At 39.4% G+C, this 115,343-nt stretch carries 100 protein-coding genes, 1 tRNA gene, 1 pseudogene, 1 riboswitch and 1 other annotated feature (2 of these 104 cut by a window edge); of the genes and pseudogenes, 18 read left to right on the top strand and 84 right to left on the bottom strand.

The genetic code is table 11. The annotated features are described in order from the left end of the window. The 14 genes and pseudogenes from NE257_RS02045 to NE257_RS01980 form a co-directional block, all read right to left on the bottom strand. Positions 1-111: the start of a DUF6506 family protein gene (locus NE257_RS02045; protein WP_251885705.1), read on the bottom strand. Its footprint begins 198 nt before the window's first position; only the first 111 of its 309 coding nucleotides appear in the window; its start codon is at positions 109-111; its stop codon lies off the left edge, out of view. Positions 112-224: 113 nt separating this feature from the next. Further along, positions 225-419 carry a hypothetical protein gene (locus NE257_RS02040; RefSeq protein ID WP_251885704.1) on the bottom strand — a complete coding sequence of 65 codons (195 nt, stop codon included), beginning with the start codon at positions 417-419 and terminating at the stop codon, positions 225-227. Then, complete coding sequence (locus NE257_RS02035; RefSeq protein WP_251885703.1) at positions 416-1,105, bottom strand: NAD(P)H-dependent oxidoreductase; 690 nt, start codon at positions 1,103-1,105, stop codon at positions 416-418. Before NE257_RS02035 ends, NE257_RS02040 begins: the two co-directional genes overlap by 4 nt. Before the next feature lie 146 nt (positions 1,106-1,251). Further along, on the bottom strand, positions 1,252-2,520 hold the full coding sequence (gene eno, locus NE257_RS02030) for a phosphopyruvate hydratase (protein WP_251885702.1): 1,269 nt from the start codon (positions 2,518-2,520) through the stop codon (positions 1,252-1,254). 66 nt (positions 2,521-2,586) lie between these two features. Further along, positions 2,587-2,645: riboswitch (Fluoride riboswitch) on the bottom strand. 54 nt (positions 2,646-2,699) lie between these two features. Then, complete coding sequence (locus NE257_RS02025; protein WP_251885701.1) at positions 2,700-3,503, bottom strand: metallophosphoesterase family protein; 804 nt, start codon at positions 3,501-3,503, stop codon at positions 2,700-2,702. Beyond that, a complete protein-coding gene (locus NE257_RS02020) occupies positions 3,481-4,605 on the bottom strand; it encodes an ABC transporter ATP-binding protein (RefSeq protein ID WP_251885700.1) in 1,125 nt (374 codons plus the stop codon). The genes NE257_RS02025 and NE257_RS02020 overlap by 23 nt, the downstream gene beginning before the upstream one ends. A gap of 9 nt (positions 4,606-4,614) precedes the next feature. Continuing rightward, on the bottom strand, positions 4,615-5,433 hold the full coding sequence (locus tag NE257_RS02015; protein ID WP_251885699.1) for a carbohydrate ABC transporter permease: 819 nt from the start codon (positions 5,431-5,433) through the stop codon (positions 4,615-4,617). Further along, complete coding sequence (locus NE257_RS02010) at positions 5,423-6,304, bottom strand: carbohydrate ABC transporter permease (protein WP_251885698.1); 882 nt, start codon at positions 6,302-6,304, stop codon at positions 5,423-5,425. Before NE257_RS02010 ends, NE257_RS02015 begins: the two co-directional genes overlap by 11 nt. Positions 6,305-6,372: 68 nt before the next feature. Further along, positions 6,373-7,671, bottom strand: a complete 1,299-nt coding sequence (locus NE257_RS02005) for an ABC transporter substrate-binding protein (protein WP_251885697.1) — start codon at positions 7,669-7,671, stop codon at positions 6,373-6,375. Between the two features lie 213 nt (positions 7,672-7,884). Next, the gene (locus NE257_RS02000; RefSeq protein WP_251885696.1) at positions 7,885-8,955 is read right to left on the bottom strand and encodes a YncE family protein; all 1,071 of its coding nucleotides are present in this window, start codon (positions 8,953-8,955) and stop codon (positions 7,885-7,887) included. Between the two features lie 32 nt (positions 8,956-8,987). Then, positions 8,988-10,277, bottom strand: coding sequence for a DUF2130 domain-containing protein (locus NE257_RS01995; protein ID WP_251885695.1), 1,290 nt, complete (start codon positions 10,275-10,277; stop codon positions 8,988-8,990). A gap of 104 nt (positions 10,278-10,381) precedes the next feature. Continuing rightward, a pseudogene (locus NE257_RS11725) lies at positions 10,382-10,620 on the bottom strand (hypothetical protein). A 158-nt stretch (positions 10,621-10,778) separates the two neighbouring features. Beyond that, entirely contained in the window at positions 10,779-11,156 is a 378-nt protein-coding gene (locus NE257_RS01985) for a phospholipase D-like domain-containing protein (protein ID WP_251885693.1), read from the bottom strand. Between the two features lie 71 nt (positions 11,157-11,227). Beyond that, positions 11,228-14,287, bottom strand: a complete 3,060-nt coding sequence (locus NE257_RS01980; RefSeq protein WP_251885692.1) for a type I restriction endonuclease subunit R — start codon at positions 14,285-14,287, stop codon at positions 11,228-11,230. Between the two features lie 157 nt (positions 14,288-14,444). Between NE257_RS01980 and NE257_RS01975 the strand changes: the two genes are divergently transcribed. Next, a complete protein-coding gene (locus tag NE257_RS01975; protein WP_338127560.1) occupies positions 14,445-14,981 on the top strand; it encodes a restriction endonuclease subunit S in 537 nt (178 codons plus the stop codon). A 27-nt stretch (positions 14,982-15,008) separates the two neighbouring features. Here NE257_RS01975 and NE257_RS01970 read toward each other — a convergent pair whose 3' ends face one another. From NE257_RS01970 to NE257_RS01960, 3 genes are all read right to left on the bottom strand, one after another. Next, the gene (locus NE257_RS01970; protein WP_251885690.1) at positions 15,009-15,923 is read right to left on the bottom strand and encodes a site-specific integrase; all 915 of its coding nucleotides are present in this window, start codon (positions 15,921-15,923) and stop codon (positions 15,009-15,011) included. Between the two features lie 81 nt (positions 15,924-16,004). Then, on the bottom strand, positions 16,005-17,180 hold the full coding sequence (locus NE257_RS01965) for a restriction endonuclease subunit S (protein ID WP_251885689.1): 1,176 nt from the start codon (positions 17,178-17,180) through the stop codon (positions 16,005-16,007). Next, positions 17,177-18,784 (bottom strand): type I restriction-modification system subunit M, encoded by a 1,608-nt coding sequence (locus NE257_RS01960; RefSeq protein ID WP_251885688.1) that lies wholly within the window; start codon positions 18,782-18,784, stop codon positions 17,177-17,179. The genes NE257_RS01965 and NE257_RS01960 overlap by 4 nt, the downstream gene beginning before the upstream one ends. A gap of 239 nt (positions 18,785-19,023) precedes the next feature. Between NE257_RS01960 and NE257_RS01955 the strand changes: the two genes are divergently transcribed. Continuing rightward, positions 19,024-19,899, top strand: coding sequence for a hypothetical protein (locus NE257_RS01955; protein ID WP_007208794.1), 876 nt, complete (start codon positions 19,024-19,026; stop codon positions 19,897-19,899). Between the two features lie 276 nt (positions 19,900-20,175). After that, a complete protein-coding gene (locus NE257_RS01950; RefSeq protein ID WP_251855031.1) occupies positions 20,176-22,707 on the top strand; it encodes a M1 family metallopeptidase in 2,532 nt (843 codons plus the stop codon). A 203-nt stretch (positions 22,708-22,910) separates the two neighbouring features. On the opposite strand, the gene NE257_RS01945 is transcribed toward NE257_RS01950, so the two are convergent. Further along, on the bottom strand, positions 22,911-23,735 hold the full coding sequence (locus tag NE257_RS01945) for a pyruvate, water dikinase regulatory protein (protein WP_251855523.1): 825 nt from the start codon (positions 23,733-23,735) through the stop codon (positions 22,911-22,913). An 11-nt stretch (positions 23,736-23,746) separates the two neighbouring features. Beyond that, positions 23,747-24,376, bottom strand: a complete 630-nt coding sequence (locus tag NE257_RS01940) for a helix-turn-helix transcriptional regulator (protein WP_040366881.1) — start codon at positions 24,374-24,376, stop codon at positions 23,747-23,749. A gap of 162 nt (positions 24,377-24,538) precedes the next feature. Between NE257_RS01940 and ppdK the strand changes: the two genes are divergently transcribed. Next, complete coding sequence (gene ppdK / locus NE257_RS01935; RefSeq protein ID WP_251885687.1) at positions 24,539-27,142, top strand: pyruvate, phosphate dikinase; 2,604 nt, start codon at positions 24,539-24,541, stop codon at positions 27,140-27,142. A 111-nt stretch (positions 27,143-27,253) separates the two neighbouring features. On the opposite strand, the gene NE257_RS01930 is transcribed toward ppdK, so the two are convergent. Both NE257_RS01930 and NE257_RS01925 read right to left on the bottom strand, forming a co-directional pair. After that, the gene (locus tag NE257_RS01930; RefSeq protein WP_251885686.1) at positions 27,254-28,318 is read right to left on the bottom strand and encodes a DNA/RNA non-specific endonuclease; all 1,065 of its coding nucleotides are present in this window, start codon (positions 28,316-28,318) and stop codon (positions 27,254-27,256) included. A gap of 142 nt (positions 28,319-28,460) precedes the next feature. Beyond that, positions 28,461-28,751 (bottom strand): MFS transporter, encoded by a 291-nt coding sequence (locus NE257_RS01925; RefSeq protein WP_251885685.1) that lies wholly within the window; start codon positions 28,749-28,751, stop codon positions 28,461-28,463. Positions 28,752-28,798: 47 nt separating this feature from the next. Here NE257_RS01925 and NE257_RS01920 point away from each other — a divergent pair, with 47 nt between their 5' ends. Next, positions 28,799-29,128, top strand: a complete 330-nt coding sequence (locus tag NE257_RS01920) for a hypothetical protein (protein WP_251885684.1) — start codon at positions 28,799-28,801, stop codon at positions 29,126-29,128. A gap of 546 nt (positions 29,129-29,674) precedes the next feature. Here the strand turns inward: NE257_RS01920 and NE257_RS01915 are convergent. From NE257_RS01915 to NE257_RS11635, 4 genes are all read right to left on the bottom strand, one after another. Beyond that, positions 29,675-30,274 (bottom strand): super-infection exclusion protein B, encoded by a 600-nt coding sequence (locus NE257_RS01915; RefSeq protein ID WP_016173379.1) that lies wholly within the window; start codon positions 30,272-30,274, stop codon positions 29,675-29,677. A 68-nt stretch (positions 30,275-30,342) separates the two neighbouring features. Next, the gene (locus tag NE257_RS01910) at positions 30,343-31,539 is read right to left on the bottom strand and encodes a hypothetical protein (protein WP_251885683.1); all 1,197 of its coding nucleotides are present in this window, start codon (positions 31,537-31,539) and stop codon (positions 30,343-30,345) included. 300 nt (positions 31,540-31,839) lie between these two features. Next, entirely contained in the window at positions 31,840-33,177 is a 1,338-nt protein-coding gene (locus tag NE257_RS01905) for a reverse transcriptase domain-containing protein (RefSeq protein ID WP_338127559.1), read from the bottom strand. Between the two features lie 43 nt (positions 33,178-33,220). Beyond that, positions 33,221-33,625, bottom strand: a complete 405-nt coding sequence (locus NE257_RS11635) for a hypothetical protein (RefSeq protein ID WP_338127541.1) — start codon at positions 33,623-33,625, stop codon at positions 33,221-33,223. Between the two features lie 331 nt (positions 33,626-33,956). Here NE257_RS11635 and NE257_RS01900 point away from each other — a divergent pair, with 331 nt between their 5' ends. The 3 genes from NE257_RS01900 to NE257_RS01890 all read left to right on the top strand — a co-directional run bounded on the left by NE257_RS01900 (position 33,957) and on the right by NE257_RS01890 (position 36,145). Next, complete coding sequence (locus NE257_RS01900; RefSeq protein WP_251885682.1) at positions 33,957-34,460, top strand: rolling circle replication-associated protein; 504 nt, start codon at positions 33,957-33,959, stop codon at positions 34,458-34,460. Positions 34,461-34,551: 91 nt separating this feature from the next. After that, positions 34,552-34,827: a DNA-binding protein gene (locus NE257_RS01895; protein WP_251885681.1), complete on the top strand. Its 276-nt coding sequence runs from the start codon at positions 34,552-34,554 to the stop codon at positions 34,825-34,827. A 94-nt stretch (positions 34,828-34,921) separates the two neighbouring features. Next, positions 34,922-36,145, top strand: coding sequence for a tyrosine-type recombinase/integrase (locus NE257_RS01890; RefSeq protein WP_251885680.1), 1,224 nt, complete (start codon positions 34,922-34,924; stop codon positions 36,143-36,145). A 31-nt stretch (positions 36,146-36,176) separates the two neighbouring features. Here NE257_RS01890 and NE257_RS01885 read toward each other — a convergent pair whose 3' ends face one another. The 13 genes from NE257_RS01885 to NE257_RS01825 form a co-directional block, all read right to left on the bottom strand. Continuing rightward, on the bottom strand, positions 36,177-36,440 hold the full coding sequence (locus tag NE257_RS01885) for a type B 50S ribosomal protein L31 (protein ID WP_251885679.1): 264 nt from the start codon (positions 36,438-36,440) through the stop codon (positions 36,177-36,179). Positions 36,441-36,538: 98 nt separating this feature from the next. Continuing rightward, entirely contained in the window at positions 36,539-37,831 is a 1,293-nt protein-coding gene (gene rho, locus NE257_RS01880) for a transcription termination factor Rho (protein ID WP_251885678.1), read from the bottom strand. A 2-nt stretch (positions 37,832-37,833) separates the two neighbouring features. Then, the gene (locus NE257_RS01875) at positions 37,834-39,093 is read right to left on the bottom strand and encodes a UDP-N-acetylglucosamine 1-carboxyvinyltransferase (RefSeq protein WP_251885677.1); all 1,260 of its coding nucleotides are present in this window, start codon (positions 39,091-39,093) and stop codon (positions 37,834-37,836) included. A gap of 124 nt (positions 39,094-39,217) precedes the next feature. After that, positions 39,218-40,090, bottom strand: coding sequence for a class II fructose-bisphosphate aldolase (locus tag NE257_RS01870; RefSeq protein WP_251869941.1), 873 nt, complete (start codon positions 40,088-40,090; stop codon positions 39,218-39,220). 140 nt (positions 40,091-40,230) lie between these two features. Beyond that, on the bottom strand, positions 40,231-41,844 hold the full coding sequence (locus tag NE257_RS01865) for a CTP synthase (RefSeq protein WP_007208813.1): 1,614 nt from the start codon (positions 41,842-41,844) through the stop codon (positions 40,231-40,233). A 183-nt stretch (positions 41,845-42,027) separates the two neighbouring features. Then, entirely contained in the window at positions 42,028-42,576 is a 549-nt protein-coding gene (locus tag NE257_RS01860) for a TIGR01440 family protein (RefSeq protein WP_251885676.1), read from the bottom strand. Positions 42,577-42,598: 22 nt separating this feature from the next. Continuing rightward, positions 42,599-43,090: an ECF transporter S component gene (locus NE257_RS01855; RefSeq protein WP_251851247.1), complete on the bottom strand. Its 492-nt coding sequence runs from the start codon at positions 43,088-43,090 to the stop codon at positions 42,599-42,601. A 15-nt stretch (positions 43,091-43,105) separates the two neighbouring features. Next, the gene (locus NE257_RS01850; RefSeq protein ID WP_251885675.1) at positions 43,106-43,915 is read right to left on the bottom strand and encodes a hydroxymethylpyrimidine/phosphomethylpyrimidine kinase; all 810 of its coding nucleotides are present in this window, start codon (positions 43,913-43,915) and stop codon (positions 43,106-43,108) included. 224 nt (positions 43,916-44,139) lie between these two features. Beyond that, positions 44,140-45,480, bottom strand: coding sequence for a type I glutamate--ammonia ligase (glnA, locus tag NE257_RS01845; RefSeq protein ID WP_007208818.1), 1,341 nt, complete (start codon positions 45,478-45,480; stop codon positions 44,140-44,142). 31 nt (positions 45,481-45,511) lie between these two features. Continuing rightward, positions 45,512-45,895: a MerR family transcriptional regulator gene (locus tag NE257_RS01840; RefSeq protein ID WP_007208819.1), complete on the bottom strand. Its 384-nt coding sequence runs from the start codon at positions 45,893-45,895 to the stop codon at positions 45,512-45,514. A gap of 221 nt (positions 45,896-46,116) precedes the next feature. Next, on the bottom strand, positions 46,117-47,340 hold the full coding sequence (gene hflX / locus NE257_RS01835; RefSeq protein ID WP_251885674.1) for a GTPase HflX: 1,224 nt from the start codon (positions 47,338-47,340) through the stop codon (positions 46,117-46,119). Further along, positions 47,337-48,284, bottom strand: coding sequence for a tRNA (adenosine(37)-N6)-dimethylallyltransferase MiaA (gene miaA / locus NE257_RS01830; RefSeq protein ID WP_251885673.1), 948 nt, complete (start codon positions 48,282-48,284; stop codon positions 47,337-47,339). Before miaA ends, hflX begins: the two co-directional genes overlap by 4 nt. 86 nt (positions 48,285-48,370) lie before the next feature. Next, a complete protein-coding gene (locus NE257_RS01825; protein ID WP_251851242.1) occupies positions 48,371-48,889 on the bottom strand; it encodes a hypothetical protein in 519 nt (172 codons plus the stop codon). A gap of 174 nt (positions 48,890-49,063) precedes the next feature. Here NE257_RS01825 and clpP point away from each other — a divergent pair, with 174 nt between their 5' ends. Then, on the top strand, positions 49,064-49,648 hold the full coding sequence (gene clpP, locus NE257_RS01820; RefSeq protein WP_007208823.1) for an ATP-dependent Clp endopeptidase proteolytic subunit ClpP: 585 nt from the start codon (positions 49,064-49,066) through the stop codon (positions 49,646-49,648). 102 nt (positions 49,649-49,750) lie between these two features. Here the strand turns inward: clpP and NE257_RS01815 are convergent, their stop codons facing one another. The 3 genes from NE257_RS01815 to NE257_RS01805 are packed head-to-tail and all read right to left on the bottom strand — an operon-like array spanning position 49,751 to position 53,739. Beyond that, on the bottom strand, positions 49,751-50,236 hold the full coding sequence (locus NE257_RS01815; RefSeq protein WP_251885672.1) for a gamma carbonic anhydrase family protein: 486 nt from the start codon (positions 50,234-50,236) through the stop codon (positions 49,751-49,753). Positions 50,237-50,254: 18 nt separating this feature from the next. After that, positions 50,255-52,009, bottom strand: a complete 1,755-nt coding sequence (locus NE257_RS01810) for an ABC transporter ATP-binding protein (protein ID WP_251885671.1) — start codon at positions 52,007-52,009, stop codon at positions 50,255-50,257. Continuing rightward, entirely contained in the window at positions 52,006-53,739 is a 1,734-nt protein-coding gene (locus NE257_RS01805) for an ABC transporter ATP-binding protein (RefSeq protein ID WP_251885670.1), read from the bottom strand. Before NE257_RS01805 ends, NE257_RS01810 begins: the two co-directional genes overlap by 4 nt. A 342-nt stretch (positions 53,740-54,081) precedes the next feature. Here NE257_RS01805 and NE257_RS01800 point away from each other — a divergent pair, with 342 nt between their 5' ends. Then, complete coding sequence (locus NE257_RS01800) at positions 54,082-54,294, top strand: DNA-directed RNA polymerase subunit epsilon (RefSeq protein WP_040366891.1); 213 nt, start codon at positions 54,082-54,084, stop codon at positions 54,292-54,294. A 1-nt stretch (position 54,295) separates the two neighbouring features. Beyond that, complete coding sequence (gene rnjA, locus NE257_RS01795) at positions 54,296-55,999, top strand: ribonuclease J1 (protein WP_251851230.1); 1,704 nt, start codon at positions 54,296-54,298, stop codon at positions 55,997-55,999. Positions 56,000-56,071: 72 nt separating this feature from the next. On the opposite strand, the gene NE257_RS01790 is transcribed toward rnjA, so the two are convergent. The 20 genes from NE257_RS01790 to NE257_RS01695 all read right to left on the bottom strand — a co-directional run bounded on the left by NE257_RS01790 (position 56,072) and on the right by NE257_RS01695 (position 79,183). Beyond that, positions 56,072-56,281, bottom strand: coding sequence for a hypothetical protein (locus NE257_RS01790; protein WP_251885669.1), 210 nt, complete (start codon positions 56,279-56,281; stop codon positions 56,072-56,074). 581 nt (positions 56,282-56,862) lie between these two features. Next, entirely contained in the window at positions 56,863-57,858 is a 996-nt protein-coding gene (locus tag NE257_RS01785) for a DUF4340 domain-containing protein (RefSeq protein WP_251885668.1), read from the bottom strand. Positions 57,859-57,871: 13 nt separating this feature from the next. After that, positions 57,872-59,383 (bottom strand): Gldg family protein, encoded by a 1,512-nt coding sequence (locus tag NE257_RS01780; protein ID WP_251885667.1) that lies wholly within the window; start codon positions 59,381-59,383, stop codon positions 57,872-57,874. An 11-nt stretch (positions 59,384-59,394) separates the two neighbouring features. Continuing rightward, positions 59,395-60,261: an ABC transporter permease gene (locus NE257_RS01775; RefSeq protein ID WP_251885666.1), complete on the bottom strand. Its 867-nt coding sequence runs from the start codon at positions 60,259-60,261 to the stop codon at positions 59,395-59,397. Beyond that, entirely contained in the window at positions 60,258-61,235 is a 978-nt protein-coding gene (locus NE257_RS01770; RefSeq protein ID WP_251885665.1) for an ABC transporter ATP-binding protein, read from the bottom strand. Before NE257_RS01770 ends, NE257_RS01775 begins: the two co-directional genes overlap by 4 nt. A gap of 507 nt (positions 61,236-61,742) precedes the next feature. Further along, entirely contained in the window at positions 61,743-62,348 is a 606-nt protein-coding gene (locus NE257_RS01765; RefSeq protein WP_251885664.1) for a helix-turn-helix domain-containing protein, read from the bottom strand. A 59-nt stretch (positions 62,349-62,407) separates the two neighbouring features. After that, positions 62,408-63,700 (bottom strand): 5-methylcytosine restriction system specificity protein McrC, encoded by a 1,293-nt coding sequence (locus tag NE257_RS01760; protein WP_251885663.1) that lies wholly within the window; start codon positions 63,698-63,700, stop codon positions 62,408-62,410. After that, the gene (locus NE257_RS01755; RefSeq protein ID WP_251854854.1) at positions 63,681-65,324 is read right to left on the bottom strand and encodes an McrB family protein; all 1,644 of its coding nucleotides are present in this window, start codon (positions 65,322-65,324) and stop codon (positions 63,681-63,683) included. Before NE257_RS01755 ends, NE257_RS01760 begins: the two co-directional genes overlap by 20 nt. 116 nt (positions 65,325-65,440) lie before the next feature. After that, complete coding sequence (locus NE257_RS01750) at positions 65,441-65,647, bottom strand: hypothetical protein (protein WP_251854853.1); 207 nt, start codon at positions 65,645-65,647, stop codon at positions 65,441-65,443. A gap of 199 nt (positions 65,648-65,846) precedes the next feature. Continuing rightward, on the bottom strand, positions 65,847-66,959 hold the full coding sequence (gene ltrA / locus NE257_RS01745; RefSeq protein WP_251885662.1) for a group II intron reverse transcriptase/maturase: 1,113 nt from the start codon (positions 66,957-66,959) through the stop codon (positions 65,847-65,849). A gap of 542 nt (positions 66,960-67,501) precedes the next feature. Continuing rightward, positions 67,502-67,702: a cold-shock protein gene (locus tag NE257_RS01740; protein WP_016174378.1), complete on the bottom strand. Its 201-nt coding sequence runs from the start codon at positions 67,700-67,702 to the stop codon at positions 67,502-67,504. 152 nt (positions 67,703-67,854) lie between these two features. Next, complete coding sequence (gene radC, locus NE257_RS01735) at positions 67,855-68,535, bottom strand: RadC family protein (protein ID WP_251851224.1); 681 nt, start codon at positions 68,533-68,535, stop codon at positions 67,855-67,857. Between the two features lie 86 nt (positions 68,536-68,621). Continuing rightward, on the bottom strand, positions 68,622-69,290 hold the full coding sequence (locus tag NE257_RS01730; RefSeq protein ID WP_251885661.1) for an HAD family hydrolase: 669 nt from the start codon (positions 69,288-69,290) through the stop codon (positions 68,622-68,624). Beyond that, on the bottom strand, positions 69,290-70,603 hold the full coding sequence (locus NE257_RS01725) for a bifunctional folylpolyglutamate synthase/dihydrofolate synthase (RefSeq protein WP_251851222.1): 1,314 nt from the start codon (positions 70,601-70,603) through the stop codon (positions 69,290-69,292). The genes NE257_RS01730 and NE257_RS01725 overlap by 1 nt, the downstream gene beginning before the upstream one ends. Positions 70,604-70,697: 94 nt before the next feature. Then, on the bottom strand, positions 70,698-73,337 hold the full coding sequence (locus NE257_RS01720; protein ID WP_251885660.1) for a valine--tRNA ligase: 2,640 nt from the start codon (positions 73,335-73,337) through the stop codon (positions 70,698-70,700). A gap of 56 nt (positions 73,338-73,393) precedes the next feature. After that, positions 73,394-73,603, bottom strand: a binding site (T-box leader). A gap of 35 nt (positions 73,604-73,638) precedes the next feature. Continuing rightward, a complete protein-coding gene (gene tpx / locus NE257_RS01715) occupies positions 73,639-74,130 on the bottom strand; it encodes a thiol peroxidase (RefSeq protein WP_251851221.1) in 492 nt (163 codons plus the stop codon). Positions 74,131-74,192: 62 nt separating this feature from the next. Further along, the gene (locus NE257_RS01710; RefSeq protein WP_251851220.1) at positions 74,193-74,852 is read right to left on the bottom strand and encodes a redox-sensing transcriptional repressor Rex; all 660 of its coding nucleotides are present in this window, start codon (positions 74,850-74,852) and stop codon (positions 74,193-74,195) included. Between the two features lie 128 nt (positions 74,853-74,980). Continuing rightward, the gene (thiI, locus tag NE257_RS01705; protein WP_251885659.1) at positions 74,981-76,189 is read right to left on the bottom strand and encodes a tRNA uracil 4-sulfurtransferase ThiI; all 1,209 of its coding nucleotides are present in this window, start codon (positions 76,187-76,189) and stop codon (positions 74,981-74,983) included. Then, complete coding sequence (locus NE257_RS01700) at positions 76,186-77,343, bottom strand: cysteine desulfurase family protein (RefSeq protein WP_007208838.1); 1,158 nt, start codon at positions 77,341-77,343, stop codon at positions 76,186-76,188. The genes thiI and NE257_RS01700 overlap by 4 nt, the downstream gene beginning before the upstream one ends. Before the next feature lie 118 nt (positions 77,344-77,461). Continuing rightward, entirely contained in the window at positions 77,462-79,183 is a 1,722-nt protein-coding gene (locus tag NE257_RS01695; protein ID WP_251885658.1) for a septation ring formation regulator EzrA, read from the bottom strand. Positions 79,184-79,458: 275 nt separating this feature from the next. Here NE257_RS01695 and NE257_RS01690 point away from each other — a divergent pair, with 275 nt between their 5' ends. Continuing rightward, the gene (locus NE257_RS01690; protein WP_251851217.1) at positions 79,459-80,808 is read left to right on the top strand and encodes an aspartate kinase; all 1,350 of its coding nucleotides are present in this window, start codon (positions 79,459-79,461) and stop codon (positions 80,806-80,808) included. A 49-nt stretch (positions 80,809-80,857) separates the two neighbouring features. Here the strand turns inward: NE257_RS01690 and NE257_RS01685 are convergent, their stop codons facing one another. Then, positions 80,858-81,721, bottom strand: a complete 864-nt coding sequence (locus NE257_RS01685) for a Cof-type HAD-IIB family hydrolase (RefSeq protein WP_251885657.1) — start codon at positions 81,719-81,721, stop codon at positions 80,858-80,860. Between the two features lie 20 nt (positions 81,722-81,741). After that, positions 81,742-82,572, bottom strand: a complete 831-nt coding sequence (locus tag NE257_RS01680) for a DUF72 domain-containing protein (protein WP_251885656.1) — start codon at positions 82,570-82,572, stop codon at positions 81,742-81,744. Positions 82,573-82,676: 104 nt separating this feature from the next. On the opposite strand from NE257_RS01680, the gene NE257_RS01675 reads away from it, so the two are divergent. Beyond that, positions 82,677-83,642 (top strand): asparaginase, encoded by a 966-nt coding sequence (locus tag NE257_RS01675; RefSeq protein WP_251885655.1) that lies wholly within the window; start codon positions 82,677-82,679, stop codon positions 83,640-83,642. 7 nt (positions 83,643-83,649) lie between these two features. Here the strand turns inward: NE257_RS01675 and NE257_RS01670 are convergent, their stop codons facing one another. From NE257_RS01670 to NE257_RS01660, 3 genes are all read right to left on the bottom strand, one after another. Further along, a complete protein-coding gene (locus NE257_RS01670) occupies positions 83,650-84,393 on the bottom strand; it encodes an acyl-ACP thioesterase domain-containing protein (protein ID WP_251885654.1) in 744 nt (247 codons plus the stop codon). A gap of 168 nt (positions 84,394-84,561) precedes the next feature. Next, positions 84,562-85,890, bottom strand: coding sequence for a C1 family peptidase (locus NE257_RS01665; RefSeq protein WP_276532294.1), 1,329 nt, complete (start codon positions 85,888-85,890; stop codon positions 84,562-84,564). A gap of 102 nt (positions 85,891-85,992) precedes the next feature. Then, positions 85,993-86,066: transfer RNA gene (locus NE257_RS01660), tRNA-Asn, on the bottom strand. A 143-nt stretch (positions 86,067-86,209) separates the two neighbouring features. Here NE257_RS01660 and NE257_RS01655 point away from each other — a divergent pair. Together NE257_RS01655 and NE257_RS01650 are read left to right on the top strand one after the other, a co-directional pair. Further along, positions 86,210-87,379, top strand: a complete 1,170-nt coding sequence (locus NE257_RS01655; RefSeq protein ID WP_251885653.1) for a serine hydrolase domain-containing protein — start codon at positions 86,210-86,212, stop codon at positions 87,377-87,379. 252 nt (positions 87,380-87,631) lie between these two features. Next, entirely contained in the window at positions 87,632-89,953 is a 2,322-nt protein-coding gene (locus NE257_RS01650) for an ABC transporter ATP-binding protein/permease (RefSeq protein WP_251885652.1), read from the top strand. 297 nt (positions 89,954-90,250) lie between these two features. Here NE257_RS01650 and NE257_RS01645 read toward each other — a convergent pair whose 3' ends face one another. The 5 genes from NE257_RS01645 to NE257_RS01625 form a co-directional block, all read right to left on the bottom strand. Beyond that, positions 90,251-91,480 carry a DUF1015 domain-containing protein gene (locus NE257_RS01645; RefSeq protein WP_251885651.1) on the bottom strand — a complete coding sequence of 410 codons (1,230 nt, stop codon included), beginning with the start codon at positions 91,478-91,480 and terminating at the stop codon, positions 90,251-90,253. Continuing rightward, positions 91,480-92,664 carry a phosphoglycerate dehydrogenase gene (locus NE257_RS01640; protein ID WP_251885650.1) on the bottom strand — a complete coding sequence of 395 codons (1,185 nt, stop codon included), beginning with the start codon at positions 92,662-92,664 and terminating at the stop codon, positions 91,480-91,482. Before NE257_RS01640 ends, NE257_RS01645 begins: the two co-directional genes overlap by 1 nt. After that, on the bottom strand, positions 92,665-93,744 hold the full coding sequence (gene serC / locus NE257_RS01635; RefSeq protein ID WP_251885649.1) for a 3-phosphoserine/phosphohydroxythreonine transaminase: 1,080 nt from the start codon (positions 93,742-93,744) through the stop codon (positions 92,665-92,667). 119 nt (positions 93,745-93,863) lie between these two features. After that, a complete protein-coding gene (scrK, locus tag NE257_RS01630) occupies positions 93,864-94,736 on the bottom strand; it encodes a fructokinase ScrK (RefSeq protein ID WP_251851181.1) in 873 nt (290 codons plus the stop codon). 25 nt (positions 94,737-94,761) lie between these two features. After that, positions 94,762-96,714, bottom strand: a complete 1,953-nt coding sequence (locus NE257_RS01625) for a sucrose-specific PTS transporter subunit IIBC (protein WP_251885648.1) — start codon at positions 96,712-96,714, stop codon at positions 94,762-94,764. Between the two features lie 222 nt (positions 96,715-96,936). Here NE257_RS01625 and NE257_RS01620 point away from each other — a divergent pair, with 222 nt between their 5' ends. After that, complete coding sequence (locus NE257_RS01620) at positions 96,937-98,421, top strand: sucrose-6-phosphate hydrolase (RefSeq protein ID WP_251885647.1); 1,485 nt, start codon at positions 96,937-96,939, stop codon at positions 98,419-98,421. Between the two features lie 12 nt (positions 98,422-98,433). Next, the gene (locus NE257_RS01615) at positions 98,434-99,411 is read left to right on the top strand and encodes a LacI family DNA-binding transcriptional regulator (protein WP_251885646.1); all 978 of its coding nucleotides are present in this window, start codon (positions 98,434-98,436) and stop codon (positions 99,409-99,411) included. Positions 99,412-99,456: 45 nt separating this feature from the next. Here NE257_RS01615 and NE257_RS01610 read toward each other — a convergent pair whose 3' ends face one another. The 12 genes from NE257_RS01610 to NE257_RS01555 form a co-directional block, all read right to left on the bottom strand. After that, positions 99,457-99,945, bottom strand: a complete 489-nt coding sequence (locus tag NE257_RS01610) for an LURP-one-related/scramblase family protein (RefSeq protein WP_251885645.1) — start codon at positions 99,943-99,945, stop codon at positions 99,457-99,459. Beyond that, positions 99,942-100,826: an SPFH domain-containing protein gene (locus tag NE257_RS01605; RefSeq protein ID WP_251869482.1), complete on the bottom strand. Its 885-nt coding sequence runs from the start codon at positions 100,824-100,826 to the stop codon at positions 99,942-99,944. The genes NE257_RS01610 and NE257_RS01605 overlap by 4 nt, the downstream gene beginning before the upstream one ends. A 110-nt stretch (positions 100,827-100,936) precedes the next feature. Beyond that, on the bottom strand, positions 100,937-101,890 hold the full coding sequence (gene trhO / locus NE257_RS01600; RefSeq protein ID WP_251885644.1) for an oxygen-dependent tRNA uridine(34) hydroxylase TrhO: 954 nt from the start codon (positions 101,888-101,890) through the stop codon (positions 100,937-100,939). 105 nt (positions 101,891-101,995) lie between these two features. Then, positions 101,996-102,742, bottom strand: a complete 747-nt coding sequence (locus tag NE257_RS01595) for an alpha/beta fold hydrolase (protein WP_251851178.1) — start codon at positions 102,740-102,742, stop codon at positions 101,996-101,998. Continuing rightward, a complete protein-coding gene (locus NE257_RS01590; protein ID WP_251885643.1) occupies positions 102,732-103,364 on the bottom strand; it encodes an SDR family oxidoreductase in 633 nt (210 codons plus the stop codon). Before NE257_RS01590 ends, NE257_RS01595 begins: the two co-directional genes overlap by 11 nt. Next, positions 103,357-104,745, bottom strand: a complete 1,389-nt coding sequence (gene nhaC / locus NE257_RS01585; RefSeq protein WP_251885642.1) for a Na+/H+ antiporter NhaC — start codon at positions 104,743-104,745, stop codon at positions 103,357-103,359. The genes NE257_RS01590 and nhaC overlap by 8 nt, the downstream gene beginning before the upstream one ends. Positions 104,746-105,051: 306 nt before the next feature. Next, positions 105,052-106,101, bottom strand: a complete 1,050-nt coding sequence (locus NE257_RS01580; protein WP_251855108.1) for a 2,3-butanediol dehydrogenase — start codon at positions 106,099-106,101, stop codon at positions 105,052-105,054. Positions 106,102-106,402: 301 nt separating this feature from the next. Beyond that, positions 106,403-107,608, bottom strand: coding sequence for a dihydrolipoamide acetyltransferase family protein (locus NE257_RS01575; RefSeq protein WP_251885641.1), 1,206 nt, complete (start codon positions 107,606-107,608; stop codon positions 106,403-106,405). A 17-nt stretch (positions 107,609-107,625) separates the two neighbouring features. Continuing rightward, positions 107,626-108,657 (bottom strand): alpha-ketoacid dehydrogenase subunit beta, encoded by a 1,032-nt coding sequence (locus NE257_RS01570; RefSeq protein ID WP_251885640.1) that lies wholly within the window; start codon positions 108,655-108,657, stop codon positions 107,626-107,628. A gap of 24 nt (positions 108,658-108,681) precedes the next feature. Then, the gene (locus NE257_RS01565; protein WP_251851174.1) at positions 108,682-109,650 is read right to left on the bottom strand and encodes a thiamine pyrophosphate-dependent dehydrogenase E1 component subunit alpha; all 969 of its coding nucleotides are present in this window, start codon (positions 109,648-109,650) and stop codon (positions 108,682-108,684) included. A 16-nt stretch (positions 109,651-109,666) separates the two neighbouring features. Continuing rightward, entirely contained in the window at positions 109,667-111,019 is a 1,353-nt protein-coding gene (gene lpdA / locus NE257_RS01560; RefSeq protein ID WP_251885639.1) for a dihydrolipoyl dehydrogenase, read from the bottom strand. Between the two features lie 349 nt (positions 111,020-111,368). Then, positions 111,369-113,159, bottom strand: coding sequence for a sigma-54-dependent Fis family transcriptional regulator (locus NE257_RS01555; protein WP_251885638.1), 1,791 nt, complete (start codon positions 113,157-113,159; stop codon positions 111,369-111,371). A gap of 220 nt (positions 113,160-113,379) precedes the next feature. Here NE257_RS01555 and NE257_RS01550 point away from each other — a divergent pair, with 220 nt between their 5' ends. Beyond that, the gene (locus NE257_RS01550; RefSeq protein WP_251885637.1) at positions 113,380-114,555 is read left to right on the top strand and encodes an AI-2E family transporter; all 1,176 of its coding nucleotides are present in this window, start codon (positions 113,380-113,382) and stop codon (positions 114,553-114,555) included. Positions 114,556-114,715: 160 nt separating this feature from the next. On the opposite strand, the gene NE257_RS01545 is transcribed toward NE257_RS01550, so the two are convergent. Then, a protein-coding gene (locus NE257_RS01545) for a heavy metal translocating P-type ATPase (RefSeq protein ID WP_251885636.1) crosses the window boundary here: on the bottom strand, positions 114,716-115,343 show its end. It continues 1,172 nt past the right edge of the window; only the last 628 of its 1,800 coding nucleotides appear in the window; its start codon lies beyond the right edge, outside the window; the stop codon is at positions 114,716-114,718.

The following is a 115,343-nucleotide window of genomic DNA, read 5'->3' as shown; positions in this document are numbered from 1 at the left end:
ATCCTTGACACCAACTGTCGTCAAATTGACTTGAGGTGTATGAATCGTTGACCGATCCTTTTGATAGTCTGCTTCAGGTGCTAGAAAAATAAATGCTGCTTCTAATGCCATAATCATTCCTCCTTCATTTAAGAAAGCGTATTCATATTCCGCTTTTAGTTTAGCACAAATCGAAAAAAAAAGAAGGATTTCCCCCTCTTTTGTGAGAAAAAAAGTATGAAACGCTACTCTCCCCATTGATTTGGTGACCATAATTCACCATCTAATTGTCCTCTAGCCTGTTCGATTCTTTTTCCTTGTTCCATTAGTAAGTCTCTTGCAGCAAGTAACAGCGCTTTTTGCTTATAATCTTTGCTTTCTTGCGCCAATTGCACCAATTGTTGTGCTAGCCACTCAGCTTTTGTTTCCAATTGACTCACATCCCTTCTAAATAGAGCTTCAACTCATCTAATTCTGAACGCGTATGAACAAGTTGCGTGATGGTTTCTTCTAAAATGGGCGCTGCTTCTTTAGGAAGGGTCGCCAAATTAGTCGCCGTCAAGGCACGAATCAGCCATTCTTCGCGTTCTTTTAAAGAGTCACTATCTTCTAAACAAAGATATTGTTGGTACTGAATCAGTAATTTCCATTTGGTTGGTTCGTCCATATATTGAAACTGATAGATACCAAATGGCTTTAAGAAATGCATACCAACTTTTTTAGCCATTGCTTGAAATGGTATGGTAATCGCACTCAACGAAAACCCTTCTCTGCCACCAGCTTGGTACGCTTTCTCACTATTGCCAATCACTAGAACCAATCCGAAAGATTTTCCTCGTAACGCCGTCCCATGTACGCCAAAAGCAAAAGATTCGGTGAGCACTTCGTCTTGCCATTGCTTTAACATCGCTGGGGAAGAATACCAATATAACGGAAACTGAAAAATGATTCGATCATGCTCTTGAATCAGTTTTTGCTCAGCTATGCAATCAATTCGACCATCTGGATACCATTCTTCGAGATGATGAAACGTGATTTTCTCGTGGGTTGGCAGAGATTCCTTTAAAAACTGTTGGCTACTCGAGCCTTGAATATCTGGGTGAGATACAATAACTAGGGTCCGCACCTCCTCAGCTCCTTTCTTTTCATTTACAATCACCCATTATACCCGAACAAGCAAAAGAATGCACTTTTGAGCCAGTCTTAGACGCTTCAACTTCCCAAAAAAGAAAGAGCTTTCCCTTCGAAAAGTTCTCTCTCGACTACATCGCTTTATTTTTTAGAGAAACGTGCCAAAGCAACTCCTTCGCCTAGCTCTTCTTCAATTCGCAAAAATTGATTGTATTTTTCGACCCGTTCACTACGCGCCATCGACCCCGTTTTAATTTGACCGGCATTCATTGCAACGGCAAAATCAGCGATGAAGGTATCCCCGGTCTCCCCTGAACGATGAGAAATCATCGTATTGTATCCATTTGCACGAGCTATCTTAATGGTTTCAATTGATTCCGTCACTGTACCAATTTGGTTCAATTTAATTAAGATAGCATTGCCAATTTTCTTTTCAATTCCTTCCCTAAAGATACTAGGATTTGTTACAAAAATATCGTCTCCGACTAATTGTATACTCGAACCCATCACTTCGGTTTGTTTTTTGAATCCATCCCAGTCATGTTCTGAAAAACCATCTTCGATCGAAACAATTGCTGGATATTTTTTTACCAATTCTTGATAGTAAGCTAACATTTCATCAGAAGATAGTTCTTTGCCTTCAAAGTGATACCGTTTTGTTTCATCAGAATAAAATTCGCTTGAGGCCGGATCCAAGGCAATGGCAATTTCTGTAGCTGGTTCATATCCTGCTGCTTGAATGGCTTGATAAAGCATGTCAATTGCCGCTTCGGTACTCGGTAATTTAGGAGCAAATCCACCTTCATCGCCAACTGCTGTTTCATACCCTTGTTCAGCTAATAATTTTTTCAATGTGTGGTACGTATTCGCTATTTTTTCAACACCATCTCTAAATGAAATCCGTTTTACTGGAGTAATCAAAAATTCTTGCACATCAATGCCTGAATCAGCATGAACCCCACCGTTGATAACATTAAAAAATGGTTGTGGTAACTGTAAATCCACCCCACCAAGATAACGATAAAGTGGAATGCCTTCACTCGCAGCCGCCGCACGTGCAACCGCCATTGAAACACCTAGAATAGCATTGGCACCTAACCTACCTTTATTTGGTGTACCATCAAGTGCAATCATAATGCGGTCAATTTCTGCTTGATTCAAGGGATTTTTTCCTTTTAATGCTTCATGAATCTCCGTATTGACGTTATTGACCGCTTTCGTGACTCCTTTTCCTTGCAAACGTGAGCCACCATCACGTAATTCAACTGCTTCTCGATCACCTGTTGATGCGCCAGAAGGAACTTCTGCTCTTCCAACCGTACCATCTGATAAGCGAACATCTGCCTCGACTGTAGGATTCCCTCTCGAATCAAAAATCTCTCTTGCTTTGACTTCTTCAATTGTGACCATACTTTCTTCCTCCTTTTGGAAACACGAAAAAACGCCTACCAAGCACTTATTTGCATCACAAATAAATACTCGGTAGGCGTCATCAGCATTTCGCGGTTATAGGGAACACCATCCCTTATTTACGCTTTCAGTCTAGCACAAAAGAATTGAAAAAGAAAAGAAGAACACTTTTCTACGAATTAAAAATTTCCTTCAAAGGGCTTAGCTAATTTCCCAATCACCGTTTGTTCTGGACAAATATAGTGATGATAAACAAAGAGCCCTTGATCTGTCAACGAACAAGAATTATACCCATTGCGATTTGTGAAAATGGATCTATCTGGGTATTCATCTACTCCAAATGACATTGCTTCAGCCATATATTGCATTTTGCCAGCATATGGCATAGTCGTGCCTTGATGAATATGCCCAACAAAAATTCCTATCACATCACTTTGACGTATCACATCTTCAAAACCAATTGGGACTTCTGTTGCTATGCCTGGTTCTTCCCAAGCAAGTGGATGATGTTGTAATAAAATGGTTCCTTTTGGAGCAGATTTCTTTAACCATTCAGTCAGTATATTCATTTGAGCAATAGAAATTTTTCCTTCGTGATGTTCTTCTTGAGCAGAATCCAAACTAATAATTCGTAAACCATCTTTCATTTGGTAAGACAGATAATCACCTTCTTCAGACCTATATACATCCATTCCCTCAAAGAATGAGTGTTGTCGGTCATGGTTTCCTCGACAAAAATAATATGGAATCTCCGGAACAATTTCTTGCCAAAATTGTTTAAACAACTCATAATCCTCTATTGATCCCTCGTGGACTAAGTCTCCAGTTATGATAGCAAATTCATACTCCTCCTCTTTTATTTGTTTCAAAAGATTGGCCAAATGAATCGTAGGATTATTATATTCATTAAACAACTCGTTCGTTAAGGAATTGGTAGTGTAATTCATTCGGATATGTGTATCAGATAGATGCAAAAATTTCATTCATACTCTCTCCTTCTTCTAATGTGAATGGATAACCAATATTCATCTGGTTGCTCTTTGAAAAGAAATGACAATTCTTCTGGTCTACCAAAAGATGGGCAGTATCGCCAATTTCCCAATGACTCTCTTCACTTAATGCAATGATTGTTGACTCTCCTAGATCAATAGTCAGAGCATAATTCTGACCGAGTAACTCTCGATAAATAACTTTACCTTGCAGGTCTCCTCCATGATTTACAAGTGTAAAGTGTTCCGGTCGAATGCCGAAAAGTAGATGGAATTCTCCTTTTTCAAGCAAGAACTTCCGCCATTCTTCTTTTAGAGTAAAAAATTGATTACCCACTATCAATTCGTTCGATCGAAGCTGTGCTTCTAAAATATTCATCCCTGGGGCACCAATAAATGTAGCTGAAAAAACATTCGTTGGTCGTAAATATACATTACGGGGTGTGTCGACCATCTGAATCATTCCTTCATTCAATAAAACGATACGATGAGCCATTGTCATCGCTTCAATTTGGTCATGTGTGACATATACAAATGTTTGTTGATACATTTCATGTATTTTTACTAGTTCCATCCGGGCATCTAAACGCAATCGGACATCCAAATTAGATAATGGCTCATCCAAAAGGAAATACTCTGAACGTTTAACTATTGCTCTTGCAAGTGCAACACGTTGACGCTGCCCTCCTGATAATTCTTTTGGTAGACGTGTTTGGTAAGGTTTCAAATCTAACATATCTAATGCCTCGTTAAGCCTTGTTTCAATTTCCCTTTTATCCAAGCGATTTGAACGTAAAGCAAATGTAATATTTTCATTTACTGACATGTGGGGATATAAAGCATAGTTTTGAAAAACCATTGCCATATCTCGTTCACCACAAGATACTTGATTTGCAAGTTTCCCATCTAAAAATAATTCACCATCTGTGATTTTTTCAAGTCCAGCTATCATTCGCAGTAAAGTGGACTTACCAGAACCAGAGGGACCTAGCAAAACAATTCGTTCACCTGCTTTAATCGTTAGATCTATCCCTGCTAAAATAATTAAATCATCATATTTTTTAACTATATTTGATAATTGAATAACTTTTCCCATAAATCTCTCCTATTTTATCCCTGCAGAAACAAAGGTTCCAATAATGTATTTTTGAAAAATAATATAAAGTATCAGCGGCACCATCATTGTAATCAAACTGATAGCCATCGCCACTGTAAAATTTGTACCACCCTCTGAGCTAATGTACGTTTGCATTGCTAACGGTAAAGTATAGTGGTCAATTGATTTTAAAATTAAAACAGGCCAAACAAATTCATTCCACGAAGTAATAAAAAACCATATTCCAGTTGACGTAATTGCATGACGTGTTAGTGGAAAAATAATTGATTGCATAATATCGCGCTGCGAAACTCCATCCAATTCAGCTACTTCGAGTAAAGATTTGGGAATTCCCCTCATTGTTTGAGTCAATAAAAAAATTCCCATTGCATCTGCAAACTGGGGTAAAATAACACCCCAAGAAGTATCAATCAACTGCAACTTGCTCATCAACAAATAGTTTGGAATCATTGATACTGTGAATGGGATGAACATTGTTGCAATAATTAATAAAAACCAGATCCGTTTAAATTTGATTTGATAATAGGTAAAAGCATATGCTGCAAAAAATGATAGAACCAATTTCACAACAGTAATCACCGTAGCAATGAAAAAAGTGTTCCAAGTAATTTGTAACAGTGGCAAATTTTCAAAGAGATAACTAAAATTATGAAACGTAAAAGGCGTGGGAATCAAACTCAAAATTGTATGATACGCTTCTTTCAACGGTTTGAACGAATTTGCTAAAATAAATAGCAAAGGATAAAAAATACCTAACAAAATTAGGATAAAGAGAAAATGTACCCATAGAGTTTTTTTAATTTTCATAATAAACTCCCTTTTCAATGAATTTAAAAGTACATACTAAAATAACTAGGAAAATCAGTAAAGTAATCACAGAAATCGCTGAAGCCTCTCCTACTTTATACATTTCAAAAGCCTTTTGATAGGTGTAATAAATAAGATTCGAACTACCATTATTAGGTCCACCTTTTGTAATGATTTTGATCGGTGTAAAGACATATTGAAGCCCTTGAACAATAGTCATAATGAACAAATAAATACCTGTCGAACTACTTAATGGTAAAATCAACTGTAAAAATATCCGCCAAATCGGAATCCGATCCAGCTTAGCTGCTTCAATCATTTCACGGTCAATTCCAGCGATTGCTGCGTAAATGACTATAAAATTGTAACCGAAAACTTTCCAAGTTGTAATTAGTGCAATGATACTAATGACCCAACCATTTAAATTAGTCCACATCGGCATAGTAATTCCGACTAACTTTAAAACAATCGCAACCGGACCAGACACAGGATTCAGAATCCAAGTAAAAACCATTGAAGCAACCACTAAAGAAATCACAGCTGGTACAAAGAAAATAGGCTTATAAAACTCTTTTCCTTTTTGAATCACAATATCCATTAAAAAAGATACGATATAGGGAAAAAGACAACTAAAAAGAACAAATAAAATAGTATAAAGCAACGTGTTAAGTAAAACCTTCTGGAATACTGGCTCACTTAAAATTTTCTGATAATTCGCCAAGCCCACAAACTGTTTGTTTGGTGAAACCATATTCCATTTGAAAAAGCTTAAGTAGATTGTGTAAATCAGCGGATAAATAACAAAAATAATCAATACTAATGCTGCAGGCAACAAGTAAAAATATCCGCGCCAAGATGCATCTTTTCTCATCCAAAAACTCCCTTATAACAAATAAATAATGCACGCAAAAACCGCAATTTTTGCGTGCTATTCTCCCATTATTTCAACAAGTCATTGATTTCACTTTGCGTATCTTTCATTGTCTTAGTGACATCACTGCCTGACAAGATTTTATCACGCATATCTAACAGTTTTTGTTCTGCTTCTAAACCTGCATCACCGGGGAAAGAACTCCAACTAACCATGCCATCCATTTGTTCAATAGCAGGCTGCATCATTGTATTTTCTTCTAGAAATTTTTTCAAACCTTTTTCAGATGTCGCTACATCTTTACGGGGCGGAACATAACCAGTCCCTTTTGTCCATTCAGCCATTGATTCAACACTGTAAAGATACTTTAAAAAATCCCAAGTTGCAGTCTTCTTATCCTTATCTTTCGATGTTACTGCTAACATTGCTCCACCTGCAGGCAATTTCGCTTCTTTTCCCTTCCAAGAAGGTGATTTTACAGCATTCACTTCGAATTTTGCATTTGATTGTACATTATTGCGTTGAGCAATGGTTGTATAGAGCATCCCTACTTTTCCGTCGATAAAGCTTTGCACTCCTTGGTCCCAACTAATATGCAAGGCGGATTGATCTTTCACTATCATATCTTGATAAAGTTGGTATGCTTGAATACCCTCAGAGGAAGCAAATGTTGCTTTTCCTTTAGTAATGACAGTTGCTCCATTACTTTCAAGCAGGGCTTGTTGTGCCCAACTATCTGCAGGTTCTTGCATGTAAAAACCATATTTTCCTGTTTTGTCTTTAATGGTTTTTGCATAAGTTTCTAGTTCTTCCCATGTCTGAGGCCCCTTTTCATTAAGACCAGCTTCTTTTAATACATCTTCATTCAGATAAAGTACAGGATTACTCAATGAATAAGGGATTCCAATATACTTGCCATCTAATTTTGCCAAATCCATTATATTGCTTAAAAAATACTTATCAAAATAGTCCGATTGCTTAGGTTCAACTTCCTTAACCAACTCGGTGGGATCAGTGTATTGAAAATTTTCTGCAAAATAATCCTTAAATGCCCAACCAACTTGTACGACATCTGGAACCGTATTTGATGCTACAGCAGCCTGTAAATTTTGCATTAATCCCTTGTACATGTCAGGATTAAATTTCGCTACAACTTTTACTTTACTTTGGGACTTGTTATAGTCATCAACCAATTGAGTAACCGTTTTTCCTCCCTGAGTATCAGCATTAACATGCCAGTATTCAATGGTTACTGGCTTTGAATCATCCGCAGCCTTCGCTTCTGAGGAATTATTTGTATTTCCACAACCTGCAGTTCCCAGTACACCCAATGTTGCAAAAAAAGAAAGCCAAACTTTTTTCTTCATTTTTATCCTCCGTAACAATTATATTGGGATCCTTCGTTTCCCGCTATTTAGTTTAGGCTACCAATGTTAGTTATCTATATTGATTGGGAAAATCTTTTGTAAAGTTTGATTATTCTCGATTTTTTTCTATACATTTTGTAAAATTTACGTAAAAAAAATAGCCTATATGGCTATTTTCTCTACAAAGCTACTGAAATGCATCGAATAGTAGGATTACCTACCCTCATCTATCATGGACAAATCCAATCGCAAAACACGGTCTACTTTTTCAACATCAAACTCATTGCGAAAACGTTGCGTAGCAGATTCAAATAAAACATACAAGGACGAACCAGAAGCGTAGATTTGCTCCATATATGGAGGCGCCTCAATTTCTTTTATAACATCCTTTTTTAAAAAATAATCGTCTTTGGTGTCCTTATAAATGAGAATTTTTGAATGCTGTTTGCCAAAGGATTGGGAAAACAAAATGGTATCTTTGTAAAAGGTCACCCCTTGTATTTTCTGAGGGATGGGGATTGGTTCCGGTGTATCATCCAATAAGCGAATTTTCTGAATAGAAGTTGCATTGATTTTCCCTTTTTGGTCAATCTCATACTTGTATAACCTTCCCTCATGTCGCTGTGAAAAATCTCCAACAAACAGGGCATCCTCCTTGTATCCAATAAACGAAGCCCTTGATAATTCTGGCAATTCAATGGTTTGTGTATAGGCAATTGGCTTCTTCTCCTCATGCAATTGATACCGCTCCAAAGTAGATAGAGCAATCGCCGATACTCGAGCGTGTTTCCCGCCGTGCACATCATTGGCTATCCAAATATTTTGATTTACACTATCATAAACAATGCCGCCAACATGTGGATTGCCATCAAGGACAACAGTTTTGATATAGCGATGTGTATGTTTATCTAAGACAAAAATGACTGAATGATATTGTGGATCATAGCTATAACAGCTGATGAGAAGGTAATCTTCAGTCATGGTCACTCCTTGTGGGTCCATCGAAGTACTGACAGCCAGTTTCCCTTGTTGGTTCATCGCTAGCGTCTCCGCTTCAACCAATCCTGGAACAATGTAACTACCTTTTTCTTTGGTTGTTGTAGAAAAAGCGAGTGAATAGAACTCTGGCAATCTTTTCAATACTTCTTTTTGCTCCTTTAATGAATACAAGGTAGGTGTGGTATTGGTCTTTTGTTGGGTTTCCGTAGGTGTCTTGGTCGTACAACCCGTTACAATAAGAACGAAAATCAAACCCAGACAACCAATCATCCATTTTCGTTTCATATACACTCCTTCTGCCTTACAACCTACCCACACTATTTCTCCAATGAATCAAATTTTTCTTTCATTGTGGGATTATTTTTCACAAGTTTTTTGACTGTCAAATCGTCTGCTTTATTATTGGCTAAGCGAAGATTATTTTCCGATGACAACAGTGCGTCTTTCGTTTTTTGTAAATGCGTAATGGTCTTGTCGATTTCATCGATAGCCGTTTGAAATTTGCGACTAGCAAGCTCGTAATTTTTTGCAAAACCAGTCTTAAACGCCGTAAGTTCTTCTTCAAAATTGGTGATATCAATATTTTGCTCACGCATTAATGCAACTTCTTGCTTGTATTGTAATGAATTCATCGCTGCATTTCGTAGCAAGGTAATAATTGGAATAAAGAATTGGGGGCGGATGACATACATTTTTTCATACTCATACGAAACATCCACAATCCCAGTGTTGTACAATTCATTGTCTGCTTCCAGCATCGTGACAAGAATGGCATATTCACACTGCTTTTCGTTACGATCTTTATCCAACTCTTTGAAAAAGTGTTCATTCTTTTTCTTCGTAGCTGTTTCATCGCCTTCATTTTTCATCTCAAACATGATGGAAATAATCTCTGTGCCTCGTTCATCAAATTCGCGATAAATATAATCGCCCTTGCTCCCCGTGCGTGCATCATTATCTTTTCCAAACTGCGCACGTGGAAAAGCTGTCGTACGTAGCCGATTAAACTCTATTTCGCAGTGTTGTTCCAGACTTTCTCCCACCATTTTGGTCGATTGTTTTGCTTTAAAATCCTTGTAAAAAGCAATAGTCTCTTCTTTTTGTTTTAATTCCATTTCATATTTTTGGTGAATCGCAGTCTTTTCTAGTTCTGTTTCTTTTTCTTGTAATTGGAGTTTGGTTTGCAAAGCTGCAATTTCCTGTTCTTTGTGCGCATTGGCTTCTAGTAATTGCACATTGCTCGCATTTTCCAGTTCTTTGATTTTTGAATGCAGCGTAGCAATTTCTCGCTCTTTTAGCGAGAGCTCTTCCACCTTGGACTTTTCAACCTCACTCTTCAGCAACTCTTTTTCACTTGCAAAGGCCGTGATTGTGTGTTTTAATTCTAGAATTTCTTGTTCTTTTTGTGAAAGCTTTTTGTCCAATGCGCTGGCTGCCTTTTCTTCAGCCAATGCCAATTCACTTCGATGTTGTTGAGAAATTTGTTCGAGTTTTTCATGAATCTCTTCGGTAAATTCTTTTGTCCGTACTTGATTTAAAATTTCCGCATAACTTGCTTCATCGATGGTAAATTCTTTGCCACAATTGGGACATTTCAGTTGATGCATGCACAATTCCTCCTTGTGTTTTGGTGTGGGTGGATCATTTTTTCAATCATACGTCTAGTTTTAAAGTACCAGAAAGAAAATAAAAAATCCTGTCTTCTTCAATATTAATAACTTTTCCGATAAATACCTTTTCCAACAAATTCTATAATACCCAAATCTCTCAAATTTTGTAATACTTGACGCATTTTTCCTCGATATGTTGATTTTTTGGATGTAAAATTTGCATTTGCGACTTATATTGATACACATCTGCCAAAGTAAAGTCATCATCTTGAATTTCTATCAATTCAAAAATTTCTTGTTTCCACCCACTTAATTGGGTTCTTATGGCCTCTTCTTTCATTAATAAATTTGTAGGCGAATCTTCAGACACTACTGTTGTCAAATACGTTGGCTTTAGTGTTTGTTGAAATTTCATTAGCTCTGATAACCACTCTTGTTTTATTTCATTGGTTAATGGGTCATGGTAAATGGCCTCAATGTCATTTACAAGTTTGGCAATCAACTGTTGATCACATTAAACAGCACACCACATTCCAAGTTGCTGTGAAGTCCACCATTTGTCAAATTAGCTGAAGTAACAATGCCATACTTTCTATCAAAAAGATAAATTTTTGCATGTAACGTCGCATACCCAAAAAGTCGGCCATTTTCTCCTAACCAAGTAGATAATGCCTCAGTGTCCAAAGACTGAGACAGAATATTTCTTAAAGATGGATTGGTCACTAAAGAAAGTTTAGTAGCTGCTTTTTTGTATGAAAGTAGTGATTTAATGGCATCCGTCTTTACATAAGGTGAAACACACTCTATTGACTGAGTGGCGGAACTAGTTAAATCCATCAACTTTTCATAATGATTTCTTTTTAACAACTCCAACATATCGAATCTTCTCCTAGTCAAATTTAATCGGATAACCGAGCATCTTGATCAAGCAGTCTTCCTATTATCTTCTACCTCTTCCGAAAAGGCAAAATCTCTTCCTTAACGACCTCGTTCAAATTTTGAATCATTGAACGTCCGTACTTTAATTTCGTAACCGGATTATCATTTGCTTCACGGTAGGCTTGATAATTGCCAGTTTTTTTCAATTCATTTTCACCCGGTTGCTTCTCATTTTTCTCATTAAAATTGGAAACCACATAAGCAACTTCCTCTTCATCAACATGCCAAAAATCCGCAAACCCCTTGATAACGGTTGTCTCCTGTTTTTGAATAACATCTTCTAGAACATTTGACACATTTTGATCGCGATATGCTTCAGGATTCTCTAAAATATTCGCCCAAATTTCTTGCAATACTTCAGCTAATTTAGGATTATTTTTCCGCAAAGTTTCAATGTATTTGTTGATTTCAGCCGTTGCTTTCTGATCTTCTTTTTGTAACAATTCATACTCATCATCGCCAGAAGGTACAAAAGCCTGAATTAACATCAAGATATATTCGTAGTTAATTTCTTCTGTATTTACCGACTCTAGTTCATAAGCAATATCTACCTCAACCTCATCAGGATCTGGGTCGATATCTATTCTGATTATTTCAATTGCATTTTCATATTTTCCACGATACGCCTCATATTCTTTAGGGTTAAAAGGAAATTCATTTCCCATCATGTCCATATCAAATTCAGAATATACTTGAACTGCTGCGTAAGCTTTGTCAAATTGTTGAAATGCTTTAATGAATTTCTTTAATTCTCCTTGATTCATTCCTTCCAGATTCAATTCTTTGGGGTTTGAAACAAGCTCTTTTAATTCCATAATTGTCTCCGAAAAAGAAGTGGCAGATTCCTGCCAACTTGGCGCCAACACTTCATTTTGTCCCCCATTGGAATAAAGAATAAGTGCCTCTTTCACCTTTTCCTCAAATGTTTTAGGCGCTTGAAAAGTAACAATTTGACCATACTTTTTATACTTGTCAAATAAACGATTGGTCCGCGAAAAAGCCTGAATTAAGTCGTGTGGTTTCATTGGTTGTCGATCAATAAATAACGTTGATAAACATGGTGCATCAAACCCTGTCAATAAGCGGTCTACAACAATAACTAAATCCAATTGTTCGGAACGCACCAAATATTTTTCTTTTTTACGAGCTAGTCGATCATTTACATTGCGATTGTATGCACGCATTGTCTCAATTGTAAAATTTGTTCCAAACTCTTGATTATAAAGTGCTATCGCCTTTTTCATTTCATCTTGATTCGCTATTGAAGCTTCCTCATTTTCAGAAATCGAATATGTAATAGCCACTTTAGGAAAGTCCGGCAACACACGCTTTACTTCTTTATCTATGACAATGCTACTTTCACCATTTTTAACAGATTGAAACAAGGCAAAATACTTTTGGGCTTGTGCAATCGAACTAGTCGTTAAAATGGCATCATACGTTTGCCCAACACCTTTCATAAAGCCCAATTTATTCCTAGATTTATTTACAATTGAACGAACAACCTCTAGCATGTGTTCTTCTTTTAAATAAATATTTTTAGGCAAACGCGCCTCTTTATCAGGAATCGACCAATCTGCAATAGCAAGTTCATTTTTAGATTCTAATTGGGCAACAATACAATCCAAATCATCTTGCGCAAAGGTGGACTTATACTCCACCTGAAATCCCAAAACAGCCCTATCATGGATGGCTTCTTTCACTGTGTATTCATGAAGGCAATCCCCATATTGTTGTGCAGTAGTTCGTGGTAAATCACCAACAACTGTTTTGGCATTTTCTTTAAAAATAGGTGTTCCTGTAAAGCCATACCACAAGGAATAGATGAAGAATTCTTCAATTTCTCTTTTTTTCGCTGGACTAACTGCACGGTGGCATTCATCGACAACAAACGCTACTTTTAAGTTCACCAGCTTTTCATATTGTTTGGACTTTTCTTGCTGAACAAAACGCTTCATGACGAAATTTAATTTTTGAATAGTGGTCACAACAACTGTACGATCATCGGACAATAACTTTTTGATTAAATCGTTCACGTTATCCGTTTCATCAATTTCGATTACATCATTTTCTGCATAAGAAGTAAATGAATTCGTTGTTTGTTGATCCAAATCGACACGATCCACGATAAAAATCGTTTTTTGCAATGAAGGAATTTGCAAAAGATTTCGCGCCACTTTATAGGAAGTTAATGTTTTCCCCGAACCTGTTGTATGCCAAACAAAACCAGATTTTTGCCGTTTGGATGCTTCTTTCACCTGCTCAATTGCATGAATTTGATATGGACGTAATAAAATTAATGCACGTTTTTCGTTGTCCAATACGGTGTACTGTGTAACCATTTTATGCGCCATTGGAATGGACAGTACTTCCCTCGCAAATTCCAAGTAATCCGTCACAGGTTGATTTTCTTGATCGACCCATTTGGTTAAGAATTGCTCATTTAATTTCGTATCCTGTGCAGCAGCAATGTAACGTGAATCTGAACCATTTGATACAACAAACATCTGTACAGTTGAGTAGATACCAGTAAATTTCCCTTCTCGAACGTATTTTTTGATTTGTCGAAACGCATCCATATACGAATGTGATCGATTTTTTAATTCTATATGAATCATTGGCAAACCATTAATTAACAAAGTAACGTCAAAGCGGCGATTGGCATCCTCCATGACTCGTTTTGAAGACACGAACTGATTGATGACCTCATAAGAAGAAATTCCTCCCGCCACATCTTGTCGGTTAATAACCCGCAACCGAATAGTACCTAGCGTTGCATCCTGTCTTTGAACTTGCACCTTAGCAATACCATTTTCACCAACTAGCCAATTTGAAGCTTCATAAAAACTACCAAATGATAGTTGATTTTTAATTTGACGAAACTCTTGTTCCGATAATGGGACTTCTCCAAGAACATCTTGATTGTTGCGTTCAAGTTTTAATTTAAAATTTTCCCACAGCTCTTCTTCTGTATGTAAATCATTTCGATAAACCCATTGCGAAGGTCCAGAAATTAGTTGCTGAATCAGTGTATCTTCCATTATTTGCTCGGCTGTCATTTGTGCCATTATTTCACCCACTTTTGTTATTTTATTTTTCAAAAAAATAGTTCTTATTATTGAAATCTTTTCATAAATATACATGATAAATCGGTTTCTCATCAAAAATTATAGCATAACTATCCGTTCATTTACGTATCATTGTGAAACAAATGATGATTGATTCATTAAAATTTATTGGGAAGAGCGTAAGTTGGGGGACGTAGCTCCCTTACGTGGCGGTTTTGCGTTCAAAAGCTCTGAATTCAGAAACACTGGTGTACCAATTGTTAGAATTTCAAATATTCTTTCCAGCGGTGAGGTAGGTGGAGCTTTTGCATATTATGATGAACAGGATAAGGATGACAAATATATTCTTCCAGATAAATCAGCAGTCTTAGCCATGTCAGGCGCAACAACAGGTAAGGTATCTATACTATCTCAAACTTCTCATGACAAGGTTTATCAAAATCAGCGAGTTGGTTATTTTCAATCCGTAGACTGTATCGACTATGACTTTATTTCCACAATCGTCCGTTCAGAATTATTCATGATGCAACTTGAGTCTGTTCTAGTTTCAGGTGCTCAACCAAATGTCTCGTCAAAAGAAATTGATTCGTTTGACTTTATGATTCCAAAATTAGTTCAAGAACAACAAAAAATCGGCTCATTTTTTAAACAGTTAGACAATACTATCACTCTTCATCAGCGAGAACTATTTTAACCTATTAAAATAACAAAAACCTACCTGTTAGAGACCAGATAGGTAGCGCATAATTTTATCATTGTCTTGATTTTCAAGTTCCTGAATAATGTGAAGATAGATTTGTTGAGTTGTGGTCATATTTGCGTGGCCCAGTCTACGTGCAACACTAGCAATTGACACACCAGCAAATAAAAGTAACGAAGCATGTGTATGTCGCAATCCGTGTACAGTAATGATTGGTATACCAGTCTTTTTACAATACCTCCTCAACAAATTATTGACCGTTGAATTAAATACTCTTTCCTTAACAAAGATTGGTTCATTGTCAGGTAGATCTTTAATTAACTGCGCAAACTGCATCCCCGTCTTCCAATCGATTGATACATGTCTTTTTGAAGAAGCATTTTTTGTACCCATGAATCCTCCCTCATTTGTTTTATAATTCCATGTTTTCGTCACTGAAATCGTTTGGTTAAAGAAATTAAAATCCTCTGGTGTAAGTGCTAACGCTTCTGAAAAGCGTAAGCCTGTTTTTGCTATCAAAAGAATCAACCAATCAAAGCTAACTTGCTCGGTTAATTCCAGTGAGTCTAATAATTTTTGCAAATCGAATTGATTCAAGTACTTATCCTTTTTTGGACGTGGTGTCTTGCCTTTAATAACTACTTTTCTTGTCGGATCTGAAATAATGATTCGTTCATCCAGCGCATCTCTTAGTGCCCCTTTTAATTGATGGTGAAAGTCTAACGTTGTCTGTTTTTCATGTGTCATTGCGTATTGATTTAACAAGCTTTGATATGACTTTCGATCTAAATCTTGTAAAAATAAATCGGGGACCAATTCCCGAACCCATTTCAAACTCATTTTATACTTAGCCAACGTAACATCTCTCACCGCTCCTACCTTGTATAACTCAATCCACTCCGCATAATACTCATAAAATTTCACCTGATTTTCCATAGAAAAACCTCCACATAATTTTTGACCGAAGTCCATTCATTATGTAGAGGATAGTATGAAATAATTCAATCTATTTTTCTTTTATACGAACATTTTTTGCAACATACTTTTTTTCATTGATTTTAATTCATCAATTTTACGCTGATGAAGAGCGATAGTATCATCTAGTTTTTTGAAAAATGAACCGATCTTAGCTTGCTCATCACTCCCTGGTACGCTAATCGTAAATACATTCAGAAAGTCTTTTTGGACGTGCGGTATATTAGGCGTCCGATAATTGTTATAGATATTATCCTGGTGACGTTTCAAATATTGGTAAACAAATTTTGAGTTAGCAGAGGTCCTGTAAGCCTTGAGTGTAGAGCCTAAGGCCCCTTCAAATCCATGATAAACAGTTCCTGCTTTTGATCCATCCCAAAGAATTAAAATATCATCTAATGTTACATCTTTAAGACCGTTAGTTAATATTGCTTGGCCACCATTCAACCTTGATGTATCAAGATATTCAACATCTCCCCGTGCTAATTTTTCAAATTGAGCCTTACCTTTTATCTGCTTTTCAACGACATCCTTTAACTTACGCTCTTCCCAATCATCATTGAAACCAGCAAATCGTATTTCCGGAATTATTTCACCATTTTTGGGAAACATTTTTTGTAAAAAGCCTTTTTTCTGTTCATTTAGTAGATTTAACTTACGCTGATGAAGAGAGATAGTATTATCCAATTTTTTGAAGAATGAACCGATTTTTTGTTGTTCTTCTAATTTTGGATATAAAAGATTTACTTGTTTTAGATCAGAGTTATGCAGATGAACTACAGATTTTCCTTGAGCTCTCTTCGACATTTCTTGTTGTTGAGATCCATTAGAAATAGTTAAAGCTAAAAAAATAGAATCAATATAATTTACTGGTTTAATTATATTTAAATCTCCACCTAAAATTAGACCTGATTTACCAACAACTGAAGCTCTAGAAATATCTTCTGAAGATTCTCCTGATGCAGGTACTATGACTTCAGATCCTTCACTAATTATTGAGTTATCTTTCTTATTTACAAATGTATCTACTTTCTCAATAACTGTTTCATATTTTGTATATAAGCGACCATATAAAATTATTGGATCTCCAAATTCGACTAAATCATTTTTTGTATATCCATTGCCTTTTGAAAAACTAGCTAATTCACCTAACTTACGCTCTTCCCACTCATCCTCGTATCCTTTAAATCTCACACTTGGCGTTTTGCTTGGATTCATTCAAGCCCACCTCCATGTAACAATTGTCGAAATTGCGCGAGTTCTTTTTCAATTTCTGGACTAGTTGAAACGAGTTCATCAAAGAGAGTGGCTAATTCTTTTTCTGCTTGAGCTAATGAGTCGTTAGTAGCGGCTATTTCTTGTGCCAATTCTCCTAAGTGAATCGGTTCCTCCTCTTCAAAGGTATCAACGTAACGTGGAATATTTAAATTAAAATCATTTTCTTTGATTTCATCAAATGTTGCTAGGTGGGAATATTTTTCGATAGATACTCTTTTTTTGTACGTATCAATAATAGCTTCAATATGATTTGGTTCTAATACGTTTTGATTTTTCCCCTTGGTAAAATCATTTGACGCGTCAATAAATAAGACATCTTGGTTTGGTCGGTTTTTCTTTAAGATAATGACGGTCGTAGGAATAGATGTACTAAAAAAGATATTCGCCGGTAAGCCAATGACGGTATCAATCGCCCCATTTCTTAACAAAATTTCTCGAATTTTACCTTCTGCATTTCCTCTAAATAAGACCCCGTGTGGCAAAACAATCGCCATCACACCAGATTCTTTTAAATGGTAGTAGCCATGTAGTAAAAAGGCAAAGTCTGCTTTAGATTTTGGGGCTAATACACCATACATTGAAAAGCGCGGATCATCTAAAAAGCCTTTTTCACCTGACCACTTGGCTGAATATGGGGGGTTCATGAGTACGGCATCGAAGTTGGTCGGCTCTTCAATCGGCCAATCTCCATCTAGCGTGTCCCCATTGCGTAAATGCTGATTGGCACTATCGACACCATGTAAAATCATATTCATTCTCGCCAAATTAAATGTCGATGTATTCAATTCTTGACCGAAATAATTAATAAATCCTTTTTCATTTGAAAAGCGTCTGACATTCAGTAATAGCGAGCCAGATCCCATTGTCGGATCGTAGACGGAGAAGCCTTTTTGGTCTTCCTTTCCATCAATAGCAATACGAGTCATTAACTCAGAGATAGGCTGTGGTGTATAGAATTCACCTGCTTTTTTGCCCGACTCTGATGCGAATTGACTAATTAAATACTCATAGGCATCGCCTAGTATATCCCCTTGATGTGCCAAATCTAAGTCGGCTAATTCTTTCATCACATTTGCGATGGTTTGATTTTGTTTTTGTGGAGTGGCTCCTAGTTTTTTCGAATACAAATCCACATCTTCAAATAAGTTCTCGAATAGCTCATTGCTTTGTTCGATATTTCGAAAACCTTGCGCCAAATCCTCTAGCTGGAATTTTCCTCGGTAGACATCGTGAACTAACGCTGTAAATGTTAGTGATGGTTCAATTAAATAAGAAAACTCATCCTTTAACGCATAAATCAAATCGTCTTTGACTTCTCCGTCGTCCATAGCCTTTGTGAAAATCACTTGTGCTTCTTCCAGGTCACTTGCGCTCTCCTCTAATATATCGACCGCAAAGACCAGCATTCTATCGGATAGATATTTATAAAAGACGATTCCTAATAAATAATTTTTGTACTCGTTGGCATCCATTTTTGATCGTAAGATATCTGCCGAACTCCATAAAGCTTGATATAGATTTTTTGAATTTTGATTGCTTACCACAGCTATCGCTCCTCTACAACGTATGTTTATATCTTTATTATCCTATTTTAGATATCATATTCCTAGAATTATTTTGCGTATTTCACGTATTTTTTAATTTACTAGGACAAGGGACTGACTTTCGTCAAGCATTCTGCTTCTCTCGCACCTTTCGTCACTCTGCCAATTGCTTCTAGCCGCTATTTTTCATGCGATCTTGTATAATAAATATATATTGACAAACTACTAGGAGGGTTCTTATGCCAAAAGTTGCGACCAATCAATCCAAACAAGATAAATTATACGAGCGGACCTTAAAAACAATCGGTGCGGTAGCAAAGTTGCCTATCATCCGCGTAAACCGCAAAAAATTTTTGAAAGAGCAGTTTGCAGGCTCACCTGATTTAGACAAAATTCTAAAATATGGACCGCAATCAGTCTATTCTTCGACGGATTTACGTCAAAAAGCGACAGAAATTATCAAAAGTAGTACAAAAAAAACATCTATAGCAAGTTTTGCGGCAGGGATGCCTTCTAACCCATTGATTATGTTAGCGGCTGGTAGTGCAGACGTGGCGCAATATTTTGCCTTTGCAATTAATATGGCGCAGCAGATTGCGTATTTATTTGGTGAGGAAGATTTGTTTACGAGTAAGACGGATGAGCTTTCAGAAGAAGCAAAGTTACGTATTATTGCCTATCTTGGTGTGATGTTTGGTGCTGGTGGTGCGGCCTTCTTGGTCTCGAAAGTATCTAAGCAAGCCGGTGAGCATTTAGGCCAACGCATCGCGACAAAGACTCTCAGTCAGACGACTTGGTTTCCATTAGTGAAGAAAGTCGGCGCCAAAATTGGCCAAAATATCACCCAGGAATCCGTCCAAAAGACTGTGACTAAGTCAGTGCCTATCATTGGTGGTGTCATTTCTGGCGGCTTGACGTATGTGACGTTCATTCCTATGGGTAATCGCTTGGCAGATGCCTTTGTCATGCACCTCGACGGGACGTTTGAAGATAGCCCGACGACACTGATGAAAAAGCAACACTTTCTCGATCGATTCAAACGACGCCAAAAACCAGCGAATGAAGTAATCGAAGGTGAATTCAAAGTACTACCCCTTGAAGAAGAAAAAGAATAGTATCCAAAAAGGTGTGACAAAAGCGATTAGCTCCGAGCAATCAATCAGAAATCGTAAAAATTGCTCCTCAAATTTTTTAAGAGTTTTGATTGATTGTCGAAAGAGCTGCTTTTACTAATCTATTCAAGTTATGGGAGTGTGACGGACGTTTGTCACACTCCCTTTTCTCATCAGGTGTCCCAAATGATTTTTTTCGCAAAACTCTCATCCATTTTTTATCTTATTTTTGAAATATTCGCTATAATAAGAGTGAAACATCTATAAAGGAGGATATACATGACTGCATTTGAACATTTTTATGAATTTTTCGTGCCGGATCATTACCAATTATTCTTTGATATTGACCGTGCCAAGAAAGAAATAACCGGCAAAACGACGATTACTGGGACTGCCAAGCAAGCAGATATCGCCATTCACCAAAAAGATTTGACGATAGCGTCTGTGGAAGTCAACAATCTTGCGGCTACCTATACAGTGGACGATGAAAAAGAAGCCATCCGTATCAGCTTACCAGAAGCTGGCGAAGTGACAATCACGATTGCTTACAAGACCAAGCTGACAGATACCATGATGGGCATCTACCCGTCTTATTACGAAGTAGATGGCGTCAAAAAGCAATTGATTGGTACGCAGTTTGAGACCAATTCTGCCCGTCAAGCCTTTCCATGTGTGGACGAGCCTGAAGCGAAAGCGACATTTGCTGTATCGATTCGTTACGACGAGCACGAAGGTGAAACAATTCTTGCCAATATGCCTGAGACCAAGTGTGTCGATGGGGTGCATTATTTTGATACGACCGTTAAGATGTCGACGTATTTAGTAGCATTTGGCTTTGGTGAACTGCAAGGCAAGACTGCGACAACGAAAAGTGGCGTGAAAGTTGGCGTCTTTGGTACGTATGCGCATGCTGCGAAAGAGTTAGACTTTGGCTTAGATATTGCGACTCGTGCCATCGAATTCTACGAAGACTTCTTCCAAACTCCATATCCACTGCCACATTCTTGGCAATTGGGCTTGCCTGACTTTTCAGCCGGTGCGATGGAAAACTGGGGTCTAATCACATATCGTGAAGCGTATTTATTACTTGATCCAGATAATACGAGCCTGACAACGAAGCGTGCTGTAGCGACCGTCATTGCGCATGAAGTAGCACACCAATGGTTTGGTGACTTGGTAACAATGAAGTGGTGGGATGATTTATGGTTAAATGAAAGTTTTGCCAATATGATGGAGTATGTCTGTGTGGATGCCATCGAGCCTGACTTACACGTATGGGAAAGCTTCCAGACCAAAGATGTACCCGCAGCTCTTCACAGGGATGCAACCGATGGCGTACAGTCCGTCCACGTCGCTGTCGAAGATCCTGCCGAGGTCGATTCCTTATTTGATGCGGCCATCGTCTATGCAAAAGGGGCGCGGATGTTAGTGATGGTGCGTGCTTTAATTGGTGATGATGCATTACGTCAAGGATTAAAGGCATATTTTGCCAAGCATCAATACGGCAATGCGACGGGTGCTGACTTATGGACTGCCCTTGGTGATGCGTCTGGTATCGATGTCGGTGCAGTGATGCATTCTTGGCTTGAACAACCGGGCTACCCTGTCGTCAAAGCCTCAGTGCAAAATGAAGAACTCATCCTTACCCAAAATCAATTTTTCATCGGTGAAGGCTCAGATCAACAACGCATCTGGCAAATTCCTTTAGCAAGCAATGCAAAAGACGTCCCTGAATTGATGACTGAGCGCACACTATCATTAGGAAACTATACTGAATTGCGTGCCAAAGCTGGCGAACCTTTCCGCTTAAATGTCGGCAATAATTCTCATTTTATCGTCCAATACGATGACACCTTATTAGCAGATATTTTGTCTCAAGTCAGTGACTACGATGCCCTAACTCAATTGCAACTTTTACAAGATTTGCAGTTATTGGCTAGTGGCCGTTATGTATCGTACGCAACACTTGTACCGTTATTGTTTCAATTTGCGGACAGCACGCATGCGATTGTCAACCAAGCACTCTATAATATCGCAGATGAATTTGATTTATTCGTTGAGCCAAATACTGAGGAAGAAGCCAACTTAAAACAGTACTATCATAAACTAAGCCATAAAAACTATACACGCTTAGGTTGTGTACCAAAAGATGCCGATACCCATGATGACCAATTAAGTCGTCCACTTGTGATCCAAGCAGCTCTTTATGGTGGCAACAAAGACGCAATCACTGAAGCGCACGACCTATTCACTGCTCATAAAGATGCGATTATTGATTTACCGGCAGCAGTTCGTGCAGCAATCTTACTGAACGAAGTCCGCGAATATGGCAGTGAAGCATTGTTTGAATCATTCTTACAAGCTTACCGTCGTTCTTCCGACGCTAACTTTAAGCAAAACTTGCAAGTAGCCATGACTCAATCCAAAGAACCTGTCATCTTGGAAGCGATTGTCGCAAAATTCAAAGAAGCCGATACCATCAAACCACAAGATTTGCGCGGTTGGTTCTACGGCGTGCTAGCTAACCCATTAGGTGAACAGCTAGCGTGGGATTGGATTCGCACGAACTGGCAATGGTTGCTTGATACTGTTGGTGGGGACATGTCATTTACGAGTTACATCCAAATGATTGCCCGCGTCTTCCGCACATCTGAACGACTAGCGGAGTACAAAGCATTCTTTGAACCAAAATTAAACACACCAGGATTAACCCGCGAGATCACAATGGGTATCAATGTCATCACCAGTCGCGTGTCCTTGATTACAGCCGAAAAAGAAGCTGTAAATAAATCTATAGCTAGAGAAATTTAAAAAAAGTGTTCCAAAAGCTCTTAGCAACAAGTTCAAAGATTGTTTGACTTGTTGCCGAGAAAGCTGCTTTAAAACATCGCTTATTGAGAGTACGATCAAAAGCCAAAAAATCCAGAAGCTGTTTTTTAAACTTCAGGATTTTTTGGCTTTTTGCTTGCAACTGAATATTTCTCTTTCACTCACTTTCTAGCTTATATTTTTACTTAGCTCAGCTTTGCGACCGATCTTTTTAAATGCTCTTCGACTAGGTAGGCCGTCTCTTCGATGGACTTATCGGTTACGTCAATCACCTGCGCCTGATACTTTTTAAAGATGGATTGTGCATACGCTAGCTCTCTTCTTACCTTTTCGACATCGGTATAACTTGTCGTGTGACCCAAGCCAAGTGATTCTAAGCGATTGCTGCGAATTTTTACTAATTTTTCCGGTTGACAAATTAGCCCAATTATCCGATCTGAATCGACTTGATCTAGCACTTGCGGCACCGGGACTTCGGGTATCAGCGGGAGATTGGCAATCTTATGTCCCCGATTTGCTAAGTACATACTTAGTGGTGTCTTGGATGTACGAGAGACTCCAAGGATGACCGCATCGGCTGTAAGAAAGCCTTGGGGATTCTTACCGTCATCATACTTTACGGCAAACTCAATAGCAGAAATCCGCTGAAAATACTCGGTATCTAGCTTATGTACGATGCCAGGCTTTTCAATTGGTTGCACATGTAATTTCTCCTCAATCATAGAAAAAAACGGTTGCATTAAATCATAATAGGCTAAGCTTTCACTTAGACTATACTCTTTCGCTACTTGTGCCAAACGTCGATTGACTAATGTACTAATAACGATCGCATCTTCTTTCTTGGCATCTTTAAGAATGCCAACTAATTCTTGCTCATCCGTGACAAATGGAAATCGATACGCGTTACGGAATGCTACATCTGGGTATTGAACCATGACGGCACCAATGAGTTTTTGAGATGTCTCTCCTATCGAATCTGAAATAGTATAAATGGCAATTTCTTTATTCATTATACTCGCTCCTATCGTTTTAATTCTGCTTCTCTTGCACGTTGAATGAGGTAATTGAGGATTTTTGTTTTGGTTATTTTGCCGATGACTTTGGCGTGGTTGTCTTCGGATACGACCGGTAAGGAATCCACCTCAAAATCTTGTAAAATACTAGCTGCTTCTAAAATATCCATATCCTTGGTCGCTACCTTAATATGCGGCACCCGAGTCATGCAGATGGCGACAGGTGTTTGGTCAATGTTGGTATTCAAGGATGCTCTCAATAAATCCTTGCGCGACAATACTCCGGCCAACTCTTGACTCTCATCAATTACATACAATGACCCGACATCATACATAAATAGCGTGGTGATAGCATCACGAATCGTCGTATCTTTCGTCACCAGTAATGGCGGCACCATCAATTCGTCTATTTTGGTTCGAAAACTATCAAAAAAGAAAAACGTCTCTACTGCACTACCCAAATACGTGTAGCCAACTTTTGGTGTTGCCTGCAACAATCCGATAAGGGTCAAAAAAGTTAAGTCTGAACGTAAGGTTGCTCGGGATACTTCCATCAATTCTGATATTTTTTCTCCGCTGACCGGTTGATAGGCTTTTACTATTTCAATAATTTTCTCTTGTCGATCGGTTAATTTCATGCCAACCTCCATTATTTACTTTTTTATTATTCTCATTATACAACGAATAATAAATGATTCAACTAAAAAATATCATACATACACCTATTGACAATATATATGACACATATTAAGATACAAATATAATGAATGTGTCACATATTTAGTCAGGAGGCAGAAAGCATGCAATTCATTTATGATTTTGAAGAAGGACGACGGACAGATAAAGGTTTACTTGGTGGCAAGGGTGCAAACTTAGCAGAAATGACGCACTTAGGATTACCCGTTCCACCTGGATTTACGATCACGACAGAGTGCTGCATGACTTACCTAGCAGACGAATCATTTTTCGATACTCAATTAAAAAGCTCAATTATGAATGCGGTTCACAAATTAGAAAATAAAACCCACAAATCATTTACCAATACAATCGATCCACTCCTTGTTTCTGTTCGGAGTGGCGCAAAATTTTCCATGCCTGGAATGATGGACACGATTCTAAATTTAGGTTTAAATGATCAACGAGTGAAGGCCTTCGCACAAACGACGTCTTTGGCTTTTGCTTATGACTGTTACCGCCGTTTATTGCAAATGTATGGCGATGTTGTCTTTGGTATTCCTAAAGAAGAATTCTATGACTTATTGTCCAATGCCGAACAAGCATTGGCTAAAAAAACTGATTCATTCACCCTGCGTGAACAAGAAGAAGTCATTCAATCATATAAGGAAAAGTTTTTCTCTCGCAACCTGGTCTTCCCTCAAGATCCTTACGAACAATTATTCGAAGCGACGAAGGCTGTTTTTCGCTCATGGAACAATCAACGTGCCAACGTCTACCGCGAATTAAATCATATCCCGCATAATCTAGGAACCGCGGTCAATGTACAAAGTATGGTCTTTGGGAATAGTGGTGATCAAAGTGGTACCGGAGTAGTCTTTACCCGCAATCCTGCTACCGGTGAGGGTCACTTATTCGGTGAATTTTTACTCAATGCACAAGGTGAAGATGTCGTTGCCGGTATTCGCACGCCAGCACCTATCGCCGAATTGAAAGATCAAATGCCAACCGCTTATGCAGATTTTGTTCATTACGCAACAGTCTTGGAGGATCATTACAAAGATATGCAAGACATTGAGTTTACTATTGAAAATGAGCATCTATATATTTTGCAGACACGTGACGGAAAGCGTACCGCGAAAGCTGCGTTAACAATTGCTTTGGATTTAGTAAAAGAAGGTATTATTTCCAAAGAGACCGCACTAAATCGCGTCTCACCTGAAATGATTGACCAGTTAATTCATCCAGTTTTTGATAGCAATGCTCTAAAAGATGCCGAATTAGTAGCCGCGGGGTTACCAGCTAGTCCAGGTGCTGCGACAGGGGTAATTGTTTTTACGGCAGAAGCAGCGAAAGATTTTTCTAATATGGGACAAAAAGTCATTCTCGTGCGCCAAGAAACCTCGCCGGAAGATATCGAGGGGATGATTGTCAGTGAAGCGATTGTGACTAGTCGTGGTGGGATGACTTCTCATGCTGCGGTCGTAGCACGAGGTATGGGAACATGCTGCATTACTGGATGTGAGGCATTGACAGTTGACGAACAAAACAAACAAGTCAAATGTGGGGAGTTACTTTTTACTGAAGGAGATATTTTTTCCGTTGATGGCACTTCTGGCAAGATTTTCTTAGGAGAAATTCCCACTGTCATCGCCGAAAACAATGAGGAGTTGAAGCAATTATTGACCTGGGCAGATGAAGTCGCTCAACTAAACGTGCGGGCAAATGCCGAAACAGTATTAGATTTAACAACGGCGATGGATTTTGGCGCAACAGGAATCGGTCTAGCTCGCACGGAGCATATGTTCTTTGGAGCTGAGCGAGTGCTCGAAATGCGACGCTTAATACTAGCAGACAGTGACAAAGAAGCACAAGATGCCCTAGAACGATTGCTCACCTTCCAAGAAGAAGATTTTTATCAAATGTATCAGATTGTTCAAGATAAGCCCATGGTCATTCGCCTACTCGATCCGCCCATGCATGAGTTTCTCCCTCATGAGCCAAATGACATACGTCAACTGGCATTAAAGCTAGGAAAATCGCCTTTACTTGTAGAAGAGCAAATCCGTCGCTTGCAAGAAGCAAATCCGATGCTCGGTCATCGCGGCTGTCGACTAGGAATTACGATGCCGACCATTTACCAGATGCAAGTACGCGCCATTTTCAAGAGTGTCATTCGTCTCCAAAAAGAAGGACAAGCGATACTGCCAGAGATCATGATTCCTTTAATTGCGGAAAAAGAAGAGCTAGTGTACATTAAACAATTTTTGACTTCGACCATCGAACAAGTATTTGCACAAGAAGGTGTCGAGCCCTTACCGTATGAGCTTGGCACGATGATTGAATTGCCTCGTGCATGTTTTATTGCAGATGAATTAGCGAAAGAAGCTGACTTTTTCAGTTTTGGTACCAATGATTTAACGCAAATGACGTATGGCTTTTCGCGTGATGATATAGGTAAATTTATTAATACTTACACGGAAAAAGGCATTATGCAAAGTGACCCATTCCAGCATCTAGATCAAAATGGTGTAGGATCTCTCATTCGAGTTGCCGTAGAAAAAGCCCGTCAAACGAAGCCAGAAATGTGTATTGGTGTTTGTGGTGAAGTCGGTGGCGATCCAGACTCCATTCGCTTTTTTGCTGAAACAGGTGTTGATTATGTTTCCTGTTCCCCTTTCCGCATCCCAGCTGCGCGCTTAGCCGTTGCTCAAGCAGCTATAAATTAAACGTTAGACTTTCTCGACTACAAGAATAAGACCAGAAATACCAGAAGTTCTTTCTCAAACTCTTGGTGTTTCTGGTCTTTATCTGTAATTCATTTCGTCAGAGCTTCGATTTTATTTTTTCGGTGCACGATAACCAGCTGCTTGTGCTTCACTGACGGTTTTAAACCATGCTTCAGGGTTGGTTGTTTTGTCATAATACGTTGACCCTGGTAGGTGATAAATCTTGTTCTTCGACCCCTTAATCAGACCTTGCCCCGTCGCAGGATCGGCATATTGTGTTTCTCCACTTGCGGCTGCTGGTTGAGTTGTTGTTTGAGTTGTTGTTTGAGACGTTGTCTGCTCTTGTGTGGACTGTTCTGTTTCCTCACTACTTACGACACTTGACCCATCCGCATAATTTACTGTCACGCCATCTTGGACATTAAAAATATACACATGGAATTTTATTTCATCACTTGAAATCGATTGTGCTTCTAGCTCTACCCCACGTGCCAATAACTCATTGCCCCGAAAAATTGGCGTCACGCGATACCGGACATAATTATCCGAGCTTTTTTCAAGATATGTCTTGATATCCATTTCAAACCGCAGCATCTCTGGCGAATTTAGTTGACGCGTGCCGGTGATTAAATTTTTCCAGTTGGCATTTTCTCCTGACAATGCCCAGCCAATTAGATGCGAACGATTATATAAATAGCCATCTTTGATTTTTTTATTTTGCCAGCCAGTCGGAGAGACCGATGAAATATCGCCTCGCTTGCCAGTCGGCATGAGACTTTGATTGAGCATCGCATCGGCCAAGGTCGCTCGATTCAATGTGTCAAGATCTCCATACGATTCCCAAGCACCATCTTTTACTGATAGATCTGTAGTGGTAAAGAGTGGTACGTTATTATTGATTTCAATGGTTTGTGTGCCAGCATAGTCTTTTGCGGCAAGGTCTTGTATTATCTGCGTCCGTGTTGCGGAAATTGCTTCTTGCTCTTTTTTCTCTTCGGCTGTGGTATTTGTTGTTTGAGTCTTGGTGCTTTCTTTGGTTGTCACTTGTTCAGTCTGGGTAGTTGTCGATTCCGTCGATCCCTCAGCGCTACTACAGCCAGCTGCCGTCCCCAAGACAAGTGCCATCACTGCCAAAAAGAACCCCATCTTTTGCACTCTTTCCCTTTTCATCTCCATCTCTCTCCTTTTCTTATTCCATTTTTATTATTTGCTTGAATTTGTCACGAGTCAATGATAACTGCGTATATATATTGATCGAAACAAAAAACGTATAGCTCTTCACCGTTTAAGATAAAAAGTCATACGTTTTTTAACTATTTTAGTTAGCTTTTTTAAACATTGCCCGAATAACTAATGATAAGATAAATCCGACAATTGCGACCACAGTGGCTACAATGAAGGCTGAATGGTACGCTTGAACGCCCGCCGTTTGATCGACAAATCGAGCTGCGATTTGTGGGCCAAAAAATGCACCAATTGAGTACCCGAAGAACATGATACCATAGTTCACACCAGAGTTTTTCATACCGAATGTCTTACTTGTTAATGGTGGGAACACGACAAGTACACCACCGAATGATGCACCTAAAATGATAATGCTCGTTTCCAATCTGGTGCACTTGCTTCATTAACTATTTCTGATGCCACTGTTTCACCTTGGAACTGGGAAGCTACATCGAGAGAAGATCCTCAGTACCATTCGATGCAGATGCTTATTTCCTCGGTGGTACGAAAAGTTCATTGTCCCTACCTAGACTTCATCAATTTTCATACGATGGCGATGCTTCATGGCACAAACCACTAGCAATGGCCATTAAACTAGTTGATCCGCAGTTGCCACATAAAATGCAATTAAAACATTTTGTCCAAGTCATCGAAGGTAACGAAAGTCCAATTGTAACACCTGCGGACAATGTCAAAACTTTAGAAACAGTAATGGCTATTAAAGAAGCAACAAAAACAAGAAATTTAATAAAACTTTCTTAATAGCAAAAAAGCTAATCGAAATTGACGGGTGATCCTATCAATTCTGATTAGCTTTTTTAATAGACATACACTTTTTATGAATTTTTTTCTCAACACGAATTTGGCCACGAAATATTCAAAAGGTGAATTATAATTTTTCTCATACTCAATATGGCATTCAAAACAAAAAAAGCCTCTCTCCTATGAGAAAAGGCTTTGAAATCACTGGTATACCAACGATTTACCCTGTCAAAATTATTTTGCAGCGTTGTCGTCTTTGAGACCGTATTGAGAGCTGGATTGCTTTCTGGTGGTACCTGATAGTCAGAAAACAGCTTAGATATGGGATTATTGACAAATTACAAAATCTAATACACCACAGTAAATTTTGATTGAGAAGGTCAAAAGTATGGTCAAAAAATACTCGCCAGTATATTGTCTTATTCTTTCGACAATAGAATACTATCGTTTCTAGCATATTGAGAAATCGAATGAATATTTTGCATTTAATAAGATAGCCAGTAAAAAAAATCTTTTAAAGCATATAATTAGTATTGATAAGCTAACTCATTCCCAAAAATAATCCGCTTTTTTAATAAGTGCGTCATAAATTAATTGTTTATTTTCGTCAACTTTTAAAAATTCTTCAGCAGTACTTTCAAAATAAGCTAAAAGAGCCTCCTTTTCTTTCAATTCATCAACTACCCAAGGTTGTAATAAATACGGAAATTTAGCAGTATTTAAGTTGGATACCATATATTGATTAGTTGCTTTTCCTATAATCATTTCACTTTCAATTTTTCTTACAGCTCCATCATTGATAGGTAACAAATTCGTATAATTTTCATTTTCAAATAAACTTAATACAATACATATCTCATATGGACTTAACTTTCTTAGTCGTTTTTCAGCAGTTTTATAAAATTGTTTTATATTCTTTTTTTTCAATAAGAAGTTAAATATTTGGATAATTAAAGTAACAGTTAAAATAGCTGACGACACAATGAAAACTAATCCAATTATGAATCCGTATTTATTAACAAAAAATGTTAGATGAAGTTTTTTTAGAAATTCAATTGGTAAGAGAAGCATTAAACCACTTGATAAGGACAGTGCTGATAATATTTTAATTGGTAGATTCAATATATCTACGATATTTAAGTTCACTCTCAAATCAATCCCCCTGATCTCACTATACCCTAAATACTATTTTTAATATAAATTATTCCATTACATCAAAGTTCATATTTAATCAAATCTCTAATGATCTGATCAATCATTAAGAACGACTGATCTATTATTGATATCAAAGAATTAAAATCTATCATAGTACAATATTCTAGCATTTCTTCAAAATAATGAAGCGAATCATTAAATATAGATATTGGAACATCCTGAATGTCGTAGTGAAATATATTATTTCTCAACTTGTTTTCAAAAGTGAAGATTCTCTCCTTTTCTTCAATTATATTTTTTATATTACTAATTTGATTTTTATTAATATTGTATGAATACCTTTTTATTATTAAAGATAAGCAATTAACACTAACAAGGTAAGTTTGTAATTTTGATCTGAAATACAATGCTCCGGACGTCTGAAAAACAATAGGTAGCACCTTATTTACAAAATTATTTTGACAAAGTATATTGAATAAAAATAATTGAGTATTTGTAGGTAAACAGGGTAAACAACCACCCAATAGATTTTTTCTTTGTTCGTCATAAAAAAAATAATCATGATGACTAAGTCTATTTAATTCTAAAATTAAGGTCTTCTTTTTATCGATACCACTTTGAAAGGACGGAGTCACCACACAATTAATCAATGATGCTATACATTCAGAGTACTTAGTCAAAAAAAGAGCTGAATTCTTTTGTAAATTAGTTAATGATGTCGCAGAATTAAAATCTATTATTTTTTCTAAATAGATACTAAGTTGACTTGTATTTCCATAAGGAATACCATCCAATGTAAATACGCCTAAATCTCTCTGCCCAAATAACTCAACAAATTTTCTCTGTATAAAATTGTATTCCGTTTTTAATAAATATAGCCTTTTCAATCCATCATCTTGAAGCTTATTATTAATTTTATTTTGCTTCTTATCCGAATATAATTTATAACTGACTCGTGTTGACTTTACAAGTTTATCGAAAGAAATATTTTCAATAAAAGAAAGTTCCATGTCTATATTTTGTGATTGAAAGAATGATAACCAGCCATCACAGACCGAGGATAAGAATGGTATTATAGAAATGCTAAGTTCCTCCTGCTGTTTGAATCTTGAATTAACTAATTGATGAATAATTTGTTTTGCTTCAGCAGATTCTTGCGAAAGCAATATGAACGAAACTTTTTGTAAAGGTTCTATAATTATATACTCCCCTTCGATTCCTATATTTACCAGTGTTTTCGGTAAAATTTCCATCATGAATACACTAGAATAACTGTAAACGCCGAATAAAATAACCAATTTTATTTTTACCTCAGTAAAAATATTTATATACCCTAGCGTTCTTTACTTAACATTTTTCCTATATATTAATTTTCAAAGAAGAAGCAAGCGTATTTTTTAGACTCTCAATCTATAAAACTCCTTTTATATCAAGGAGTTAGGAGTATCCATATTACATCAAAATCAATTAAAAAGGATTTCTGTGGACAATAGTTAAACCAATTTGAACCACGATGGTTACAGTTGAATAAAAAATTTACTATGTTATATATACTTTTATTTACCATAATCGGAGATTATTCTACTTAAATTATTTAACATAGGGCGAAAATTTTCAAAATCTATATTTTCAAAATTATCTAGCACATATTTCGAAAAAATCTCTTTTCCATAGAAATTATTCTTTTCAGATATGCTTTTCTTTGAAAAAGATTTTCCTCCAATTTTGTGTTCTAACGTTTTTTTATCAAACAAATCCTCTATCTCGTTTTCTTCGGCTTCGCCAATTAATTGATTTGTTAATACATATAAGTTTTCTGTAACTCTTAATGATCCATTATCTTTTAATGATTGCATATTTTTCTTTTCGTTAATGTAATTAATAAATCCCCTCAATGGTTTTTTATCATTATTAAGTTCATTATCAAAAATGAAAAACGTTGGATTACTAGGTTTACTTGTACTTAAAAAATTGAAATATTCAAGATAATTAGGGTATAATTTATTGTTCTTATCACTAAAAAAATTATACAAATTTTTCATAGCATCAGCACCGTCAATGGGTAAATTAAAAAAATACTTTAATCTAGAGATATCTTTATTTCCCTTTTTATTGACTCTTTTCAAAAAATGCACCTTAAATTTATAGTCATTTCCATTCTTTTCAATTAGGATAGGATAATCCTTATACATTTTTTTCAATGCTGCTTTTAAATACCTTATATCTGTTTTTCCTTCAGTTACTATGGTGGGGATCTCATTACCATAAAAATATTTGTAGTACAAAAATTTTTGATATTCTTTTTCTCTTGAGTTTAAATTTAGTAACATTATTTGATGATTATTTTCTACTTTTATAGTTGATAAAAGAAATTTTTGGTACTCTATATTATTTTTGTTTAACGAAATTTCATACTCTAAACCATTGTTATACTTATCTAATTGGTTTATAAATGCAAATCTACCTTCTAGTTGATTTATAGTGCCACTCTCACCATCTATCAGAAATTCTCCAGTTGTATAGAGTTTATGGGCCATCGCTCGGGTATTTTTATAAAACTCTTTGGATACATTCAGCTTTTTATTCACAGTTAGACCAGTAACTTCTTGGCGTGAATTACTAAACTGCAGTCTAGTTTTTTTAGCATTTATTTTGAATCCAGCACGAATTATTTCTTTCTCAAGTTTATCTAAAAAAAACTGTTCTTCATCAACAAACGAAGAACTATTCGTTGAAAAAGTTAAATCATCCGCATACCTTGTATAGTCTAATCTATATTTTTTAGCTAACTTCAAAAGCCTAAAATCCAATATCCTACATATTAAATTAGAAATTATTGGTGACGTAGGTGCTCCTTGGGGCAATCTTCCTTTATAACAAACTAAACGAGCAATAACTAGAGCAACTTCCTTTGGAACTTTAAAATTTTTATTCTTTTCAAAAAAAGCCTTTCACTCGGCCAAAATGAATACTTGGAAAAAAATCTTCCAAATCTAAATTTAGCACTATTTTTTTATTTCTATGTATTTTAGCATTAGTAATGATACTTTTACTTTCTTCAAAACCATGTGAAATATTAGGTTTAGTATTATTTAATCTCCATGATTTTTTTTGATTAGCCCATAACAAAATAGCTAGACGTTTTTGCACAAATTTCAACTCATCATTAGGAGCATCTATTTCTCTCTTATCACCATTTTTTTTGAGTATGCTAAATGTATGATAAGCATTCTCTGGACCCTTTTCTTCCTTGTTATAAAGTAAATATGTCATATTTTTTTTAGGAATATTCAATAATTTGAATAAATCATCTTGAGTCTTAATATCAGTGAAACTAGCCATAGTATCCTCCTACAAAAAGAATCGTGCGTGGCTACTCATTAGGCCCACTGCGTAGAAAAAGGATCATAAATTGCGGATTACTAAGGCTATTCTCCCTAGCAATTTTGTCAAAACTTGCGAAACACAAGTACAAAATCTAGCCACACACTATTAAAATTTTATTTGAGACCCCATCAAAAGTCAATAGCTGATAATTCTCTAAACAATTTATCAGTTTATCTTCAGATGCTGTTTTTATAAGTTTGAAAATATACACCATCACATATAGAATCTGATAACAGAAATAAAAGTGATCTCTAGTATTCACATTTAGCTACTATCTGAAGTAGATATGAACTTTGACAATCAGACAAAATTTTTAACCCTCACTTTCAAAGAAAACATTCAAGATATTGCCTATGCGAATAATGAATTTAAAAAATTTATCAAACGACTAAACTACGAACTCTATCACACAAAAAAAGCAAACCTAAAATACCTTGCCACGTGGGAAAAACAAGAACGAGGTGCAATCCATTATCACATTATCCTGTTTGACTTTCCTTTTGTCTCCGTCAATCGCCTTACAACCATCTGGGGACATGGATTTATCAAAATAAACAAGATTGATGTAGATAGTATCGAAAATCGTGGACGCTATATCAGTAAATATTTCAATAAAGACTTGGATTTGAAGGAACACAAGAAAAAGGCGTTCTTCAAATCGCGTAACCTCAAAGTGCCCAGCGTAACAAAACAACTCGTGGATCAACCCTTTGATACCACAAATCAAGGCGTCCTTTATACCAATGAGTATCTCGTAAGACGTCCAATATTTTGCAGTACGATAAAATGAAGGTGGAACTCCTGAACAAGTGATGGATTTTCAGGAAAGCATTGTTCGCTATACAAAAATAAAAAAATGAATATTGAAAGTAGGTAAAAATATGACTGTTACAGTACCGATTGAATTCAATCAAGAAATAATTGAAGAGCTTGTTCAATTAACAAAGCAAAAAATTGAGGAAGAACAAACGCAACAACCAAACTTAAACGAGTTGCCTCCCTATCCAACACGAAAACAGTTAAAGCAACAACTAAAGATTGGCGATACTCGCCTCAATAATTGGATTGATCATGGGTTAAAAGTCATTCCTTTTGGTAAAGAAACTCGATTTGACCGTGAAGATGTAAAACTTTATTTAGACAGTCTAAAAATCTAACCTTGACTTACTTGTTTTCGCTGACTATGATACCGATAAGAAAGGAGCATATCTTCTCTTTGATATACTGGCGAATGAATCAAGGGAGAAATTTATGATAAAGAAATATAAAAAGAAAAATGGCACAATCGCCTATATGTTTAAAGCATATCTCGGCATTGATCCGGTTACAGGAAAAAAGAAATACACCACCAAACGTGGTTTTAAATCACCACAAGAAGCCAAGAAAGCTTATAATCGCTTGATGGTACAAGTAGAAGAAAATGATGTGGTGACAAATTCACAACGTCTTTTTTCAGAATTGGCAGATGAATGGTTTGAGCAATATAAAAACACGGTTCGTGAAAGTACCTATGTCGCCCAAAAATTGGCTTATAAAAAGCACATCTTTCCTCTTTTTGGAAATTTGAAAATCTCGAGAATTTCAATTCCTTATTGTCAAAAACAAGTAAATCACTGGTATAGCTATTACAAAAAATATTCCAACTTAATTGGTTTGACTTCATCTGTTTTCAAGTATGCTTTGAGTTTACGGCTCATCCGAAGTAATCCCATGGATGCTGTGATTCGTCCTAAACGTAAGAAACGGATTGACGAAGAGCGCTATTCTGCACCCTACTATGAAAAGGAAGAACTATTGGAATTCCTTGAAATTGCCAAAAACTATCCTGATCCAATTTATCCGATTTTTCGAATCTTAGCTTTTACCGGGTTACGGAAAGGTGAATTATTAGCTTTACGTTGGAAAGACATTGATTTTGAGAAAAGAACACTCTCTGTTAAACAAACGCTGGCCACATGTGATAAATGGGAAATCAAATTTCAAGTTCCCAAAACAGAAAAGAGCCTTCGAACAATCTCGATAGACTCTGAAACCTTACAAGTAATAAAACGATGGCAATTAAGGCAAAAAGAATATTTTCTAAAAATAGGAATTAAACCGGCAAAGAATGGTGAACAACTCCTATTTGTATCAGAAGAAAACAAGCCACTTTATTTAGACTATGTAAATCACAACTTGAAAATCATCATAAATGAAAATAACTTAAAACGTATCACACCTCATGGTTTTCGTCATACCCATTGTAGTCTGCTATTTGAATCCGGAGCTTCTCTTAAAGAAGTTCAAGTTCGGTTAGGACATACAGATATTAAAACGACTATGGATATCTACACCCATGTCACGAAAAGACAGACAGGAGAAACGGCAAATCGTTTTGCGCATTTCATGAGTTCCACAGAGGAAAAACAAGGAAGTTTGCAGAAGGTCAAAAGTATGGTCAAAAGCGAAAAAAAGCAGACTATCCCTATCAGATAGTCTGCTAAATGTTGATATATCAGCGTTTTTCTTATTGTGCAGCGTTTGCGTCTTTGAGACCGTATTTTTTGTTGAAACGATCCACACGTCCGTCTGCTTGAGTGAACTTTTGACGTCCAGTATAGAATGGATGTGAGTCAGAAGTTACTTCGACACGGATTACTGGGTAAGTATTCCCGTCTTCCCATTCAATTGTTTCACTTGAGTGTTTTGTTGATCCTGATAAGAATTTGAATCCTGTTGTAGAGTCTAAAAAGACTACTGGATGGTATTCTGGATGGATATCTTTTTTCATGTGTTTTTCTCTCCTTTGCCCTGAGTCATTTGCTGAAACAGAGTTATTTGTCTATAATGCAACAAGAGTATAGTATCATCTTTCAGTCTTCTTGGCAATTATCTTTTGCGATTTTTTGCATTTTTTTCATTAAAGGTAACGTCTTGAAACGCTTTTAAAAAGGCCACATTGTTCTCCGTCTTTTTCATAAAGCGAATCAGTTGCTCGGTATAGTCTAAGGAGTCCCCCTGCATTTGATTTCTTAAACGCCAGGTTTCTTCTAATTGGTCGCTGTTCATCAAGAGTTCTTCTTTTCGAGTACTTGATTTTTTCAAATCGATTGCTGGGAAAATGCGTCGCTCTGCTAATTGACGAGATAATTGTAGCTCCATATTCCCCGTCCCTTTAAATTCCTCATAGATGACATCATCCATGCGGCTGCCAGTATCTACTAGCGCAGTCGCGATAATGGTCAAGCTACCGCCTTCTTCAATATTCCGTGCGGCTCCGAAAAATTTCTTTGGTTTGTATAGCGCAGCTGGGTCAATCCCACCGCTCAACGTCCGTCCGCTTGGTGGCGAAACGAGATTGTATGCTCTGGCCAATCGCGTGATACTATCCATTAAAATCACGACATCGCGTTTGTCCTCTACTAGACGCATCGCACGTTCCAACACCAATTCAGAGACTCGTGTATGATTGCTCGGTTGCAAGTCAAAGGTCGAAGATACGACATCGCCTTTGACACTGCGTTCCAGATCGGTCACTTCTTCTGGACGTTCATCAATTAATAGCACAATCAACTCTACCTCAGGATGATTAGTAGTAATGCCGTTAGCGATTTCTTTTAAGATACTCGTTTTCCCCGCTTTCGGTGGCGCTACAACTAAACCACGTTGGCCGAAGCCTATCGGTGCAAATAAGTCGATCATTCGTGAAGACAGGCGTCCTTTAGTTGTCTCTAATTTTAGCTGTCTATCGGGATAGAGCGGTGTCAACGCTGGAAAATGCGGGCGTTGCTTAGCTTCTTCTGGATTTTTGCCATTGACGCGATCGACGTGCATCAGACCGTAATAACGCTCTGATTCTTTCGGTGGACGAGCTTTACCTGCTACTTTGTCCCCATTTCGTAAACCAAAACGGTAAATCTGGCTTGAAGAGATATAGATGTCCTCAGCACTTGGGCCGTAGTTAATTGGTCTTAAAAAGCCGTAGCCGTCTTGGCCAATAATATCCAATACGCCTTCAACCAAAAAGAATCCTTGCTTCTCAGCTTGTGCGCGAATAATCGCCAAGGCTAATTCCTTTTTATTCATTTGGCTATAATAAGGGATTTTAAATTGCTTAGCAAAGGTATAGATTTCTTTTAACGTTTTGTTTTCTAATTCAGAGATTGTTAAATAATCTGCCATTTTTATTCCTCAACCATTTCGATGTCTGCACCTAGCGCTGTCAATTTTTCTACAATGTGATCATAGCCTCGCAGAATGTACTCTACCTTGCTGACTGTCGTTTCACCTTCTGCCATTAGACCGGCGATTACTAGACAAGCTCCAGCGCGTAAATCAGAGGCAGCTACCTCTGCACCTTGCAGTGTTGCTGGACCATTTAAAAGCATCATATTGCCTTCAATACTAGCTTTAGCGCCCATGCGCGCTAGCTCGGGAATATGGTTTACTCGTTTTTCGTAGATGGTATCGATGACTTCTGAATGACCGCCTGCTTTTAAAAGTAGTGGTGTGATTGGTTGTTGCAAATCCGTCGCAAATCCAGGATATGGATAGGTTTTTACATTGACTGGTCTTAAGTCTTTGGCTTCATGGACAAAGATGCTGTCTTCGCCAATATCCATGTTTACACCCATCTCAGTCAGCTTGGCTAAGAAGCTTTCTAAGTGTTCATGCAAGACATTTTTGACAGCGATTCCTTTTCCGACAGCTGCCGCCATCGCAATGTATGTACCTGCTTCGATTCGGTCTGGGATGATTGAATGCGTCGTACCGTGTAGTTTTTCTACTCCATTGATGCGGATGACATCGGTCCCGGCACCTTTGATGTCTGCACCCATTTTGTTTAATAAATTGGCAACATCGATAATTTCTGGTTCCCGTGCCGCATTCTCAATAGTTGTTTTCCCTTTGGCTTTCACGGCTGCTAACATAATATTAACCGTCGCGCCTATCGAGACCATATCTAAAAAGATATTTGTTCCTTGTATTCCTTCGTTAGCAGAGCGAAGATACATCGCACCATGTTCATTGCTCACTTCTGCTCCTAGTGCTTCAAATCCTTTTACATGCAAGTTAATCGGACGTGGACCTAAATAGCATCCTCCAGGTAATCCGACGACCGCTTCACCAAATTTACCTAAGAGTGCCCCCATAAAATAATAAGAGGCGCGCAAGCTATTAATTTTTCCAGTAGGCATTGGGATTGAGATAATTTCGGTAGGATCGATTGTTAGTTGATGGTTTGTAAATGAGGTTTTTACCCCCATGATTTCGAGAATTTCGATTAAGGAATGAACATCTTGAATATCTGGAACGCCTTCTAAAATAACTGGCGAGTCAGCTAATATAGCTGCAGGAATCAAGGCAACGGCACTGTTTTTTGCACCACTAATAGTAATTTCACCGGCTAGTGGACGATTGCCACGTATTTTAATTTTTTTCATTTTTTTCACCTATACTCTTCATTTATCCGTGCCTTTTATAAGGACACATCCTGCTTATTTTATCATAAAAAGAGTAGAAAAAAAAGGCAATGAGTCGCAACTCATCGCCTTTTCATAGATATCATTATTTAGCTTTGTTAGTTGAACCAAACCAGTCAATGTGTTCTTCACAATCTTTAATGATTGCAGCTTTACCTGGTGCTAATAATTTACGAGGGTCAAATCCTTTTCCTTCTAAATCTTTGCCAGCTTCGATGTATTCACGAATTGCTTTAGCAAATGATAATTGGAATTCAGTATTTACGTTTACTTTAGAAATACCCATTGAGATAGCTTTTTCGATTTGATCTTGAGGAATGCCAGATCCACCGTGTAATACTAAAGGTACATCAGAACCTACAGCATCAGCAATAGCTTGTAAGTGATCAAATGCTAAACCTTTCCAGTTTTCAGGATATTTACCGTGGATGTTACCAATACCACATGCTAAGAAGTCGATTCCAGTGTTAACCATTTGTACACATTCGTCAACGTCTGCTAATTCACCAGCACCGATGATGCCGTCTTCTTCTCCACCAATTGAACCAACTTCACACTCAACAGAAACACCTTTAGCATGAGCTTTAGCAACAACTTCTTTTGCTAATTTTAAGTTTTCTTCAAATGGTAAATGAGAACCATCAAACATAACTGAAGTATAACCTACTTCGATACATTCTAATGCATCTTCATAATGACCATGGTCTAAGTGTAAAACAACTGGTACAGTGATGTTTAATGATTCGATTAAATCTGTAACCATGTCTTTAACTAATTTGTAGCCGCCCATGTATTTTGCAGCACCCATTGAAGTTTGAATTAATACAGGTGTTTGCTTTGCTTCAGCAGCTTCTAGAATTGCTTGTGTCCATTCTAGGTTATTTGTGTTGAATGCACCTACTGCATATCCACCTTTACGTGCTGCCTTGAAGATTTCAGTTCCTGATACTAATGGCATAATAAATTCCTCCTATGTTTTAAAAGCCCTTTTTCGTTAAGTTGACCTTAACTTACATACACAGTTTAGCAAATTTTCTTTTCATTTCCAAGTAAAACTATCAAAATCTGTGCATTTTTTCGCAAATGATTTTTGTTTGTTTATTTGGAAGCGTCTGCTTCTTCGATTGACGCACCAACGAAGGCTTTGATTAAGCTTTGTGGACGATTTGGTCGTGAAATCAACTCTGGATGGAATTGGCAACCAACGAAGAATTTATTTTCTGGTAATTCAACAATTTCTACTAAACGGTTATCTGGAGATACCCCTGAGAATACTAAGCCGTTTTGTTCGAAGACTTCGCGGTAGCTATTGTTGAATTCATAACGGTGACGATGACGCTCTTGTACGACTTCTTGATTTTGGTAAGCAGTTGCTGTCTTCGTACCTTTTTTCAACTTACATGGGTACAGTCCTAAGCGTAGTGTACCGCCCATGTTTTCAACATTTTCTTGATCTGCCATCAAGTCAATGATATTGTTTTTCGTTTCAGGAACTGTTTCTGCTGAATGCGCATCAGCTAAACCGACTACATTGCGAGCAAATTCAACACAGGCCATTTGCATCCCTAGACAAATACCTAAGAATGGCACGTCGTTTTCACGAGCATAGCGTATAGCTTCGATTTTCCCTTCGATTCCTCGATCACCAAAGCCACCTGGTACCAAAATACCATCTGCATCACCAAGGACATCCGCTGCATTCTCGCTTGTCACTTCTTGAGAGTTCACCCACTTGATATCAATGTCTGAATCATACGCAAAACCAGCATGTTTTAATGACTCAACGACGGAGATATAGGCATCTGGTAACTCAACATATTTTCCGACTAAGGCGATTTTGACCGTTTTCTTCAAGTTCAGTACTTTTTCTTCTAATTCTTTCCATTCCGTCATGTCCGCTTGCGGTGCGTCAAGTTTTAAATGATCGCAGACGATTTGATCCATTTTTTGTGCTTGTAGGTTCAATGGAATAGAATACAAGGTTTCCACGTCACGTGATTCAATAACTGCTTCTGGCGCCACGTCACAAAATTGTGCCAATTTATTTTTGGTTCCTTGAGAGACAGGTTGTTCTGAACGAACGACTAAAATATTTGGTTGAATACCTAGTCCTCTAAGTTCTTTCACACTGTGTTGTGTCGGTTTAGTTTTCATTTCGCCAGCTGCTTTTAAGTAAGGTAGCAGTGTCGTATGGATATACATCACATTGTCTGAGCCTACATCAGCTTTCATTTGGCGCAATGCTTCTAAAAATGGCAATGATTCAATATCACCAACCGTACCACCAACCTCAGTAATGATCACATCAGAGTCTGTCATGCTTGCTGCACGCATGATTTTTTCTTTGATTTCATTGGTGATATGCGGAATAACTTGGACAGTCGCTCCTAAATATTCCCCTTTACGTTCTTTGCGGATGACTTCAGAGTATATTTTCCCAGTTGTAACGTTAGAATACTTATTTAGATTGATGTCAATGAAACGCTCATAATGACCAAGGTCTAAATCGGTTTCTGCGCCATCATCTGTCACAAATACTTCCCCATGTTGATACGGGCTCATCGTACCTGGATCCACATTGATATATGGATCAAATTTTTGAATCGTTACCTTTAAGCCACGATTCTTCAACAATCTTCCTAATGAAGCTGCTACGATTCCCTTTCCGATTGACGAAACAACACCGCCAGTTACAAAAATGTACTTTGTCATAAATTGAAAAACTCCTTTGTCTAGATTCGCAGGTGAAAGTAAATAAATAAAAAGTCGCTCCCTATTCCACCTGAAATAGGGAGCGATGTATTATCGAACTTTCTGACTCTTTCTAAGAGTGCCCAAACAGAATACTACCTTCTCTGCTTGTAAATGTCAATTAAGAAAACCCACATTTTTATTTTATTCGTATTTTGCTCTTGGACCGCCAATATATTTTGGACGACTGGTCAACGCAGTCACATGCGCGTCGCCGACTTCTTTGATACTAGGTCGAAACGGTACTTGAACATGCTTGACGTGCATTCCAATCGCTGTATCACCAATATCAAGCCCCGCTTTGGCGACAATATGTTCGACTTCAATCGGATGCTTAAATTGCTTAAAGGCAGCAACCGAACACGCACCACCTGCATGTAGTTGCGGAACTACTGCCGCCTCTTCCAAATGATACGTCTTAGCAACGTCCCGTTCAACAACCAAGGCACGATTCAAATGTTCACATCCTTGGACAGCTAAGTAAATCCCCTTTGGCTCAAGAACTGAACGAACCGCTGCGATGATCCACTCACCCACCTCTTCGCTAGAATCCTTGCCGATATGTCCGCCCATTACTTCACTGGTTGAACAGCCTAGCACAAACAGCTCACCACTTGTTAGATTACCTGCAGTGATCACTTCATCGACTAGTTGGCTGACAGTTTTCTTGATAGCGTCTTCTGTTACATTCATCTTGATTACTCCTTTTAGTTGTTTAATTTTGTTGCAAATGACTGGAAAGCAAAGCCCGCTTTAAGATACGACTAATCGGCAAACCAACCAAGACACCGAAGCCACTTTGAATCAAATTGCCAATCAGTGAAGCCCAGCCGGCTGCTTGTCCATACAAGAAACTTGTCGCACCAAAATACCCAGCAACCATAAGAACAGATCCTAGCGCTAATGCAAACCATTGTTTATTCGTAGGTTTTTCTTTATAGTATCCAACTACCCAACCTTGTAACCCGTGGATTAGTAAGGAAAAAATCATCCATTGTGGATAACCTGAAAACAAATCAATCAAGCCTCCACTTAAGCCCCCGACAATCGCTCCGCCGAATGGACCAAAGACAAGCGCCACCGCATAGATGCCACCATCACACAGCGTAACAAAGCCATTTGTCGCTGGTACAGGTATCAAAATCATCAATGACAAGGCCACAATTGCCGCAATCAATAACCCATATACACTTATTTTTCTCGCCATAATCTGTTCCTCCTTTTAGATACTACTCCTATGCCAAAAGCTGCCAAAATTTGGTGCAACTTCGATACCTGTCTGAAGCCCTTGGTAAACATACTCTTTTGCCTGTCGCACCGCTTGCTCGAGTGGCACCTCGTCGGCTAACTGAGCAGCTAGACTCGCTGAAAATGCACAGCCTGCACCATTTTCAAATTGATTGGTTTGTTTTGCTCGTTGAAAATAGGTGACTTTTTCACCAATAGCTAAGCAATCTATCGCATCAGGGCCAGCTAACCGACTGCCCCCTTTAATCACGACTGCTCCGCCTGACAATTGAGAGATTTTTTTTGCAGCTTTGGTTAAGGTTTCTTTGTTGGTAATGCTTTGCTTAGCAAGCTGGTCTGCCTCATCTAAGTTAGGAGTCATGACTGTCGCCAATGGAGCTAAATCTGTCATAAATGCCTCGATTAAAGCATGATTACGCAGCGTATTGCTTTCTTTCATGACCAACACAGGATCAAAAATTACCGGAATCGTAGGATGAGCTTCCAAAAATCCCTTCACTTGCTTAATATGATCTAGCTCAGTCAGTAAGCCTATTTTTATTGCCGCAAGTATCACTTCATCTAATGACAAAAGTTGCTGATCGAGTAATTCATGCGTGAGCGAATGAATCTCAAACTGACCTTCATTACTTGTTACGATTGATGTCAAGATACTCAAACCAAATTGTTGATGGTTTTCAAATGTTTTTAAGTCTGTTTGAATTCCTCCACCAGCAAAAGGATCTGAGCCGCCAATCGTTAACACTTTTTTCTTCATCCGTCCACCTTCTTTTTTTCTTTCCATCTTAGCTCTCTTTTACCGAAAAGAAAACAACCAATTGGACTTAACGAAAACCATCCAATTTTTGATATAAAAAGGAGTACGGCAAACGTCGCACTCCTTTTTGTCTGCGGTGTTCAAAAAGCAGCTCTTTCGGCATTAGCTCAAAAATTTCAAAAAATTTGAACGGTAATTTTTGCAATTTCTGACGCTACTGCTCAGAGCTGAACGCTTTTTTACAACCTCTTTTAATATAATTCTAAATATTGTTCTCTTTCCCAAGCGGAGACTGTTTGACGGAATGCAGCCCATTCCATTCGTTTTGCTTCTTGGAAGTTATTAAAGATATGCTCTCCCAATGCGTCTACCATTACTGCATCTGCACGCAATTCTTTTAATGCATTGTGCAAGGTAGATGGTAAGTCATAAATTTTGGCGGCTTTACGCTCTTCTTCATTCATAATATAAATATTACGATCGACACCTTTTGGCGGTTGAATTTCATTTTTGATGCCATCCAAGCCAGCTTGCAATAGGACCGCTAGTGCTAAATACGGATTGGCAGAAGGATCGACTGAGCGTAGTTCCAAACGCGTAGAGAGTCCACGAGATTCCGGTACGCGAATCAATGGTGAACGATTGCGTCCAGACCATGCCACGTAGACAGGTGCTTCAAATCCAGGCACCAAGCGTTTATATGAATTGACGGTTGGGTTGCAGATTGCTGTGTAGGCACGTGCATGCTCCATTAAGCCACCTAAGAAATAATAAGCTGTTTGACTTAACTGTAACTCTCCCTCTGGATCAAAGAATGCATTTTTCTCACCTTGAAACAATGACATATTGCAATGCATACCAGAGCCATTAATTCCAAACAATGGCTTAGGCATAAAGGTCGCATGTAAGCCATGCTTGCGTGCGATGGTCTTTACTACTAATTTGAATGTTTGGATGTTGTCACATGCTTCAATGGCATTTGCATACTTGAAATCAATCTCATGTTGCCCAGGGGCAACTTCATGATGCGATGCCTCTACTTCGAAGCCTAATTTTTCTAGTTCAAGAACAATGTCTCGGCGGCAATTTTCACCCAAATCAGTCGGTGCAAAGTCAAAATAGCCACCATTATCATTCAGCTCGGTCGTAATCTTGCCATCTTCTGTCAGTTGGAATAAGAAGAATTCTGGCTCTGGGCCTAAGTTAAAGGAAGTGAAGCCCATCTCTTCCATATCTGCTAATGCTCGTCGCAAGTTCCCGCGTGGATCACCGGCAAATGGGGTGTCATCTGGATTATAAATATCACAGATCAAGCGAGCGACTTTGCCATGCTCGCTCTCCCATGGGAAAATCATCCATGTGCTTAAATCGGGGTACAGGTACATGTCACTTTCTTCAATGCGAACAAATCCTTCAATAGAAGAACCGTCAAACATCATTTTATTGTCCAATACTTTCTCCACTTGTGATACTGGTACTTCTACATTTTTAATTGTTCCCATAATATCGGTGAACATTAAACGTAAGAATCGTACATTTTCTTCTTTGATAATTGCCTTGATATCTTCTACCGCATACGTTGTCTTTGCCATGATTCATCTTCCTTTTTTTAAATTCCAATGCTTAATTCAGTTTTGGCCCTCTTTGATGATAAGGATTGGCTTGGTTCAGCCCACCTTGAAGCAAAATTTCGTCATAAAAAATACGTCTTACATCATTATCGGTCAGTGTCTGTTTATGTTTGACAGCCTCTTCTTCTTCTTTTTTCATCTCATAGACACGTTTGATGCCAGCCATATTTAATCCATCAGCGAGATAGTCTTTGATTTCTAAGAGCGTATCAATGTCATTGAGCGAATACATGCGTCGATTTCCTTCGCTTCGTTCTGGATGAATCAAATTTTGTTCTTCATAATAACGAATTTGACGAGCAGTCAAATCTGTTAGTTTCATAACTGTCCCGATTGGAAAAACTGACATAGAGCGCCGCAATTCTTTTTCGCGCATAAATCCTCTCCTCCTTTTCAGCAACCCTTCTCAATACACTCAAACTATAACAAGCATTGGAATGAGTGTCAAGGTTACATGTCAGATAATATCACATTATTTTCGTACAAAATTTCCGTAAAAAAGCACAAAAAAATAAGTGTTTGTGCCAATTTCCCTACCAATGCATGAGCACGCACACATTGATAAATAGACACTTTACACTTATTTGTTTGCTTGTCTTACTCTTTATCACTTGGTTTTTCCTGGAAGCCGCGTAGATGGTAGCTATTACGTTTTTCATCAAAGTCTTTGGCGATAACTAGTGTTTGCCGCTCCAAATCAGAAAGTTGGCCGGCTTGCTCAGCAGGTAACCAACATTCATACGGTTCCCATATCGTCATTAAGAAACGTTTAACAGCTTGAGACAATACTTCTTTGCCTTGAAAATTTTTCGCAGAGACGACGACATTAGGAAATAGTGTAGGTACAAATTGATCGTCTTCTAATTTATCTGCTTTGTTGTATATGGTTAGCGTCGGAATGTTTTCTAATTCGAGTTCTTTCATTAACTGTAAGACAGTCGCTTCATGTTGCGTGCGATCTGGTGAACTCGCATCTACCACGTGAAGTAAGATATCCATATTTTTACTTTCCTCTAAGGTCGAATGGAACGCATCGACTAATTGCGTAGGGAGTTCTTGAATGAAGCCTACAGTATCCGTCAAGGTCACTGTCAAGCCTTCCGGTAAGCGCCATTTTTTCGTTAACGGATCAAGTGTGGCAAATAATTGATCTTGTTCATACGTATCTGCTGCCGTGAGCCGATTCAAGACGGTCGATTTACCGGCATTGGTATAGCCAATCAGTCCGATTTGTACTGTCGCTTGCTGTTTTCGGCGGGAGCGTGTACGCTCTCGATGGGCTGCTACTTGCTTTAATTCCCGCTTGATTTTGGCGATTCGATCTCGAATATGACGACGATCTGTTTCTAATTTTGTCTCCCCTGGCCCTCTTGTACCAATCCCAGCACCTAGTCGAGACATCGATGTACCTTGACCTACTAAGCGAGGCAACAAATAATTTAATTGTGCTAGTTCGACTTGTAGTTTCCCTTCTTTTGATCGGGCACGGAGCGCAAAAATATCTAAAATCAACTGTACGCGATCAAGGACCAATACACCAAGCTCTTGGCTAATAATTTGTTGTTGCCGAGGTGACAATTCTTGGTTGAAAATGACCACGTCAATTTCTTCTGCATCCACCCATTGATGCAACTCTTGAAGCTTTCCCTTACCAATCAAGGATTGGCGGTCGACAGTCGCTCGTTTTTGGGTAATCGTACCAATGATTTCCCCATTTGCTGTCTTCGCGAGCTGAACCAGCTCTTGCATCGATGAATCAAATTGACGGTAGTTTTCTTCGGTTTCCACACCAACTAACATGACTTTTTCTCTACTAATCATTCGGCATTGTTCCTCCAATCTTCTAGTTTTTTCAATAAGGTTATTTTTTCTTCAGGGTGGGTCAATAAGTCAAGCCAATAAGGCGCCATACGATTACGAAACCAAGTGAGCTGACGCTTAGCGTAACGACGTGAATGCAGCTGAATGAGTGCCACAGTCTCATCAAGAGTCGCCTCCTCATGAAAATAAGGCAACCATTCTTTGTAGCCAATTCCTTGAATTGCCTGCACATTAGGAGCAGTCAAGAACCTTTTTGCCTCTTCGATTAAGCCTTGTTGGACCATCATCACCACGCGCTGGTTGATACGCTCATATAACACAGCGCGCTCTGTCGTCAAACCAATTAAAAAATAATCATACAACGCAACCGGTATTTCTTTTGGTGTGGTGATGCTATGGCCCGTCGTCAGCATCACTTCTAGTGCTCGGAGTACTTTGCGACGATTATTAAAATGAATCTGCTCGGCAGCGAGTGGGTCTCGCTCGGATAATTGTTCCCATAACTCCTGATTTGACCATTGAGCACTGCTTGCTTCTAGCTGGCGGACTTTTGCTTGTTGCTCTTGCGACAGTTCCCCTTCATTGCCTAGTTTAAAATCATATAACAACGCTTGAATATAAAGACCCGTACCGCCTACGATGATCGGTATCTTGCCTTGCTTGGTAATCGCAGCGATTGCCGCACGTCCTTCTTGTTGAAAATCTGCTACTGAATAAGACTCTTGCCACTCTCTAATGTCAATCAAATGGTGTCTAGCCTTAGCTTGCTCATCATCAGTGGCCTTTGCCGTACCAATGTCTAACCCACGATAGACCTGCAGCGAGTCGCCACTGATAATTTCTCCTTGCAATACTTGAGCTAACTCAATACTTAGGGCTGTCTTACCGACTGCTGTCGGCCCAACGATGACGATTACTTTTTGTTTTTTTTCTGGTGTTTCCATATTTGTCCTCTCAAAACATTTTTTCTAGTAGAAAAACGAAGTCGCAACATCTGACTAAAACGTCTGAGGCGACTTCGCTGGTTAGTCTATAAAGGATTAGAAAAATACGTAAACGGTTTGTCCGTTTCTTTCTTTAACTGAACCTTACGTTCGTATACCATTTCTTTGATTTTATCGGAGAATTGTTCCATTAATACGCGGCCGCCTTTAAATGTGTAGCCACCGACTTGAACGGTCTCTTCTGCTGACAACACAACTTTACGGGTCGCAATCTTTTTGAAGAATTCTTCTATAAAATAATTCGGTAAATAAAAGCTATTTTGTGCGGCAAATGATTGCAAGTAAATATAATCATCGACAGTGATATAACAATCGTCAAAAGCATCGAAACTAACGTACTTGTCCATCATCACAATTCTTTTTTCAAGAATTTCAATAATTTTTTTATTTAATAAAACAAGTGTTTCGATTTCCTTTACTTTGTGCTCCATCTCGCGACGATATTTTTCTTTTTGCTCATCATATCGTATCCGCAAATTGAATGTGAACATGACGATTGCTGCGCCAACGAGCACACCCAATAGACCAATGAAAAAATAAGTCATAGAAAAACCTCCTCAACCTTTGTCTTTCATTTTAGCATTATTCCCTTTTTTTTAGTATCATTTTCCGTCGAATCTTTTATTTGACCTTTATTGACCTTTTGTGTATACTTACTTTTAGGTTTTCATAACTCAATGTGCTACACTGACTTTATAGAATTTAAGGAGGAGTTTTCCATGAATTTAATTCCAACAGTTATCGAACAATCATCACGAGGAGAAAGAGCGTATGATATCTATTCTCGTCTATTAAAAGATCGTATCATTATGTTAAGCGGTCAAGTAACTGACGACTTAGCAAACTCCATCATTTCGCAATTACTCTTTTTAGATGCACAAGACTCTGAAAAAGACATCTACTTATACATCAATTCGCCTGGTGGAAGCGTAACGGCTGGCTTGGCCATTTATGACACAATGAATTTTGTCAAAGCAGACGTTCAAACAATTGTAATGGGTATGGCTGCATCAATGGGTAGCTTTCTATTAACAGCTGGTAAAAAAGGCAAACGCTTTGCTCTACCAAACGCTGAAATTATGATCCATCAACCGCTTGGTGGTGCACAAGGTCAAGCGACAGAAATTGAGATTGCAGCTCGCCACATCTTAAAAACACGCGAACGCTTAAACAATATTTTAGCAGAACGCACTGGTCAACCGCTAGAAGTTATCGAAAAAGACACCGATCGCGACAACTTCATGACTGCTCAAGAAGCCAAAGACTACGGTTTGATTGACCAAATCTTAGTCAACAAAAAATAATCGCTATTTTTCCAAGCTACGTTATAAACGAAACAACCCACGAAAATCGATTTTCGTGGGTTGTTTGTTTTCATCTAGACTAAAGCTATTTCTGTCACGAGTTTAAGACAATTCTTGATAGCGATTGGCTAAGAATTTTTTGGATAACTGAACATAATGATCTGTGTTTGCGTGATTGGCAGCAATTTCCTCTGCGGTCAGTTCGCGAATGACTTTTGCAGGTCGACCAAATGCCAATGAATTCGGTGGAATGACGGTATTTTTTGTAACGAGCGACCCCGCACCAATAAGGCTATTTTCACCAATTATCGCACCATCTAGCAAAATTGAACTCATACCAATTAGTGCTCCTTTTTCAATCGTACAGCCATGAATCATACATTGATGGCCGACTGTCACGTGCTCTTTGATGATCGTCGGATGGTTATCTCCGACATGAATAATCGTACCATCTTGGATGTTGGTCTCAGCCCCGATTGTCACGGGTTGCATATCTGCGCGAATGACACTATTAAACCAAACACTGCTATCTTCTCCAAGTGTAATGTCTCCGACTACGACTGCCCCTTTACCAATAAAAAACGTCATCACTGATTCCTTCTTTCTTTATTCTTCTTCAGCGAATTGGCTATTATACAATTCACTGTAAAATCCTTTGCTTGCCAATAACGTCTCGTGTGTCCCTTGCTCGACGATGCGCCCTTTATTTAACACTAAAATCAAATCAGCCGAACGAATCGTTGATAGGCGATGGGCGATAATGAAACTCGTTTTCCCTTTCATCATGGTGTCCATCGCGGTTTGAATTAATTTTTCAAGGCGTGTATCTACAGAGCTCGTCGCTTCATCTAAAATTAAGATTTTTGGGTTGGCAACCATCGCTCGTGCAATCGTCAGTAATTGTTTTTGACCGAGTGAGACATTTTCTCCTTCTGCATTGATCATCATTTCATATCCATTTGGCATGGTCCGAATAAAATGATCCACATTTGCTGATTTGGCAGCATCCACCACTTCATAGTCCGACGCGTCTAAACGACCGAAGCGAATGTTTTCAGCAATCGTTCCTTCATATAACCAAGCATCTTGTAACACCATGCCGAACAAAGACCGCACTTCTTTCCGAGAGACATGACGTGTATCGATGCCATCAATTTTTATCGCACCGTCAGTGACGTCATAAAAGCGCATCAGTAAATTAATTAACGTCGTTTTACCGGCGCCAGTCGGACCAACGATCGCGACGGTTTGACCTGGTTTAACGTGTAGATCAAAGGACTGAATCAATGGCTTGTCTGGCGAATAAGAGAAAGAAACATTCTCAAAGACAACTTCACCTTGCACAGGATGGATAAAGTGCTTCGTTTCTGCTTCAATCGATTCCTCTGCTTCATCTAAAAAGCTAAACACCCGGTTTGATGCCGCAGAAGCACTTTGTAGCAAGGCCGATAATTGGGTAATATTTCCTAAAGGCTGACTCACTTGCCAGATGTATTGAATAAACGCTTGTAGCTGCCCGACTAATAAGGTCCCGACAATCACATAGCGAATTCCCATGACTGCCATCACGATATAAGTCAAGTAGGCAGTTAATTGTACCAATGGCATCATTAAGCCTGAAATGACGGTCGCCCGAAAGCCATATCGACGCAAGCGATGATTGACTTGGTGAAAACCGGCCATCGTTTGTGCTTCACGTCCATACATTTTTAAGATGCTAAAGCCTGTCATATTTTCTTGAACATAGCCATTCATCGCTCCTAGAGATTGTTGCATTTCATTGAAGTATTTCTGTGATTTTTTGACAATTGTTTTTGAAATCAAAAACGATACAGGAATCATTATTAAAGCAATGCTCGCCATCAGTGGCTGAATGTAAAACATCATGCCCACCGCAAAAGTCAAACTCAAAATCGCATTGACAATACCGATAAATGCTTGTTGCAACGCACCACCCACGGCATCAACGTCATTGGTCACTCTAGATAGAATATCTCCTTGCTTTTGCCGATCGTAGTAAGAGACAGGCAAGCGATTAATTTTTTGATCAATCTCTTGGCGTAAGTCATTCATCGACGCTTGCACGACAGTTGTCATAAAGACACCTGCTAATAATTGGGAAATTCCATATGTAAAGCCCACCAACAGAATCCACACCAAAAATTTTCGAATCTCAGCGAATTGAACTGCTTGCCCGTTCAAAATGCTTTTTGCCATAGAAGATGTGGGTAACCCAATAACATATGGCAAGACGGCATTGGCAGCAACACTGACAAACGTAAGGAGTAACACCATGATGAAACGAACCTTATACGGATTCAAATAACGGAACAACCGCATAAGAGATTTTAAACCTTTCATTTTTTCAACTCCTCCTCTGTCAATTGCGATGATGCAATATCGTAGTAGACAGGACACGTCTCTAATAACTCTTCGTGTGTTCCCGTACCAACAACCTGGCCTTCATTTAAGACAATAATTTTATCCGCATGCCGAATAGTTCCTACGCGTTGCGCTACAATTAGTACTGTAGCCTGACGTGTCACATCATACAGTGCCGCTCGCAACTTCGCATCTGTCTGATAGTCCAATGCTGAAAAGCTATCGTCAAAAATGTAGACTTCTGGATGCCGAATGATAGCTCGCGCAATCGCTAGCCGTTGCTTTTGTCCGCCTGATAGGTTACTACCCCCTTCAGATATTTGGGTATTGATCCCTTCTGGAAGTGCTGAGACGAACTCCATCGCTTGTGCCAAGGTTAAGGCAGCCAAAATTTCTTCTTCTGTCGCATCTTCTTTCCCGTAGCGTAAATTTTCCGCTATGGTACCAGAAAAGAGTACGGCCTTTTGCGGTACATAGCCAATTTTATTACGTAAAGCTGGCAAGTCATATGCCCGTACATCATGACCATCTAGTTCGATGAACCCCGCACTCACATCAAAAAAGCGTGGAATTAATTGAACCAACGTCGATTTACCACTTCCTGTACTACCGATGAAAGCGACCGTTTCACCTGGATTAGCAGTAAATGAAATAGCGCGAATCACTGGTGTCTCGCTTTGTCCAGGATAGGCAAATGTCACATTCTGATAAGACAAGACACCTGCTGTTTTAGTTTGAGTGATACCATTTTTCGGGCTGACAATCTCTGATTCAATCGCCAGTGCTTCTTCAATTCGTCCCGCTGAAACAGCTGCTCTTGGATACAACATAAATACAGTAGCAAAAAGCATAAATGAAAACAGCGCATGGAAAATATATTCGATAAAAGCAATCAATGTTCCGACTTCGAGTGAACCTTGATTGATTTGAATGCTTCCTGTCCAAATAATGATAATCATCACAATATTGAATAAAAAGAAAAATCCCGGTTGAGCAAATGCCATTAACCAAAACAGTTTTTTAGAGCTTGTTGCGTATGCATCATTCACTGTTGCAAACCGTTTTTCTTCAAAGTCTTCTTTGACAAAGGCGCGAATCACACGCAAGCCAGAAAGATTTTCGCGTAAAATGCTGTTCATTTTATCTAAATTCGTTTGTTGGGTTTTCGATAAAGGATCTGATATTTTGGCAATAGCGATTACGCCAATTAACAAAATCGGCAACGCCGCAAGCACGTACATTCCTAGATACGCGCTCGTCCGAAAGACCATAAACAAGCTCATCCCAAACATCAATGGTGTCACTAGGCCCATTCGCAAAATATTTTGTAAAAATAACATAATCTGGTAAGCATCATTGGTCACACGTGTAATCAATGACGCCATGCCAATCTGTTCGTATTCAATATGCGAATAAGTCTGGGTCTTGGCAAATAAATCATCGCGAATATCCGCAGTAATATTCGAGGTGATTCGTGCCGTCGAGATCCCTAAACCAATATTTAACAAAATACCCACAAAAACGACCAGTAACATATACCATCCCATTTTTTCGACATAGGCGACATCGCTATTTTTGACCCCCACATCAATCATTTGCGCTAAAAGTGTCGGTAGTCCTAACTCAATCAGAACAAATCCCATCGCACAAATGAGGTTCATCAAGACGAATCCTTTGTATCTCATCGTATAACGCCACATTAATTTCAACAACTATCCCTCCTGTTGATTCTCTCATAATCACTATAACATAGGCATATTTGGAAAGAAATAGCTGCCCGATTCAGCGAAAATCTCCCTATCTGGTTTCTATACTTATCATTCATTCTGTGATAAACTATACTGTAACTATGGAATTTCTTCCAAGTGTTCGGTGAAATTTTTTTAAACATTCAGAAAAGCGATGACGAGGCTTTCTCTTTTCTTACACAAGTTGTGTGAGAGAAGCATCCAGTTCTTTTTGTGACCATTCAAGGGTCTTCTTTTTGTTGGAAAAATGTACCATATCTTATATAAACAAACTGCATGACGCAGATAAAGGAGTTAATACACATGATTTATAAAGTTTACTACCAAGAAACAAAAGAAAGAAATCCAAAACGCGAACAAACACATGCTTTATATATTGAAGCAGCTAGTGACGTTGATGCGCGTCAATTAGTCGAAGACAATACCCCATACAATATCGAATTCGTGCAATTACTTGATGGAAACCACTTAGCATACGAAAAAGAACATGCTGATTTCCAATTAACGGAGTTTTAACATGAAAGTCTCTCTAAAAAATAATGAGACCGGTGTTTTTGGTATTGGTGGTCTAGGCGAGATCGGAAAAAACTGTTATGGGGTTCAATTCCAAGACGAAATTATTTTAATCGATGCAGGAATCAAGTTTCCAGAAGATGAATTACTTGGGATTGACTATGTCATTTCTGATTACAGCTACATCATCCAAAATCTCCACAAAGTAAAAGGGTTATTCATTACCCATGGCCATGAAGACCATATTGGTGGAATTCCTTTTCTTCTTCGTCAAGCCAATATGCCTATCTATGCTGGCCCTTTGGCAATGGCTTTAATTACCAATAAGCTTGAAGAACACGGCTTGTTGCGAGATGCAGAGTTACATGAAATCCATGAAGATACTATCGTGCGCTTTCGTAAGACAGCTGTCAGCTTCTTTCGGACAACACACAGTATTCCCGACACTCTAGGGGTTGTCGTTAAGACTCCTTCAGGGAACATCGTAGCTACTGGTGACTTTAAATTTGATTTTACGCCAGTTGGTGAGCCTGCTGATTTGCATAAAATGGCACGTATTGGTGAAGAAGGTGTTCTTTGTCTCCTTTCAGATAGTACGAATGCTGAGATTCCGACTTTTACAAAATCAGAAAAAACGATCGGTTCGTCCATCGTTCACATTTTTGAAAAAATCGAAGGCCGCATTATTTTTGCTAGCTTTGCTTCGAATATTTTCCGCTTGCAGCAAGCTGCTGATGCCGCTGTTGCGACAGGTAGAAAAATTGCTGTCTTTGGTCGGAGCATGGAAAATGCTATTGTCAATGGTCAACGCTTAGGCTACATCAATGTCCCAAAAGGTACCTTTGTCGATGCCAGCGAATTGAATAAGTTACCGGCAAATGAGACATTGATTTTATGTACTGGATCACAAGGTGAACCGATGGCTGCTCTTAGCCGAATTGCTAATGGTACCCATCGCCAAATTCAAATCCATCCAGATGATACGGTCATTTTTTCAAGCTCACCCATTCCAGGGAATACGACGAGCGTCAACCACTTGATTAACTTATTGTTGCAAGCTGGGGCAAACGTGATTCATGGTAAACTAAACAACATTCACACATCTGGTCATGGTGGCCAAGAAGAGCAAAAACTAATGTTGCGTCTAATGAAGCCAAAATTCTTTATGCCCGTTCATGGTGAATTTCGTATGTTGAAAATTCATACGAAGTTAGCACAAGCAACTGGGGTTCCGAGAGAAAATTGCTACATCCTTGAAAATGGTGATATGCTAGCCTTAACTGCGGATACTGCTCGTGTGGCTGGACACTTTAACGCCAATGACGTCTATGTAGATGGCAATGGTGTGGGTGACATTGGCAATGTGGTCTTACGCGATCGTAGAATTCTTTCAGAAGAAGGCTTAGTTTTAGCTGTTGCGACAGTGGATATTGCCAAAAAAGAAATTTTGTCCGGTCCTGAGATTTTATCACGTGGTTTCGTATATATGCGTGAATCAGGCGAGATGATTAACGAAGGCCAAGGAATTTTATTCCGTGCCTTGCGAGAAGCCTTGAAACAACCAGACTGTAACGAACACAAACTAAAAGAAGCAATGGCTGGTGCCTTGCAACCATTCTTATTCGATCAAACGGAGCGTCATCCAATGATTCTTGGAATGATTATGACACCTGATTCTTTAAGTACTGAGGTAAGTCCAGCTCAATAATAAAAGTAAAAAAACCAGAACACCTTGAAGTTGTTTTTCAAACTTTTAGGTGTCCTGGCTTTTTAATTCATTCTAGGTCACTACTTTATTCATACTAGCAGGAAAATTATTTAGATTCCAAATGCTTACTTTCAATGTCGCTATTCGTCTATTGGGTTTTAAGATTGATCCTGTAATCGATTCCTCTTGGTCATCAATCAAGATATTTAATTCAGTAGTAAGTGCGTCTTGCTCCTCTTCACTTACTCCTTTCTTAACATGAATTTCGATGATACCGGTCATTTCTTCATCGGTATTTCAGAAGTTGTCAAGGTTATCGAAGTGATACGGTTAGGAAAAACGGTAAATAAGGACTTTTTAATTTCGCTCCCCCTTTCTTTTTAGTTTACCAATTTTTTTACAATGAGAAACTATTTACCAACTACCTTAACAAGAGAATCGATGGAATTTCACTTACATTATCCATAAAAAGAGAGTGGAACAAATTTCATCACACTCTCTATAAACGGTATTCCTAAAGCAGCTCTCTCGGCTATAAGTCGACACTCCCAAAAACTTGAAAATCATTTTCGGGGTTGTCGTACTTATTGCTCAGAGCTAAACGCTTTAGGTACAACCTCTATAAACGGTATTCCTAAAGCAGCTCTCTCGGCTATAAGTCGACACTCCCAAAAATTTGAAAATTATTTTCGGGGTTGTCGCACTTATTGCTCAGAGCTAAACGCTTTAGGTACAACCTCTATAAACGGTATTCCTAAAACAGCTCTCTCGGCTATAAGTCGACACTCCCAAAAATTTGAAAAATCATTTTCGGGGTTGTCGTACTTATTGCTCAGAGCTAAACGCTTTAGGTACAACCTCTATTATTTGCTTGCGGTAATTGCTTCTGCTAATGAAGTAGCCGTACTTTCACTAATTTGATATACCACTACTGAATCCGTAAATTGTACATATTGATACCCTTCTGTACTAGACGTTGTGCCGACATAGAAGGTAAAGCTCTTTTCCGTTTCATTATCGTCTAAATAATTAACGGTGTAGGTCGTGCGATGAGCTTTGTCTAAGCCATATGTCGTCAGTTCTGAGGCAGACGGTTGATAGTTCACTGATCCGTAGCTCACTAATGAGGCTAACGCTGTTGTAGCCGTTTCATAAGGAGTGGATTCTTCTGTGGAAGAAGTCGTCGTCTCAGTCGAAGAACTAGTAGAAGAGCTTGTTGATGAACTTTCCGTCTCTTCTTTTAGCTTAGTCGTCGTACCGTCTGCTTTGACTTGTTCGATTGAATTTACATTATCACTAGACATCGTCGGAATCGTTGGCGATGCGACAAATGAATTTAAATCAAACGTCAGATAGCTTTCAAATCCTGTCGCAATCACATAGATAGCTGACTCACCCTCTAGCATCGCATAGTAACTACCATCGGCTAAGGCATTCCCGATTAAGATGGTCTGGGTTTTTACTTTTTTGTTGGTTACGCTAACTTTATACGCTGGATCATCCAATCCGTACGCACTTAGCTCTTCTAAATTTGTCGTCAACTTGCGGGTTGCGGTTAACTTGCCAAAATAACTAGCGATACTGCTAACTGAGCTACTAGACAGTTCTGTAGAAGTTGCACTTGCTTCCATCCACGTATCATCCCTTAAAGAAAAAGTCATTGTCTTTGTGCCATTTGTATAGCTGACTTTTTTGGTCGTACCTTGCTTGGTCAAATAAATTGTCTCAGCTTCAGATGATGCGGTCTCTTCTTCTGCGACTTTTGTATTGTAAGCTTTTAGTCCAATGTAAGCGGCAAGTAAGACAACAAAAACAATACCTAAGATGACAAAAGGACGCAGCTTTTGATTGATTTTCATATGTGCTCCTCCTTTAGACTTTCCGGCGACGGAACCAAAGGATAAAGCCACCAATTAAAATCGCACCTGGTAAAATAAAGATGGTCGAAATACTGTATTGTCCTGCACTAACGACGGTATTTTGATTGCTGCCTAATGTCTTAGCTTCAATCGAAAGGTTCGTTGTTCCATCAAAGTTACCACTTACCATATTCATAAAGAGTGTACTGTTTTCTAGTGTCGGATAATTTGATAGGAGTGTATCATCCACCATATTGGTCGTGCTCAAGACTGTTAGCTTACCGGATTCGGCATCTTCTGTGGTCGAGCTGGTCGTTGAATCAGTTGAGTCGCTAGTGGTGTCTGTCGTATCGGTTGCTGCAGTTTGATCAGCCACCGCTGCCAATATATACGTTCCTTGCGTTTGTTCATCATCCGTCACATTGTAGCCATTTGAACTAGTCGTCATCAAGTTGGTGACTGTCACATTGTCAATGCTTGGATCGACCGATGTAAAGCCTTTTGTATTCGGAATCAACAACATTTCATTTGTTATACCTGTTGCATAGTCGCCTGAAAGAGAAAGTTGTGGATAGAGATAATAAGACGATCCTTGGAATGAACGCTCCGTATCTGCAATGTAGCCAGATGTTTCTGATAAGCCATAAGCTTTTAGAAACGCTGAAAGTTTCGGCAAATCAGGATTTTCCGAACTTAATACCACCATGACTTTGCCGCCATCAGCAATATAACTCTCTAAATTCTTGATTTCATTATCGGTAAAGTCAGTCGTTGGCCCATAAATCAATAGCAGGTCAGCATCTGTCGGCATCGTATTAGTCAGGACACTATTGTACGTATCGGTCTCGTAATTAGCCTTGGTAAATAAGGTACTAATTGCACTTGGTAAACTACCTTCACCATGGCCTTCTGTCACATAGACTTTTTGCGTGGTCGTGTTGGTTAAGGTATTCAGTGCACTCGTTAATTGCCCTTCACCATCAAACGTCGTAACTGTGTTATAAGAGCTGTCGTAGCTTGATGACAGGATACTTGAGAACGATACTGTCGTGCTCTTATCGGTTGTTTTGTCTTTGATATAGATGGTATTTTCTTCTACGTTGTATTTGGTCAATGCAGAAGGATGGACGACTGGATCAATCCATTTTACTGAAATGTTGTCTGATAAATCGGCGTAATTTTCAATAAAGGACTTGATACGTGTATCCGTACTGCTCTTATCAGCGACCACGACCATTTGAATCGAGTCATCCATCGATTTTAAGAATTTTTTACTAACGTTTGATACTTCTAATATTTGCTCTTCTGTTAAATCAACTGATTGCCATTTGGTTGGTAGTTGTCGGACTACTAAGTTGGCAACAATTAAAATGACGATTACCAGAACGGTTAATGCCCCTCGGTAACTTCCCTGCTTAAAAGAAGTGCTCTTAAATGAGGCGCCAATTTCTTTTTTTATTGTTTGTAGTGACTTTTTATTCGGTTGCTTAAAAATTCGTTTGATTTTTTCGCTTAATTTTTTCATCTTCTTACCTCCTAGCTCCAGCGTCTCTTTTGAATGACTTGAATGGTCAAATAGTTAAACGCAACAATCAAGCTGAGCAAGAGAAAGATATTCGGAATATTTAACAAACTGCTGTCAACTAAATCTGTCAAAACTGCAGTTAAGTCAAAACTTGATAAAATGTTTGTCAACAAGCTTTCAAATGATGTCTTGGTCACAAAATACACAATAATTGTACCTAATGCGACAACCGCATAGATGAGTGAGGTGAATGTCCAATTTTGCAAATAGGATTGCAAGGCTAAAGCGACCAACGCGAATAAAATAAGCACCATCACTAAATTAGCCAATGTACCTGAAGGCAAATAATTCGTCAAGGTACTCCAAAAATAAAGCAACAACAATACTGCCATCGTTCCTACTGCGGCAATAATTTGACTTTCGGTCGTTGAAGATAAAAACATGCCAATCGCAATATAGACGGAACCGATTAAGAAAAACATCAAAATAGTCAAGTAATCAATTAGAAAATGAGCTGTCCCTAGCATTCTAATAATGACAGGAAAAATCATAAAAATGACACAGGCAATCCCAAGTATGCTGACCATTGCCAAATATTTACCTAGCACAATTTTGGTAACGGAAACTGGCGAGGTTAGTAAGAGCTGATCGCTTTTATTGTGTCGTTCTTCAGCAAATGACTTCATCGTTAAAATTGGCACAATCACAATCATCACCAATAATCCTGACCCCAGTGCATATGAAAAATAGTTGTATCCATAGTTGAGGTTATACACCATAAAATAAATGCCAACAAATGCAAGTAAAAATGCTAAAAACACGCTTCCGATCATGGTAAACGTATACGATTTTAATTCTCTTTTATATATTGCAATCATGCGTTTTGTTCCTCCTCTGATTCATTGACTAGCTTATCAGAAGTTGTTTCTTGCATAATTTCTAAAAAGACTTCTTCCAAATTCGCAGTGGATTGATGCATTTCTAAAATAGGAAGCTTGGCATTGGTAAATGCAAAGAAAAATGCCTCCCGTTCATCATTATCATTGGAGACGGTGACTGACAGTTTGCACGATTGTTTTGCTGTTTCAGTTAATTGATACGTCAATTGAGAAAACTCACGATCCATCACATCTTTGACTTCTTGCGGTGTCCCTTTGACTTCCAATTTTAGAATGACGGAGGTATGTCCGCTTCGTTCAAGCTCTTCTTTTGTTTCATTGACGATTAATTTTCCTTTTGAAATAATCAAAATATCATCACATAATTCTTGCACCTCTGCCAAAATATGGGAGCTGAAAATAACGGTACGCTCTTTGGAAAATTCGCGAATCAATTGACGAATTTCAATAATTTGTTTTGGATCTAATCCCACAGTCGGCTCATCGAGAATCAAAATCTCTGGCCAACCAATCAACGCTTGCGCTAATCCTACCCGTTGCCGATACCCTTTCGACAAATTTTTGATTAAGCGATTGCGGACAGACTGCAATTTTACCTTTTCAATCATTTCATTGACATGGTACTTGCGTCCTTCTTTTGGTACTTCTTTTAATTCTGCACAAAAGTGAAGGTATTCTTCTACTTTCATGTCTAGATATAACGGTGGAATTTCTGGTAGATACCCAATTTTTTTCTTTACTTCCTCTGGATGTGCTAAATTATCCAGAGCATCAATTTCCACGCTCCCCGATGTTGCACCAATATACCCAGTAATGATGTTCATCGTCGTTGACTTTCCGGCACCATTGGCACCTAATAAACCATAAATTTTCCCTTTTTCTATCGAAAAACTTACATGATCCAAAGCAATGTGATTGCCATATTTTTTGACAAGATTTTTTATCTCAATCATGACTTCACTCCTTCTGTAGTTTTCCTCCTTTTCATTTCCTTCTCTACCAGAATAAGAAAGAGATATGAATAAAACATGAAGAAATCCGCAATAATTATCTTGGAAGTTTTTTCCTGAATCGAGTAGAGGTCCGAACGCATAGGTTCGCACCCCTCTCACACCACCGTACGTACGGACCCATATACGGCGGTTCTATTTAGACGTTGTCGGTGATACAATCACATTTTTCTTGAGTTGAACTTTTACAAATTGCCTGTCGTGCTTTTACAAAGTGTGTAGAGCAATTTGTAATAGTACCCGAGCAGTTTGTCAAAGTATTAGGAGGCAGTTTGTAAAAGTGTAAAGGGCAGTTTGTAAAAGTATCGGCTAGGGGGGTCGCATACTTTTACAAAGAGGTGGGGGAGTTTGTAAAAGTATAGCGGTGGTTGTGGGTTAATGCGTGTTCACGAGTATGAAAAAAGGCATCACGCCAGCAAGGTTAGGCTTGCTAGGATGATACCTTTTTGGTTATCTTGATTCAATGAATTTATGGTACGCCACGATGGCAGCGTTTGAGAACCTACCTTCATTGAGATTATACTCTTTGAAGTTTGGGCTATTCCTTAGCTTGTCGATTTTACGTGGGGACTGCTTATCGAACGGATTAAGCAACTCACCAAAATTATCAAAATAGTTTTGGAAAATGTATTCCATGTAGTTCGCATAGGAACTCGGTTTTCCAGACTTCGGCTTATTCTTGTCAAAGTTAAAGTCAATGAACTCATCCCTAAACTCCTGACGGTGAGGAATGGTTATTGTGACGTTGGCTACTTTGCTATTCTTACCGTACTTTGTGAATACTACTTCATTTTTTCGCTTTGCGGTATAAGGAACGTTTGGCTCTTTTGTCCGGTCTACCAATCTCCCATCTGTTAGTAGCTCAACGGTAGATACTTTAAAGGCTGCGGAAAGTTTATCGACCGTTTCCAACGTTGGAATATTTTTACCTCTCAGTAAATACGAGATTGTCTCCTGCCTTAACCTTGCCTCGTCTCCAAGTTTCTCCTGTGTCCATCCACGTTCACGCAATAATTCTTTTACATTTTCAATCAGTATTGCATATGACTTACCCATTTTAAAAATTATATACGGGTTATAAAATTGGTTCAATCGGGTATAGTCATATTACCAATTTACGCAAACTCGTAAAGCCTTGATGTAAATGACTTTTCACTTACTTGAATCAGGGTTACGAACTCCTCAAAAGATTCAACATTCTGAGGTATCATCAGTGGCAGCTTGAATAATGAGCCACCGAGTCCTTTCAAATTCCCTGCATGGACATAATCGCTTTTCATCTTACTAGGAAATGCAAGCCCTGCTTTCTCCGCCGCCAACACATGAAGATAACTGATGATTTGGTATCGGTCTTCACGGTTGATGCCTTTTTCGCTATTATCCAACATCTTGTATTTCGCATCTAACACGACTCGTTTATCCTTGCTGTAAAAGTCAGGGTAGACGGTTCTTTGCATATCAGAGAATAACGAAATGCCATATTGAGAGTTCTTGTTCTCCGTGTGAATAAACTGATTTCGTAATAATGTGTTAAGGTACTCTTCCCAAAGCCAAGCTATATCTATAATGATGCCGTAGATTTCATCATCCTCGTGACCAAATCCTATCTTCTCTTCGTTCAGAATTTGGATGCAGAGTTTCTGCAATAAGTAGTATTCCTCGTAGTAGCCATGCCGAACGGGATTAGCCACATTTTCAGACAATACTTCAAATCTTTCCACTCGGGAATAGCTTGGAGTTTCATGAATAATCGATTTCATGTCGTCCCTAGTTAACGAGTCTGAGGCAAAATAATAGGAGTATTCCGCATTCAACTTTTCAATCGTGTGCCTAATCAGTTGGGTCAGGCGGTTATCGTAGCTGAATTCCCGAGTGTCGTAAGCAATCCGCCCCATGAATGGTGTGTTCGTTTTGATATGCCTAGCAATGTTGATTGGTCCTTTTACATTTGCATCGTTATACTGCCTTTTGACGTATTCTTTGTAAACACCTTTCTCCATGGCGGAGTTCAGGTACATCGGGAATAAGAAAGCCAACAAATCGTAATACGAATCATCTGAGTCAGTATTAATCTTCGTCCTGACAACGTTCATGCTGAGCACTTGATGTAGGAGATACCTTAAAAAGAAATCATCCGTAGCGTTCTCAGAATCGTAAAATCTAGAATGAATTCGAACTTCTTCTGCTCCCTGTTTCATCACACCAACAATATTCCCGGTTCGAATATGCCGATTGTGTTGACGAAAGATATAGTTTTCACCATCTAGGTCCTCTGAAGATTGAAGTTGTGGCGGGAAGATGATGAAGTTTTCTTTTGCCAAATCACTCAAATCTCTATCAAGCAGTTCCTGGACGATTGGATTATCTTGGTATTGGCTTACGTCACTGTTATCCTTCACTTGAATCATCGGCATCATCCATGAAATATGCAGATTCAAGGATTTCTAGCTTATGCTCTGCATTCCTTTCACCACGGAAGTAATCTTTAAGCAATGGTTTTAACTTATTCTGCCACAATTCATCGACACCAATATTCTTAGATTCATCTTCGAGTGCTCGGAAGTAGCTTGCCCCAATTTGGTAATCAGTGCTTAAGGAAACTTCAGGCGAGATGATTGCATCATTCAAGGCAGTCATACGTCTTTTGACTTCATCTGACTTCAACATAACTTGTGAGTCTGCTGCCGTGATTTCTTCAAAACTAAAACGGCGACGCATCGCAAAGTCAAATGTATCTACTGAACGGTCAATATCATTCATAGTCCCAATGATGTAGACATTTTCTGGCACGTAGAATTTTTCACTTTCTTCAAAGAGATTAGCATATTGGGTTGAAACTGAGCCAGTTACTCCACGGTATTCTGGATCAATCGAGAAGAATAACTCTCCAAAGATTTTAGAGATTTCACCACGGTTGATTTCATCAATTACAAAAATATAATACTTATCGTTAACACCAGTATGTTTACCATGCGACATGTCATAATCAGGCAAATTATATTGGTCCTTCAGATAATTGACAACAGCTATCATCCTCGACTGATGCCCTCCGCTTTCACGGCCCTTCAATCCTTGCCAAACTCGAAAAATGTTTTCTTTCGTCAGCGTGTGAACACTACTTACATTTTCTTCCTTAAGATTTCTATTGCTGTTAACCGAATAAGTCATCTCCCTTTCAGAACGAACTTGAGGGATGACTACTTCTCCTGCCTCATCTACGTTATTGATAAAGTTTTCCCAAACGTTATCAAATGAGTCAAATTGGTCGTTCTGCTGCAATAAAGCATTTTTACAGAACTCTTTAAAAGTACCATTCTTAGGTTCGAAGCCAACTTGACCGTTGATTTGCACTGGTCGTAACCCTTCAACGAAGTCTGTATAGTCATAGCTTGGATGAAATTGAACAAATTCAAATTGGTCACTTGAGGCAAGCTCTTCTCTTGGAACACCAATGATGCTTGAAACAATTTCTTTTGCAAGATAAGTTTTACCTGTTCCGGGTGCTCCACGCAAAATCAAGTTATAGTTTTGTTTCAACTTTTCAGCCAGTTCAGTTGCCTTCATGTTCCCACCACCTCTTCTGCTTTCCAACTCGATTAACATTAACTGCTCGTAATCATGGAATAAATCACTCAGTAAATCATTCGGCTCATTTCCATCAAAAAGACCGAGTTCATCAACTGAGTACTCTTTACCAATCCACTTATTATTTGCATTGTCCCACTGTTGCAAACTTGCAATTTCCGTCTTATTTTGATTCCAGTGAACTCGAATATTGGCACCTGTATCCGACCAATGTAAATAGCTAGACTTGTTAAACAAAGGGAAACCTGCTTGAACTGTCACATCCATAGTGTGACCATTTGAAAATTGACGCCATTCCGAATAATTTTTCTGAAAATTCTTCCCCTGATACCCCATACCAGACTTAATTTCGTTTGGATAAAACTCCTCGGAATTAGCATTGTTATTAGCTCTCATGATATGAACAAAGAACTCGAGCATCTTCTTGAAATTCACTAAATCATCCATCATATTCCCTCCAGAACCGTTTTATGTATACAGATATTATAACACAGGATGTGTGTCCAACCTGTGAACTACTTAAAAAGCCACCGTTTGTTCGGTGGCAACTACCCTGAGTTGGACTAATAAATTCCCAGTGCTTGTTTGACCTGTTGCATAGCGCTATCAACATCGTAGGCATAATTCATAGCATTACGTGCTTGTTCAAGTTGATAGTCAGAGACACGCCAGTTGTCGACAGAAATGCTTTTACTGTTAAATCCATAATCATCTTTAACAGTAAATGTAGTTGAGCTAAAGCCCTTGTCAATTTCGAGTTGGATTCCCATTGCAATCCCTACCTTTCAAAAAATATTTGCCGTTAGGTGTTTAGTCTGTAAGTGAGCGGTGAAGGATATGACTTTTGGCTATCTTCCAATACCCTTCCCTCGTATTTGACCACTCATATGCTTTTTGCTTATCGATTCCTAACAACATCAGATTTCTTCTTCTGGTCCGTGGATATTTCCATTGTTTCCAGATGTATTGTCAGATTCTACGCTTCAACCATCCGTTCAGTTCATTCATGAACCCCTTCATTTCACCAATGCCATAATAGTTTATCCAACCATTCATCAGCTGTTTGATTTCCTTGAATAGAACTGCCACACTTCGCCCACGGTTACGCTTTGTGATTCTCTTCAATTTCTGTTTCACCGTTATTTTGGATTTATTGTGGGGACGAATCTTGACACCATTCTTTGTCGGCAAAATACAAAATCCGAGAAACTTACGTTTCAGAGGACTCCCTACAGCACTTTTCTTACGATTGACAGTGAGTTTCAATTCGTCTTCGAGAAACTCAACGGCGTTACTCATCACTCGATGTCCTGCTCGTTTGCTTCTAACATATATATTACAATCGTCTGCATAACGAACGAACTTATGCTCTCTCGATTCAAGGAAACGGTCAAATTCATTGAGATAGATATTACTTAATAATGGCGATAGATTCCCGCCTTGCGGTGTGCCTTCCTTCGAAGGATGAATCAAGCCATTTTCCATAATTCCACTCATTAAATATTGGCGAATCAAACACAAAACTTGTTTGTCTTTGACTTTCTTTTCAATGAGATACATCAGTTTATCGTGATTACCGCTGTCAAAATAAGCTTTCATATCAATATCCACAACATATCTGTAACCTTGTTCGTAGTAGAACTTGGCTTGTATGATAGCCATCTGCGCACTACGTTTTGGACGAAACCCAAAACTATTATCGGAGAACTCGGTTTCAAATATCGGTTGTAAAACCTGATTAATTGCTTGTTGGAGCATACGGTCGATGACCGTGGGAATCCCAAGCTTTCGCTTCTCACCATTTGGTTTAGGTATCTCTACCCGACGTACTGGCGATGGTTTATAAGTACCATTGCGAAGCTGGCTCAGAAATTTCTCACGGTTCTCCTTCAAGTAGGGAAACAGTTGGTCGTATGTCATACCATCCACACCCGCTGCCCCCTTATTTCTGACCACTTGAAGGTAAGCTCGATTGAGATTATTCCTTGACAGGATTCTCTCAAACAGAGTTGATACACCATCTTGGTCTATTTGTTCACCGCAAGAAGCGCTACGCACTTCATCATATCTTTCGTGTTCCACACTATCCTTTTGACGATAGTCAGATTTTCCTGTTTTCTGCGATTGTCACACTTCTCACACCTCCCAAATTTCTCAAGATTATTATTGTTCGGTCCTTCATAGCCTGTCAGATAGGCTACTACTATGACCTCGGCTGACTTCTTACGTTCACCCTGATGTCACCATTAGGATTGTGTTGGCTCGTTAGCATTTAACTTACACGACACCCTCGTAAGACCTCCCCTGGTAAGAGCAGTAACTTTCCTCCCATGTAACTGCTGGATTTACTGTATAGGTTTCGGGCAGTATTGGAATTTGTCTTGTCTAGCAGACTTATCCAACCTAATTCAGCCTTGTATCCAGTTTCTGTTCGTCAATTCAGGAGTTTGCCTCCGGCTTCCTTCAGCTACAACCTCGCGATTGCCACCTTGCCTTTCACTAACAGTTCCTACTGCCAAGCCTGTAGCGGACTTTCACCGCCAAGTTATTGCCCATGCAGGGCGCACTAGAAAAAAACACCTCTCTTACAAAAGTAAGAGAGGTGTTTGAAGTATGCTAAATGATTAAGCTTTCACAACGTTTGTTGCTTGTGGGCCACGATCTGATTCTTCAACGTCAAAAGTCACTGCTTGACCTTCTTCTAATGTTTTGAATCCGTCACCTTGGATAGCAGAGAAATGTACGAATACATCGCTACCATCTTCGCGTGTGATAAAACCAAACCCTTTTTCAGCATTGAACCATTTTACTGTACCTTGTTCCATCTTAACTAACCTCCTCATGCTTAAAGCATGTTAATAAAGTTGTAACATTGCTCGCTGATGATAGAGGTGACACAATTTGTTTCAACATCTATTCCCAAACAAAATTACAATTCTATTTTACACGCTTACTTCCTTGATTGCAATAGGAATCCTCATTGGAAAAATCCTTCCTCACGCAAACTGACATAGCGCCCCGTGCCAATAATCAGATGGTCCAATACCTCAATGCCCATCATTTCTCCACATTCTTTGACCCTCTTTGTGAATTGCAAATCATGTGAAGATGGCTTAGGATTCCCGGATGGATGATTATGCGTGAGAATGATTCTGGCAGCACTCACGCGTACTGCTCCCTTAAATATTTCACGCGGATGAGCAACCGATTGATTTAATGAACCGATAAATAAGGTCTCTTTTTTGATGATTTCATTTTTGGTATTTAAGTAGAGACAGAGTAAATGTTCTTGCTGGTAATCTTTCATTTCTTCCATTAATTGTTGCGCGATGGCATAACTCGACTGAACCTTCCCTAGCTTGGGCTGTGAGGCTAAATGGACACGCCTACCAAATTCCATCATCGCTTTTAACTCGATGGAACGCACGACCCCAACACCGGGAATCCGCTGTAACTCCGATAAGCTGGCATCTTTCAATGTATACAAATCGGGAAATTCTTCTAAAATCATCTGTGCAAGATCAATGACTGTATACGGCTTACTCCCTGTCCGTAAAATAATCGCTAATAATTCTTGATTGGATAAAGCTCCTTCGCCTGCCTCAAGCAATCGTTCCCGTGGCCGCACGTAGCTACTCGTTGATTGTAATTCTGCCATCTATTTTCTCCTTTTTTCATTCTCATAAGTAAATACGAAAACCAATCCGTTTCGACAGAAAATACTGGCAAAACGAATTGGCTTATTTAATCAAATCGATAGTGTTCAAGCAGAAAATCAGGTACGTCAGTCAGCTGTGGCAATACTTGTAAGTCTGGCATGTCAGGTGGCGGCAATAAATCCGGAATCATAACGACCGGGATGCCTGCTGCCTGGGCTGCAAGCAGCCCATTTTTTGAGTCCTCTAAGACAAGCAATTCCCTACGCTCTGCCTGTAAGTACTCACGTGCAGCTAAAAAGATGGCCGGATCTGGCTTAGCACGCGGTACATCATCGGCCGAAATGATTGCTTCAAACTGTTCAAAAATTCCTGTTTCGTTTAGTAAGAGGGTAATGAGTTTCTTTGTGTTACTTGAGGCGACGACCGTTTTGATTTTTTTTGTACGACAGAAAGCTAATAACTCATGCACCCCTGGCTTTAACTTCACATGGCCCGCTTCAAATAATGAGACACAATAATCATAACTCACCTGAATGAAGCGCTCGACTTCATCATGCCCCACTTGCGCATCATACAACTGATGATAATAGCGGTGCAATTCTTCATCGGAAATACCTAGACCAGCTAAATACGTCTCTTTGGTAAACGGTAGGCCCAATCGATCCGCAATGTGTTGAGTGCCTTCATAATAGACTGATTCAGAGTCAACTAACAGACCATCCATATCAAATATAATTCCCGTTAACTTTGCCATTACTCCTCCTCTAATGTATGGATCAATGCTCGTACTTGCGACACAAAATACAAAGAACCTGTGACTAAGAGTACGTCGTCATTGGTCATATGCTCCAATAATTCGGCCAATCCCAGTTGCCAAAGGGACACAAACGAAATTCGATTAGGGTCGATAGCTTGGATTTCTTTGGTTAAAGGGATCGCCTTCGGAAATTCAAAAGTCGTCACCAAGATGTCTAGCTCTTTGACTGTCAATAATTTCTCAAGCATCCCTTCGACATCTTTGGTTTTCAACGCTGAAAATAAGACATGGATCGTCTTGCCAGCAAATTCATTTTCCAAATTTTCCACTAACCGTGTCACCGCATGGACATTGTGCGCACCATCCAATACAATCAATGGTTCTTTTGTGACTCGCTCCATTCTAGCTGGCCAATAAGTTTTCTTTAAGCCTTGTTGCACCAACTTTTGCTTGACTGGAATACCTTTTAGCTGGCAATAGAGGATGAATGTTTGTAAGGCTACGCCAGCGTTTTCCGTCTGATGCGTACCAATCAGCGGAATATGGAGACTTTCAAAGACAGCATCTTGTGATTGGAAGGTGAACACTTCCCCCCATTCTTTATCTGGGCGAAGATAGTCGATCTGATAGTCTGTTTGATAACTATAGAGTGGCGCTTGATTTTTTTTAGCCATCTGTTGGATGACTGCCAGTGCTTCAGGTGAGATATTTCCTGTAACGACGGGACGCTTAGGCTTAATGATTCCTGCTTTTTGTGCTGCAATCTCCTCTAGCGTATCGCCTAAAATATCGACATGATCTAAGCCAATCGTCGTAATCACGCTAATTAGTGGGTCGATGACATTGGTCGAATCATAGAGACCCCCTAGTCCCACTTCTATTAGAGCAACGTCGACCTTCATTTCAGCAAAGTACAAAAATGCCATCGCAGTTAATAGTTCAAACTCGGTAATCCCTTGAACATCTTCTCGCTGATCCATTTCAGTAATGATCGGCAGCAGTCGGTTAACATAAGACAAAACCACCTCATCTGCGATAAATTGTTGGTTATATTGAATCCGTTCATTAAAGCATTCAATATATGGAGAAGTAAACGTACCAACGTCGACCCCGACTGTCTCCAGTAGTGCCCGTAAGTAACTAACCGTCGATCCTTTTCCATTCGTGCCAGCTACATGGATACTGTCAAAGTCGCGTTCTGGATGGTTCAACTGTTCAAGTAAATAGTCCATGCGCTTTAATCCTGGACGCACGCCGAATTTTTTGCGTTGATGAATCCAAGCAATTGCTTCTTCTGCTGTTTTTAGCATTCTTTCACCCCATCTTCTTTTTCTTCTCTATTCTATCACTTATCAGAAATGAACAAAACGAAGACAGATCACTCCCATCTTCGTTTTATGTTTGTTAAATTGTTTTTAATTGCGCAATTCGCTCTTTCACAGCAGTCTCTTTTGCCAAGTAGTCTGCTTCTTTTGCACGCTCTTGCTCAACTACGTCTGCTGGTGCATTGGCTACAAATCGTTCATTAGCTAATTTTCCTTGCACTCGTTTGACTTCTTGTTGCCATTTAGCTAATTCTTTTTCAAGGCGGCTAATTTCTTCCTCGATGTTGATTAGACCTGCGAGTGGCAAGTAAATGGTCGCCCCTGTTAATACAGCTGACATCGCTAACTCTGGCGCTTGTAAGTCTGGTGCAATTACTAATTCTTCTGGGTTACAGAAGCGCTCGATATAATTTGTGTTTTGTTGTAAGAATGCTTCAATCGCTGAATCATTTGTTTGAATAAGTAGCGTGATTGGCTTAGATAGTGGGGTATTTACCTCGGCCCGAATATTACGGACAGAACGAATCAATTCCTTCAATACGCCCATACCAACAATAGCTTTTTCATCTTCAAAGGAAGCTTCAACAACTGGGTAGCTCGCGACAACGAGCGAGGTTCCTTCATATGGCAATTTCGACCAAATTTCTTCAGTCACAAATGGCATGATTGGGTGCAATAAGCGCAGACTTTGATCTAGTACATAGACTAATACTGCTTTGTTCGTTTGTTTTGCTGCTTCATTTTCACCGTACAGTGTTTCTTTGCTCATTTCAATGTACCAATCACAAAAATCATCCCAGATGAAATTATACAATTGACGACCTGCTTCACCAAACTCAAAGCGATCAAATAAGTCCGTCACTTTTGCCACAGTCTCATTCAATCGTGCCAAAATCCAACGATCGGCAACTGATTTTTCGCCATTGATTTGTAATTCGGCTGCCGTCATGCCTTCGCAGTTCATTAATACAAAGCGTGACGCATTCCATATTTTGTTAATAAAATTCCAGGCAGCATCCATTTTTTCATAGCTAAAACGAACATCTTGACCTGGTGCGGAACCATTGGATAGGAACCATCGCAACGCATCGGCACCATATTTTTCAATGACTTCCATCGGATCAATCCCATTGCCTAGTGATTTACTCATTTTACGGCCTTGTTCATCACGGATTAACCCATGCATTAAGACATTTTTAAACGGACGGCGATCGGTAAATTCCAAGCTTTGGAAAATCATCCGACTTACCCAGAAAAAGATAATATCATAGCCTGTTACAAGCGTATTCGTCGGGAAGTAGCGCTTAAAGTCAGCTGAGTCTGTATCAGGCCAACCCATCGTCGAAAACGGCCATAACGCAGAACTAAACCACGTATCCAATACATCATTGTCTTGGTGCCAGTTTTCCGGATCGCTAGGCTCAGTCATTCCTACATAGACTTCACCTGTTTCATTGTGATACCAAGCAGGGATGCGGTGTCCCCACCACAATTGACGAGAAATAACCCAATCATGAACATTTTCCATCCAACGCATAAATGTTTGATTAAATCTTGGTGGGAAGAATTCCACCGCATCCTCTGTCTCTTGATTGTCCATCGCTTGTTTTGCAAGAGGTTGCATTTTTACAAACCATTGGGTAGAAAGACGTGGCTCCACGACAACTCCTGTTCGCTCAGAATGTCCAACATTGTGATTCATTTTTTCGATACGCACTAGACGTCCTTGTTCTTTTAAGTCTGCAACTATTTGCTTTCTAGCTGCAAATCGATCCATGCCTGCATACTTACCAGCTAAGTCATTCATCGTTGCATCTTCGTTCATTACATTGATGCGTGGCAAGTTGTGACGATTGCCGACCTCAAAGTCATTAGGATCATGGGCTGGCGTAATTTTTACGACTCCTGTTCCAAATTCACGGTCAACATACTCATCGGCAATAATCGGAATTTCTTTATTCACTAATGGCAAAACAACTTTTTTGCCGATTAACTCACGGTAACGATCATCCTCAGGGTGGACAGCAATCGCAGTATCACCGAGCATCGTTTCTGGTCGGGTCGTCGCAATCTCGACTTGTCCTGTACCGTCTGCGAGTAAGTAGCTCATATGGTAAAATGCACCTTCAATATCTTTATGAATCACTTCGATATCTGATAGAGCTGTGCGCGCTTGTGGATCCCAGTTGATGATGTATTCCCCACGGTAGATGAGCCCTTTTTCATATAATGTCACGAAGACTTTTCGCACTGCTTCTGATAATCCTTCATCTAAAGTAAAGCGTTCGCGGCTATAATCAAGCGACAGTCCTAGTTTTGACCATTGTTCGCGAATGTGGCCTGCGTATTCTTCTTTCCATTCCCAGACTTGATCTACAAATTTTTCACGCCCTAAATCATAACGCGAGATGCCTTGCTCCCGTAATTTTTCTTCTACTTTGGCTTGCGTTGCAATTCCTGCATGGTCCATACCAGGTAACCACAGCGTATCGAAGCCTTGCATCCGCTTTTGGCGAATAATCATATCTTGTAATGTCGTATCCCAAGCATGACCAAGGTGCAATTTTCCTGTTACGTTTGGTGGTGGAATAACGATTGAATATGGTTTAGCTGTTTGATCACCATTTGGTTTGAATAGGTCTTGATCTAGCCATTTTTGATAACGACCCGTTTCGACTTCTTGCGGATTATACTTTGTTGAAAGATTGTTTTCTGTCATAAAGAGACCTCCTGTTTCATTCTTTTGGCATAAAAAAAGTCCTAATGTGTCAGACACATTAGGACGTAAGATACGCGGTACCACCTAAATTGTAGAGCTTACTCTACCCCTTTAGCGTGTGTTAACGGTCACGATCCGATTCAGCTTACTGCCTTCAGCTAAATAACTCCCAAGCTACCTTCTTTAGCTCCTACTGAAAATGTTCCACCCTCATCTTCTCTCTAAAAGTAGGCTTACTAAATACTCCTCTTGATCTTTGCTTTTCTTCGTATATTCTACACATTTCTAAAAAGAAAGTCAATTAGACTAAGCGTTTCGCTGCCTCAATTGCTTGCGTGTAATCAGGCTCATGACTCATCTCAGGTACAATCTCGCGATAGCGAATCACACTATCTTGATCCAATACAAAAATCGACCGAGCATAGCGACCTAGCTCTGGCATATAAATACTATATGCCTCGCCAAACACATTTTCAGGATCATGGACCATCGTCATATCGACACCTTCTTGGCCACACCAATTTGCTTGTTCTTCTTTGGTATTGTTAGAAATCGTCACAAAATGAATACCAGCTAATTGACTGGCTTCTTGATTAAAACGCTTGGTTTGAATCGCACAGACACGTGTATTAATATCTGGAATAATGCTGATAATCGTTGGTTGTCCTTTTAGACTTGCTAAAGAGATTGTTGCATCTTGCATATCATGTAAGGCAAAATCAGGTGCTACTTCTCCCTCTCCAGGCTGATTTCCTGGAACGTCAATGACTTGCCCTTTACGGGTGATTTTCATACTGCGTCACTCCTATTCTTATATACTTTTAGTATAAGCACACAGGAGTAAAAAACCAATGATTATGCTTTGACTGATACGGCTTTTTCTTGCAAGGAGTCAAAGAAGATCAGCGTTTGCAATTCAGTCGTTAAATCGATGTATTGCATATGGACTGATTTTGGTACTTTAACGCGATTCGGAGCAAAATTCAAAATTGCTGTAATACCGGCATCGACAATGGCATCGATTGCATCTTTAGAGTATTTACTTGGAACGGTTGAGATAGCGACTGTAATCCCTTCATCTTTGATAACTTGCTTTAAGTCAGCCATACTATGCACAAAAAAACCATTCACGGTCTTACCGATCATCTCAGGATTATTATCAAAGACGGCCACAATCGAAAGGTTTTCATTTCTGCGAAAATTATTATTAACTAAGGCTTTTCCTAAATTGCCATACCCGCATAATGCAATACGTTTTTCTTCATTACTTTCGAGTAAACGGCTGAAGACTTCTACCAGATAGGGTACATCATACCCATACCCACTGCGACCAAGTTCACCTAAATAGGAAAAATCTCGGCGAATCGTAGCTGAAGGTACTTGGGTAATTTGTGCAAAATCTTTTGATTTAATTCGGACAATTTCAGATTCATTTAATACTTTTAAATATCGCAAATACAATGGCAACCTTTTTGCTGTTGCCTTGGGTAATTTTTTGACTTTCAGATTTTCCAATTTCTTCACCTCAATTGTTACTTTATTCACATAAAAGTGTATCACGCAATCTTTGGTAGTGCAATCATTCTTTTTAGAAAAAACAATAAAAAGCTTTGGAATATGTGAATTCCAAAGCTTTCCTATCCTTAGAGTAAGTCGTCAAATTCAAAATTTACTTGTTCTGATTCTGCACGAATTTCACTAACTTTCAAGCCAGCTAGAGAACGTGCCAACAATCCTTCTAAGTCGAGTCGTTGTTCATATTGTAGGACTTTTTCTAGTTGTGGACGTGTTTTGGGTTGAGGTGGTGCAAAGATCGTACAGCAATCTTCAAATGGCTGGATTGCTAGTTCAAATGTGTCAATCTCTTGTGCTACTTCGATAATTTCTAATTTATCCATTGTTGCCACTGGACGAATCACCGGTGTCGTCGTGACTTCGTTAATGGCCACCATGCTTTGCAATGTTTGCGAAGCGACCTGACCGAGTGATTCTCCATTAATGATGATCAGCCCATTACGCATGTCGCGAATCATATCCGTCAAGCGTAACATCATGCGGCGCGTAATGGTCATCCAATAACCTTGAGGTACACGACGCTTGATTTCTTCTTGTATCTCTGTGAAGGGCACCTCAATGAATTGAATGCTTCCTACGTAAGGCGCAAGTTTACTTGTTAAATCCTTCGCTTTTTGCAAAGCTTGCTCACTGGTATAAGGCGGACTTGCAAAATGGACTGCCTCGATTTCAACGCCTCGCTTCATCGCAAAATAACCAGCTACTGGGGAGTCAATCCCACCTGATAGCATCAGCATCCCACGACCAGCTGTACCGACTGGAAGCCCACCTGCACCGAGTAGCGTTTCATAGGATAGATATGCGCCATCGCGTCGAATTTCGACTCTCAGATTAATATCTGGGTGTTTCATCTGGACTTGAATCGCAGGAAATAAATCAAAGACAGCATTTCCTAACGCAACATTTAATTCTCCGCTATCAAGAACAAAATCATGGTCGCTGCGTTTTGCGGTAATTTTAAACGTTTCTTTCCCTGTATAAATTGATTGCATAATTTCTTGAACCGTCTGTTTCAAGACCTCAACATCTTTTTCCACGCGAATACTTGGAGAAAAATTTTGGATGCCAAATATTTTTTGCAATTTTGGCATCACCAGCTGACTGTCTTCCCCATTTAATAAAAGATGCATGCGATCACGGTCGGCATGAATTTTAACTAATGGAAAATCAACCAATGCACGGCGCACATTTTCTGCTAATTGCATAATAAACATTTTCCGATTTTTACCTTTTGTGGACAGTTCGCCATAACGAACCATAATTTCTGAATACTTCACTTTGCGACTCCTTCGCTAATTTTTGCAAATTTTTGGTACAAATGGTTGAAAATAATTAAAAATTGTTCGACTTCCGCCATCGTATTGGATTCATCCAAACTAATCCGCACGGCGCTAGTGGCTAAATTCGCTGGCATGTTCATGGCGTGAAGCGTGCTACTTGCTAAGTGCTTGCGACTTGAGCAGGCACTAGTCGTAGATAGGTAGATTTGCTTTTCTTCAAACGCATGGACCAAAACTTCTCCGCGAATTCCTTCTAGCGAGAAGCAAAGGATATGGGGGGCGAACTGTTCCATCGCAGAAAAAATAGTCACTCGCTCATATTGCGCTAAGGCATTGCGTAGTGCTTGCTTTAAGTCATAAACGTGCGTCGGCTTAGCCGCTTTGCGCTCCATCGCTAACCGTAAAGCCTTAGCCATCGCGACAATAGCAGGAACATTTTCCGTGCTACTTCGTTGGTTATTCTCTTGCCCGCCTCCACTCAGTAAAGGAGACAGCTTTCTTCCTTGACGCCAAAATAGAAAACCAGCGCCTCTTGGACCGTGGAACTTGTGTGCCGAAAATGTCGCAAAATCCACGCGTGGTGTCAACCATTCCTCTGTCGGCACTTTGGTAATGGCTTGTACAGCATCCACGTGAAAATGGATTTTAGGGTAGCTTTCGAGTAATTGACTAATGGCTTTGATTGGTTGGATTGCTCCCATTTCATTGTTCACTGCCATGACGGATACCAAAATCGTATCTTTGCGTATCGCCTTTTCTAGCTCTGAAAGCGAAACAAAACCAGCTGAAGTCACTGGAATCACACTAACTTCAAAGCCTTGCTTTTCTAATTGCTGCGCTGCTTCACTGACTGCAGGGTGCTCAATGCTTGAGATAATGATGTGACGGCCAAATTCCTGTTTTTCCCAGGCAGTCCCTTTTAGAACCCAGTTGTCACCTTCTGTTCCTCCACTCGTAAAAAAGATTTCTTTTTCCGACACTGAAAGTTGTTGCGCGATTTGCTTTCTAGCTTGCTGCAACAAACGGTTTGCTTGATTCCCTAAATCGTGTAAACTTGAGGGATTTCCTATAATTCGTTGGCTTGTTTTTACGTACGCATCCAATGCTTGTGGATCAATCATCGTTGTCGCACTATTATCAAAATATATCACGTTTTTCTGCCCCTCTATTTCAAAGTCTTACCTATTATAAACACATCATCGGTATGTTTCAAGTTTCTGGTTACCATAAAAAAGTTGGTAATCATCTTTGACTACCAACTTTCTTCTCTTATACTAAATCTGGATGATTGAAGTAAAAGTCTTCAATCCGCTTAAACGCTCCTGGCTCTACCCGTTCAAGAGCAGTCCCAATCTCATCAAGAGCATCTTGATAACGGTATTCTTGATTAAATAAATCAAGGCCGTGATCAATCGCTGCTTTTACATCAGGATGTGTATGACGGTAGCGATTGGCGTATTGCATAACTTGTTCAGTCAAGGATGCCGCATCAACCAAGTCATGTGTCCGATCTGTTAATTCCACCATGTCTTCATCGCAAACAGAAACCATTTTGTTAATATCGTCCATATTGATGCGAATCTTATTCAGTGCTTTGCTTAGTTCTTCCACACGATCAGTTACAAGGAAGAAGTATTCCAAGTACTCACCAGGTAGACCTGGTAATCGTTGTTTTTCAACATATCGTTTTAAATTACGTAAAGTAAACTCGTAATGATCCATCTTTTCTTGAGCTTCTTTTTCGCCCTTTCGTAGGTCACGAATGGATTCATCGATCGTCACTTGTTGGTTTTCAATTTCATCTAGAATTTGATACGCATCTTTATAGAAAGCTTGAATTTCCGTGTAAGGTACTTCTTTTTTCTCTATCTTAGGCTCAAGCAATTCATTTCTTCTAAATAATTCTTCAATTTCTGTTTGGAAAGTTCTTGTTTGGCCTAATTCATTGTGATTCAGTGTATAACTTTGTGCCGTATGATCTAACTCGATTAGTAATTGGCGATTGTTGCGCATCGAGTGCGTAATGTATTCCGATAAGACTTTACGATTACGTTCAACATATTGACGAGCATCGTATTCTTTTTCCATCGTAGCATATAAGTCATCAATATCAGTAGCGATTTCTTTTGTCGCCGCTTCGACTGTATCTAGCTCGACTTTCTCTAAATCAGCCAAGCTTGCTTCGACTTTCCGTTTGACACGAGCTATATCGGATGTGATTTGATCTTCTGGAAATACATAATTTTCATCAATCATTTTTTGGTAGCCGGCTTGTAGCTCTTCTAACTGACCTGGGAAACGATTCGATAATTCATCGACTAATGGTTTAACGCGTTTCATCGTTGCTTCTAACTCGTACGTATCTTTTTCTGCTTTTTCCAATACTTCGCGAGCTTCAATTGGGTCACCCGATGTATTCAGCATGACAAATTTCGTAAATTCTTCTTCGACTTGTTTTGCTTGCTTTTGTAACTCAGCATGCGCTGGTTCAAACGTCGTTGCTTCTTCTTTTAGTTCTGATTTTAGCTCTTCAAAAATATCTAAGGCTTTTTGCACAGCTAGTGAATTGCGCTCTTCTGTTTCACGCAACTCTTTTAGCCCTTGACGAATTGTCTGTGCTTGCTCTTCCATCTCCGTCAGCGTCTTATCTGCATCAGCAGTAGCTGCTTTCGCTTTGAAGAACTTCAACGATTCATTTTGGCTCTCAACTTCAAAAATTTGGCTTTCTAATTCAGCAAATGATTTTGTTGATAAATCTGCCCATTTTTGGTTCCATTCTCGAAAAGTATTTTGGCTTTGACCAACTAAATGCATTTTTTTCACTTCATCAATCTCTTCAATGACTGGTAAATCAAATAACTCTTCTTTGCGTTTTTCTAATCCATTAAGTGTCTCTTGATTTTTCTTTCTGATATAATAACCGACTATATAAAAGGCCGCTACCACGAAAAGAATCACTACGACTAAGCCGACGACTCCATTAGTTCCCATTATGGTTCCTCCATTTTTCAACTTCATTCTGTCTTAAAAAGTCTCGTATTCTCATTTACTAAAGCACGCTTTCACAGAATGCGCTCGATTTAGACATCTACTGTAAATTATAACACAAACAATAATGCCATTCACTAATCAATCTGAAAAAAATAAAAATTCGTTTTCTCGCAATTTTCTCATGATTTTTTCGGCAAGTTTTCATTCCATACTTGATTTCTTTAGTCTAAACCTGTACCCTAGGAAATAAATATTAAATAGAGGTTGTAAAAGTGATGAAAGTTGCAAAATTTGGTGGCAGTTCACTTGCATCTGCCGAACAGGTTCAAAAAGTTGTCAATATCATTAAAGAAGATACCGAGCGTCGTTTTGTCGTAGTCTCTGCACCAGGCAAGCGATTCAAAGAAGACATCAAAGTTACTGATTTATTAATTTCACTTCATGAAGCCATTGTACAGCAAAAGAATAGTCAGGCGTTGCTTGATGAAATTTACCAGCGATATGAAGAAATCGGCGCTACATTTCAAGTTGAACCAGACATCTTAGCTGAAATTAAGCAAAATTTGGTCCAATTAACGGAACAACAGGCACCTTTCACGCCGTATTTTTATGATCGGGTTTTAGCCAGTGGAGAAAACAACAATGCCTTGTTAATCGCTGGTGTCTTTAAAAGCCAAGGTTTAAAGGCTCGTTACATCAGCCCCGCTGAATTAGGAATTCTTGTCAGCGAAGAACCTCAAAACGCTCAAATTCTATCAGAAAGCTATGGCAAAATTTATACTTGGCATAATTCCTCTGAGATTTTAGTCATTCCGGGATTTTTTGGTGTGACAACGAGCGGAGAGATTTGTACCTTCTCCCGTGGTGGCTCTGATATTACTGGTGCGATTGTAGCCGCAGGTGTCAAAGCTGAGCTATATGAGAATTTTACCGACGTTGATGGCATCTACGTAGCAAATCCTAGCTATGTGCATAAGCCTGTCCTAATGACAGAACTAACGTACCGTGAAATGCGCGAGCTAGCCTATTCCGGCTTCGGTGTCTTCCATGAAGAAGCCCTAATGCCTTCTTACAAAGCAAAAATTCCGGTCGTCATCAAAAACACAAACAATCCATCAGCACCTGGCACACGCATTACGAACAACCGCTCTTCAAATGAACAAGCAGTTGTTGGGATTGCAAGTGACGAAGGCTTTAGCATGATTTACATTAGTAAGTACTTAATGAACCGTGAAGTTGGCTTCACCTTGCGTGTACTTAAGATTTTTGAAGAATTTAATCTCAATTACGAGCACATGCCTTCTGGGATTGATGACATCTCTATTATCATTCGTGCACGACAATTAAACCCCGAATTAGAAGAAGCCCTTCTTCGGAAAATCGCCTATGAGATTGATCCAGATGAATTACGTATCACACATGATTTATCAATGGTCGTTGTCGTTGGCGAAGGGATGAAGCATCGCGTTGGCATTACTGCTGACAGCACGGCCGCTCTTGCTAGAAAACAAATTAATTTAGAAATGATTAATCAAGGTTCATCTGAAGTGAGTATCATGTTTGGTATTCATAAAGAGCAAGAAAAGCTCGCCATTCGCACGTTATACTATACATTTTTTGATTAGAAAAAAATCGCACCCGACTCGTTTTCACATAACAATGTGGCTAAGCGAGTCAGATGCGATTCTTTTTTTGTTTATTTGCTAGAAGCTTAAAATGAACCAGTGCATCGAAAATTCCGTCAACTTGATGTGACCCTGTTACATAGTCAGCAATTTTTTTCACTTCAGGACGAGCATTCCCCATAGCTACACCGACACCAGCAGACTCAATCATTTGAATATCATTTTGATGATCGCCAAAAACCATAAAATCAGCCAACTTCATCTGAGTAAAGTCCGCAACTTCTTGTAACCCAGATTTTTTGTTTATCCCTTTTGGAACAATATCTACGGAAAAACGATTGGAGCGTACGATTTCAAACTCAGGAAATTGATTTTCAATTGCAGCTGTTTCTTTTTCTGAACAAAACAATACACATTGATTGATCTGTACTGGTCGTTTCACCAAATCCTTGTAGCGATTTTTCCGGCGATTCGGACTCCATTTTTGAAGTAGGTAGCGCAATGTTCCTGTCGGCAACCAATCTGGTAACAGCGTCAGTAACTTCGCAATATAATACGAATGACCAAATCGGATTGTAAAGCTTCCGTATTGCGTATCTTTGTTATAAAACAACGCCTGGCGGTGAGTACGATCAAAAAAATCAGCCAACTGATCTAATTCTTGTTGCGAAAAGTGGTGTTCACTAATCAATTGATCTCGAAACGATACCAGCGTACCATTGAATGAAATAACTGCATCAAACGAAAATTTGTTTAATGGGTGAGGCATCTTCACTGGCGAGCGACCTGTCGCTAAGCAACATAAAATCCCCTGTTCTTGTAAGCTATGCATCGCTTGCATTGTAGACTTTCTGATTGTGCCTTGCCTAGTCAAAAGCGTGCCATCAATATCAAAAAAGACCGCTCGAATCATACCTATCCCTCCTTCCTCTATTAAAATAGATCCATTTGATTAGGGTGTAGTCCACTATAATCGATATGTAATAGGCTTTGTAATTGTTTGGCATTTGCCGCTGCATGACCGCCAGAATTATTATTAAAAATCACTGCTACATTGGCCGTCTCTTTTTGACACTGCTTCATTCCTTCAGCTAAATCCATTAATTCGTGTGTGTGGTAGTCATACAACGTGCGATATGCTCGTGCATCGGGACCCGTATAAACCCAACCAGCATCATTTCTACCATGAAGTCGAATAAGTACCGCCTCTGAATTCGTAACTGTAAAATCTAACGGGACTGTACTGGCGATTTTTTTGGGCTCATCTGCCACCACTAAAGAATACCGCTGTTGCTTCATAAAGGCATGCATTTTGTCAATATTAGCCTTATCATACCAACTTGCATGGCGAAATTCAATGGCGACCACTTCGTTAGGAAACCATTGGCGCAAGTGCATGAGATACGTCACATTTTCTCGTGTACACGTAAAACTAGCTGGAAACTGAGCTAGTAGACAAAACAATCGACCCTGATCAATCATTGGTGCTAGACGTTGACAAAAAGTATGAGCTACACCACGAAAGGTTTCATCTTCGGCTAATGGCCGATGGGTCGTAAAAAGACCAGGTACCTTTAAGATAAATTGAAAGTTTTCAGGAATATCCGTTAGCCATTTTTTGATATGGGCTTCTTGAGGAATATAATAAAAACTCGTATCCAATTCAACAATTGGGAAGTATTGACCGTATTCATATAGACTGATGTTTGTCTTACCATTTAATGAGCCATGCTCTTGAAATCCAGTACAACCAATGAAAATCATGTCCTTTTCTCCCTCCCTTAGTTTCTTACCCTTGAACTTCCGCATTTCCTTAAGTATAATGCAATCACAGTTCCAAAACAAACGATCCATTAAGGAGCAGAACGATGAAAACAATTCTTGTCTTACATACAGGTGGCACGATTGCCATGAAAGAAGATTCACTTGGTCGCGTAGCCCCTGATGAAAAAAATCCATTATTAGAAGCCACACTGGCGACATCTTCAAATCCAACTATTTTAGTCGAGGATTTTTTCCAATTGCCAAGTCCGCATATCACCTTAGCGCACATGATAAAACTAAAGCAACGCATTCAGCAGGCAAAATACGATGGTGTCGATAGTATCGTTATTACTCATGGCACAGATACCCTAGAGGAGACGGCCTTTTTCTTAGATACGACTATCGGCGACTTGCTTCCCATTGTCTTAACAGGTGCGATGCGTTCAAGTAATGAAATAGGCAGTGATGGCTTATATAATTTTGCCAATGCCTTACGTGTTGCTGAAAGTCCCGATTCCATCGGTAAAGGTGTGCTCGTCGTCTTAAATGACGAAATCCATACTGCACGCTATGTAACTAAGACCCATACGACCAATGTTGCAACCTTTCGAACACCAACTTTAGGACCAATCGGTATCATTGCCAAGCATCAAGTATTGTATATGCTTGAATTACTCGCCACCGAACGTCACGATGTAGCAGACATGTCTGGCTTAGTGCCCATTGTCAAAGCCTATGCTGGTATGCAAGGAGACTTTTTTGAAGCCTTGGCCCAAATGCCAATCAATGGCTTAGTCATCGAGGCACTAGGCGCAGGGAATCTTCCACCAGAGACGCTCCCTGCCTTACAGTCGATACTTAAAAAGGAGATTCCGATTATTTTGGTTTCTCGCTGCTTCAATGGCATCGCCGAACCAGTCTATTCCTATGAAGGAGGCGGTGTTGAGCTGGAGAAAATGGGTATTATTTTTTGTAAAACCATCAACAGTCAAAAAGCCCGTCTGAAGTTATTAATCGGCCAACACGCCAATTTAACTCCACAAGCTTTTAAACAATTTATGGAGAGCTAAGTAAGTTTTACTTATTTAGTTCTTTCCATTCAATAAATGCCTCGCAACACGTTTCCTCATGAAGCATGATTGCATGTCTCGTACACATCACTTGATCTTGATTAATTTTTTCAACCACACTGGTTATTTCATTGCCATATTCTACTTCTTTATCATATCGAATCGTAATAGTCTTAGGCACATAACTCGTCAAGAAATCCCGACCTAAAACATCTAAAATCCAATGAAAATAAACGGCATTATTGACATGGAGATTGCTATCAATGTCAAAAAAACGCACCCGATACGGTAAGCTTTCACCAATAACAATTTTCTCTAATTTGCCAAAGCGCTTGATTTTCGTAATTTTTTGACTTTCAAAAGGGGCGATGATCTCATCTACCACACGGCTGAGTTTTCTCGTTTCGATATTCATTAGCCCAAAGACTGCTTGAATGTGTACCAATTCTTCACCTGATACTGTACGAATCCAAAATGACCGATAGCAAAAATATTTGTTGTATTCCTCGGCTTTGGTCGTCACAATAATCTGCTCATCCACCTTGGGTAACCGCGTGATTTCAAGATGATAATTGGTTAATATCCATGTTACACCATGTTGATGAATATACTCACTTCCTCGATTGAGTTCGTTGCTTTGGGTTTCTGAAACTTGGATTGCTAAACTAATCACTGTTGGGAGTGTCATATTGCCATTCATGTCACACTCATAGTAGACGACCTCGTGCTGACGGCTAAATTCTTTTGCCATGTCTGTTCTTCCTCTCTGTCTCTGCCAGATTTTTGTGCAGTATTTCTTTGTATCTAGAAATGCGCTTCACTAGTTATTATACAAAAAACCAATTGAATGGAAAACGCGAGACATCTTCCAAACAACTGGCTCTTATAGTTTTTGCAGGTAATCTTTTACTAATTCTATTTACGCTAAGGCACCCATCGGATCCCACGGTGCAAGAACAGTCGGTTGTTCATTAAAGGCAGCCAATTGTTCTTCCGTCAAGAAATCTTTACGGACAACGATTTGATAGGTGTATTCATCCATCCACGCATCACTAGCGACAAAAAAGCCTTTTGTTCCGACTTCTTCTCCCCAGCTATTTTCCACTTTCCATTTGGTTGATTGACCATCCACTAGATCAACACCCGTTAACACCATCGCATGAGTCATCAAGCTTTCACCAAAATCTAAACGTTGTGCTTTGGTCATTGTAAAGTCAATATCAAAAAGATCGTTATAGTCAAAGACATCAGTCGCCATGACACCTGTGTCACGCGTCGAAGATTGACCTACATCACAACCAAACCAAACTGTTTCACCTTGTTCCAATTGAGCAATGGCTAATTGTTTAAAGGTTGTCATATCTACATTTAAATATTTTACTTCCTTGCCACCTACAACATTACCTAACATCTCGACTGTGTATGATTTGTTGAATGGTTTGTCTTCAGTCGGTGCATTGATAATGCTGACATAGTTATCAAGGTCGACACCCACGAATTTTTCATAGAATGTGTGCGGTGTTAATTTACGATCAATGTGATAGTCACCTGCTTCATCACGGTACTCAAAATCAAATGTTTCAGGCGGTGTGCCTAAGGAAATTGATAAGAAGTTATAGACTTCTTGCAACATTGTTTCTTTTGCTGCTTGGATTGTCGCGTCATCTTTGCCCTCAGCAACTAATTGACGCAAAGTGATCGCATCCTTGCGTAATTTTTTGTTCAATTGACTATTTAATACCTTAGAATTGCTTGAGCTAGCACTTTCAGGCATCACATATTGAGGTACCACACCATATTTTTGGAAAATGGAAACAATCATATCCCATTGACCGCCATCTTGTTGCGGTACTTGTAATAAAAAGGCTACTTTACGGCTCGTTACTTCATCTTTAGCCGTTGCTAAAATATTTTCGTAAAAGTAATTTGATTTTTCATACTTGTCCCCAAAAAAAGTATAGCTTTGAGATAATTCAAACTCTTTTAATTGAAAGTTGTTCAGTAATTTATGACGGAATGTATTCAACGCTGCAAACATCCAACATCTACCAGATTGTTTTTGATTGGCTACTTTACCAGTAGTTAAATCAATCGAGAAGACCGGCACATTTTCGACATGTGCTTGGACATTTTCTGCCACTTCTTGTATGCCATTTTTTACTGCTGCTCGTTGAACAGCTAGTTGTTTTCTATTTGTTGAAAATGCAGCCAGTGATGCTGCAGTCATATCTTTTGTTATTTCACCCATTACAAATCCTCCTTTAATATAACCACTATTCTACTACTAGCAAACTTGAAAAACAACAACACTTATTGGACAAAAAAAAAGCACCCAGTGATGGATGCTTGACTCCGGCAGTAGGACTCGAACCTACGACATCATGATTAACAGTCATGCGCTACTACCAACTGAGCTATGCCGGAATATTACATTAATAATATAACAATAACTAAATGAGAAAGCAATAATATTTTAAAAAAATTGCTTAAATTTCTCCAAATATTTTTTCTTTTTCATTGTTATGATATCCATTCTTATTACAATCATCTTAGAGAGGAAGATGGGTATGTATTCAAGAAAAGAAAAACGGTTAAAAAAGCAAAGAAAACAACTAATAAAACGATCTTTGTGTCTGATATTCGTATTATTCATAGCATTGAGTGGAACTGTCTATCTATCAAAGCAATCTTCCCATCCAACAAAAAAGCAAGCGATAGTAATGACAGCCTTACCAGCTTCGAACTATGAAAATTTACAAAAAACAGTTGTTGATTTCCAATCAGCCAACTCTTTTGATAAACTATTAACGACCAAAAAATTTATCGGTACAGCCTTAATTGTAAAAAACGATCAGATTATCTTAGAAAAAGGCTATGGCTATAGTAATCAAGCAGCACACAAAAAAAATACAGTTCATTCACATTTCCAAATTGGTTCTATTCAAAAAAGCATAACAGCTTCACTCATCGCGCAATTAATTGAAGCAAATAAGCTTTCTTTCCAAACAAAACTCGCTCAGTTTTTTCCAAATATATCTGGTAGCGAGCAAATCACGATAAAACAGATGCTCAACATGGTTAGCGGGCTAACGATTCGCTCTGTTCCTTCTGATTCGACCAACGAACAGGTTCTTCTTGACGAGTATATTCATCAAGCATATGGTACACACACAGGAATATTTCATTATGCGCCAATTAATTATAATTTACTTGCCGGTGTGATTGAAAAACTTACCAATCAACCCTATTGGAATGTCGTTAAGAATCAGCTATTACGACCAGGAGGATTGGATCACACCAACAACTATACCGATTGGTTTCAGCGTGCCAATCATACGACTTCCTATCAGCTCATTAATCAAAAAGATTATGCAAAAGTCATTTATCCACCACTCAATACTTATGCACGTGAAATTGGAACAGGCAGTATTGATATGTCGATTGGAGACTTGTATTGGTACTATCGTAGTTTGATGAACCAGACATTTTTCTCAGAAAAAGTTTCAACAGAACTTTATCGACCATTTAAAGGTGAGTACTATTCAGGTGGACTATATGTTCATCCAACTTACTTTCGTTCAAGAGGTGAAATCGCTGACCAACAAACATTAGCACTTTTTGATAAAAATGCCCACACTGCTGTAATTCTTATGTCAAATGAAAAAAACAATCAACTTCAAATGTCAGCAATTCAGTCCATTTATTCTACTATTTCGCATTCACATGTTCAGTTTTAAACCATGTTCTTTTGAATAAGAGTATAAAAAAGGAATATGATATAGATAGTTAATGCTGCCAACTTTTTAAAAATTACAGTAGAAATTACGAAAAAAGACCAGAAAATTCAGAAGTTATTTAAAAACAACTTTGATTTTTCTGGTCTTTTTGCTTGCAGCTGACGAATTCTGTCTCATCCTTATTTGGATTTTTGCAATACGTAGTGAGGTTCGCTACAATATGTTTATGTTACAACTAAAGGAGACTAACTCATGCTAACTTTAAAGCAATTAAAAAAGTACTACACTGTTGGCACAACTGTAACCAAAGCGCTCGATGGTGTCAGCGTATCGTTTCGTAAGCAAGAATTTGTTGCCATCCTTGGTCCTAGTGGTTCAGGAAAGACGACGCTATTAAATGTCATCGGTGGCCTGGATCAATACGATGAAGGGGATTTAATTATTAATGGCCAATCAACAAAGCACTTTAAAGCGAATGACTGGGATGCCTATCGCAACAATTCGATTGGTTTTGTTTTTCAAAGCTATAACCTGATTGGTCACCAAGGGATTCTTGACAATGTCGAACTGGGTATGACGCTAAGTGGGCTTTCAAAAGACGAGCGTCGGAATCAAGCAATGAATGCCTTGGAACGAGTCGGGTTGAAGGAGCATTTACACAAGCGGCCCAATCAACTGTCCGGTGGCCAAATGCAGCGTGTAGCAATCGCCAGAGCACTGGCTAACAATCCAGAAATACTGCTATGCGATGAACCGACCGGCGCGCTTGACTCTGAGACGAGCGTGCAAATCATGGAACTAATTAAAGAACTATCTCGCGAAAAGCTGGTCATTATGGTTACCCACAACCCCGAGCTTGCTCATCGCTATGCTGATCGCATCATCGAGTTTTCTGACGGCAAGATTATGACGGACTCGCATCCATTTGAAGAAAATCAAGTCGATGATACCTTTCAACTGACGCATACCAAGATGTCCTTTCTCACCGCACTAAGACTGTCCTTTACTAATATTCGCACCAAGAAAGGGCGGACTTTTTTGACCTCATTTGCTTCAAGTATCGGGATTATTGGGATTGCTATCGTCCTATCGCTATCCAACGGGTTCCAAAAGCAAATCGATCAAACGCAGGCCGAAACACTGGCAAAATTTCCGGTGACCATTTCTCAAATTACTACGGATAATAGTGAATTAGCCAACGATACGAGCACAACGAAAGCAAAAGAACAGACCGTTCTTGCCGAAACAAGTTCTCAAGACCTTGCCACTCATACAAATAACTTAGATGCAGATTATTTAGCCTATGTAAAAAAGATTAATCCTGAGTGGAGCAATAATATCGGCTACAGTCGGATTACAAACCTAAATTTATTACGCGAAGTCAATGGCACAGTCGAGCAAGTTCGCTTATCGAATCAAAAAACAGAGCAAACACCGAGCACATCCTTTGCGAGTTCGACAGGAGTCGGCGTATCTGTCTTTCCTGATCAATTAGACGATTCAAAAAGTAATTTTTTAAAAGAAAACTATCAGCTAGTCGACGGTAGCTACCCGACAAAAGCCACTGATCTTGTTCTTATCGTTGACCAAGACGGCACCACCAATATCAACGCCTTAAACAACTTAGGCTTTGATCTAAAAAGTGGGGCAGCTGTTCCATACAGCGACATTGTAGGCACGACTATGAAACTCGTCGCCAACGATAACTATTATCAAACATTACCAACTGGAAATTTTCTTCCCAATCAAGATTTAACAGCCGTCTATGAGAACGACGCCAATCAAACCGTCACTATCGTCGGCATTTTAAAAGCCAAAAGCTCTTCGACGATGGATCTATTGGCAACAGGGATTGCTTATAGTGATAGTCTGACACAGGCTGTCATCACTGAAAACAAGCAGTCTGCCATCGTGACTGCTCAAAACAACCAATCAACCAATGTCTTGACTGGCGAAACACTAACAAGCGACTCCAAAAAAACTTTATTGACGTATCTCGGTGCAGACGCTACACCAAGCAATATTTATATCTACCCGAATAACTTTAAATCAAAAGAAAAGGTATTGTCCTACTTAGATGCGTATAACAAAGGCAAGAGCAAAGCCAATCAAGTTCTTTATACTGATTTAGCTGGTACGATGACTCAGTTAACAGGTGGATTGATGGATGCCATCACCTATGTGCTCGTAGCATTTGCAGGTATTTCATTAGTAACTAGTATGATTATGATTGGAATTTTGACGTATACTTCCGTGCTAGAACGTACCAAAGAAATCGGTGTTCTAAAAGCGCTTGGTGCACGTAAAAAAGACATCACTCGCGTTTTTGATGCGGAGACAGCAATTTTAGGTGTCAGCTCGGGGGTTTTAGGTGTAGCCATTGCTTACGCTGCGACATTCCCCATCAATCATTTGTTACAAAACTTAACGGACTTAAAAAACGTGGCACAGTTAAATCCTGTCCACGCTGGCATCCTGATAGTAATCAGTACCGTCTTGACAATGCTAGGAGGTCACATTCCTGCCCGCATGGCTGCTAAAAAAGATGCCGCTATCGCCTTACGTGCAGAATAAAGAGATGGTTTATTTATAAACAAAAAGAACCAGACAATCCTAAATGCTCGAACTTTGGGATCGTCTGGTTCTTTGCTTGCAACTTTATCAACAATAAGTCAAAAATTTAAAATACAATTTTTTGGAATTTCTGATCGTATTGCTCGGAGCTAAACGCAGCTGTTTCCTTCTCTTTAAACGGTGTTCCAACTGCAGCTCTCTCGGCAATAAGTCAAAAATTCAAAAATTTGAAATACAATTTTTGGAATTTCTGATCTTTTTGCTTGGAGCTAAACGCAGTTGTCACAACCTCTTTTTTTATTTTTTGGTTTTTAAATCATACAAAAAAAGTCCACTTAATAATTTTGGTTCAAACCATGTTGATTTTGGTGGCATAATTTGATTCGCATCAGCTACGTTCAATAGATCGGCCATTTGTGTCGGATACAACTCAACAGCTATTTGCCACTCTCCAGAATCCACTCGCTTTACAAGTTCTCCAGCTCCACGAATACCGCCCACAAAATCAATTCGTTTGTCTGTTCGAACATCGGTGATGCCAAAAATTGGTGCAATGACATGCTCTTGCAAGAGCGAAACGTCTAGCCCTGCGACAGGATCATCGGACTGAATAGCTACTTTGGCCGTCAGATGGTACCACTGATTGTCAAAATACAGATTAAATTGCCCTTTTTGCTGTGGTTTTTGGTACGAGCTTTTTTCGACAGTGAACACTGGCGCCAGCTGTGCTAAGAAATCACTTGGTACTGAGACGTTAATGACTCGGTTGTATTCATAGATAGCCAACTCTTCATCAGGAAATAAAATCGATAAAAATTGTTCACTCTCAGGAGTAGCGGTATGAGCTGCCCGTTTTTCCAAGCCGACTTTTACTGCAGACTCGGTTCGATGATGACCATCAGCGATATAGAGCGCCGGTACGTGCTCAAATGCTTCTTGCAACGCCGAAATGACAGCCTCGTCTTTGATTTGCCACACGCGATGGTGAACATCATACATATGACTGAACTCACAAAATACAGGGTGTGTCTCTTTCCACTGATCCACTAGCTTCTTGATTGCTTGCTGCTGCCGGTAGCACAGAAAGATCGGGCTAGTATCTGCGTCACATGTACGAATATGGTTCATTCGGTCTTGTTCTTTTTCCGGGCGGGTAAATTCATGCTTCTTAATTTTCCCATCCAAATATTCTTGAATCGAGGTCGTCGCCACGATTCCTGTTTGGCTACGTCCGTTCATCGTCAATTCATATAGGTAATACGTCGGCTCACCGTCTTCGACAAACCACCCTTCAGCTAAAAACTTTTGCAAATTCGCCGCGGCTTTTTCATAGACTTTTGGATCATACGGTGAGGCAAGCTCTGGTAGCTCGATTTCAGAACGATCAATGCGAAAATAACTGTAGGGATTCCCCTCTGCAAAAGCGGCCGCTTCTTTTGAATCAACTACATCATAGGGTAATACGGCAATTTGTTCAGCCAAGTCCGCTCGGGGATGGATGGCCGAAAAAGGATTTACCTTGACCATTAGCTCAGCACCTCCGGATTTTGAATAACACGAACTCTGACAATTGACTCTGTTTCTGTCAATTTGTCCGCTACTTTTTGTAATTTAGCCGCGTCCTTCTCGGCGACGTCAACTAAGGTATAGGCGAATTGATCACGCCCACGATTGACCATGTTGTCGATATTAATGCCAAATTCAGCAATCGTCGAAGAAATGGTTCCTAGCATGTTCGGCACATTTTGATGAATGACTGTCAGACGATTAGGTGAACGAAATGACATGTCGACTGTCGGGAAATTCACGGAATATTTGATGACACCTGTTTCTAAGTAGCGCTTCAATGTCCGCGCCGCCATTTTTGCACAATTAATTTCTGCTTCCTCTGTCGAAGCCCCCAAATGCGGCAATACCAAAACATCAGGATGATGCAATAATTGTTCTTGTGCAAAATCCGTCGTAAAGCCTGCAATTTCTTTGGTCTCAACGGCTTGAATGACTGCTTGTGTGTCGACGATTTCACCGCGCGAAAAATTAAATAGGCGTGCTGATGGTTTCATCATCGCTAATTCCTTGGTGCTAATTAAATTTTTCGTCGAATCTAGTAATGGCACATGAATCGTGATAAAGTCACAAGTGGTCAAAATTTCGGCCATTTCTTGTGCACGCTTGACACGACGCGAGATACTCCAAGCCGTATCGACGGAGACATACGGATCATACCCAATAACTTCCATACCGAGACGATAGGCATCGTTTGCAATCATCGCCCCAATTGATCCTAAACCAATCACACCTAATTTTTTCCCGACTAATTCATGTCCAGCAAATTGCTTTTTATTGGCTTCGACTTGTTCTTCAAGATTCGGTCCTGTTTGTTGTTCCAGCCACTGCACACTTTGTAAAATAGGCCTAACGTTTAACAGCAAGCTGGCTAACACTAGTTCTTTGACCGCATTGGCATTTGCTCCCGGCGTATTAAAAACGACGATTCCTTTTTCAGTGCATTCAGCGACAGGGATATTATTCGTTCCCGCCCCCGCACGCGCAACTGCTAAGATACTCTTTGGAAAGTCGTAATCATGCAGCTTTTGGCTTCTTAAAATAATACCATCCGGCGTATCACTTTCATTGATGGCATATCGTTCTTTTTCAAAGCGCTCCATTCCTTCTGGTGCGATGGCGTTAAATGTTTTTACTTGAAACATTTACTTGTCCCCCTGTTCTTGTTCGAATGCTTGCATAAAAGCTACCAGTGCGGTAACGCCTTCTAACGGGAATGCATTGTAAATACTTGCGCGCATCCCACCCACTGAGCGATGTCCTTTAATGTTTTCAAATCCAGCAGTAGCCGCTTGTTGAATAAAAAATTTATCTAGTTCTGCTTGACCAGTCACAAAGGGAATATTGGTCAATGAACGAGCTTCTTTTGCGACCGGACTTGAAAAAAGCTGTGATTGGTCAATCGCGTCGTATAACAATGACGCTTTTTCTTCGTTTCGCTTCACAACTTCAGCTACTCCGCCTAACTCTTTGACCCATTCAAGAACTAATTTCGCCACATAAATTGCAAAAGTCGGTGGTGTATTGTACATGGATTGATTGTCTGCTTGCACTCGATAATCAAGCATCGGCGCAAAGACTTCTTCCGTATTTAAGAAATCTTCACGTATAATTACGACCGTCAAGCCAGCCGGTCCTAAGTTTTTTTGCGCTCCTGCGTAAATCATTGCAAAATCTTCTACCTGGTAGTCATTGCTTAAAAAATTAGACGACATATCTGCCACAAGCGGTACATTGCCTGTATCTGGAATCTGATGGTAAGAAACGCCGCCGATTGTTTCGTTGGTCGTGATATGGACATAAGCTGCCTCTGGATCCAATTCTGCGATAGTCGGAACCGATGTAAATGAGTCATCTTCGCTTGATGCTACGACTTCTACTGTCACATTAGGTACTTTTTTGGCAGCCGCAATGGCCTTTTTAGCCCAAGCACCTGTGTTCACGTATAGTGCTTTTTTCCCTCGGGCAACGTTTAGAGGCAACATCGAAAATTGTAGGCTTGCCCCTCCTTGCATGAAAAGCACACGGTAATTTTCAGGTATTTTCATTAATTCACGTAATAATTGCTCGCACTCGTCAATAATCGCTAAGAATAAGGAGGATCGATGACTCAGCTCCAAAATGGACATGCCACTTCCTTGGTAATCCACTAAGGAAGATTGTGCTTGCTCCAATACTTTTGTTGGCAAAACGGCTGGACCAGCTGAAAAATTATAAACAGTCATATCATTGTTCGCTCCTTTTCTTATATGTGAAAACAATTATATCAAATTAAGAAAGCATTAGAAAGCTTTCATCAAACAAAAAAAGAAGTTTTCCGAAGAAAACTTCTTTTTCTTATTCATTATGCTGAAAGAGTGACTTTTCTTGCCAGAGCTAAGCAACCCATCGTACCCGCGTTGTCTTCCAAAGCCGGAGTAACAATGTACTCATCCAATGATGGTGTTTTTACATAGCCTTTCATCAAATTCGTAAAGGCTTCGTGTACTTTTTTGACCATGTGTTGTTGTTTCATTACACCACCACCTAGGATAATTACATCAGGTGAAAGCATCAAGGTTGTATTGTACACGCATTGAGCGATGTAATCTGCTTCAATTGTCCAAAAAGGATCTGATTCTGGGACATCGGCTCCTTTTTTGCCTAGACGTTTTTCGATTGCTGGACCAGCAGCCATCCCTTCTAAACAATTGCCATGGAAAGGACAATTGCCTTTATATGAATCATCTTCATGAGGAACGATAAGCATATGGCCCATCTCCGGGTGACTAAAGCCTTCTACAAATTGGCCTTTTTGGATTGCTCCGCCACCAACTCCTGTACCGATTGTATAATACACAACGCTATCTAAGCCTTTGCCATGGCCAAAAACATATTCACCGTATGCAGCAGCATTTACGTCAGTCGTCCAAGCAACTGGTACAGAAAATTCCTTCTTCATTGCGCCCACAAAATCATAATTTTGCCAAGCGAGTTTAGGCGTAGAGGTAATGTATCCGTAAGTTGGTGATTCTTCATGAATATCAATTGGTCCAAATGATCCAATCCCAATTCCGACAAGCTCTGTTTCAAATTTTTTGAAGAAAGCTATCACCTTTGCCATTGTTTCTGCAGGAACCGTTGTTGGAAAACTTTCGCGATGCAAAATCTCCAAGTCTTCATTCCCTACTGCACAAACAAATTTTGTTCCTCCTGCTTCGATAGATCCATATAACACGTAACTGTCCTTCTTTCTTTTAAACTTAGTTGCCTTTTTCAGTTGCTTTCGTCAATGCTAAAACTGCATCCTTATGAGATACGTGTCCATCAGTTACGACAGCAACCTCAGAGTAATTCGGTGTATTCGTAACAATTTGCATCACTGTCGTATCGTAGCCAGCTTCAGCAATTTTTTGACGATCAAATGTTCCTAATACATCACCTTGCTTCACAACTTCTCCTTGTTTACGATCAGAAGAAAAATGTGCACCTTCAAGATTAACTGTATCAATACCGATGTGCAACAATACTTCAGCTCCATCGTTTGATTGAATACCAAAAGCATGTTTTGTTTCATAGACAACCGATAGTACCCCACTAACAGGTGCGTAAAGTGTGTTATCAGTCGGGATAATGCCAATTCCTTTGCCCATTAATTCAGAAGAGAAAACAGGATCGTTTACTTCTTTTAAATCAACAATGTCCCCTTCGACTGCTGCAGCGATTACTTCGTCCGATGCTTCATTTGTTGGTGCTGAATTGATTGAGACAGCTACATCATCTGTCGCTTCGACAAGTGGTTCATTCATTTTCTTGCGACCGTAAACATAAGTTAGCACAAATGCCACGATAAAACTGATACATGCAGAAATAGCAAAGCCTTTGTATCCACCACTAGCTATTGAAATAAATCCAATCACACCAGCTGAACCTAGTGCTGCTGCTAATACATGGAAAACACCGATAAAGGCACTAGCAATACCAGATGCAATCATCGCACAGATAAACGGAAATTTCAATTTTAAATTGATCCCAAAAATTGCAGGCTCAGTGATCCCTAATAAAGCAGATACGCTAGCAGTAGAAGCCAATGCTTTTTGTTTTTCATTTTTTGTTAATAAAAATACTGCGAACGCTGCCGCACCTTGTGCAATATTGGCCATTGATGCGACTGGGAAGATAAATGTACCCCCTGTTTTAGCAATATCAGCGATTAATGTCGTTTCAATTGCTGGGAAGCTTTGGTGTAGTCCAGTAATCACGATTGGAGAATAAAATAATCCTAGTACCGCTAAACCAACTGGGCCAGCTGTATCATACAACCAGACTAAGCTCGTTGTCAGACCATCGCCGACACCGCGCATCACAGGACCTACGACTGTAAATGTTAAAAAGCCAGTAATAATAATTGCTAACATTGGTGTGAATGTAAAGTCTAAGACAGTCGGAATTTTTTTATGCAAGAATTTTTCAAGTGTAGCTAAAATGTAAGCAACGGCTAACACAGGTAAAACAGATCCTTGGTAACCAGCTTGGGCTACGTTTAAACCAAAGACATTCCAATAAGGCATGGTGCCTTCTGCAATCGTATTGGCAACATTGTAGCCATTAACTAAGGATGGCATTACCATCGCCATCGCCATAGCAGCACCTAGGTATGGATTTCCGCCAAAACGTTTTGTTGCTGAGAAACCAACCAAAATTGGTAAGAACGCGAATGGTGCCGATGCTAATAAATTAATAATAGAGGCGACATCGGTAATTGCTGGGTACATTTGCACCAAAGATTGTGCGCCAAATAATTTTTCAGCTGTTAAGACATTGTTGATTGCCATCAATAACCCACCGGCTACTAAAGCTGGCATTAATGGAACAAAGATATCTGATAGCACTTTCACAAAATTCATCATTGGATTTTGTTTTTTTCCTTCTTGTGCAACTGCTTTTAAGTCTTCAGTCGAAGCCTCTTTCACTCCTACGATCGTGACAAGTTCTTCATAGACCTTATTCACATCTCCAGGTCCGATAATAATTTGATACTGGCCATTTGTTTCAAATGTGCCTTTGACATCTGCATTGTCATCTAATGCTTTTTGATCCACCTTGCTTGAGTCTTTCAAGACAAGACGTAACCGTGTAGCACAATGCGCTGCTGCAACGAAATTCTCTTTGCCCACTGCATCGGCCACTTGCCGTGCAACTTCTTTGTGATTCATTTGAACTCCTCCTTTGAAAACGTTTTTCATCATTATGATACCTGATTTTTAAAAAATGTCAAACGTTTATCAATTTATTTTTTATTGAGTTTTAAAAAAATACTAAAAACACTTTTAAATAAGGTTTATTATCTAATAATAAATTTGATTCTCGTTTGACATTTAGCACAATTAAAGCTATCCTTATGGAAAAAGAATGCGGTTTCTATATAGGAGGAAAGAATGAACAACATTACTGAATGGACAGATGCTTTACGATATCAAGATTACGAAGATTGGTCGGATGAATATCTGTATAACTTAAAAACACAACAGCGCGATTCTCCCTGGCGCTTTGCTTACCATATTCAGCCAGAGACTGGCTTATTAAACGATCCAAACGGCTTTTCCTATTTCGATGGGCAATGGCATCTCTTTTATCAAGCCTATCCATTTGGCCCTGTGCACGGCTTAAAATCATGGTATCATTTAACTTCAAAAAATTTAGTCGACTGGCAACGTGATCAATTACGCTTATTGCCTGATACCTCTTTTGATAGCCACGGTGTCTATTCAGGATCGGCGCTACCTGTCGATGATAAGCTTTTCTTGGCATTCACTGGTAATGCTCGTGACAAAAACTGGGAGCGCCACGCCACGCAACTAGGTGCTTGGATGACTCCTGATTATCATGTAGAAAAGCTTGCAACGCCATTGATTCCCGCTCCACCAACAGGCTATACTCAACATTTTCGTGACCCACAAGTATTTGTTTATGAAGAAAACTATTACTTATTGATGGGGACCCAAAATGACGCAAAAGAAGGAAAAGTCCTACTATACAAAGGAACTTCATTGACTGAATGGGAACTCGTCAATGAATTACACTTTTCAAGCGAACAAATGGGCTATATGATAGAATGTCCGAATTTAGTTTTTGCGGATGACAAGCCAGTGCTTATTTTTTGTCCCCAAGGATTAGACAAACAGACTTTTGATTATCAAAATATTTATCCGAATCTATATGTCATAGCGGATGACTTTGATCCTGAATCAGCAACGTTGATTACCCCTTCTGATTTTCATAATCTAGACGAAGGGTTTGATGTCTACGCTACTCAGGCTTTTCAAGCACCAAATGGCCGAGCGCTAAGTGTCGGCTGGGTCGGTCTACCTGATGTGACGTATCCATCTGACCAAGAAGGCTGGGCTCATTGTCTCTCGTTAGTACGTGAACTACGGATTATAAAGGGCCAATTGTACCAACAACCAGTTGCTGAGTTAGAAACTTTGCGCCAAGCAGTCCTTCCTATGAGTGACCTACAAGGTGTTTTCTATCAGCCAGAAAGTAATTGCTATGAATTAACACTAACGATTCCTGCCGATGAAGAAAGCACCCTGACCTTATTCGCTTCAGCTGAACATGATTACGGATTTGATATTCATTGTGATGCAAAAAATGGTATGATTACGGTAGATCGAGGACGAATGGCCTTACAAGTAAATCCAGACTTTGGGACAAGTCGCACAATGAACGTGGCACCCAACGCTGCCATCGAGCTACGCCTATTTGTGGATGGTTCGATTTGCGAATTATTTGTCAATGAAGGCGAAAGAGTCTGCACTAGTCGCGTCTTTCCTAAGAAAGAGGACACGACGATTTTACTAGACGGTGTTGCTGATAATAGCACACTATGGTCCCTTCGTTCGATTCATTTAGACGACTAAAGGAGCAAAGGTATGAAACTAACGGATGTTGCCAAGCGAGCAGGTGTCTCACCAACGACTGTGTCGCGCGTCATTAATAATTACGGATCACTAAGCCAAAAAACGATTGATAAAGTCCATGCGGCGATGAAAGAGCTCAATTATCAGCCCAACGCTGCCGCTCGTTCGCTCCAAGGAAAAAATACACAACTGATTGGTTTGTTGTTCCCATCAGTCGCGCATCCTTTTTTTGGTGAGTTGGTCGATTTATTGGAGACGAAATTATTTGCGCGCGGCTACAAAACGCTTTTATGTGACTGCGCTAGTAATAGTGAAAAAGAACGAAGCTATCTCCAAATGCTCGCCGCAAATAAGGTCGATGGCATTATCGCTGGTGCCCATAATTTAGGCATTCAAGAATATGAACAGATTCATTTGCCGATTATCTCTTTTGACCGTCAGCTGGCCACATCAATCCCAATTGTCGGCAGCGATAACTTCCAAGGTGGTTATTTAGCCACTCAAGCGTTGCATCAAAAAGGGGCACGAAAAATCGCCATTATTACTGGTAGTTTGGCCTCAAGCTCCCCGACAAACAATCGTTTACAAGGCTATCGCTCGTTCTTAAGTGAACATCAGTTAGATGAACAATTATTTTCCTTTGCTTCATTCGAACATTCTTATGTTCTAAAAAAAAGAAAAGTCAAACAAATTCTATCCGAACAATCTTTCGACGGCTTATTTTGCACAGATGATCTGACCGCTATTTTAGTCTGGAATTGTTGCCAAGAGCTAGGGATTTCTTTACCAGATGACTTGAAGCTGATTGGCTATGATGGCACAACATTCATCCAAAACTTCTTCCCACAGCTTGCGACGATAAAGCAGCCATTGGAAGAAATCAGTACGTTACTAATCGACTTATTATTGTGCCGAATCGCATCGCCTACTAAAGAACTTGAAGCACTCTATAAACTTCCATGTACGGTGATCAATGGCCAATCTCTATAATGTAAGGGAGTGTGACAGAATTTTGTCACACTCCCTTTTTTCTCTTTATTCGCCACTGTCTTGTTTTTCTGAAGCTTTGACGTAATCAATCGCTACAACGAGAGCAACAATCGTATCTTCGTACCTAGTATCTCTTATTTGGATGGCATAAGAATCTCCCCAGCTAATCCATTTTTTGTTTATTTTTGCGACTTGCTTTTTGCCATTCGTGACAGTAAACGACATATCCCACCAGTCCCCATTCACTTGTAAGTCACCAATGGAAATGCTGTATTTGGGACGGAGGAAGGAAAATTGCTTTTTGATCACAATCGTTTCGCCATTAGCCATATCTACATAAAAGGTCGGAAAAAAAGCCACGATTTTCTTTTTCATCTTGGCAACCAGTTTTCCATCGACTGACTGTAAACGAAATTCTTTTGGAATTTTTAAGACGCTGCCTTTTACTTTGTAACGCACGCCTCCTTGTTCATCTGTCACCGTAAATTTCTCACCAACTGAAAAAACTTTTTGCTTCATGTAAAGTGTACTCATTCGTTTGACCTCCGATCGTTTTGGACATCGCCAGTATTGATGACTGGCTGTGTACCTTTATCTGTAATAATGGATACCAATAAATTATTGATTAGCTGAACTTTGCGGTCATCGGTAAAGGCAATGTCTTGATTGGCTTGGATTTGTTGCAATGCCATCTGTGTCATCGTGACCGCACCTTCTACGATCGTTTGGCGAGCAGATAAAATGGCTCGTGCTTGCTGCCGTTGCAACATGGCACTAGCAATTTCTGTAGCGTACGCTAAATGATTGAGGCGTGTTTCAATCACTTCGACGCCCGCAACTTGTAGCCGCTCTTGAAGTTCTTGAGCTAATTTTTCTGATACTTCATTTGTATTGCCTCGTAATGTAAGATCATCATCATTAAACGTGTCATAAGGATATTGAGAAGCAATGTGTCGAATCGCCGTTTCACTCTGAATTTCCACAAACTCTTGATAATAATCGACATCAAACAATGCTTTGGCGGTATCTACAACCCGAAAAACAACGACCGCTGATATTTCAATCGGATTGCCATCTAAGTCATTGACTTTCAAGGTAGCACTATTGAAATTACGCACCTTCAGCGAAAGATTGATTTTTTGTGTCAATGGTGTCGTAATAAATAGGCCATTGGATTTTATCGTTCCTAAATACTGACCAAAAAAGAGAATCGCTTTGGCTTGATTGGGACTCACAATTGTTAGTGAGCTAATAAAAAGCAAGGCAACCAACGTCACGACCAAACTCAATACAATTTTCCAGACACTTTCTTGAACCACACCCAAGTAAAACAAGTACGCATCCGCAAATAAGACCAATACTAGAATCGTTAAACCTAGGTAACCATTCACATGAAACGTATTCTTTTCTTTCATTCTCTAATCCCTCCTCTCCTCTATTATCGCACATGTCGCCAAAAAGAACACTTCACAAGAAAAAACTCGACTTCCAAAAGGCGAACCTCTTGAAAATCGAGTTATAATTATTACGCAGTAATGCTTGGGGCAATCGCTGCTAAACGAGCTGAGCGCTCTTCAGCAGATAAGTTGTGTTTAATAACGTAGCGGTTATTGCCACTCGCTGCACAGTCATATGAGCAAGCGCCTAAATGTTTGTGTTCATTTTCTTCAGAACACAAAATTTGGCGATTACATTCTGGATTGGCACAGTTGATGTAGCGTTCGCAAGGCGTACCGTCAAACCAGTCTTTACCGATGACTTGTTTGTCAACGTGATTGATTTCTACACTAATGCGATCATCAAAGACATACATTTTACCATCCCAAAGCTCGCCACGAACTTCTGGATCTTTTCCATACATAGCAATCCCGCCATGCAGTTGAGCAACATCTTTGAATCCTTCTTTTACTAACCAACCTGAGAATTTTTCACAACGAATCCCACCGGTACAATACGTTACGACACGTTTGTCCATAAATTGTTCTTTGTTGTCTTGAATCCATTGTGGTAACTCGCGAAAGTTACGAATGTCTGGGCGTACAGCGCCACGAAAATGACCTAAGTCAAATTCATAATCATTGCGCGCATCAATTACGACAGTATTTTCATCCAGTAGTGCTTCTTTAAATTCTTTCGGTTCTAGATATTTCCCAGTAATTTGATGGGGATCAATGTCATCTTCTAAATGCAAGGCAACCAATTCTTCACGCGGTCTGACAAACATTTTGCGGAAAGCATGCCCTTCTGATTCATCAATTTTAAACATCGTATCAGCAAAGCGTTCGTTAGCAAGCATATGCTCCATATAAGCATCTGTCGCCTCGATTGTTCCTGATACTGTGCCGTTAATTCCTTCGTTTGCTACTAAGATACGTCCTTTCAGACCTAGAGATTTACAAAATGCTAAATGCGTTTTAGCAAATGTCTCCGGATCTTCAATGTGCGTATAATTGTAGTATAGTAAAACACGATAGTCCATATATTGTGTCTCCTCCTTAAATTCATACGAAAGAATTATAAAAAAAACAAGTAAAAAAAACGAGTTTTTTGCTTGTTCATTTCTATACAATGTTTTCTTTATTCTTTAAGCTAAGTGTTCCTTAAAGAAACTAGCAACTAATTCCATCGTCGCCCCTTTGACAAGATGCTTCTCACGCTCTTTTACAAATGTGATCTGTTCAGATGGATTTTGTAAAACAAATCGTTCGACATGACTAATAGGAATTTTTTCATCCGCTGTTCCGTGCCAAAATAACAAGGGACGATTGCCTCTTTTTTGAGGCTGCTGCGCCAGGTCATAGGCATCCGTCCAGCCTAACAAATCTTGGTAATCTTTGGGTAAAAATAGTTGAAACATCCGCGCATGACCTTGCAAGCGATCCTTGTAGGCTTGTAAGTCTGGTGACCCCATAATACATGCAGCTGCCTGTATTTCGGGATGATGGGTCAGTAATGCGCATGTCGTCATACCACCCATCGAAACACCACCAACCCCTATTTTGCCATTTGTTACATTTAGTCGCTGAAAATACGCCACAATACTTTCAAATTCAAAAAGATTGGTATGAATACTTTGCCAAAAGGTCAAGGACGGAATCGTTGATTTGTCTGTTTTGCGCTCACCGTGATTCATCGCATCTGGCAGAACTACACGAACGCCTTCATTGGCTATTTTGCGTGCTTGGGTCAAAACAAGTTCTTTGGATGTCTGCCAGCCATGGTAATAAATTACTAGCGGCAATGCTTGATACACTTGCTCTTGAGGAACGACTTCTAAAACTGGAATCGTGCCGATGATTCGTTTTCGAATGGCTAATTTTTTATGACTCATACCTATCCCCTTTTAAAGATTGCTTAATGGCTTGCTGAACAGCTACACCGACTTTTTCGACTGGTTGTGGTTTGATTGGCGTTAATGCTTGCTGAATGATGGGTAGTTTCTTACTAAATAAAATCATTCGCGCCATCGCCCGCGAATACTTGCGCCCCTCTCCATACAAGAGACTTGGTTTAATGAAGGCCACTGGAAACGACTGCTTTTCTAAGAAATCCTCAGCTTGTTTTTTCCAGTAGAGATACCCTTGATGGAATGGCAAGCCGTGAGCAGCTGATACGTAGATAAACAAATCAGGCTGACTCGAACCAAGACTAGCAACCATTAATTTAACTAATTCATAATGGTAGCGCTGGCAAGTGAGTTGTTTGGCTTTGTTTTCAACTAATAGACCAATCGCATCGATCAGCACATCCCCTGACTTCACGTGCTCTTGCCAGTCAGTTGGCGTAAAGACATCCGCACGTACCCAGGTTACTTGCTCCATCCATGGCTCAACTTGTTTAGGCTTTCCACTTCTAGAAATACTAATTACCTGATACTCAGCAGTTGCCAGTTGCTTAGCAATACTTTGACCGACAAATCCACTACCACCAAAAATAACGACTCGTTTATTCATTGATACACTCCCTTTCTTGGTAGGATACACCAATACCGGTCATAGCACTTACCATCGAGAATAACGGCGAAAGCAAACTAAAAAAAGCAAACGGGGCATACGTCAGAACCGGAACGCCAAAAGTGGTTGCCACAAAACTTCCTGCAATCCCCCATGGAACTAGATAATTGATCACTGTGCCGCCATCTTCCAATGTCCGACTTAAAACGACGGGGGCTAATTTTTTCTTTGCATAGACTTCTTTCAAGGCATTTCCTGGTAAAATGACCGATAAGAATTGTTCACCAATAAATATATTTACCCCTATACTCGCGATTAATGTGAAAAAAATCAATGAAACAGTCTTTTGAAAGAGCGGACTCAGGCGATTTAAGACTGTCGCAATCAAGTTCGTTTCAATTAACACTCCTCCTAAAGAGAGCGCTAAAATAATTAAGGCGATGGTCGGTAACATACTCTCAATGCCACCTCTTGTTAGCAATATGTCAACTTCAACATTGCCAGTATGTGATTGGTAGCCTTCATTCATTAACGTAGCCAATTGTTTGAATAGTACGGCTTTGACTTGGATAAAGTACATAGCTGACCCGACGACAATATTTAATAAAATTGTCGCAATTGCAGGTATTTTTTTCCAAGCACACAAAAACATCACAAGGATTGGTAACAATGACCATGGAGAAATGAAAAAATTCTCTTTAAGCAGCTGTACCGTTTGATCGATAGTCGTTAAACTAGCTGATGCATTCGTATGACCTAAGAACAGAAATAAGATCAACGAGATGAAAAAAGCTGGAACGGTCGACCAGAGAAGATGCTTAATGTGAAGAAATAAATCTACCTCGACAACGGCAGCAGCAAGGTTCGTCGACTCAGACAATGGCGACATTTTATCACCAAAAACAGCCCCAGACACAATCGCTCCCACCACTAATGCTGGCGAAAGGCCTAGCGTCACGCCCACACCGAATAGAGCAATACCAATCGTTGACATGACGGTAAAAGCACTACCGACTGCACTGCCGATCACAGCACAAACAATAAAAATTGATGGCACGAACCATTCAATACGCAAAGTCTGAAAGCCATAAACCATTAAGGTTGGAATAATTCCCGCTTGAATCCAGACGGCAATCAAGGCTCCCACCAAAATAAAAATCACAATTGGAATAATTCCTGGTCGGATTCCTTCGACCATTCCTTTATGAATTGCATCAAACGAGCGATCTTTCCAATAGACATATCCCGTTAATACCATCAATACAATCAAAACTGCGATCAAGGCACTCATCTGCACAAAAATGACAAAATACGCCAAAGTAGCAAAAATAACAAGCAAAACAAGACTTGCTTCAACAAATGATGAATTTTTTTTTAACATATATAATTCCTCTTTTTATCTCTAGATAGCTTCAGTTTAGCATATTTTTTTGCGACTCACCTTAGCATTCGCAAACTGACGAGTATCCATTCAAGAAATCATGCAAACGACCATAATCCTGAGACACAAAAAAATCTGTCTTTTAAAATCGTCACGGGGACCACCAGTTCCAAGCAAAAAGTCCCGAAAATCCAAAAGTTTGAACAACAACTTTCGAATTTTCAGGACCTTTTACTTGGAGCTTTTCAGCTTCAATCTTTTTGGTAGGGTGGCCACACAATCGCCATTGTGCGGCCTAATTTTTAATTAGCGACCTTTTTGAATGTCTACTAAGATTTTCGATTGTGATTTGTCTCTAGTCAAAAGACCAAAGCCTTCTTCCACAATTTCTTCTAATTCAATTTTTCTTGTAATCACTGGATCAACAGCTAATTGACCACTTGCAATCGCTTGAATTGTTTGGGCAAATGTCGTACGGGTATAGGCAATGGTCGAAGTGATTTTCACACCAGAGTTAATCAATTGCATTGGGTGCCAAGATATTTCATGAGCAAAAATAGACACAATGACCATCATGCCGCGTGCTTTCGTAACATCTATCGCTTGTTTGACTGTTACTTCAACACCCGCAACTTCAAAAGCAACATCGACCCCGCCGTTTGTCATCGCACGGATTTCCTCAACAACATTTACTTTTCCTGAATTCAATGTGACCGTCGCACCTAATTCTTTGGCTTTTTCTAAACGTTCTTCTGACAAATCACAAACGATAATATCCACCGCACCAGCAGCCTTGGCAGCAGCAGCCACTAAACATCCGATTGGGCCGGCTCCAAAAATAGCAACTTTGTCACCAAATTTTACGCCGCCTTCTTTACACGCTTGTACAGCAACCGCTGTTGGTTCAACTAAAGCTCCTTCTTCAAAAGACATTTCATCTGGCAATTTGTACACGTAATGTTCTGGAACGGTACAATATTCAGCGAAGCCGCCATCTCTTGCCAAGCCAATAAAGTTATAGCCATCATACAAATCAACTTCTTCAGCTTTTGCTTCATTTGACATCGTAGGAAAAATAGCTACACGATCGCCAACTTTTACATCCTTCACTTGTGAACCAACTTCTTCAATCGTTCCAGAAAATTCATGCCCCATCGTTAAAGGCGCTTGACCTTTTGCAAATGGATCTGGTTGATCAACGGGAATAAAAATTGGCCCTTCTAAAAATTCATGTAAGTCTGAACCACAAATCCCAGTAAATGCTACTTTTACTCGAACTTCATCTGGTTCACACGCCTTTACTTCGACATCTTCTACACGGACATCTTTTTGTCCATGCCATACTGCTGCTTTCATTTGACATTCCTCCATGCATTGTTCATTCGTCACGTTTCCTTCAAAACATGTGAAGCACTTAGATAATAAGCAAACAGTGTGCCAAAACTAAAACAGTTGATACAATCGTACTTTTTTAAAAATACTGTAACAAATCGGAAAGTTTTATGAAACATCATGTTACAAAACGTATCACGATGTATCGTATGCTTCGAATGGAAAAGACAGAAAAACCAGAAGTTGCCTTTCCAACTTTTGATTTTTCTGTCTTTTTACTTATAGTAGAACTTCTGACACACGACCTTAAATACGAATAAACCTTTTAGAATACTAAACTATACGGATTTTCCAAGTAGAAAATGATGCGGCCTAAAAATTCTGCAGCTGGTGAACCGTCTAAGATTTGATGATCGAATGTCAAGCTTAATGGTAATTTCTTCAACTCAACTACTTCGCGATTTTCATCAAATGCTAATTGGCTTTGCATTGACCCAACACCTAAGATACCAATTTCTGGTGTATTGATGATTGGTGTGAAGTACTCTGCTCCACTCTTGCCAAGATTACTGATCGTAAAGGTCGAACCTGAATAATGCTTGCCAGCTAACGACCCATCACGAGCTTCGGTAATCCGACTATTTAAGGTCTTACCTAATTCAGTAAGCGTCATTCGATCAGCGTCTTCAACGACTGGTACAACTAGGCCATCTGCAACGGCAACGGCCATCCCAAGATGAACTGCCTCTTGTTTTTCATAAGAACCATCTTGATACCAGGCATTCATATCTGGTGTTTCTTTCAAAGCCAAGATGACTGCTTTTGAAAGCAAGGTCGTAATACTTAATTGACCATCCTTCAATGGAACACTCGATTTAGATTGCAATTCTTTCTTGAATGCTAATAAATTCGTAATATCTGCTTTTTGTTGGATGGTTACTTGTGCTGTAGATTGTAAGCTATGCATCATACGTTCAGCGATTGTCTTACGCATACCTTTTAAGCCAGCTCCGACGGTTGAAGGTGCGGCTGTAATAGTAGTCTCCACACTTGGTTGATGACGCTGTACATCGCGTCGAGTAATTCGACCATTGCCACCTGAGCCATTAATTTGGGCAATATCAAATCCTTTTTCAGCCGCTAATTTGCGTGCTAATGGTGTAATAAAGATACGTTCACCTGCTTTTCTTTCGGGTGCCGCTTGTGCTTTTGGTTCCTCACTTGTTGCCTTATTTTCCTCTACTGGAGCAGAAGTAGGTTCAGCTGGTGAAGCCTCCCCGCTTACTTGTTCACCTGGCTCTCCGATATAGCCGATTGGCGCAGTACATTCCGCATCATCGCCCTCTGCTACCAAAATTTGAATCAATGTTCCATCTACTGGTGATTCAATGTCGTAGCTTAGTTTTTCAGAACTAATTGTACATACAACTTCACCTTTACTAACGGCATCGCCTTCTTTTTTCGCCCAATTGTCGACGGTTCCTTCTGTCATTGTAAGCCCTAATTTAGGCATTGTAATTTCTGTTGCCATTCACTATCCACCTCCTCTTATTTCTTTAAGTCCGCGATTAATTCATTTGCAGTTTTTAATACCCGGTCTGCATTTGGTAAGTATAATTGTTCTAAGTTTGTAGCAAATGGCACGGGTGTATTTGGGGCACAGACACATTTAATTGGTCCATCTAGATAATCAAATGCTTTGTCTCCGACGATAGATGCGATATCTGTCGCAGTATTATTATGTGGATTGGCTTCATCAATCACGATTAAACGACCTGTCTTCTTCACTGACTGAATAATCGTTTCTTGATCCCACGGTGCTACAGTAACCAAGTCGATTACTTCTACAGAGATGCCATCTTTCGCTAATTTATCTGCCACTTCAAGAGCAACGTATAACATTTTTCCGATAGTCACAATGGTCAAATCCGTTCCTTCTTGTTTTACTTTTGCTTTTCCGATTTCAACAGTATAGTACTCTTCTGGCACTTCACCTTTTAAGCCATAAAGAGTCTTATCTTCAGAGAAAATAACAATGTTGTCATCTTCGATAGCAGCCGTTAGTAATCCTTTAGCATCATAAGGGTTAGAAGGGACAACTACTTTGACCGCTGGAATAGAGCCAAAAATGCCATAATATGATCCTGAGTGTTGAGCAGCGGCACTTGCGCCTGCACCATGGCACGTACGGACAGTCATCGGAATTTTCGCTTTTCCTCCAAACATATAGCGCATTTTAGAGCCCTGAGCTAAGATTGTGTCAAAACAAAAACCAATAAAATCATTAAACATCAATTCAGGGACTGGACGTAATCCTGTAGCAGCAGCACCAACTGCCGCTCCCATGTAGCCCATTTCTGAGATTGGTGTATCAATCACACGTTCGCGACCGAATTTAGGCATCAGACCTTTTGTGACACCAAACACGCCACCCCAAGCATCTTCATTTGACTCTTCTAAGTGAGGAACCTTTGCTCCTCCGGCAATATCTTCACCAAGTAAGATTACTCGTTCGTCACGCTCCATTGATTGTTCTAATGCTTCGTTAATAGCTTTCATAAAAGTAATTTTTCTAGTCATGTTTCTTCTCTCCTTTTTCTCTGCTTAGTCTGCGAATACATCTTCATACAATGCTTCTGGGCGTGGAACGGGACTTTCTTCAGCAAATTTAATGGCATGCGCAATATCAGTAGTTGATTTCTCAGCAATTTCTTCTGCTTCTTTTTTCGTTAATAATTTTTTCGCAATTGCTTTTTCGATAAATTCTGGAATACAATCGCGGTCTTGACGATTTTTTTCTTCACCATCTATATTTTTGTATTTTTGTTCATCACCTTCAAAGTGACCGTAATTACGATACGTTACACATTCAACCAGTGTTGGCCCTTCGCCTTTTCGTGCACGCTCGATTGCTTCACCAGCAGCTTCATAGACTGCAAACAAGTCATCGCCATCCACTCTTACACCTGGAATGCCATATGCTGCTGCACGTTCGGCGATTGTTTTAGAACCGGATGAATACCATTGCGGTGTTGCTTCCGCAAATGAGTTATTTTCGTTAACAAAAATGACCGGTAATTTCCAAATCGACGCCATATTAATTCCTTCATGGAACGTCCCTTCATTCGCAGCGCCATCACCAAAGAAACATACCGCAACATCTTTTGTTTTTAGATATTTATTTCGTAAGCCCGCTCCGACAGCGATTGGGAAGCCGCCACCGACCATACCGTTAGCCCCAAGCATTCCTTTACCAACGTCGGCGATATGCATCGAGCCACCTTTTCCTTTATTTAAGCCCGTCTCTTTCCCATAAATTTCAGCCATCATGCCATCTAAGTCGCAACCTTTTGCGATACAATGTCCATGACCACGGTGCGTACTTGTAATATAATCATCATCTGTCAAATTCGCACAGACGCCTGTTGCAATTGCTTCTTCGCCAGCATATAAGTGAACGAATCCTGGAATTTCACCTGTCGTAAAAATATCATGCACTTGGTTTTCAAAATTACGGATATCGTACATTGTTTTTAGGATCCATTTTGCTTGATCTTTTGTCATTTTTGTCATTTTCTTTTCCTCCTTATTAACCATGAATTGCTCGTCCAAATAATGAATTGCTCGTCTCACCAATCACTTCAGAAAGCGTCGGATGGGCAAAAATCATTTCATCAAGCTCATCAATTGTTCCTTCTGCTTCTTTTACAGCTAAAATCGTATGAATCATCTCTGTTGCATGGCTTCCGACAATTACTGCTCCTAGAATTTGATGGTAGTGTTTTTCACTAATTATTTTGACAAATCCATCTGTTTCCATCGCTGCAATGGCTTTCCCATTTCCTGAAAAAGGCATCGTCTTCACAACTACATCTTGATATTGGGCTTTCGCTTCTTCTTCAGATAGTCCAAAACTTGCTACTTCAGGACTAGTATAAAGACAACGTGGGACAGATGTTTTATCCACTGGGAATCTCTCAGTACCAAACATCGCCTCGACAGCGCGTATCCCTTCTTGACTGGCAACATGTGCCAATTGATAACCTCCGATGACATCGCCTATTGCATAGATACTTGGAATACTGGTCTGATACGTATTGTTTACGCGAACGAAACGGCTTGCTTCATCCAATTCAATCTCTAGTTGACTCGCTAAAGTCAAATCTGGTTTTCGACCAGCAGCTACGAGTAAGCGATCATATGCCACAGCTTTCCCAGCTACGATGACTTCCTTATCGGTTACTTGGTCAATTTTTGCAGAAGTCGTAATGGCAATGCCCATTTTTGACAATTTCTTTTTGATGATTTTGCGCGCTTCTGGATCTTCCGTTAGTAAAATATCTTTGGCTACCTCTAATAATGTTACGTCTACGCCCAATGGTTTCATTGCAAATGCCAACTCCACTGCAATAATCCCACCGCCGATAACGACAAGTTTTTTCGGTAACTCAGTCATCGAAAAGAACGTATCGGTCGTATCATAATGTGCGTGTTCAATCCCATTAATCGGTGGCACAAAAGGTTTTCCCCCTGTCGCCAATAAAATTCTTTCAGCATGCAATGCTTTCTCAGCTACCTCGACGCACGTCTTAGAAACTAACGCAGCCTCACCTTCGATGTAATCAATTTTATTACTCGAAAACAAATGCTGAATGCCCGATTGCAGTGTTTGAACGACGCCATTTTTTCGCTCGACCATTTTTGAAAAGTCTATGGCATTGAGCGTAGTATCTACACCATGTTTTTTTCCTTCTTCTAATGATAAGAGCCAATGCGCATGTTGCAGATAGCTTTTCGAAGGTATACAGCCTACATTTAGACAGGTACCTCCTATTTTATTCTTTTCGACCACAGCTACTTTTTTGCCAAGTTGTGCAGCTTTAATCGCCGCAACATAGCCGCCCGGTCCAGCGCCAATGACAATTAAGTCATAGTTTGTCATGAATTGTCCCTCCTTATTGATTACGCTTTCATTTTAGTAATAAGCAAGTTGCATGCCAACTTTTTTGTGAAACCAGAGAGAACATCTCTCCTTTCACAAACCCTTGCTATACGACTGATTTACGGTGTTATGTAACAAATAACTCCGACCATATTATTAAGCTTGAAACACACATTTCGGAACCGCTTACCATCTTGAGACATATTTGCTACAAAGATCTGATACAGTTTGTCTCATTAATGAGTTTCTGAGACACAAAAAAAGAGAAGTCTCCTTCTCTTTTTTGGCTTCAAACTATTTTTTGCTTAAAAAACAAATTTCTTCTCAATTTACTTTTTTTCACAAAAATTTACCAAGACAACTCATATTTTTTTAGTTTGCGATACAGTGTTGCTCGTGAGATATTTAATGTTTCTGCTGTTTTTGTCATATTGAAATGGCTCGCTTCTAACGCTTCTTCAATCCGATGTTTTTCTGATTTTATTTTTCTAGTAAGGATAGGTTCGTAGGAATTGGTTGAACCCTGATTTAGGTAAATGCTACCTGTTTGAATTAAGGCGTTCAATTCATCCTCTGACGGTTCTGAATCAGAGTAAAATATCGCCACTCGCGATAGAAAATTATTGAACTCCCGGATGTTACCGTACCAAGGATATCCTTTGGCGACTTTTTCAATCTTCCACTTCCAATCAATTTCCCAATGATTGCTCACCATAAATCGGTCAACCAGTGGAGCAATATCCTCTAAGCGCTCTCTAAGAGGCGGAATGCGGACAGTACATACAAACAAGCGATAAAATAGATCTTCTCGGAACTTGCCTTCTAGGGTTAACTTCCGTAAATCCTTGTTACTTGCCGTAATTAAGCGAAAATCAGTCATGACCGGTTTTCCACTAATAGGGGTCACCATCTTGTCTTCTAATACACGAAGTAAAGATTGTTGCATCTTTTCCGGCATACTATCAATCTCATCTAAAAATAAGCTGCCGCCATTGGCTTGTGATAATTTTCCTTCAAACCCTTTCGCATTGGCGCCAGTAAACGCGCCTGGTGCATAGCCAAAAAGCTCACTTTCCAATAAATCCTCACTAATAGCCCCACAATTAATAGCAATCAAAGGGCCATTTTTTTGTGGACTATTTTGGTGAATGGTCTGCGATATTATTTCCTTTCCACTACCTGACTCGCCAAAAATATGAATTGGCACACTCGTTGTAGCGACCTTAATAACCTGATTCAAAAACTGTTGGTAACTCTTACTTCTAGAAGCTACACCTGGATAGGTCGGTGTGTTACCCTTTTCATTTTTCACTTGATACAATTTGTATTTGTAACCGATTAGTTGGCGATTACGTATAATACTTTCTTGATCATAAATCATTGCTGGACTAATGATTTTACGCATATCCTGCCCTATATGAAACTGATCTGCCATACTAGGCGGTACTTGAATAATGCGAAAATGCGCATCACAAAAAAGAACTTCTTCTAAAAAAGACTTTGCGTACTCTAATAAATCATTTCGTCGTTGAATGTGCCGTTTCATCAGCTGATTGGATATTTTTTGCGTCAGCATCGTCAATAGTAAAAATGAATCCTTCGCCGTCGAGTTTTGATACGTTGATATATCTAGGACTCCGAGAATTTCATTGTTTTCATCAAGAATTGGTGATGCCGCACAACTCCATTTTCTTGATGCTGCCGAGTAATGTTCTTCCAAATCAAGACACTCATCTTCTTTTGATCGCAGGGCCAGACCGATAGCATTCGTACCGACTTCTAACTCTGACCAATTACTTCCTTCACGAAAGGCAATCTCATTGGCAAAATCTCTTACTTGATAATTTCCCGTTCGCCAAATGATATTTGCTTCATTATCGGTTAGAATAAATAGTTGATTTGTTAAGTGAAACTGTTTTTCAATGCGACTTAATTCCGCTTTAACAAGTTGGATGAGTTCTTGATTCTCTTGCTGCTTCGTTGTTAAGTCACTTGCAGTTAAAATTTTTGGTGGTTTGACTAAAAAAGGATCCACATGGTTTTGTAAACAGAATTGCCATGAATTAGCTATTTTTGATGGAAGCTGCGTTAGGACTCTCGTTTCTCCTTGTACAAACTGCTTCCAAATTTGTTTTTCCATCTAATCATCTCCTTTAATCCTTTACACTATTATACAACAAGATTGTGAAATAAAAAAAAGAAGTCTATCTGCCCTTAAATTCTGTCAATCGAGATGGATTCACTAAGCCTTTTTCTTTTATTTCAGTCTAAAGTCTGTTTTTCCCCCCTTGCTGCCGTCTTCTTTTTTACATCTTTCCAAAAAAAAGTTATACTTTTTTTAAAGACTAGGAGGGGGAAATTTGGAAGAGAAGAAGCACCGTTGGATTGAATTTTTAGGAGGAAAGAATTTACTATTTACTTGTACCTCAGTTTTATTAATTGGGGCGTGTATTTGGGTATTATCTAAAATCTCTTTTTTTTTCACACCATTTGCGATTATTTTATTTGCTATTTTACCACCAGCTATTTTTGCGATTGTTTTGTATTATATGTTTCATCCGCTAGTTCATCAGCTTGAGAGGTTTCTACCTCGAATTTGGGCAGTATCGTTACTCTTTTTAGCGGTCATTGCTTTATTGGTCTTAGGAGGGGTACTTATCTTTCCAAGTATTCAAGAACAGTTGCACCAATTAATTGACGAATTTCCAACAATTTTTTCAGATGTGCAACAGCTTGTACAAAACTTTTTTGCCAAGACACCATTTGCTGACGCCATCAACCAATCACAAAGTTCACTTAACGAAGTTTGGTCAAAAGTTGGTAACTTTTTAGAAAACTATCTTCAAAAAGGAGCACAAGGAGTTGGTAGTGTCTTTTCAGCGGTTTCGACAACTCTGATTACATTGGTCACCGGACCGATCATTGCCTTCTTCTTATTAAAAGACAATCATCACTTCTATGAAACAAGTAAAAAAATCTTGCCACCAGTCATGCGAAAAGATTCTGATGAAATTGCCCAAATTGTCAACCAACAAATCGGGGCATACTTAAAAGGACAAATTATTTTATCAGTCATCTTAGGTATTATGTATTGGCCGTTTTTTTTACTGATTGGATTACCTTTTTCAGGTATTTTAGCGATTGCTGCCGGTATTTTGTGTATCATTCCTTATATCGGACCATTTGTTGTCTTTTTACCTGGATTGATTATCGCTTTACAAGTTTCTTGGATGATGGCCATCAAATTTTTGATTGTCTGGTTTGCTGTCCAAGCTGTCCATGGTCATTTAGTCGTCCCTAGAGTCATGGGGGACAAATTACAAATTCATCCCGTTACGATTATTTTTGTACTATTAGTAATGGCTGAGTTATTTGGCTTAGTTGGTGTAATTTTTGGTATCCCAATCTATTGCCTCATAAAAGTGCTCGTAATATATCTGTTCCGTCGCTTCAAACGGCGCTACAACCGCTTCTATGGCGAAAAAGGACGGTATGAAGAAACCGAGTTTTCTAAAGATGATTATTTAAAAGAATAACAAAAGCTGATCTATAGGGCGTTGGCGCACATCTACTTAAGCTATATAATAGATCGTAAGCCCCGAATGAACTAAAAAGCCAGAAAATCCAAATGTTTTAGAACCAACTGCCGGATTTTCTGGTTTTTTGTCGCTGAATCATTCTATCTCAGTCTCTTTACTATTTTGTATCATTTCGTGCTCGTAAAGCCGATAAAATCGCAACCGTATCTATCACTTCTTGTAAAGCCGCCCCTAATAATGTTGGAATGATCCCAAAACTAGCTATTACCATTAATACACAACAAATAATGATACCAATCAATACTGATTGTTTCGCTACGACCATTGTTCGTTTGGCAATGTCTCTTGCTTGAGCTACTTTAGCCAAATCATCTTTCAATATAACAATATCTGCACTTTCACTGGCAGCTGTCGAACCATGCGCCCCCATCGCTATTCCGACGTCCGCAACGGAAAGAGCTGGAGCATCATTTACTCCATCACCTACCATGACTGTTGGTCTAAGTGGCGCTGGAATTTCTTGAATATAGGCGATTTTATCTTGCGGTAGACAATTAGCATGCACCACATCAATTCCTACTTGGTCTGCAATGCTATCTGCCACTTCTTGCTTATCTCCTGTTAATAAATGGATACTCTCTACTCCTCCCGCCTTTAGCATTTGCATCGTTTCCTTTGCCTCTTGACGGACTTGATCTTTCATAGTCACATGTCCTATCATGACACCATTCACAGCAACAAAGACCGCGACTTCGTTTGTTAAGCGATGGACATCTTTCTTCCCT

The organism is Enterococcus italicus, assembly GCF_023743875.1.
Taxonomy (GTDB): Bacteria; Bacillota; Bacilli; order Lactobacillales; family Enterococcaceae; genus Enterococcus_G; species Enterococcus_G italicus.
This window is presented reverse-complemented; position numbering and strand designations above follow the sequence as displayed.

What these genes read in the sequence shown, in the direction of transcription:
- NE257_RS01725 (WP_251851222.1), bottom strand. Translation starts at nt 70,603, where the DNA reads ATGCTAAAAACAGCAGAAGAAGCAATTGCTTGGATTCATCAACGCAAA.
- NE257_RS01665 (WP_276532294.1), bottom strand. Translation starts at nt 85,890, where the DNA reads ATGGGTGAAATAACAAAAGATATGACTGCAGCATCACTGGCTGCATTT.
- NE257_RS01625 (WP_251885648.1), bottom strand. Translation starts at nt 96,714, where the DNA reads ATGAATCACAAAGAAGTTGCACGGCAAGTGGCCGATGCAGTGGGCAAA.
- NE257_RS01615 (WP_251885646.1), top strand. Translation starts at nt 98,434, where the DNA reads ATGAAACTAACGGATGTTGCCAAGCGAGCAGGTGTCTCACCAACGACT.
- NE257_RS01750 (WP_251854853.1), bottom strand. Translation starts at nt 65,647, where the DNA reads ATGGGAATCCAACTCGAAATTGACAAGGGCTTTAGCTCAACTACATTT.
- NE257_RS01945 (WP_251855523.1), bottom strand. Translation starts at nt 23,735, where the DNA reads ATGAATAAAGAAATTGCCATTTATACTATTTCAGATTCGATAGGAGAG.
- NE257_RS01695 (WP_251885658.1), bottom strand. Translation starts at nt 79,183, where the DNA reads ATGGGAACTAATGGAGTCGTCGGCTTAGTCGTAGTGATTCTTTTCGTG.
- NE257_RS01815 (WP_251885672.1), bottom strand. Translation starts at nt 50,236, where the DNA reads ATGACGTTTTTTATTGGTAAAGGGGCAGTCGTAGTCGGAGACATTACA.
- NE257_RS01645 (WP_251885651.1), bottom strand. Translation starts at nt 91,480, where the DNA reads ATGGTCAAGGTAAATCCTTTTTCGGCCATCCATCCCCGAGCGGACTTG.
- serC (WP_251885649.1), bottom strand. Translation starts at nt 93,744, where the DNA reads ATGACTGTTTATAATTTTTCAGCTGGTCCAGCCGTTTTGCCAACAAAA.
- NE257_RS02025 (WP_251885701.1), bottom strand. Translation starts at nt 3,503, where the DNA reads ATGAAATTTTTGCATCTATCTGATACACATATCCGAATGAATTACACT.
- NE257_RS01850 (WP_251885675.1), bottom strand. Translation starts at nt 43,915, where the DNA reads ATGGAAAGAAAAAAAGAAGGTGGACGGATGAAGAAAAAAGTGTTAACG.
- NE257_RS01650 (WP_251885652.1), top strand. Translation starts at nt 87,632, where the DNA reads ATGCTAACTTTAAAGCAATTAAAAAAGTACTACACTGTTGGCACAACT.
- NE257_RS01810 (WP_251885671.1), bottom strand. Translation starts at nt 52,009, where the DNA reads ATGAAAGGTTTAAAATCTCTTATGCGGTTGTTCCGTTATTTGAATCCG.
- NE257_RS02015 (WP_251885699.1), bottom strand. Translation starts at nt 5,433, where the DNA reads ATGAAAATTAAAAAAACTCTATGGGTACATTTTCTCTTTATCCTAATT.
- NE257_RS01855 (WP_251851247.1), bottom strand. Translation starts at nt 43,090, where the DNA reads ATGGCGAGAAAAATAAGTGTATATGGGTTATTGATTGCGGCAATTGTG.
- NE257_RS01565 (WP_251851174.1), bottom strand. Translation starts at nt 109,650, where the DNA reads ATGACAAAAATGACAAAAGATCAAGCAAAATGGATCCTAAAAACAATG.
- hflX (WP_251885674.1), bottom strand. Translation starts at nt 47,340, where the DNA reads ATGATTAGTAGAGAAAAAGTCATGTTAGTTGGTGTGGAAACCGAAGAA.
- NE257_RS01755 (WP_251854854.1), bottom strand. Translation starts at nt 65,324, where the DNA reads ATGGATGATTTAGTGAATTTCAAGAAGATGCTCGAGTTCTTTGTTCAT.
- NE257_RS01605 (WP_251869482.1), bottom strand. Translation starts at nt 100,826, where the DNA reads ATGAAAGAAAAGAATACGTTTCATGTGAATGGTTACCTAGGTTTAACG.
- NE257_RS01900 (WP_251885682.1), top strand. Translation starts at nt 33,957, where the DNA reads ATGAACTTTGACAATCAGACAAAATTTTTAACCCTCACTTTCAAAGAA.
- NE257_RS01720 (WP_251885660.1), bottom strand. Translation starts at nt 73,337, where the DNA reads ATGACAGAAAACAATCTTTCAACAAAGTATAATCCGCAAGAAGTCGAA.
- NE257_RS01675 (WP_251885655.1), top strand. Translation starts at nt 82,677, where the DNA reads ATGAAAACAATTCTTGTCTTACATACAGGTGGCACGATTGCCATGAAA.
- tpx (WP_251851221.1), bottom strand. Translation starts at nt 74,130, where the DNA reads ATGAAAATCACCCGTAAAGGGCAAGTCATTGACGTTCCAGGAAATCAG.
- NE257_RS01775 (WP_251885666.1), bottom strand. Translation starts at nt 60,261, where the DNA reads ATGATTGCAATATATAAAAGAGAATTAAAATCGTATACGTTTACCATG.
- miaA (WP_251885673.1), bottom strand. Translation starts at nt 48,284, where the DNA reads ATGGAAACACCAGAAAAAAAACAAAAAGTAATCGTCATCGTTGGGCCG.
- NE257_RS01790 (WP_251885669.1), bottom strand. Translation starts at nt 56,281, where the DNA reads ATGACCGGTATCATCGAAATTCATGTTAAGAAAGGAGTAAGTGAAGAG.
- NE257_RS01730 (WP_251885661.1), bottom strand. Translation starts at nt 69,290, where the DNA reads ATGGCAAAGTTAACGGGAATTATATTTGATATGGATGGTCTGTTAGTT.
- NE257_RS01595 (WP_251851178.1), bottom strand. Translation starts at nt 102,742, where the DNA reads ATGAGTCATAAAAAATTAGCCATTCGAAAACGAATCATCGGCACGATT.
- NE257_RS01780 (WP_251885667.1), bottom strand. Translation starts at nt 59,383, where the DNA reads ATGAAAAAATTAAGCGAAAAAATCAAACGAATTTTTAAGCAACCGAAT.
- NE257_RS01770 (WP_251885665.1), bottom strand. Translation starts at nt 61,235, where the DNA reads ATGATTGAGATAAAAAATCTTGTCAAAAAATATGGCAATCACATTGCT.
- NE257_RS01760 (WP_251885663.1), bottom strand. Translation starts at nt 63,700, where the DNA reads ATGATTCAAGTGAAGGATAACAGTGACGTAAGCCAATACCAAGATAAT.
- NE257_RS02020 (WP_251885700.1), bottom strand. Translation starts at nt 4,605, where the DNA reads ATGGGAAAAGTTATTCAATTATCAAATATAGTTAAAAAATATGATGAT.
- NE257_RS01555 (WP_251885638.1), bottom strand. Translation starts at nt 113,159, where the DNA reads ATGGAAAAACAAATTTGGAAGCAGTTTGTACAAGGAGAAACGAGAGTC.
- NE257_RS01875 (WP_251885677.1), bottom strand. Translation starts at nt 39,093, where the DNA reads ATGAAAAAAATTAAAATACGTGGCAATCGTCCACTAGCCGGTGAAATT.
- clpP (WP_007208823.1), top strand. Translation starts at nt 49,064, where the DNA reads ATGAATTTAATTCCAACAGTTATCGAACAATCATCACGAGGAGAAAGA.
- NE257_RS02010 (WP_251885698.1), bottom strand. Translation starts at nt 6,304, where the DNA reads ATGAGAAAAGATGCATCTTGGCGCGGATATTTTTACTTGTTGCCTGCA.
- ppdK (WP_251885687.1), top strand. Translation starts at nt 24,539, where the DNA reads ATGCAATTCATTTATGATTTTGAAGAAGGACGACGGACAGATAAAGGT.
- rho (WP_251885678.1), bottom strand. Translation starts at nt 37,831, where the DNA reads ATGGCAGATTATTTAACAATCTCTGAATTAGAAAACAAAACGTTAAAA.
- NE257_RS01620 (WP_251885647.1), top strand. Translation starts at nt 96,937, where the DNA reads ATGAACAACATTACTGAATGGACAGATGCTTTACGATATCAAGATTAC.
- NE257_RS01590 (WP_251885643.1), bottom strand. Translation starts at nt 103,364, where the DNA reads ATGAATAAACGAGTCGTTATTTTTGGTGGTAGTGGATTTGTCGGTCAA.
- glnA (WP_007208818.1), bottom strand. Translation starts at nt 45,480, where the DNA reads ATGGCAAAGACAACGTATGCGGTAGAAGATATCAAGGCAATTATCAAA.
- NE257_RS01885 (WP_251885679.1), bottom strand. Translation starts at nt 36,440, where the DNA reads ATGAAAAAAGATATCCATCCAGAATACCATCCAGTAGTCTTTTTAGAC.
- radC (WP_251851224.1), bottom strand. Translation starts at nt 68,535, where the DNA reads ATGGCAGAATTACAATCAACGAGTAGCTACGTGCGGCCACGGGAACGA.
- trhO (WP_251885644.1), bottom strand. Translation starts at nt 101,890, where the DNA reads ATGGACTATCGTGTTTTACTATACTACAATTATACGCACATTGAAGAT.
- NE257_RS01965 (WP_251885689.1), bottom strand. Translation starts at nt 17,180, where the DNA reads ATGAATCCAAGCAAAACGCCAAGTGTGAGATTTAAAGGATACGAGGAT.
- NE257_RS01840 (WP_007208819.1), bottom strand. Translation starts at nt 45,895, where the DNA reads ATGCGCGAAAAAGAATTGCGGCGCTCTATGTCAGTTTTTCCAATCGGG.
- NE257_RS01955 (WP_007208794.1), top strand. Translation starts at nt 19,024, where the DNA reads ATGCCAAAAGTTGCGACCAATCAATCCAAACAAGATAAATTATACGAG.
- NE257_RS01570 (WP_251885640.1), bottom strand. Translation starts at nt 108,657, where the DNA reads ATGACTAGAAAAATTACTTTTATGAAAGCTATTAACGAAGCATTAGAA.
- NE257_RS01825 (WP_251851242.1), bottom strand. Translation starts at nt 48,889, where the DNA reads ATGACTTATTTTTTCATTGGTCTATTGGGTGTGCTCGTTGGCGCAGCA.
- NE257_RS01680 (WP_251885656.1), bottom strand. Translation starts at nt 82,572, where the DNA reads ATGATTTTCATTGGTTGTACTGGATTTCAAGAGCATGGCTCATTAAAT.
- NE257_RS01740 (WP_016174378.1), bottom strand. Translation starts at nt 67,702, where the DNA reads ATGGAACAAGGTACAGTAAAATGGTTCAATGCTGAAAAAGGGTTTGGT.
- NE257_RS01785 (WP_251885668.1), bottom strand. Translation starts at nt 57,858, where the DNA reads ATGAAAATCAATCAAAAGCTGCGTCCTTTTGTCATCTTAGGTATTGTT.
- NE257_RS01930 (WP_251885686.1), bottom strand. Translation starts at nt 28,318, where the DNA reads ATGGAGATGAAAAGGGAAAGAGTGCAAAAGATGGGGTTCTTTTTGGCA.
- NE257_RS01995 (WP_251885695.1), bottom strand. Translation starts at nt 10,277, where the DNA reads ATGCATCAACTGAAATGTCCCAATTGTGGCAAAGAATTTACCATCGAT.
- NE257_RS01985 (WP_251885693.1), bottom strand. Translation starts at nt 11,156, where the DNA reads ATGTTGGAGTTGTTAAAAAGAAATCATTATGAAAAGTTGATGGATTTA.
- NE257_RS01940 (WP_040366881.1), bottom strand. Translation starts at nt 24,376, where the DNA reads ATGAAATTAACCGATCGACAAGAGAAAATTATTGAAATAGTAAAAGCC.
- NE257_RS01950 (WP_251855031.1), top strand. Translation starts at nt 20,176, where the DNA reads ATGACTGCATTTGAACATTTTTATGAATTTTTCGTGCCGGATCATTAC.
- NE257_RS01765 (WP_251885664.1), bottom strand. Translation starts at nt 62,348, where the DNA reads ATGGGTAAGTCATATGCAATACTGATTGAAAATGTAAAAGAATTATTG.
- eno (WP_251885702.1), bottom strand. Translation starts at nt 2,520, where the DNA reads ATGGTCACAATTGAAGAAGTCAAAGCAAGAGAGATTTTTGATTCGAGA.
- NE257_RS02000 (WP_251885696.1), bottom strand. Translation starts at nt 8,955, where the DNA reads ATGAAACGAAAATGGATGATTGGTTGTCTGGGTTTGATTTTCGTTCTT.
- NE257_RS01690 (WP_251851217.1), top strand. Translation starts at nt 79,459, where the DNA reads ATGAAAGTTGCAAAATTTGGTGGCAGTTCACTTGCATCTGCCGAACAG.
- NE257_RS01610 (WP_251885645.1), bottom strand. Translation starts at nt 99,945, where the DNA reads ATGAGTACACTTTACATGAAGCAAAAAGTTTTTTCAGTTGGTGAGAAA.
- NE257_RS01970 (WP_251885690.1), bottom strand. Translation starts at nt 15,923, where the DNA reads ATGGAAAATCAGGTGAAATTTTATGAGTATTATGCGGAGTGGATTGAG.
- NE257_RS01640 (WP_251885650.1), bottom strand. Translation starts at nt 92,664, where the DNA reads ATGTTTCAAGTAAAAACATTTAACGCCATCGCACCAGAAGGAATGGAG.
- lpdA (WP_251885639.1), bottom strand. Translation starts at nt 111,019, where the DNA reads ATGACAAACTATGACTTAATTGTCATTGGCGCTGGACCGGGCGGCTAT.
- NE257_RS01860 (WP_251885676.1), bottom strand. Translation starts at nt 42,576, where the DNA reads ATGAATGTAACAGAAGACGCTATCAAGAAAACTGTCAGCCAACTAGTC.
- NE257_RS01655 (WP_251885653.1), top strand. Translation starts at nt 86,210, where the DNA reads ATGTATTCAAGAAAAGAAAAACGGTTAAAAAAGCAAAGAAAACAACTA.
- NE257_RS01670 (WP_251885654.1), bottom strand. Translation starts at nt 84,393, where the DNA reads ATGGCAAAAGAATTTAGCCGTCAGCACGAGGTCGTCTACTATGAGTGT.
- NE257_RS01910 (WP_251885683.1), bottom strand. Translation starts at nt 31,539, where the DNA reads ATGATGGAAATTTTACCGAAAACACTGGTAAATATAGGAATCGAAGGG.
- NE257_RS01580 (WP_251855108.1), bottom strand. Translation starts at nt 106,101, where the DNA reads ATGAAAGCAGCAGTATGGCATGGACAAAAAGATGTCCGTGTAGAAGAT.
- NE257_RS11635 (WP_338127541.1), bottom strand. Translation starts at nt 33,625, where the DNA reads ATGGCTAGTTTCACTGATATTAAGACTCAAGATGATTTATTCAAATTA.
- nhaC (WP_251885642.1), bottom strand. Translation starts at nt 104,745, where the DNA reads ATGTTAAAAAAAAATTCATCATTTGTTGAAGCAAGTCTTGTTTTGCTT.
- rnjA (WP_251851230.1), top strand. Translation starts at nt 54,296, where the DNA reads ATGAAAGTCTCTCTAAAAAATAATGAGACCGGTGTTTTTGGTATTGGT.
- NE257_RS01870 (WP_251869941.1), bottom strand. Translation starts at nt 40,090, where the DNA reads ATGCCATTAGTATCAGGAACTGAAATCTTCAAGGCAGCACGTAAAGGT.
- NE257_RS01865 (WP_007208813.1), bottom strand. Translation starts at nt 41,844, where the DNA reads ATGACAAAGTACATTTTTGTAACTGGCGGTGTTGTTTCGTCAATCGGA.
- NE257_RS01800 (WP_040366891.1), top strand. Translation starts at nt 54,082, where the DNA reads ATGATTTATAAAGTTTACTACCAAGAAACAAAAGAAAGAAATCCAAAA.
- NE257_RS01980 (WP_251885692.1), bottom strand. Translation starts at nt 14,287, where the DNA reads ATGGCACAAATGACAGCCGAGCAAATAATGGAAGATACACTGATTCAG.
- NE257_RS01575 (WP_251885641.1), bottom strand. Translation starts at nt 107,608, where the DNA reads ATGGCAACAGAAATTACAATGCCTAAATTAGGGCTTACAATGACAGAA.
- NE257_RS01890 (WP_251885680.1), top strand. Translation starts at nt 34,922, where the DNA reads ATGATAAAGAAATATAAAAAGAAAAATGGCACAATCGCCTATATGTTT.
- NE257_RS01685 (WP_251885657.1), bottom strand. Translation starts at nt 81,721, where the DNA reads ATGATTCGAGCGGTCTTTTTTGATATTGATGGCACGCTTTTGACTAGG.
- NE257_RS01895 (WP_251885681.1), top strand. Translation starts at nt 34,552, where the DNA reads ATGACTGTTACAGTACCGATTGAATTCAATCAAGAAATAATTGAAGAG.
- NE257_RS02005 (WP_251885697.1), bottom strand. Translation starts at nt 7,671, where the DNA reads ATGAAGAAAAAAGTTTGGCTTTCTTTTTTTGCAACATTGGGTGTACTG.